The sequence below is a fragment of the Actinomadura nitritigenes genome, from assembly GCF_017573545.1.
Lineage (GTDB): Bacteria > Actinomycetota > Actinomycetes > Streptosporangiales > Streptosporangiaceae > Spirillospora > Spirillospora nitritigenes.
Genome location: NZ_JAGEOK010000020.1, coordinates 55,912 through 170,795, shown reverse-complemented (window position 1 = coordinate 170,795; position 114,884 = coordinate 55,912). Strand labels below are relative to the sequence as shown.

Below are 114,884 nucleotides of genomic sequence, written 5' to 3'. Positions count from 1 at the left end.
CGCCGAGGCCCGTGGTGACCGCCATTCCCAACGTGGGCCCGGCGGCGCGGCCCGGACCCGGCCCGTCCCCCCGCGGCCGGGCGTGCGGCTCAGTGGGCGAGGCGCAGGCCTCCGGGCGCGGTGGCGACGTGCGTCAGGTCCGGGACGATCGCGTGCGCCCGGGTCAGCTCGGCCCGGTCGTGGCTGGTGCCCACGGCGAGGACGGTCGCGCCCGCGGCGCGGCCCGCGGCGATGCCGGCCGGGGCGTCCTCGACGACCACGCAGGCCGCCGGGTCGACGCCGAGGCGGTCGGCCGCCAGCAGGTAGCCGGACGGGTCGGGCTTGCCGCGCGCGACGTCCTCGGCGGTGATGACCACGGGCGGCAGCGGGACGCCGGCGACCCCGGTCCGGACGCGGAGCTGCTCCTTGTCCATGGACGTCACCATCGCCCACGGCATGCCGCTCATCGCGGTCAGCAGGGCCAGGGCGCCGGGCAGCGCGGTGATCCCGCCGGTGCGCTCGGCCTCCAGCGCGTCCAGGCGCGCGGTGGCCGCGGCGACCCGGTCGGCGGGCAGGAAGTCGGCGACGCGGTCGCTCGTGCGGCGGCCGTGCGCGCCCGACAGGAAGTCCCCGGCGTCAAGCCCGTACTCCGCCGCCCAGACGCGGGCGGCGGCCTCGACCAGCGGGGTCGAGTCGACGAGCGTGCCGTCCACGTCGAACAGGACGGCGGTACAGGGCAGTGTCACCATGCCGTCACCGAACCCTCACCACGCGGCGGCCGCGGTCGCCTTCTCCGCCTGCGCCTTCAGCCTCCGGACGGCCTCGGACGGGTCGTCGGCGCCGTAGACGGCGCTGCCCGCGACGAAGACGTCCGCGCCGGCCTCCGCGCAGCGCTCGATCGTCTCGGCGCTGACGCCGCCGTCCACCTGGACCCAGACCGGCAGGTCCCGGCCCTTGATCATGTCGCGGGCGCGGCGGACCTTCGGCAGCACGACGTCCAGGAACCTCTGGCCGCCGAAGCCGGGTTCGACGGTCATCAGCAAGAGCATGTCGATCTCGCCGAGGAGGTCCTCGAAGCCCTCGACCGGCGTGGCGGGATTCACACCGAGCCCGGCGCGCGCGCCGGCGGCGCGGATGGCGCGCAGCGTCCGGATCGGCGCCTTGGCGGCTTCGGCGTGGATCGTGACGGAGCCCGCCCCGGCCTCGGCGTACTGCGGCGCCCACCGGTCCGGGTCCTCGATCATCAGGTGGCAGTCGAGGGGCAGCGCGCTGTGCTTGAGCAGCGCCTCGACGACCGGGAGGCCCAGGGTGAGGTTGGGCACGAAGTGGTTGTCCATGACGTCGACGTGCACCCAGTCGGCGGTGCCGGAGATGAGCGCGACGTCCTCGGCCAGGCGGGCGAAGTCCGCGGAGAGGATGCTCGGTGCGATCTGTGGTGCCATGATGCCCCGAGTCTATTGGGCCGGTTCGTCCGGCCCATCACCCGGCCGGGTGAGCGCGGGGGTGGCCCGGCGCGCCAGGCCGAGCCGGACGAACGCCTCCGGCGCGCCCGCCGTCGCCCACAGGGCGAGCAGCGCCTGGACGGCGAACGCCCCGGCCGCGTGGGGCCACGGGAGCAGGTCGAGCAGGGAGACCGCGCCCGCGCCCGCGGCACCGACGGGCAGGCGCGCGAGGCGGCGCGGGAGGGGGCCGCCCGCGTCGAACCAGCCGCGCGCGGCGGCGATCGACATCCCCGCGAGGATCCCGAACAGGCCGCCGGAGGCGGCGGCCGCCTCGTTCACGGTGAGGGGACGGGTGTGCCCGCCGGCCGCGACGATGGCCCTCGCCCAGGCGGCGGGCCAGTGCCAGCCGTGCAGGGAGCGGACGGCGAGCCACGCCCCGCCCAGGAACGCCAGCGCGATCACCAGCGCCATCGCCGCCTGCAGGAGCAGCGGGCGCCCGCTCCACCACGGGACGACCCGCGGTTCGAGCCACAGCCCGAGGACCAGAACGCCCAGGCCGATCCCCCATCCGGCGAGGACCTGGCCCGGCGAGTGCACGCCCAGGTAGACCCGCGACACCCCGATCAGCGCGATGAGGGCGACCGCCGCCGCCCACACGCCGGCGCGGCGCGTCCGGGACGCGAGGAAGCCCCAGGTCACGACCGCGTTCTGGGCATGTCCCGACGGCATGCCGAACGAGGCGAGCGGCTGCCGGCCGTCGATGGACGGGTCCGTCCAGAACGGGCGCGGGGCGTGCCACACCAGCTTCAGGACGGTGTTGAGCGTCGACCCGAACGACAGCAGGACGATCGCGCGCGCGGCGAGCCGCGGGTGCACGCACCAGTAGAGGACCACCAGCGCCGGGATGTAGAACCCGGCGCTGCCGAGGTACGTCATCGCGAGCATGAAGCCGGTGAGCACCGGCGGATCAGTCCCCGCGGCGCAGGAGGGCGAGGAACATGGCGTCGGTGCCGTGCCGGTGCGGCCAGAACTGCGCGTACGGGCCGTCGCCCGCGCCGGTGAGGCCGGCCGCGACCGAGGCGAGGACGGCGGGCGCGTCGAGCCGTTCGACGTCGTCGCGGCCGCGGAGCACGTCGTCCACCACCACCCGCGTCTCGGCGAGGTGCGGCGAGCAGGTGACGTAGGCGACGACGCCGCCGGGGCGGACCGACTCCAGCGCGGTCGCCAGCAGCCGGCGCTGCAGCGGCCCGAGTTCGGCGACCGACTCGGGGCCGCGGCGCCAGCGGGCCTCGGGGCGGCGCCGCAGCGCGCCCAGGCCGGTGCAGGGCGCGTCCACCATGACGCGGTCGAACGCGCCGGGGCGCCACGCCGGGGCGGTGCCGTCCGCCGCGACGACGCCCGTCCGGTCGTCGACCGCGCGCCTGACGAGGCCCGCGCGGTGCGGCTGGACGTCGGCGGCGAGGAGGCGCGCGCCGCGCCCGGCGGCCACGGCCGACAGCAGGCCCGCCTTGCCGCCGGGGCCGGCGCAGACGTCCGCCCAGCGGGCGTCCGGGCCGTCCAGCGGCGCCGCCGCGAGCGCGAGCGCGACCATCTGGCTCGCCTCGTCCTGGACGGCGGCGCGCCCCTCCCGGACGGCGTCGATGTGCGCCGGGTCGCCCTCCGCCAGCACGGCCGCGTACGGCGAGTACAGGGCCGGCGCGGCGCCCGCGTCGTAGAGCTCCTGCGCGGTCGCGCGGCCGGGACGGGCGACCAGCGTCACCCGGGGGCGCGCGTTGTCGGCCTCCAGCAGGGCGCCGATCTCGTCGCGGTCCGGGCCGAGCGCGTCGCGCAGCGCCGACACGATCCACTTCGGGTGGCTGTGCGCGACCGACAGCCGGGTGGTGGCGTCGGCGTCGGCGGGCGCGACGATCGCGAGCCAGGCGTCCAGGTCGCGGGAGGCGACCTTGCGGAGCACCGCGTTCGCGAACTTGGCCTGGCCGGGGCCCGACACCGACCGCGCCAGCTCCACCGCCGTCCCGACCGCGGCGTGCGGCGGGATGCGGGTGGCGAGGATCTGGTGGGCGCCGAGGCGCAGCACGTCCAGCAGCGGCGCGTCGATGCGGCGCAGCTCGCGGTCGCTGCACAGGGCGAGGACCGCGTCGTAGGTGCCGCGGCCGCGCAGCGTGCCGTAGGTCAGCTCGGTGGCGAGGGCGGCGTCGCGGCCGGTGATGCCGCGGTCGCGCAGGCGGGTGGGCAGCAGCAGGTTGGCGTACGCGTCGCGGGTCTCGACGGCGCGGATCACGTCGAACGCGGTGCGCCGGACGAGGTCCTGCGGGCGGCCCGTCCGGCGGGGGCCGCCGGGCCTGCGGTTGCGGTCGGGGCGGCCGCGGCCGCCACGGGTCTGCGGCATCAGTGCAACGCGTCCTTGTCGGTGAGGTCGACGCCGCGGATCCAGTCGGCGGCCGCCATGCGGCGCTTGCCCTGCGGCTGGACGTCGCCGAGCGCGACGGGGTGCGTGGCCGTGCCGACCAGCACCTCCTTCTTCCCGGCGCGCAGCTCGCCCGGCGCCAGCCCCTCCGCGTCCGGGGCGGGACGCACGGGGCCGAGCTTGAGGCGGGCGTCGCGGAACGTCGTCCACGCGCCCGGCGCGGGCGTGCAGGCGCGGACCAGGCGGTCGATGTGCAGCGCGGGCGTCCGCCAGTCGACGCGGCCGTCCTCGGGGGTCAGCTTGGCCGCGTGCGACACGCCCTCGGTGGGCTGGGGGCGCGGCTCGAGGACGCCGGCCTCGATGCCGTTCATCGTGTCGAGCAGCAGGCCGGCGCCCGCGACGGCGAGCCGTCCGAGCAGGTCGCCCGTGGTGTCGGTGGGGCGGATGGGCTCGGTGAGCACCCCGTAGACGGGGCCGGTGTCGAGGCCCTCCTCGATCTGGAACGTGGCCGCGCCGGTCACGTCGTCGCCGTGCAGGATCGCCCGCTGGACGGGCGCCGCGCCGCGCCACGCCGGCAGCAGCGAGAAGTGCAGGTTCACCCAGCCGTGCCGGGGGATGTCCAGCGCCTCGCGCGGGAGCAGCGCCCCGTAGGCGACGACCGGGCAGCAGTCGGGCGCGATCGCGCGAAGCCGGTCGAGGAACTCCGGGTCGCGGGCCTTGGCGGGCTTGAGCACCTCGACGCCCGCCTCGGCGGCGCGGACCGCGACCGGGCTCGCATCCAGGTGCCGGCCGCGCCCGGACCGGGCGTCCGGGCGGGTCACCACCGCGGCCACCTCGTGGTCGGACGCGAGCAGCGCGTCCAGCGCCGGGACGGAGGTCTCGGGGGTTCCCGCGAAGACGAGGCGCACTCTAGATCGCCTTCCCGAGGGTGCGGTGCGGCGACTCCTTCACGACGGGCGCCGGGTCGCCGAACCACTCGGCCTCCCGGATCGCCTTCATCGCGGCCTTGCGCTGCTCGGGGTCCATCCGGTCGATGAAGATGATCCCGTCCAGGTGGTCGGTCTCGTGCTGGACGCAGCGGGCGAGCAGGTGCGTGCCCTCCAGCGTGATCGGCTCCCCGTGCATGTTGAAGCCCTTCGCCACGACGCCGACCGAGCGGGGCGTCGGGAACGCCAGGCCGGGCAGCGACAGGCAGCCCTCGTCGTCGGTCTCCTGCTCGTCCGACAGGTCGAGCGTCGGGTTCACCACGTGCCCGAGCCGGTCGTCGACGTAGTAGGTGAACACCCGCAGGCCCACGCCGAGCTGCGGCGCCGCCAGGCCCGCCCCGGGAGCGTCGATCATCGTGTCGGTGAGGTCCTTGACGAGCTGGCGCAGCTCCTTGTCGAAGTCCTTCACCGGCTCCGCGGGCGTGCGCAGCACAGGGTCGCCGAAGAGGCGGATGGGCTTGACGGCCAACGAGGACTCCGTTCCTGCGGGTGGGGCGCCGCGCGCCCGCTCGTGGGGGCGCGCCGGGCGGGACCGTGGGTGTCGCGGCCTCCAGTCTACGGAGGGATCACGCGGACCTCACACGCCGCCGCTCCCGGCGGTCCGCGCCGAGCGGGCCTTGTAGGCGGCGGTGCGGGCCGCCTTGGCGGTCGCCTTGTCGGGATGGTGGTCGCCGAGCGCCTCCAGGACGTCCGCGACGCCCGGGTGGTCGGTGCGCCACAGCTCGTCCACCATCTCCCGCATCTCCGCCCCGGGCGGCGCGTCGACCAGCGCGGCCGCGACGGCCTCCTCCGGTTCGGCTGTCTCCAGCATCCCGGCGACGGTGTCGACGAACACCCACAGGTACTCGGTGCGGGACAGCTCACGGCCGGCCGGGTCGCCCGCCGCGTTCAGCCAGAGCGCCGCGTAGGGCGACACGAGCGGGTGCTCCTGCGCGGCCCGCACCACCGGCGCGGCCTCCGGCCCGACGCGGTGCAGGACGGCGGCGGCGAGGTTGCGGGCGCCCGGCCCGCCGCCGCGCATGACGTCCAGCAGGTCGGCGGCGGCGTCCTTGACGTCGTGGGAGGCGAGCCACCCGTCGATCTCCTCGTCGGCGGTCTCGGGCCGGTGCCAGGCGAGCCCGGCGACCAGCTCGGCGGCCGGCGCGCCGGCCAGCTCCCCGACGACCGGCGCGGTGAACCCGTCCGACAGCAGCAGCTCCCGCACGCCCCACACGCCGAGCGGGGTGAGCGCGCGGCCCCCGTCGCCGGCGGGCTCGACGACGCCCCAGCGGGCCAGGTCGTCCAGTTCGAGGGTGAGCGCGTCGCGCACCGCCGTCGCCAGCGACCGCTCGTCGGAGATCTCGTAGGCCTCGGCGACGTGGCCGAGCAGCGCGTCGGCCAGCTCGCCGGGGGTGGCGGGCTCCTCCTGCTCGTACAGGTGGATCAGCACGCCGGTCAGCTCGTTCTGGACCAGCTCGATCGCGTCGAGGCCGTCGGACGGGTCGTGCTCGGGGACGGCGACGGAGTCCAGCAGCCGCAGCCAGAGGCGCAGCACGCGCTCGTCGTCGTCGGAGCCGAGGTCGTGCAGCGCCGGGCCCGCCGCGGCCTTGCCGCCCTCCGCGCGGATCACCCCGGCCTCGGTCGCGGCCCACCAGAGCCGGTCGAGCTCCGGCAGGTCGGTCTGGTCGCCGACCTCGACATCGGGGAGGCGGCGCGGCGTGGCGAGGCCGAGCGCGGCGACCGCGGCCTCGGCGTCCGCCGCGGTCAGCTCGTCCAGCTCGGTCAGCGCCCGCTCGCCCGTCCACTCGGCCAGCGCGCGGATCTCGGCGGTCAGCCCGGAGCGGCGCGCCGCGTCCGCCAGGTCCGCCACGGGGGCCAGCCGGACCGGCGGCACGACGAGGTCCTCGGTGCGGCGCAGGTACTCCTCGGCGCGGGAGTAGCGCTCCTCGTCGGGCAGCGCCTCGAACTCCCGCATCCACTCCTCGACGGCGGGCTGGTCGTCGAGGGAGATCCCGTCGGCCTCCATCAGGCCGGCGACGACCTCCGCGGCGACCTGCCGCTCGGCGCTGTCGGTCGCGGCGACCACCTCGGTGAACTCGGGGGCGAGCCGCTCGATCTCGGCGGCCAGCTCCGCCGCGCGCTCGGCGGTCACGGCCCCGGTGTCGCCGAGGAACGCCGCGATGGCGCGCAGCGTGTCCAGCACGGACGGCACCTCGTCGGCGCCCGCGACCACCGTGTCCGGGAACACCTCCAGCAGCAGCCCGCGGAGCGCGGCGGGAGTGAGGGCGTCCGGGCCCTCCAGCCCCATCTCGCGCCCGGCGAGGTCGAGCAGCAGGTGAGCGCCCTGCCCGTCGATCTTCTCGCCGCGTTCGTCCGCCCAGCGCCGCAGGTCGCCCGCGGTCGTCTCCACCCAGTTCTCGGCCACCCGAGAACCCTATTGGCCCGCGCCTCCCGCGGGGGCCAACTCCGGGCACAGCCGCGCCGCGCCGCCGCAATCCGCGCCCTCCGGAAGGGACGCCCCCGCCGGGCTCGCCGGGATCAGATGAGTTCGAGGGGGTCGATCTGGACACGGACGGTCTCGGTCGCCTTGCGCGCGCTTCGGACGCCTTGGGCCTCTTTGAGAGCGCGCGCGAGCGCGGGCACCGCCGCGCGCGGCACCCGGACGAGGGCGCGCTCCTTCTCCGGCCCCTCCGCGCCCGGCTGCCGCGGGACGGGGACCGGCCCGAGCACCTCCGCCCCGTCCGGCAGCCGCGCGTCCGCCAGCAGCTCCCGGATCGCGGCCGGGGTCGCGGTCAGCGACGCCATCCGCGCCGCCGGCGGGAACCCGGCCTCCCGGCGCTCGGCCAGCTCCCGCTCGGCGTAGGTGACCGGATCCCACCGGACGAGCGCCTGGACCGCCGGCAGCGCGCCCTCGGCCGCCACCACCACCGGCCCCTCCGGCCGGACGAGCGCCGCCGCGTTCATCCACCGCCGCAGCGTCTCCTCCCCCGCCCGCAGATCGGGCCGCCCCAGCAGCACCCAGCCGTCCAGCAGCAGCCCGGCCGCGTAGCCACCGTCGGCGGGGGGCTCCGCGCCCGGCGTCGACACCACCAGCGCCCGCTCCGGGCCGACCCGCTCCAGGATCGCCTCCCGCCCGGACGTCCGCACCGGCACGCCGGGGAACGCCCGGCCCAGCTCCTCGGCCGTGCGCTTCGCGCCCACGACGATCGCCCGCACCTGGAAGAAGCCGCATTCCGGGCAGTGCCAGTCGCCCGCGATCCGGCCGCACCAGCGGCAGTAGGGAGCCGCGTGCGACGACGGCAGCGCCAACGGCCCCTGGCAGGCGACGCAGTGCGCGGGGGTGCGGCACCGCCCGCACGCGATGCCCGGCACGTATCCCCGCCTGGGGACCTGCACGAGCACCGGCCCGTCCTCGAGCGCACGCCGCGCCGCCTCGAACGCCAGATTCGGGAGCCGCGCCGTGCGCGCCGCCGCGTCCCGGGCGAGCTGCGCGTCCTCCCCCACGTACCGGACGCGCGGCATCGCGCGCCGCACCCGCGCCCGGTCGGCCGCCAAGGCGTGCGCCCATCCCGTCTCGACCAGCACGGTCGCGTCCGTGGTCCGGGTGAACCCGCCGATCAGCGCGCCCGCCTTCGCCCGGTGCGCGCGCAGCGCCAGCACCTCGCGCGGATGCGGATACGGGGCGTGCGGCTCGGCGTGCACGTCGTCCCCGTCGTCCCACAGCACGGCGAGGCCCAGATCGGCGACCGGCGCGAACATCGCCGCCCGCGTGCCGACCACCGCCCGCGCCTTCCCCCGCAGCACCGCCAGCCACCGCCGGTACCGCTCGGCCGGGCCCAGCTCCGCCGTCAGCGCGACATGCCGCCCCTCCCCGAGCTCCGCGGCCAGCGCCGCGTCGACCCGGGCGACGTCACGGCCGTCCGCCACGACGACGAGGGCCCCGCGCCCGGCGCGCAGCGTCACCGCCGCGGCCCGCGCGATGGCCGCCGCCCACTCCGGCCCCGGCAGCGCCGTCCACACCGCCCGCGGCGCCCTGCCCTCCGCCAGCGCGGTCAGGAACGACGCGCCCGCCGGATATTCGAGCCAGGGGTTCCCGCCCTCGTCCGGCTCGGCCGCCGGCTCCTCCCCGGCGGCGTCCTTGACGGCCTCGGCCTCCACGCGGGCGTGCCGGGGCGGGACGGCGAGCCTGAGCACGTCCGCGAACGTCCCGGCGTAGCGGTCGGCGACCTCCCGCGCGAGCGAGGCGATCTCCGGGGTGAGGACGGGTTCCGGGGACGTCACGCGCTCCAGGTACAGGAGCTTCCCGTCATGGCCGCTCTCCTCGACCCGCTCCAGCAGGAACCCGTCGACGAGCTGCCCCGCGAACCGCACCCTCACCCGGCACCCCGGCACGGCCTTCGCGTCGAGCTCCACCGGGACCAGATAGTCGAACGGGCGGTCCAGATGCGGGAGGGACATGTCGACGGCGACACGCGCGACGGGCCGCTCCTCCGCCGGGCGCCGCGCCCCCTTCTTCGGGGCCTTCCCGCCGCCCGCGCCCGCGGCCGCCTTCCCCTGCCGCGCCTTGGCGGCGGGCACCCTGGGCACGTCGTCCAGACCCGGGATCAGGTCCGCCCCACCTCCGTCCTCGGTCACGCCCCCGTCCTACCAGATCAGCCCGACGCTCAGCGGCGCGCGCTAAGGTGTGGTCCGTTTGAACGGGGCGCGCATCAGGCCGATCCGCGAACAAGCGGGGTCGCCCGACGCCCTCACCCGCCGTCCGACGAGCACGTGCAGGCGATGTGACCACAGCGCATTCTCCAGAGCTGACCGACGCCCGGAACCGGGCCGGGGCATCGGCCCGCCCGGGCCGCCCCGGCGCGTCCTGGTGGAAGCGGTGGACCGACCCCCGCAACCCCGTCGTGGCCGCCGCAGCCGCCGCGGCCGTCATGCACCTGGTCTGGGCCCTGTACCTGGCGACCGAGGGCGGCGACCTCGCCGCCCAGGCCGCCTGGACCGACTTCGCCTGGAAGCACCCCACCGCCGCCTACAGCTTCGCCTGGTACGGCGGCATGCACCCCGCCTCCTACAGCCTCCTGTCCCCGTACCTGATGGCGCTGTTCGGCATCCGGACCGTCGCCGTGGTCGCCGGCACCGTCTCGGCGGGGCTCACCGCGCACCTCCTCAGGCGGTTCAAGGCGCCCATGGCCCTGCCCGCCGCGCTGTGGGCCGCGTTCGCGCTGTCGTGCAACACCGCCTCCGGCCGCGTGACGTTCGGCCTCGGCCTCATGTTCGCGCTGATGGCGGTGCTCGTCGCGTTCACCCCGCGCGGCACGCCCGCGCTCCGCTTCGCCGGGATGGTCGGCCTCGGCCTGCTCGCCACGGCGTCCAGCCCCGTCGCGGGCCTGTTCCTGCTCGTCCTCGCCGCCGCGCTCTTCCTCACCGGACGGCGCCGCGCCGGCGTCTCCGTCGCGATCGGAATGCCCGTCGTGGTCGGGACGACGAGCCTGCTGTTCCCCTTCAACGGCGTCCAGCCGATCGACTTCACCGCGATCGTGCTGTGGGCGATCATCAGCGTCATCGCGATCCTGTTCTTCGCCCCGCCGAGCTGGCGGTTCGTCCGCGTCGGCGCCGGCGTCTACCTGCTGGGTATCCTGCTCACCTGGGCGATCCCCTCCCCCGTCGGGAGCAACGTCGAGCGCCTCTCGCTCGTCTTCGGCGCCATGTTCTGCCTGTCCGCCGTCGCGCGCGCGCACGGCCGCGTCCGCATCGCCGTGCTGTCGCTGGCGTTCATCGTCACCGGCTCCTGGCAGGTCGTGAAGCCCATCGAGGACCTCGTCCACACCACCCCCGCCGCGTCCGCCGCCTCGAACGCCCAGGGGCTCGTCGACGAACTCCACGCCCTCGGCGCCCAGCGGACCCGCATCGAGGTCGTCCCCCTCCGCTCCCACTGGGAGGCCGCCGGCCTCAGCCGCCACTTCGTCCTCGCGCGCGGCTGGAACCGCCAGGTCGACGCCGAACGCCACGAGCTCTTCTACAAGGAGGGCGCCCTCACCGCCGCCAGCTACCACGAGTGGCTGGGGAAGTGGGCCGTCCAGTACGTCGTGCTCCCCGAGCAGGAGGCCGACTGGTCCGGCAAGGCCGAGGCCGCGCTCGTCAAGGCCGGCCAGCCGTACCTCGCGGAGGTCTGGCACGACGAGCACTGGCGCCTCTACCGCGTCGCCTACCCCACGCCGCTCGTCGACCCGCCCGCGACCGTCCAGACCCTCGACTCCGGCGAGCTGACCGTGGAGATGCCGTCGGCCGGCTCCGTCCTGGTCCGCGTCTCCTGGTCCCCCTGGCTCAGCGTCACCGGCGACGCCTGCCTCGCCCGCGCCGGCGACTTCGTCCGGATGAACGCCAAGGGCCCCGGCCACTACACCCTCGCCGCCCACTACGGCCTCCACCGCGGCAACCACTGTGTTGGTTGAATTCCAGCCCAGGAGCCTCGCCTAGCGGCTCGGCCCCTGACTGGCCTTCGGCGAGCGCGACCTCGCTTCGCGAGCTTCCCGGTGGGGCTCGCCTCCGGCTTCGCCCCACCGGTCAGATAACGCGCTCGCGCGACGGCTGAGGCGGTCGGACGGTTTCCCGGCCCGCTCGCTGATGAGTGTGCGGGCGTCCGCTATGGGCGGCCTCGTGCTCGCGCGGCGCGAGACGGGCTTCAACGGTCTTGTAGCCGCTCCTCGGTGCGCACGGGTGTGGGGCGGCTCTGAGAGGGGCCAGATGGCCCTCAGACGTGCGGAAGGGCCCTGGAGGTGCTCCAGGGCCCTTCCGATCGTCAGGGACGGCTACGGCGCGTTCAGAGGCCGGCGGCGGAGGCCAGGTCCTTGGCGCGGTCCGTGGACTCCCAGGAGAAGTCCGGCTCCTCGCGGCCGAAGTGGCCGTACGCGGCGGTCTGCGAGTAGATCGGGCGGAGCAGGTCGAGGTCGCGGACGATCGCGGCGGGACGCAGGTCGAAGACGTCGGCGACGGCCTTCTCGATCTTCTCCGGGGCGACCTTCTCGGTGCCGAACGTCTCGACGAACACGCCGACCGGGTGCGCCTTGCCGATCGCGTAGGCGACCTGGACCTCGGCGCGGTCGGCGAGCTGCGCGGCGACGATGTTCTTGGCGACCCAGCGCATCGCGTACGCGGCGGACCGGTCGACCTTGGACGGGTCCTTGCCGGAGAACGCGCCGCCGCCGTGCCGGGCCATGCCGCCGTAGGTGTCCACGATGATCTTGCGGCCGGTGAGGCCGGCGTCGCCCATCGGGCCGCCGATCTCGAAGCGGCCGGTCGGGTTGACCAGCAGCCGGTAGCCGTCGGTGTCGAGGTCGAACTGGGCGAGCACCGGGTCGACGACGTGCTCCTTGACGTCCGGGGCGAGCAGCTCCTTCAGGTCGATGTCGGGAGCGTGCTGGCTGGACACCACGACGGTGTCGAGGCGGACGCCGCGGTCGCCGTCGTACTCGATGGTGACCTGGGTCTTGCCGTCCGGGCGCAGGTAGGGGACGGTGCCCTCCTTGCGGACGGCGGACAGCCGCTGCGCGAGCCGGTGCGCCAGCGTGATCGGCAGCGGCATCAGCTCGGGGGTCTCGCTGGTGGCGTAGCCGAACATCAGGCCCTGGTCGCCGGCGCCCTGCCGGTCCAGGTCGTCGACGCCCTCGCCCTCGCGGGTCTCGTAGGCGTCGTCGACGCCCTGCGCGATGTCGGGCGACTGCGCGCCGATGGACACCGACACGCCGCAGGAGTGGCCGTCGAAGCCCTTCTTGGACGAGTCGTAGCCGATCTCGAGGATCTTCTCCCGGATGACGCCGGGGATGTCCACATAGGTCTCGGTGGTGACCTCACCGGCCACATGCACCTGACCGGTCGTGATCATCGTCTCGACCGCGACGCGGCTCTTCGGGTCGTCCTTGAGCATCGAGTCGAGGATCGCGTCGCTGATCTGGTCCGCGATCTTGTCCGGGTGTCCTTCGGTGACGGACTCGGAGGTGAACAGGCGGCGAGACACGTACGTGAACTCCTTGCAGCGGCTGCTGACTGGCGTCGCAGGGCGGATATGTCATCGAGTTCGGCGGGGACCTCCCCGCACGGGCGTTCAAGGGTGGTAAGCCCGCAGTCTAGCGGGATCGGCTCCGGACGCCGGTATGGCGTTGGTCGCGGTCGGGCAGCCTCCGGTCAATCCGCGGGCAGAGGGTCGAGGCGCGCGGCGACCAGGTCCCAGACGACGTCGGCCAGGGCCTCCTTCGCGCCGCGCTCGACCTCGGTGCTCGACCCGTCGGCGCCGAGGATCACCGCGGCGTTGTCGGGGCGGCCGAAGGTGAGGTCCGCCCCCACCTGGTTGACGACCAGCAGGTCGCTGCGCTTGCGGGCGAGCTTGGCGCGGCCGTTGGCGAGCACGTCGTCGGTCTCGGCGGCGAAGCCCACGATCACCTGCCCGGCCCGGCGGCGCTCGCCGAGCTCGGCCAGGATGTCGGGGTTCTTGGCGAGCCGGATCGGCTCCGGTTCGCCGCCCTCGGTCTTCTTGATCTTCGAGTCGCGGTAGTCGACCGGGCGGAAGTCGGCGACGGCGGCGGCCATCACCACCGCGTCGGCGTCGCCGGCGGCCTCCAGCACGGCCTTGCGCATGTCCTCCGCGGACCCCGCCGGCACGACGCGAGCGCCGGCCGGGTCGGGCAGCGCCACGTTGGCCGCGACGAGCGTGACCCGCGCGCCGCGGGCCACGGCCGTGCGGGCCAGCGCGTACCCCTGCAGGCCGGACGAGCGGTTGCCGAGGAACCGGACGGGGTCGAGGGGCTCGCGGGTGCCGCCGGCGGACACCACGACGTGCCGTCCGGCGAGGTCGTGCCCCGCGCTCCCGCGGGCGAGGACGCGCCGGGCGACCTCGAACAGCTCGGCGGGGTCGGGCAGCCGGCCGGGGCCGGTGTCCTTGCCGGTCAGCCGGCCGGACGCGGGCTCCACCACGATCGCGCCGCGCTCGCGGAGCGTCGCGACGTTCGCCCGGGTCGCCGGGTGCTCCCACATCTCGGTGTGCATCGCGGGCGCGAACACCACCGGGCAGCGGGCGGTGAGGAGGGTGTTGGTGAGCAGGTCGTCGGCCAGGCCGTGCGCGGCCCGGGCGAGCAGGTCGGCGGTGGCGGGGGCGACGAACACGAGGTCGGCGCCCTGCCCGAGGCGGACGTGCGGGACCTGCGCGACCCCGTCCCACACCGCGGTGGAGACGGGGTTGCCGGACAGCGCCGCCCAGGTCGGCTCGCCGACGAAGCGCAGCGCGTCCTCGGTCGGGACGACGGTGACGTCGTGGCCCGACTCGGTGAGCCGCCGCAGCAGCTCGCACACCTTGTACGCGGCGATCCCGGCGCTCACACCGAGGACGACGCGCGGCTTACGGGAGGTCATGCGGACACTGTCCCATCAGGCCCGGGGGCCGGCCGCACCCGGGGTCGCCGCCTGGACGGCGCTCCGGGGCATCGCCGAGGTCGCCTGCCGGCAGGCCGGCGCGGCGGGCCGCCTCACCCGGACCGGGGCGCTCAGCCCTCGATCGGCTCGGCGTTGAGGAGGCCCTCGCGCGTCTCGCGGAGCGCGATCGACAGGGGCTTCTCCTGCACCTGGGTCTCGACGAGCGGGCCGACGTACTCCAGCAGGCCCTCGCCGAGCTGGGCGTAGTAGGCGTTGATCTGCCGGGCGCGCTTGGCCGCGATGCTCACGAGGCCGTACTTGGTCTCGACGACCTCGAGGAGCTCGTCGATCGACGGGTTGGTGATGCCTTCGCTGCTGGCTGCCACTCCGTGGCCTTCCACTAGTGATTCACTGCGGTGTCGGCCCGCCGGTCACGGCGGTGGCCGACACTAACGACCAGCCATCAAGGTTAGCAGCTCGCCGCACACGTCCTGGACGGACGTGTTCACCAGGGTGACGTCGAACTCCTTCTCGGCGGCGAGCTCGACGCGGGCCGCGTCCAGCCGGCGCTCGATCACCTCGGGCGGCTCGGTGCCGCGGCCGGTGAGGCGGCGGACCAGCTCGTCCCAGCTGGGCGGTGCGAGGAAGACCAGCCGCGCGCCGGGCATCGTCTCGCGGACCTGCCGGGCGCCCTGAAGGTCGATCTCCAGGAGGACGGGCTCGCCGCGGGCGAGGCGCTCCTCCACGGGCCGGCGCGGGGTGCCGTAGCGGTTGCCCGCGAACTCGGCCCACTCGAGCAGCTCCCCTTCGGCGACGAGCCGGTCGAAACCGGCGTCGTCGACGAAGAAGTACTGCACACCGTGGGTCTCACCCGGGCGGGGGGCCCGGGTGGTCACCGAGACCGACAGCCACACCCGGGGGTGTGAGCGCCGGATCTCGGCGACGACCGTGCTCTTGCCGACGCCCGACGGCCCGGACAGGACCGTCAGGCGGGACACGAGCGGGCCATGCGGTTGTTCGGAGCCCTCCGGCGCAGTGATGGGTGCGCCGGAGCCGGGCGAGATGGTGCCGGAGCCGGGGAGCCCGGACCCGGCCGCGGCGGCCTCGCCGCCGCGCCCGCCCGAGAGTCGCGCGTCAGCGGTTCGCACTTCCGCCGAACTCACGCTCCAGGGAGGCGCGCTGGTTGGCGCCGAGGCCCCGCACGCGGCGGGACTCGGCGATGCCCAGGCGCTCCATGATCTGCTTCGCACGGACCTTGCCCACACCGGGCAGCGATTCCAGGAGGGCCGACACCTTCATCTTCCCGATGACGTCGTCGGACTGACCCTCCTTGAGAACCTCGGCCAGCGAGGTCCCCCCGTGCTTGAGCTTGTTCTTAACCTCGGCCCGCTCCTTGCGAGCCTTGGCAGCCTTCTCCAGGGCTGCGGCGCGCTGTTCGGGGGTTAGGGGCGGAAGAGCCACGCCGGGTCACCTCAGGTTTCCACTCGACGGAGTCGGACGGGTTGGGAAACTAGCGAGTTCACGCCCCATAAGGCAACGTGAAGTGCCGTTTAGCCCGCCACAAAATCACGAAAATCACTCCCTGGAGTGTCCTGAATACAGAGTGTACTCGACTTGGACCCTCCGGAGGCGCATCCCCTTGCCTTGCTGGGACTTTCGCATGATCGTGAAAATCCGCCCATTCTGCCCCGATTTACGGCACTCGGCACCGCACCGGCGCGGCGGTCCGCTCCTTCCGGGGGCCTCCGCACCATGATCCCGCCACCCTCCGCCGGCCGGGATCCGGCCCCCGGCGAGGGCCCCGTGTGAAGTCCCCCACAACCCGTCCCGACCGAGTGACGCTCGTCACGCCGGGCCGTTCCGCACGTCGCGGGCGCACCGCAACTGCCATCCTCGACAGCACACCCGCCAAGATCGTTCAGCAGACCGGAGCCGCCTCCGCCCGCACCCCCCGCTCCCCTCCCGCGCACGCCCGCCTCCCCGGTGCGCCCGGACGCCCGTCCGGGCCCCGCGGGCGTTCCCGGACCGCGAATCGGTCGAACCGACTTCGCCGTCCGCCGTATCGCTTTGCGGATCCCCCGGGCCGGCATTCGCAGGCGAAGTAAAACGACAATGCGCGCTCCCGTACGCCCAAGAACACGGCGCTAAATCCGCCCCCAAAACCAAATCCATCCCCCGCGCCCCAATGCCGCCGCGCCCACTCCGCGCACGCATCCGGACCCGGCCGAGCACCACCACGGACGGCCGGGCCCCGACCGCCAAGACGCGAAACCCGGCTGAGCCCCGCGGAGACGTGGAACCCGGCCGAGCACCGCCACGGAAGGCCAGACCTCGGCCGCCGCCACGGGCAGGCACGCGGAGCGAGTGCAGCGAGCGCAGCGGGCATGCCCGCCGGTTGAGGGGTTGTTTCGCGCGGAGCTCTAGCGGAGCGCGAAACAACCCCTCAACCGTGACGGGGGGTTCCGGGGGGTCGCTCCCCCGGGAATCTGCGCAGCGCCGCGGCCATGGCCGCGGCGGCGGCGCCGGGGTCGGGGGCGGCGGTGATGGGGCGGCCGACGACGAGGAGGTCGGCGCCGGCGGCGAGCGCGGCCTCGGGGGTGGCGACGCGGGCCTGGTCCTGGGTGTCGGCGCCGGCGGGGCGGACGCCGGGGGTGATGAGGGTGATGTCGGGGCCGACCTCGGCGCGGACGGCGGCGGCCTCCTGCGGGGAGCAGACGAGGGCCTGGGCGCCGGCGCCGACGGCGAGGGCGGCGAGGCGGCGGACGGCGTCGGGGGCGGGCCCCTCGATCCCGACGGCGCGCAGGTCGGCCTCGTCCAGGGAGGTCAGCACGGTCACCGCGGCGATCTTGGTGGCGGGGGCGGCCTCGACCGCCTCGCGGATCATGGCGGGACCGCCGGCGGCGTGCACGGTGAGGTAGGACGGCTTGAGCCGGGCGACGGCGCGGGCGGCGCCGCGCACGGTGGCGGGGATGTCGTGCAGCTTGAGGTCCAGGAAGACCTGGACGCGGCTGGCGCCGCGGACGCTGGCGACGACGTCCGGGCCGTACCGCAGGTACAGCTCGAGGCCCACCTTGACGGTGGAGACGTGCGGGGTGACCAGGGTGGCCCAGCGCGCGGCCGTGTCCAGGTCGGGCGCGTCCAGCGCGACGGCGATGGGGGCTGCGGTCACAGCTTCTCCTTCTCGGGCTCTTGGGGCCGCACCTGGGGCGGTACGTAGCCGGCGGGCTTGTGGGCGAGCCCGACGGCGTCGGCCAGGCGCCCGATGCGGCGGGCGGCGAGGGCCTCGTCCAGCTCGCGCAGGACGCGGGGGCCGGCCGCGGGGTCGTGGAACAGGGCGGTGCCGACGGCGACGGCGGACGCGCCGGCCAGGATGAACTCGAGCGCGTCGAGGCCGGTCGCGATGCCGCCGACGCCGATGATCGGCGTGCTGGGCAGCGCGGCGTGCACCTGGTAGACGCAGCGGACGGCGACGGGCCGGATCGCCGGCCCGGACAGGCCGCCGGACACGCCGGTGAGGGCGGGCCGGAGGGTGTGCGGGTCGATCGCCATGCCGTCCATGGTGTTGATCAGGGTGAGGCCGTCGGCGCCGGCGTCGACGCAGGCGAGCGCGATCCCGACGATGTCGGTGACGTCCGGGGCGAGCTTGGCGAAGACGGGGGTGCCGGGCCGGGCGCCGGCGCGGACGGCGCGGAGCACGGACGCGGCGGCGGACGGGTGCCAGCCGAACATGCGGCCGCGGTCCTCGACGTTGGGGCAGGCGACGTTGACCTCGATGGCGGCGACGCCGGGGACGTGGCGGAGCCGGCGGGCTAGGTCGCCGAACTCCTCGGCGCTGTTGCCGGCGATGGACACGATGGTGCGGACGTCCTGCTCGATCAGCCAGGGAAGGTCGCGTTCCAGGAACGTCTCGATGCCGGGCCCGGGCAGGCCCATGGCGGTGAGGAGCCCGCTGGGCGTCTCGGTCACGCGCGGAGTGGGGCGTCCCGCGCGCGCTTGGGGCATCACCGAGGTGGTGACGAAGGCGCCGAGGCGGGTGAGGTCGAAGAACTGGGCGAGCTCGCGCCCGGTGCCGCCGCATCCGGAGGCCGTCAGGACGGGGTTCGGGAGCTCCAGGGCGCCGAGGGCGGTCCTCATCCGGCCGCTCGCGCGGTCGCTCACTTGGAGCCTCCTTCCGTGACGCTGAGGACGCGCGGGGCGCCGAGCGCGTCGAACGGGATGGTGCCGAGGTCGCCCCAGCGGACGCGGTCGCCGCGCAGGACGGGCCCGTCGGCGCAGGCGCGGACCATGCGGGTGACGCCGTCCTCGCCGTGGACGGGCAGCATGCAGGTCATGCAGACGCCGATGCCGCAGGCGCCGGTGCGCTGGAGGAACTCCTCGACCGACACCTGGGAGGGCAGCCCGAACTCGCCGGCGATCTGGGTGACGGAGCGCAGCAGCCCCGTCGGCCCGCACGCGTAGACGACGTCGGCGCCGGTCTCCTGGACGACGCGGGGCAGGACGTCCCGCATCGTGCCCTTCTCGCCGAGCGAGCCGTCCTCGGTGACGACGGTGGCGGAGTCGCCGATGCGCTGCGCCATCCGGGACCCGAACACCTGCCGGGCGGTCGGGCCGGCGAGCACGAAGTGGACCTGGCAGCCGCGGCGCAGCAGCGTGTCGGCGAGCGCGAACACCGAGGCGCCGCCGGGGCCGCCGGCGGCCAGCAGGCAGCTGACGGGGTCGCGGGGCAGCCGGAACGGGCGGCCGAGGGGGCCGAGCAGGTCGAGCTGGTCGCGGGAGCGGCGGCCGGCGAGCCAGCCGGTGCCGGGCTCGGTGTCGGCGAACACGACCTCGACGGTGCCGCCGTAGTCGGACTGGACCTGGTGGACGCCGAAGCAGCGGCGGACCAGCCGGGCGGTGTGCTCGCCGCCGACGGCGACGGCCACGAACTGGCCGGGCCGGAACCGCTCGGCGATGGCGGGCGCCACCAGCGTCATCGCGTGGTAGTCCTGCACCTGGCGGACCGTGAGGACCGTCGCCGACGTCTGCACCGGCGTGTCGGACACCCGTCTCCCTCTCCTCGTCGCGTTCGCCGCGCGGGCGGGGCGTCGGCCCCGCCCGCGCGGCGGCTGTCACCCGGGCGCCACCGTGCCGTCACCCGCGGGAGTGACCGCGCCGGTGCGCCCGTGGGCGCCGCTGAGCCGCTCGGCGTGCTCCTGGAGGGAGCGGACGCCGACCTGGCCGCCCGCGACGGCCTCGATGCCCTGGACGGCGGCGGCGAGCCCCTGGACGGTCGTCACGCACGGTACGCCCCGCAGCACGGCCGCGGTGCGGATCTCGTACCCGTCGAGCCGCGGCCCCGACTGGCCGGGGCTTCCGAAGGGAGTATTGACGATGAGGTCGACCTCGCCGTCCAGGACGCGCCGCACGATGGTGGGCTCGCCGGCCGGGCCCGGGCCTTCGCTGTGCTTGCGCACGATCTTGGCACGCACGCCGTTGCGGCGCAGGACCTCCGCGGTCCCTTCCGTGGCAAGAATCTCAAAGCCCAGGTCAGCGAGCCGCTTGACCGGGAAGATCATGTGCCGCTTGTCCCGGTTGGCGACCGACACGAACGCGCGGCCCTTGGTGGGCAGCGAGCCGTAGGCGGCCTGCTGCGACTTGGCGAACGCGGTGCCGAACACCTCGTCGATGCCCATGACCTCGCCGGTGGAGCGCATCTCGGGGCCGAGGATGGTGTCGACGCCCTGCCCGCGCTCGTTGCGGAACCGGTCGAAGGGCAGCACGGCCTCCTTCACCGCGATCGGCGCGTCCAGCGGCAGGGAACCGCCGTCGCCGGACTCCGGCAGCAGCCCCTCGGCGCGCAGCTCGGCGATCGTGGCGCCCATCATGACGCGGGCGGCGGCCTTGGCGAGCTGCACCGCGGTCGCCTTGGACACGAACGGGACGGTCCGGGACGCGCGCGGGTTGGCCTCCAGGACGTACAGGACGCCCGCCGCCAGCGCGTACTGGACGTTCATCAGCCCGCGCACCCCGACGCCCTTGGCGAGCGCCTCGGTGGACTCGCGGATGCGGCGGACGTCGTCGTGGCCGAGGGTGATGGGCGGCAGCGCGCACGCCGAGTCGCCGGAGTGGATGCCGGCCTCCTCGATGTGCTCCATGACGCCGCCGAGGTACAGCTCCTCGCCGTCGTAGAGGGCGTCGACGTCGATCTCGATGGCCTCGTCCAGGAACCGGTCGACGAGCACGGGGTGCTCCGGGCTGGCCTCGGTGGCCCGCGCCATGTACGACTCCAGCGTGGTGTCGTCGTACACGATCTCCATGCCGCGCCCGCCGAGCACGTAGGAGGGGCGGACGAGCACGGGGTAGCCGATCTCGTCGGCGATCTCGCGGGCCTCCTCGTAGGAGCCGGCGGTGCCGTGCTTGGGCGCGAGCAGCCCGGCCCGGTGCAGGACGCGGCCGAACGCGCCGCGCTCCTCGGCGAGGTGGATGCTCTCGGGGGACGTCCCGACGATCGGCACGCCGGCGTCCTTCAGCTTCTGCGCCAGGCCGAGCGGGGTCTGCCCGCCGAGCTGGACGATGACGCCCGCGACCTCGCCGGACTGCTGCTCGGCGTACACCACCTCCAGGACGTCCTCCAGGGTGAGCGGCTCGAAGTAGAGCCGGTCGGAGGTGTCGTAGTCGGTGGAGACCGTCTCGGGGTTGCAGTTGACCATCACGGTCTCGTAGCCGGCCTCGGCCAGCGCGAACGAGGCGTGGACGCACGAGTAGTCGAACTCGACGCCCTGCCCGATCCGGTTGGGGCCGCTGCCGAGGATGATCACCTTGGGCTTCTCGCCCGGCGGGACCTCGGTCTCCTCGTCGTAGGCGGAGTACAGGTACGGGGTCTGCGCGGCGAACTCGGCGGCGCAGGTGTCGACCGTCAGGTAGACGGGGCGGACGCCGAGCGCGTGCCGCAGCTCCCGGACGACCTCCTCCGACAGGCCCCGCAGCTCGCCGATCTGCGCGTCGGAGAACCCGTGCCGCTTGGCGCGCAGGAGCTTGTCCTTGGTGAGCGCGTCGTCGGCGGTGCGGATCTCCTCGGCGATCTCGTTGATCGCGGCGATCTGGTCGAGGAACCAGGGGTCGATCCCGGTCGCCTCGTAGACCTCCTGGACGCTCGCCCCGGCCCACAGCGCCCGCTGGACATCGCGGAGGCGCCCGTCGTGCGGCCGCCGCGCCGACTCCAGCAGCGCGGCGTCGTCGGCGGCGCCGGCCCAGCTGAACGACGAGCCCTTGCGCTCCAGGGACCGCAGCGCCTTCTGCAGCGCCTCGGTGAAGCAGCGGCCGATCGCCATGGCCTCGCCGACCGACTTCATGTGGGTGGTGAGGGTCGGGTCGGCGCCGGGGAACTTCTCGAACGCGAACCGCGGCACCTTCACCACGACGTAGTCGAGGGTCGGCTCGAACGACGCGGGCGTCTCGCGGGTGATGTCGTTGGGGATCTCGTCGAGGGTGTAGCCGATGGCCAGCTTCGCGGCGATCTTGGCGATCGGGAAGCCGGTGGCCTTGGACGCCAGTGCGGACGACCGCGACACCCGCGGGTTCATCTCGATGACGATCATCCGGCCGGTGCCGGGGTGCACGGCGAACTGGATGTTGCAGCCGCCGGTGTCGACGCCGACCTCGCGGATCACCGCGATCGCGACGTCGCGCATGTTCTGGTACTCGCGGTCGGTCAGCGTCATGGCGGGCGCGACGGTGATCGAGTCGCCGGTGTGCACGCCCATCGGGTCGAGGTTCTCGATGGAGCAGACGATGACCACGTTGTCGGCGCGGTCCCGCATGACCTCCAGCTCGTACTCCTTCCAGCCGAGGATCGACTCCTCCAGGAGCACCTCGCTGGTCGGGGACGCGTCGAGGCCGGCGCCGGCGATGCGGCGCAGCTCGTCCTCGTCGTGGGCGAAGCCGGAGCCGCGGCCGCCCATGGTGAACGACGGCCGGACGACGAGCGGGTAGCCGAGCTCGCCGGCCGCCGCGATGATCTCGTCCATGGTGTGGCAGATGACCGACCGGGCGGACTCGGCGTTCAGGCCCTGCTCGCGCGCGACCTTGGCGACGATCTCCTTGAACTTCTCCCGGTTCTCGCCCGCCTGGATGGCGTCGACGTCGGCGCCGATCAGCTCGACCCCGTACCCGGCGAGGACGCCGCTCTCGTAGAGCGCGATGGCGGTGTTGAGGGCCGTCTGCCCGCCCAGGGTGGGCAGCAGCGCGTCCGGCCGCTCCTTGGCGATGATCTTCTCGACGACCTCGGGGGTGATCGGCTCGACGTAGGTGGCGTCGGCGAACTCCGGGTCGGTCATGATCGTGGCGGGGTTGCTGTTGACCAGCGTCACCCGCAGGCCCTCGGCCTTCAGCACCCGGCACGCCTGGGTGCCGGAGTAGTCGAACTCGCACGCCTGGCCGATGACGATCGGCCCCGAGCCGATGACCAGGACGGACTTCAGGTCTTCGCGGCGCGGCATTACTTCGACGCCTCCATCAGGTCGCAGAAACGGTCGAAGAGCCCGGACGCGTCGTGCGGGCCCGCCGCGGCCTCCGGGTGGTATTGGACGGAGAACGCGGGGCGGTCCAGCAGCCGCAGCCCCTCGACGCAGCCGTCGTTGAGGTTCACGTGGCTGACCTCGGCGCGCCCGTAGGGGGTGTCGAACGGGCCGTCGGTGGGCGCGTCCACGGCGAACCCGTGGTTGTGCGCCGACACGTCGACCTTCCCGGTCGTCCGGTCCTGGACGGGCTGGTTGATGCCCCGGTGCCCGAACCGCAGCTTGTAGGTGCCGAGGCCGAGCGCGCGGCCGAAGATCTGGTTGCCGAAGCAGATGCCGAAGAACGGCTTGCCCGCGTCCAGGACGCCGCGCAGCGCGTCGACGGCGTAGCCGGCGGCGGCGGGGTCGCCGGGGCCGTTGGAGAAGAACACCCCGTCGGGGTTCAGCGCGAGGATGTCCTCGGCGGTGCTGGCCGCGGGCAGCACGTGCACCTCGCAGCCCCGCTCGGACATCCGGTAGGGGGTCATCGCCTTGATGCCGAGGTCGACGGCGGCGACGGTGAAACGCTTCTCGCCTTGCGCCGCGACGACGTAGGGCTCGGCGGCCGAAACGTCCCGCGCAAGGTCGGCGCCCTCCATCGACGGGCTCGTCCGGACGCGCTCCAGCAGCGCGTCCTCGCCGGGGGCGAGGGCGTCCGGGCCGCTGAAGACGCCGGCGCGCATCGCGCCCCGGTCGCGCAGGTGCCGCGTCAGCGCGCGGGTGCCGGGGATCGCGATGCCCACGATCCCCTGCTCGCGCAGCAGCGACCCGAGCGAGCCGGTCGCGCGCCAGTTGGACGCCACGCGCGCGGGCTCGCGCACCACGTACCCGGCGACCTGGATCCGCGCCGACTCCGGGTCCTCGGCGTTGACGCCGGTGTTGCCGATGTGGGGGGACGTCATCGCGACGATCTGGCGGGCGTAGGAGGGGTCGGTGAGCGTCTCCTGGTAGCCGGTCATGCCGGTGTTGAAGACCATCTCGCCGAAGGTCTCGCCCGTGGCGCCGTAGGCGGTCCCGCGGAAGACCCTGCCGTCTTCCAGAACGAGCAGTGCAGGGGTCACTGAAGCTTCCCTTCCAGGACGGTCGGCTCGCCGCGCAGGAACGTCGCGACGACCCGGCCGGGCAGTTCCAGCCCCGCGAACGGGGTGTTGCGGCTCTTGGAGGTCATCGCCGACGGGTCGACGGCGCGGCGCGGCGACGGGTCGTACAGCGTGATGTTGGCGGGCGACCCCGCCTCCAGCGGACGGCCCTGTCCGGACAGGCGGCCGATCTTCGCGGGACGGTACGACATCCGGTCGGCGACCCCGGCCCAGTCCAGCAGGCCGGTCTCGACCATCGCCTCCTGGACGACCGGCAGCGCCGTCTCCAGCCCGATCATGCCCATCGCGGCGACCGCCCACTCGGTCTCCTTGGCCTCGACCGGGTGGGGGGCGTGGTCGGTGGCGACGCAGTCGATGGTGCCGTCGGCGAGCGCGTGCCGCAGCGCGGTGACGTCGTCGGCGGTGCGCAGCGGCGGGTTGACCTTGAAGATCGGGTCGTAGGTGCCGGCCTTGGCGTCGTTCAGCAGCAGGTGGTGCGGCGTGACCTCGGCGGTCACCGGGCAGCCCTTGCTCTTCGCCCACCGGATGATCTCCACCGAGCCGGCGGTGGAGACGTGGCAGACGTGCAGCCGCGACCCGACGTGCTGGGCGAGCAGCACGTCCCGGGCGATGATCGCCTCCTCGGCGACGGCGGGCCAGCCGCGCAGCCCGAGCGCCGCCGACATCTCGCCCTCGTTCATCTGCGCGCCCTCGGTGAGCCGGGGCTCCTGGGCGTGCTGGGCGACGACGCCGTCGAACGCCTTCACGTACTCCAGCGCGCGCCGCATGATCACCGCGTCGGACACGCAGTGCCCGTCGTCGGAGAACACCCGGACCCGCGCGGCGGAGTCGGCCATCGCGCCGAGCTCGGCGAGCTTCTCGCCGGCGATCCCGCGCGTCACCGCCCCGACGGGCTGGACGTCGCAGTACCCGGCCTCGCGGCCGAGCCGCCACACCTGCTCGACGACGCCGGCGGTGTCGGCGACCGGGTCGGTGTTGGCCATCGCGTGGACGGCCGTGTAGCCGCCCATCGCCGCCGCCTTCGTGCCGGACTCGACGGTCTCGGCGTCCTCGCGGCCGGGCTCGCGCAGGTGGGTGTGCAGGTCGACCAGGCCGGGCAGCGCGACGAGGCCCGCCGCGTCGACGACCTGCGCGCCGGACCCGTCCAGGCCGGTCCCGACCTCGGCGATGACGCCGTCGCGGACCAGGACGTCGGCCGGCTCGCCGCCGAGGACGCGGGCGCCCTTGATGATGTACGTGCTCACTGGGAGACCTCCTGGCCGATGGCGGGCTCGGAGCCTCCGAGCAGCAGGTACAGCACCGCCATGCGGGCGCTGACGCCGTTGGCGACCTGCTCGACGATCGTGGAACGGACGGAGTCGGCGACCTCCGCGGCGATCTCGACGCCGCGGTTCATCGGGCCGGGGTGCATGACGATGGCGTGGTCGGGCAGCGCCGCCATGCGCTCGGCGTCGAGGCCGTAGCGGCGGCTGTACTCGCGCACCGTCGGGAAGTAGGCGGCGTTCATCCGCTCCTGCTGGACGCGCAGCATCATGATGACGTCGCTCTTGGGGAGCACGCCGTCCAGGTCGTAGGAGACCGAGCACGGCCAGGTGTCGATCGCGACCGGGAGCAGCGTCGGCGGCGCGACGACGGTGACGTCGGCGCCGAGGGTGTTCAGCAGCAGCACGTTGGATCGTGCCACCCGGCTGTGCAGGACGTCGCCGACGATGGTGACGCGGCGGCCCTCCAGCTCGCCGAGCCGCTTGCGCATCGTGAACGCGTCCAGCAGCGCCTGCGTCGGGTGCTCGTGGGTGCCGTCGCCGGCGTTGACGACGCTGCCCTGCACCCATCCCGCGAGCCGGTGCGGGGCGCCCGAGGCGCTGTGCCGGATGACGACGCCGTCGGCGCCCATCGCCTCCAGGGTGAGCGCGGTGTCCTTCAGGCTCTCGCCCTTGGACACGCTGGACCCCTTCGCGGAGAAGTTGATCACGTCGGCCGACAGCCGCTTGGCGGCCGCCTCGAACGAGATCCGGGTGCGGGTGGAGTCCTCGAAGAACAGGTTGACGACCGTCCGGCCGCGCAGCGTCGGCAGCTTCTTGACGGCGCGGCTCGCGATCTGGGCCAGTTCCTCGGCCGTGTCCAGCACCAGCAGCGCGTCGTCGCGGGTGAGGTCGGCCGCCGAGATCAGATGGCGTTTCACTTGGCTCCCTCCGCGGGGACGGGCGCCCCTGCCGCGGGGCCGAGCAGGACGGCGTCGCGGCCGTCGTTCTCGGCCAGCAGCACCCGGACGTTCTCGCGCATCGAGGTGGGCAGGTTCTTGCCCACGTAGTCGGCGCGGATGGGCAGTTCCCGGTGCCCGCGGTCCACCAGGACGGCGAGCTGGACGGCGCGCGGCCGCCCGAGGTCGTTGAGCGCGTCGAGCGCGGCGCGGACCGTCCGGCCGGAGAACAGCACGTCGTCGACCAGCACGACGACGCGGTCGTCGATCCCGTCGGACGGCAGCTCGGTGCGGCCGAGCGCGCGGGCGGGACGCATGCGCAGGTCGTCGCGGTACATGGTGACGTCGAGGGACCCCCACGGCACCGGCCGGCCCTCGACGTCGTGCAGCAGGCCGGCGAGCCGCTCGGCGAGCGTCACGCCGCGCGTCTGGATGCCGAGGAGCAGGACGTCGTGCCCGCCCTTGGTGCGTTCGAGGATCTCGTGCGCGATCCGGGTCAGCGCCCGTCTGATGTCGGGACCCTCCAGAACGGCCTTGGGCCGGGGGTCCGTGTCCGGGCGCGCCCCCGCAGGCCGTTCCGGCCTGGAGGCAGCATTCACCACCGAAACCTCCTTTCCCGCCTCACGGGACGGGTCTTAAAGGACGTCTTGTCCCCGACACGGTAGCAGCCGGGCGCGGCTGCTCCGCACCCGGCCCTTCCGCGTCTTGCCTGGTGAGAGGGGTCACACTCGGCCCGTTTCGGAGGCCGTCCGGCGGCCCGCCGCAACCCCGCGCCCCCTTGCCCGCCAGGGGTTGCGGGGATCCGGACGGCCCGGATCGAGACCTGCGGATTCGACCGCTTTTTTCCAATCAGCTTGACCTAGGGCCCTCACCGTTTTACCGTCACTGTCCGTAACCATCCCTGGGGACAGGGTCTTGGGCCCCAATGGCTCCGGGAATCTGTCTCCCCCCGGCGTCCGCCGGGGTCCAACCGACGACGAAAGTGAGCCTGGGGGCCGCAAATGCCGTCTGAATACGCAAAGGCTCTCGGCGCGCGCCTGCGCGCCATCCGCACCCAGCAGGGGCTGTCGCTGCACGGTGTGGAGGAGAAGTCCCGCGGCCGCTGGAAGGCCGTCGTCGTGGGTTCGTACGAGCGGGGCGACCGCGCCGTCACCGTTCAGAAGCTGGCCGAGCTCGCCGATTTCTACGGCGTGCCGGTCTCCGAGTTGCTGCCCGGCGGAGCCGCGCCGAGCCCGCTCGGGCCCACGCCCAAGCTCGTCATCGACCTTGAGCGGCTGCAGCAGCTTCCGAAGGACAAGGCCGGTCCTCTCGCCCGTTACGCCGCGACGATCCAGAGCCAGCGGGGCGACTACAACGGAAAGGTCCTGTCCATCCGCCAGGAAGACCTGCGCTCCCTGGCGGTCATCTATGACAAGTCCCCGACCGAGCTGACCGAGGAGCTCATCACCTGGGGCGTGCTCGACCCGGAGGCGCGCCGCGCCGTCGAGTCGTTCTGATCCCGGCCGGCCGCCGGGACCGCGGGGGTCCGTCCCCCCTCGGGAAGTACTGATCGACCGCACCGCCGAGACGGGACCCGGCACCGCCGGGTCCCGTTCCGTTTCGTCCGCGCGCCCGGCCGGGCGGCGGGAACTCGACGGCGATTCCGCCCGGATTCCTCTGCGGGCGGGAAATCCTCCGGGAAAAGCGCGGAGGTCTCTTCCGCACGCGCCGGTTCCCCGGGGCTCGCGAGCCGCATCCATCACTCTGCGTCCATGCCGCCGCATCACGACACGGGAGCGGTCCGGCATTCCTTTCCGGGGGACGTGACCCCGCCGCGCGAGCGGCGCCCGCGGCGCGGGACGAGCAGGGCGAGCGGGAGCACGGCGACCATGACGGCGGCGCTGACCGCGAACCCCGCCGAGAAGCCGCGCTCGCCGGGCAGGCCCGCCACGATCACGGCGCTGACCTGCGTGCCGAGGGACGCGCCGACGGTGCGGATGAGGGTGTTGATGCCGGTGGCGACGCCCGTCTCCCCCGCCGGGACCGCCGCGACGACGAGGTTCGCGACGGCGGCGTAGGCGAACCCGAGGCCGATGCCGCGGCCGAGCCCGCCGACGTAGAGCTGCCACATCGCCGCGTGCTGGACCACCACGAAGGCGTAGCCGGCGGCGGTCAGCACCGCCCCGCCGAGCAGGACCAGGCGGGACCCGATCCGGCGGTCGAGGAGCCCGGCGGTCATCCCCGCCGCCGTCATCCCGATGCTGGCCGGCAGCTGCAGGAGGGCCGCCTGCGTGGCCGTCCCGCCGAAGCCGTACCCGGTGCTCGCGGGCAGCTGGACGAGCAGCGGGAACAGCAGCCCGCCCGCCATCAGCGCGTACCCCGACAGCAGGGACGCGGCGTTGGCCGTCCAGACCCCGCGGACCCGCATCAGCCGCAGGTCGACCAGGGGCTCGGCGACGCGGGTCTCGACCCGCAGCCACGCCGCCGCCAGCAGCGCGGCGAGGCCGAGCAGGCCGAGGACGCCCGGAGACGTCCAGCCCCAGTCCATCCCCTCGGTGAGCGCGGTCAGCGCCGCGACGAGCCAGCCGGCGAACAGCGCGGCGCCCCACCAGTCGACGCCGGCGGCCTCCCGGGGCTCGGATGCTGGAACGATCCACCAGGCGAGCAGGACGCCCGGCACGAGCCCGGCCACCGGCACCCACAGCAGCCAGCGCCAGCCCAGCAGGTCGATGATCGGGCCCGCCAGGCACCACGACACCGCGCCGCCGAGGCCCAGCATGGACGACATCAGGCCGACCGCCGACGCCGTCCGGGCGGGCGGGAAGACGTCCCGGATGATCGTGTAGGCGAGCGGGAACACGCCGCCGCCGATCCCGCTCAGCATCCGGCCGAGCAGCATCAGCGGCAGCGACCCCGCCGCCGCCGCGACGACCATGCCGACGGTGGCGATCACCAGCACCGCGAGCAGCACGCGGCGCGGCCCGTACAGGTCGCCGAGCCGGCCGACCACGGGCGTCGCCACGGCCGCCGACAGCGTCATCGACGTGAGCGCCCAGGCGGCGCCGGCCGCCGTGGTGTGCAGGCCCTGCTGGATCAGCGCGAGCGCCGGCGTCACGACCGCCATCGACAGCGAGTACGCCATCACGCCGAGGAACGCCAGCAGCGGCACCAGCCCTCGTCCGCCCCGCGCCGTCACGATGCCCTCCCTTACTTCGCCGCCCTAACGATCGCACAACCACCCGAAAGGGCCGCAAAGCAGGTCATCCTCGCGTCAGCGCGGTGGGCGGGGCTCGCCGGCGACGCCGCGGGCGCGCAGGTCCTCCACCTCGTCGGCGGGGACGCCCAGGACGTCGCGGAGGATCTCGCCGGTGTGCCGCCCCAGCTCCGGGGCGGGCGCCGGGACGGGGACGCCGTCGCCCAGCCGCAGCGGGGACGCGGGGGCGAGGTGGCGGCCGATGCCCGGCTGGTCGATCTCGCCCATGATCGGCTCGTCGTGCAGGCCGGCGGCGACCTCCGCGAAGTCGCGGTACCGGGAGCGCAGCACGGAGGCGCCCTTCAGGCCGTCCTCGACCTCGGCGCAGGTCCGGGACGCGAACCACGGCGCGAGGACGCCGCCGAGCGCGTCCCGGTAGGTGTAGCGGTCGCCCGCGGTGCGGAAGTCGGCGCCGAGCGCGCGTTCCAGCGCCTCCGCGACCTCGGTGAGGCCGGTGGCGGCGACCAGGTCGCGCCAGTGGCGGGCGGTGAGGACGGCGACCATGACGCGCCCGTCGGCGGTGGCGAAGTCGCGGCCGAAGTCGCCGAACAGGTGGTTGCCGAGCCGCGGCCGGACCTGCCCGAGCTGCGCCTCGGCGAGCATGCCGAGGTTGCCGGCGGTGGCGAGGGCGACGTCGGACAGGGCGACCCGCAGCCGCGTCCCCTCGCCGGTGCGCAGCCGGTGGCGCTCGGCGGCCAGCAGCCCGACCGCGAGGTACAGCCCGCACGCGACGTCCCAGGCGGGCAGCACGTGGTTGGACGGCTCGGCGCTCGCGGACGGCCCGGTGAGCGACGGGAGGCCGACCGCGGCGTTCACCGTGTAGTCCACGGCGTTGCCGCCGTCGCGCGTCCCGAGGAGCTGGACGTGGATCAGGTCGGGACGCGCCTCGCGCAGCGCCTCGTAGGTGAGGCCGTCGCGGGGCGGCGCGTTCGTCAGCACCACGCCGGCGCGGGCGGCCAGCCGCGCGACGAGGGCGCGCCCTTCGGCCGACCGCAGGTCCGCGGTCAGCGACCGCTTGCCCTTGTTGAGGCCGGCCCAGTACAGGCTGCGGCCGGACGGGGCGAGCGGCCACCGGTCGATGTCGGGGCCGCCGCCGATCTGGTCGACCCGGATCACGTCGGCGCCGAGCTGGGCGAGGGTCATCCCGCCGAGCGGCGAGGCGACGAAGCTGGACAGCTCGACCACCCGCAGCCCCGCGAGCGGCGGCGTCACGTCACTCTGCATTCTATAGAGTATGCATGAGGGCCCTCCGGCATCCGCCGGCCCGCCGGCCCGCCGGCGGTATGCTCGGCCCGTTCCGGACACGCGGCGAGCGGGGGTGCGCAGGTCATGTCCGCCGGCCCGGCACCGGCCGCGGGACGCCTCCCCGCGATGCGCGGCAGGCACCAGCTCAGCGAGATGGTCGCCGCGCACGTCCGCGAGGCCATCATGATCGGCGCCCTGCGCGCGCCCGGCTACCTCCGCACCGAGCACCTCGCCGCCGAGCTCGGCATCAGCGCGACCCCGGTGCGGGAGGCGCTGATGATCCTGCACAGCGAGGGCGCGGTCCGCTGGGAGCCGCGCCGCGGCTTCCGCGTGCTGCCGCTCACCGAGCGGGACGTCGACGACCTGTTCGAGGTGCAGGCTCACATCGCCGGCGAGCTGGCCGCCCGCGCCGCCACCGCGCTGGAGAGCGCCGGGATCGAGCGGCTCGAGCAGGTCCAGGCCCGGCTGGAGGCCGCCGCCCGCGACCGGGACGCCGACCTCGTCGACCGCCTCAACCACGAGATCCACCGGACGATCAACCGGTCCTCCGGCTCGTCGCGGCTGACGACGCTGCTGGCGCTGACCGTGCACTACGTCCCGCTGGGCTTCTTCGGGCGGATCGAGGGCTGGGCGGAGGCGTCCGCGCACGACCACTCCGCCGTCTTCGCCGCCCTGCGCGCCCGCGACGCGGAGGCCGCCCGCACCGCGATGGCCGGGCACATCCGCCACATCGGCCGCCTGCTGGTCGACCATCTCCGCGCCGAGGGCGTCCTGGCGGACGCGCCCTGAGACGGGACCGCGCCGGTGCCGGTCGGCTCGGGGGGATTGCGACCGGCACCGGCGCGGCCGGCTGGGAAGTGTCCTCGGTTGTTCCGGCGGCCTCAGCCGCTCCCCCGGCCACGCGACGACCCGGGCCGTCGCGATCGCGAGCGAAGCCGGATTCGAGCCTGCGAGAATCCGATCGCGCAGCGAGCCCCCAGGGCGAGCCGGAGCGATGCAGCGATCGCACGCAGGGCCCGCCGAAGGAAGGCCGTCTAACGGCCTGACGCCAAGGGCACTGCAATCAATAGAGCGTGGGCTGACTGGTGATGCCAAGGGTGTCCTCGACGAGGGTGACGAAGACCTCGGCGTCGTGGAGGAGCTCCTCGGCCTCGCGCGGGGTGACGGCGCGCGGGAGCCCGGCCTCGGCGGCGGCGCGCTTGTCGGCGCCGGCGGCGAAGAACGCGGCCCACTCGCGCAGCGCGGGCTCGGCCTCGGGCAGCAGCACCCAGACGCTGCGCGGGCGCCCGCGGCGGTGGGTCTCCAGGGGCTCCTTGGACGCCAGCACCGCGGCGGCCGCGCGCAGCGCGGCGAGGTGGGCGCAGACGTAGCGGACGGCGGGCGAGGTGGCCTCGGCCGCCTCGGCGAGGCCCATGCGGGCGGCGTGCAGCTGGCCGACCGCCGTGTGCGCCGGACGCGGCGCGGGCAGCGCGCGGTGGCGCGGGCCCGGCGCGGCCTGGGCGGCGGAGTGGACTCCGTGCGAGGTCATCGTTGCGGACATGACTGCCTCCTTCCGGGGCTCGGGCCGGCCGGGCGGAGAGCTTCCCCTCACTCCGCCCGGCCGTCCGTCCCGCCGGCCACGACTGCGCCGGTCGGGGACGTCGCCCTGGTACGGGCCGCGAGTCCCGCACCACATCGAACATAAGTTCGACGCACTCACAGTAAAGCGCCCGGTCGCCGATTCGTCAACGTGTTCGAACAGGTGTCGCTTTCCGCAGGCCGGAGGCGTCCGAGGGGGCGTCCGCGCAGGCGTTCGCGCAGGCGAACGGGGGGCCGGACGACCCGGGGCACCGTAGGGTGCTGGCATGCATCCGAATGTCGAACGGGTCGCCGCGGCGCTGCGCGGGCACGGCGCCGCCGCAGAGATCGTCGAGCTGCCGGCCTCGGCCCGCACCGCGCAGGCGGCCGCGGACCAGCTCGGCTGCGAGGTCGGCGCGATCGCCAACAGCCTGGTGTTCGACGCCGACGGGGCGCCGCTGCTGGTGATGACGAGCGGCGCGCACCGCGTGGACACCGGCAAGGTCGCGCTGCTGGTGGGCGCGGAGAAGGTGCGGCGGGCGACGCCCGAGTTCGTCCGGGAGGCGACCGGGCAGCCGATCGGCGGCGTCGCGCCGGTCGGGCACCCGGCCCCGATCCGCACGCTCGTGGACGTGTGGCTGGACAAGTACGACGAGGTGTGGGCGGCGGGCGGGCATCCGCACACGGTCTTCCCGACCTCCTACGAGGAACTGCTGAGGATCACCGGGGGCGACCCGGCCGAGGTGGGTTGAGAGGCTGACCATGGAGATCTGGCACAACCCGCGCTGCTCGAAGAGCCGTGCCGCCAAGGCCGCGCTGGACGAGGCGGGCGTGGAGTACACCGAGCGGCGCTACCTGGACGAGCCGCCGACGGCCGGCGAGCTGGACGCGGTGCTGAAGCGCATCGGCGCGGAGCCGTGGGACGTGGCGCGCCTCGGCGAGCCCGTCGCCAAGGAGCTGGGGCTGAAGGACCTCGAGCACGACCGCGCCCGGTGGATCGAGATCATGGTGGCGAACCCGGTCCTGATCCAGCGGCCGATCGTCCTGGCCGGCGAGGAGGCCGTGGTGGCGCGCGACCCCGACTCGGTCAAGAAGGCCCTCGACAGCCGCTGATGCGGGTGTGATTCTGGGGGTCGGAACGCTGCGGCGTTCCACGCCGACGATGAGTGACGTCCGGGAGGGGCGATGACGGCGCAGATGCGCACCGGCCCGGCCGCGCGCGACCCGGACTTCCGGGGCATCGACCCGCCCGCGCTCGACCAGGTGATCCGGCAGCTGCGGGACGCGCAGGCCGCGATCTCGGGCTGGCTGAACGCGCACCGCCCGCCGGCCGGGGTCTCGCAGGCCGGGTACCGGCAGGCCGACCAGGTGGCGCACTGGGTCTCCGGCCAGCTCGGGATGCTGACGCGGCGGTACAACTTCGCGGTCACCCACCCCGACCCTGGCGGCGGGGTCGACGCCCCGCCCGCGCCGCGGCCGGCGCCGGCGCCGAAGCGGACCGGCGGGTCCCCGGGCGGGGCTCCCCGTCCGGTGCGCGCGCCGGGCCGGACCGCGCCCGTGCACAAGGTCTCCCCGACGCCGCGTGGCGCCGGGGACCTCGGCGGGTACCCGGACCGTCCGGCGGCGCAGAAGGCGGCCAGGGCGGACGCGCTGGCCGTCATCGCCGCCGTCCAGGGCGGGAAGGCCGTCCCGGACCCGGTGTGGAAGCGGCTGACGGGCGACGCCGGAGACCCCGACTACACCGAGGCGCTGTACGCGCGGCTCGGCCCGGCGGGCGCGGCGCACCTGGTCGAGGCGGCGCACGGAGACGCGGCGCGGCTGAAGGCCGTCCGGGAGTCGCTCGGCACCTCCAGCCACCATCTGACGATGGACGTGAAGTGGCTGCGCGCGTTCCTGGCGGAGGCCGACCGCGCCGGGGCGCGGCCGGCGGCGGTGCGGGTCGTCACCGAGGCGAACATGAGCGCCAGGACCCGCGAGGCCCTGGTCAGGCTGCATCTGGACGCCCGGACGCACGCCGAGGGCACCCGGTCCGGCGGGCAGGGCACGCCGACCGGCGCACCGTCCGCGCAGAACGCACCGCCCCCGCAGAACGCCTCGCCCCAGAACGGCGCGGCGCCGCACCCGAAGAGCACACCGAGCAACGTCGCCTGATGTGAGGTCGCCATGGCCGCTCCACCGCCTCCAGGGAGCCTGCCTCCGCCGTACACCGCCGCGGCGGCCGCCGAGCTGTCGCCGACGGAGCAGCCGAACCCCGAGTACGAGCGGCTGTACCACGCGTACGCCGACGCCTACGGCAGCATCGACCAGGTCCGGCGGGCCCTGGACGCGCCGGTGCGGACGCTCGGCTCGACCGACGCGTGGCTGGGTCCGGAGGCGCGCCAGTGGGGCGGGCGGCTCGATTCGCAGCGCGGGACGCTGCAGAAGGCGGCCGACCGGATCCTCTGGGACATCTACGACCGTCTGTCGTCCACGCAGCGGACCACCCCGCGGGTCTAGTCTCTGTCGGGTGAGGGACCCGAAGCTGCGCGAGATCGACCAACGCGCCTTCCTGCGCCGGCTCAACCCGATGCTCGAGGTGTACAGGGCCGCGATGGAGCCGCCGGACGAGCAGCTGCCGGGCCGGCACACGATCATGGAGCGGCACGCGGCCTACCCGTCGTTCCGCGCGTTCGTCGCGGAGCGGCGCGGCGCCCTGCCCGGCCTGCCGGGCCCGGTCCACGGGTTCGCGTACGGGTTCCGCGGGACGCGCGGGCAGTGGTGGCACGACGTGGTGTACCAGGCGCTCATCGACCTCGGCGGCGAGGCGCACGCCGCGACGTGGATGGACGACTCGTTCGAGGTGGCGGAGCTGCACGTGCACCCGCAGGCGCAGGGCAGGGGCCTCGGCCGCGCCCTGCTGACCGCGCTGTGCGAGGGCCGCCCGGAGCGGACGGTCGTGCTGTCGACGCTGGACAGGCGGCCCGAGACCCCGGCCCGGCACCTGTACCGCTCGGTCGGCATGGTGGACCTGCTGACCGACTTCGAGTTCCCCGGCGGCGGCCCCCGCTACGCGGTCATGGGCGGGACGCTGCCCTTGGCGCCGTACCCGCCGGACTCCAGCAGCCCGTAGACCTCGCGCGTCGCGGTCGACTGGTTGAAGGTGATGAAGTGGATGCCGGGCGCGCCCTGGTCGAGCAGCTCGCGGCAGAGCTCGGCGGCGTGCTCGATGCCGAGCCGCCGCACCGCGTCGGGGTCGTCGGCGACGGCGTCGAAGCGGGCCCGGACCTCGGGCGGGAACGGCGCGCCGGACAGCTGCTCGGACCGCTCGATGGTGCTGTACTTGGTGACCGGCATGATGCCGGGGATGATCGGCGTCGCGCAGGAGGCGGCGGCGACGCGGTCGCGCAGCCGCAGGTAGTCGTCGGCGCGGAAGAACATCTGGGTGATGGCGTAGTCGGCGCCGGCGCGGCATTTCTCGACGAAGTAGCGGGTGTCGCTCTCGATGTCGGGCGAGCGCGGGTGCTTGTACGGGAACGCGGCGACGCCGACGCTGAAGTCGCCGTAGGAGCGGATCATGCGGACGAGCTCGGCGGCGTACTCGACGCCCTCGGGGTGCTTGACCCAGTCCCCCATCGGGTCGCCGGGCGGGTCGCCCCGCAGTGCGAGCACGTTGCGGACGCCGGCGGCGGCGAACCGGCCGATGAGGTTGCGCAGCTCGGCCTGGGAGTGGTTCACCGCGGTGAAGTGCGCGACCGGGGTGAGGGTGGTGTCGGTGGCGATGCGCTCGACGATGTCGACGGTCGTGTCGCGGGTGCCGCCGCCCGCCCCGTAGGTGACCGACACGAACGTCGGGTGGAGGGGCTCCAGCTCGCGGATCGTACGCCACAGGTTCCGGGCGCCCTTGTCGGTCTTGGGCGGGAAGAACTCGAAGGAGAAGGACCGCTCGCCCGAGGCCAGCAGCTCGCGGACGGTCGGGGGCCGGTCGGGACGTACGGGTCGCATCCCCCAAGCCTACAGTGGGGCCCGGCGCGGGCCCCGGCCCGTGCGGGCCCGAGACCGCGCTCCGCGCCCGCGTCCGTTACGCGTGATCCTGCACACGTCCATACCAGCGTAATGCCTCCATTTCCTAGGATGTACTGACACATCGCTCACTGGTCGGCCGGTTGATTCCGTCCGGCTGGATACGATCACGGGCATGCCAAGCCTGCCCGCGGGAGGACGACCCATCGCATCCCCCGGCTCGCTCCACTCGTCCTGGAGCCGCGTCCGCAAGGAGGTCGACGAGGCGCTGCTGGCCTTCGTCGACCGCCAGCGCCCCGGCCTGCTCGCCATCAGCGACGACCTCGTGCCGCTGATGGCGGCGCTGGACGCGCTGCTGGCGGGCGGCAAGCGGCTGCGCCCGGCGTTCTGCTACTGGGGCTGGCGCGCGGCCGGCGGCGGCGTCGACGACCCCGCCATCGTGCGCGCGGCGGCGTCCCTGGAGCTGCTCCAGGCGAGCGCGCTGATCCACGACGACGTGATGGACTCCAGCGACACCCGGCGCGGGCAGCCGTCGGTGCACCGCAGGTTCGAGGCGCTGCACCGCGCGCAGGGCTGGCCGGGCGCCGCCGAGCCGTTCGGCGCCGGCACCGCGATCCTGCTCGGCGACCTGTGCCTGGCCTGGTCGAGCGAGATGTTCGAGACGTGCGGGCTGGACGAGGAGCCGCGCGCCCGCGGCCGGGCCGTCTACGACCTGATGCGCACCGAGGTCATGTGCGGCCAGTACCTCGACATGCTCGAGGGCACCCGCGGCGGGGCGACGGCGGAGACGGCGCTGCGGGTGGTGGAGTTCAAGAGCGCCAAGTACACGATCGAGCGGCCGCTGCACCTCGGCGCCGCGCTGGCCGGCGCGGACCCGCGGGTGACCGCCGCGCTCACCGGCTACGGCCTGCCGCTCGGCATCGCCTTCCAGCTGCGCGACGACGTGCTCGGCGTGTTCGGCGACCCGGCCGAGACCGGCAAGCCCGCGGGCGACGACCTGCGCGAGGGCAAGCGGACGGTGCTGGTCGCGCTCACGCTGGAACGCGCCACCCCGGCGCAGGCGGCGGCGCTGGAGCGCCGGCTCGGCGATCCGGGGCTGGACCGTCCCGGCGTGGACGAGGCGCGCACGATCATCGAGGAGACCGGCGGCCTCGCGGCCTGCGAGGCGATGATCGACGGCTACCTGGACGAGGTGGGCCGGGCGCTGGCCGGCGCGCCGATCGCCGAGGAGGCGCGCGGGGCGCTCGCCGATCTCGCCATCGCCGCCACCGCGCGCCGCACGTGATCCGAATGCAACGAATTGGCAAAGTGAGGCTGGTGGGGTAGCACCGTCCCACCATTTGGTGGCAGAAATGTCGCCATGTGCGCAGACATCCCCGGGAACCGCGCGCCGCGCGTCGCCCCGCTCCCCGAGGCGGAGTGGGACGACACGCTGCGAGCCGCGACCGCGTCGATCGGCCCGCTGAACGTCCTCACCACGCTCGGCCGCCACCCGGCGCTGTTCCGCAGCTGGATCGGGCTCGGCACGGCCCTGCTGATGAAGGGCCTGCTCGGCGACCGCGACCGGGAGCTGGCCATCATGCGGACGGCGCACCTGCGGGACTGCGCCTACGAGTGGGGGCACCACCGCCGGCTCGCCCTCGCCGCGGGCCTCACCGAGGCCGAGGTCGCGGCGCTGCGGCTGCCGCTCGACGACCACGGCTGGTCCGACGGCGACCTGATGGTGCTGACGGCGGCGGACGAGCTGAACGAGCGCAGCACCCTCACCGACGCGACGTGGACGGCGCTGTCGACCCGGTTCGGGGAGCGGGAGCTGATCGAGCTGGTGATGCTGATCGGGCACTACCACATGGTCGCCTTCGCCCTGAACGCGCTGCGGGTCCAGGACGAGGAGGGGCACTGATGCGGCGCGCGTTAGGACGGACGGGGCGGTGGACGCCTGCCGCGGGGGCGCTGGCGTCCGTGCTCGCCCTCGCGGCCCCGCTGTCCGCGGCCGTCCCGGCGCAGGCCGCACGGGCCGCAGGGCCCGCACAGGCGGCGCAGAGCCGGTGCGGGGACCCGGCCCAGCGGCCCTGGTGCGACACCGCCCTCGGCCCGGACAGGCGGACCGCGCTGCTCATGGCGAAGATGACCGACGACGAGAAGATCGCGATGCTCGCGTCGGACGACCCGCTCGGCGGCCCCCTCGGCGGGTTCATCGACACCGCGCACGCCGACACCAACAGCGGCGTCCCGCGCCTCGGCGTCCCGCCCCTCTACATGGCCGACGGCCCGGCGGGCGTCCGGCAGGGCAAGGCGACCCGGCTGCCCGCGCCGATCGCGCTGGCCGCCGGGTTCGACCCGGCGGCGGCGCGGCTGTACGGCGGGACGGTCGGGTGGGAGGCCCGGCACCGCGGCAACGACCTGATCTTCGGGCCGACCGTGGACGTGCTGCGCGCGCCGCGCAACGGCCGCTCGTTCGAGGGCTTCGGCGAGGACCCCTACCTGTCGTCCGGGCTCGGGGCCGCGTGGATCCGCGGCGCGCAGGCGCAGGGCGTGATGGCGTCGGTCAAGCACATGGCCGTCTACACCCAGGAGACCGACCGGCTGTCGCTGGACATGAAGGTCGATCCGAGGACGCTGCGGGAGATCTACCTGCCGCCGTTCGAGGCGGCGGTGAAGCAGGGCGGCGCGGCGACCGTCATGTGCGGCTTCGGGAAGCTGAACGGCCGCTGGGCCTGCCAGGACGACGGCGCCCTCAACCGGATCCTGCGGGCGGAGTGGGGCTTCAAGGGGTTCGTGCCGTCCGACCACACCGCCGCGCAGGACACCGCGGGCGCCGCCAACGGCGGCCTCGACATGGAGCTGCCGCTCGGCATGAAGTACAACGCGTTCCTGCTCAAGGCGGCGGTCGCGCAGAAGAAGGTCACGCGGGCGACGATCGACGGGCACGTCCGCAACGTGCTGCGGACGATGTTCGCGTTCGGGGTCTTCGACCGGCAGGCGTACCCGAACGACCTCGCAGCGATCGACCGGACGGCGAGCGAGACCGCCGCGCGGAGCATCGCGGAGGGCGGCATCACGCTGCTGCGCAACGCGGGCGGGATCCTGCCGCTGAAGTCGCCGTCCTCGATCGCGCTGATCGGGCGGGCCGCGCGGCAGAGCCAGAGCGGGACCGGGTCGGCGAACGTCGTGCCGTTCACGTCCGTCGGCGCGCAGGACGGCATCGCCCGGCGCGCCGGCTCCGGCACGAAGATCAGCTACAACGACGGCGACGACGCGGGCGCCGCCGCCGACGCCGCCCGCAAGGCCGACGTCGCGATCGTGTTCGCGACCGACAGCGAGGGCGAGTTCTTCGACCGCTCCTGCCTGACGCTCCAGTGCGGCGAACCGCTGCGCGGCGACCAGGACGCGCTGATCGGTGCCGTCGCCAGGGCCAACCCCAACACGATCGTCGTCCTGGAGACCGGCGGCCCCGTCCTCACCCCCTGGCGCAACCAGGTGAAGGGCATCATCGAGGCCTGGTACCCGGGCCAGGAGGGCGGGAACGCGCTGGCCCGCGTCCTGTACGGCGACGTGGACCCGGGCGGGCGGCTGCCCGTCACCTTCCCCGCAGCCGAGGGCGACGCGCCCCTCGCCGGGAACCCGTCGCAGTTCCCCGGCGTGAACAGGACCGTCGCGTTCACCGAGGGCGTCATGGTCGGCTACCGGCACTACGACGCCAAGGGCCTCACGCCGGCGTTCCCGTTCGGGCACGGCCTGTCGTACACGACGTTCCGCTACAGCGGGCTGACCGCGTCGTCCACGTCGGTGCAGGTCACGGTGACCAACACCGGCACCCGCGCGGGGACCGCCGTCCCGCAGCTGTACCTCGGGCTGCCCTCCGCCGGCGTGGACGTCCCGCAGCCGCCCAGGCAGCTCAAGGGCTACGCCAAGGTCGCCCTGGCCCCGGGCCAGAGCAGGCGCGTCACGTTCCCGCTGACCTCGCGGTCCCTGGCGTACTGGAACCAGGGCGCGCAGGCGTGGAAGGTGGCGGCCGGCTGCTACAAGGCGATGGTCGGCGGCTCCGAGCGCGATATCGAGCAGACCGGGAGCTTCGGGACGTGCCCCGAAAAGTAAAGATCGGGGTTCCGCTGCCCCGGTCCGGGGTGACACGGTACAAATGAGGAAATCTTCGTCCGTCCCCGCCGAGTCGGAGTCCCCCCTTGCCGCACGACACCTCCCGCGGGAGGACGAACCCCCACACCGGGCGCCCCGCCCAGTCCCGCAACGGCCAGCAGGCCCGTTCCGGGCAGGGACGCGCGGGCCAGCCCCACGGCCGCCCGGCCAAGCCGCGACCCGGCCAGGCCGGTCCCGCGGCGGGACCGGCCGGCAAGCGCCCGGCCTCGCGCCAGGGCCGGGGGCGCCGGCACGAGCGGCCGCTGCGCCCCGGCGACCCCCGCAGCATCGACGGCTACCGGCTGCTCGGGCGGCTCGGCGAGGGCGGCCAGGGCGTGGTCTACCTGGGTCGCGACGGTGACGACCGGCTGGTCACGGTCAAGGTGCTGCGCGGCGGCCTGGACGCCGGGCAGCGGGCGCGCAGCCGGTTCGTCAAGGAGGCGGAGGCCGCGCGGAAGGTCGCCGGGCGGCACACCGCGCGGGTGCTGGACGCCGACGTCACCGGCGACCGCCCCTACATCGTCAGCGAGTTCGTCGAGGGGCCGCCGCTGCAGCGGGTCGTCGACGAGGACGGGCCGCTGCCGGCCCCGCAGCTGCGCAAGGTGGCGCTGCGCACCGCCGGCGCGCTCGCCGCGATCCACCGCGCGGGGATCGTGCACCGCGACTTCAAGCCCGCCAACGTGGTGCTGGGCCCGGACGGCGCCAAGGTGATCGACTTCGGCATCGCGCGCGCCGCCGACGCGCTGGCCCGCACCGAGCCGCTCACCACGAGCCCGGTCGGCACGCCCGGCTACATGGCGCCCGAGCAGATCGAGGACGAGCCGGTCGGGCCGCCCGCCGACGTGTTCGCCTGGGGCGCCGCGATGGTGTTCGCCGCAACGGGCCAGCCGCCGTTCGGCAGCGGGCCGAGCGCCGCGGTGATGCGGCGGGTGACGTCCCGGCCGCCCGACCTCGGCGACATGGAGGGGCCGCTGCGCGAGCTGGCCGCCCGCTGCCTCGACAAGAACCCGGCGGCCCGGCCTACCGCGCCGCAGCTCGTCCGCGCGCTGCGCGAGGGGCAGGGGCCCGCGCCGAAGCCGCGCCCCACCCGCATCCCGCGCTACCGGTGGCGGATGATGCTGGCGCTCGCCGCGGTGATCATCGCCGGGTTCGTGCTCGGCGTGCTGTTCTAGCGGCGTGCTGTTCCAGCGGCGTCCTGTTCCAGCGGTGGGCCGTCCCGGTGGCGGGCCCTGCGGCGCTCACCGGCACCGGTGGTCACCAGTGCGGGGGGCGCTCCTCGATCAGCCGCGCGTCGTCATCGCCGCCGGTGCGCCACTCGCCCCAGCCGGTGTCGGTGTCGTCGGCGGTCTGGTCCGGCAGGATCTCCAGGTCGTCGCCCAGGTCGACCGGCCGGTCGTCGTCGGGTCCCACGCTCATGATCCCCATTGTCGGTCATCGGCGGGACCGCCCGCACCGTGATCCCCGTCGCCCGCCTCAGGCGGCGGGGGCGGGGAGGCGGCGGGCGAACTCGGCGGCCGCGGCGCCCGGGTCGTCGGCCTCGGTGATCGCCCGGACCACCACGACGCGCTCGGCCCCCGCGTCCAGCACCTCGCCGAGGTTGCCGAGGTCGACGCCGCCGATCGCGAACCACGGGCGGGGCTGGCGCTGCGCCGCCACGTACTCCAGCAGCTTCGGGCCGGGCGCGGGACGTCCCGGCTTGGTCGGCGTGGGCCACACCGGGCCCGCGCAGAAGTAGTCCACGCCCGGCTCGGCGGACGCCGCGGACGCCTGCTCGTCGGAGTGCGTGGACCGGCCGATCAGCACGTCCCCGCCGACGATCTCGCGGGCGGCCGGCACCGGCAGGTCGTCCTGCCCGAGGTGCAGCACGTCGGCGCCGACCGCGCGGGCGACGTCGGCGCGGTCGTTGACCGCCAGCAGCGCCCCGTGCCGCTCGCACGCCGCCCGGAACACCTCCAGGTAGGCCATCTCCTGCCGGGCCTCCAGGCCCTTCTGGCGCAGCTGGACGATGTCGACGCCGTTGCCGAGCGCCGCGTCCAGGAAGGCGGGCAGGTCCCCCTGGCGCTCCCTCGCGTCCGTGCAGAGGTAGAGGCGGGCGCGGCTGAGCCGGGCGCGCAGCGCCACGGCCCGTTCGGTCGGGATGTGCCTGGACACGGTGGGGGCGGTTTCCTTTCGGTGGGCATGCGGCGCGGGGCCACGCACGGCGGCGTGGCCCCGCGGCCGGTCGCTCGGTCGGTTCGGGTCAGAATGCCAGGGCCTGGGCGCGTCGCCGCACCTCGGTCCCCCGGTTCTCGCTGAGCGCCTGGACGGGCGTGCCGGGAAGCGTGTCGTCGGCGGTGAACAGCCAGCGGAGGGTCTCGACCTCGTCGAAGCCGGCGTCCGACAGCAGCGTCAGCGTGCCGGACAGGCCCTTGATGACCTGGCCGTCCTTGATGAACGCCGCCGGCACCATCGGCTCGCCGTCGCGGCGGACCGACAGCAGCTTGCGCTCGCTGATGAGCTGCTTGATCCGGCTGGTCTTGATGCCGAGCCGCTCCGCCGTCTCGCGGAGCGAGAGCCAGTCGCCGGCGAGGGCGTCGGTGCGGGGGTCCAGTGCGCTGTCAACGGTTGCGTGCGTCTGGGTCACGCCCCCTTGCTACCACGCCTTCGGAAGCCTCAAACCCGTCCGGCCGCCGTTACCGGCGGTCCGGTTCCGCTACCCGCGAACGGCCTGGCGGACGGGGACGCCCGGGTCCGCGATCGCCTCCGGATCCACCGGCGTCCCGGCCGCGATCACCCGCCTGGCCTGCACCAGGTCGCGCGGGCTGTCCACGGTCAGGATCGCGTCGAGCCGGTCGCCGGTCAGCCACGCCACCGCCCACTTGCGGCCGGACGGGTCGCCGCGGTGGACGAGCCGCTCGGACCGCGCGTGGTGCCCGGCGTACTGCACCATCCGGCCGAACTGCTCGGACCAGAAGTAGGGGGCGGCGTCGTAGACCGCCTCCTGGCCGAGCAGGGCCGCCGCGGCGACGTCGGGGGCGTTGAGGGCGGTGTCCCAATGCTCGACGAGGAGCCGCCGCCCGTACCGCTCCGACCACCAGGCGGCGCAGTCGCCGACCGCCACGACGTCGGTGCGGACGGCGCCGGCCTCGTCGTCCGTCACGGCCCGGAACGAGCCGTCGGTGACGACGCCGCGCTCCAGCAGCAGGCCGGAGCCGTCCAGCCAGCCGAGCGCGGGCCGGACGCCGATCCCGACGACGACCTCGTCGGCGTCGATCCGCTCGCCGCCGCCGGGGCCGGCGAGGGCGAGGCCGCCGTGCTCGACCGCGGCGACCTTGACGCCGGTGCGCAGTTCGACGCCCGCCTCGGCGTACCAGGGGATGGTGAGCGCGCCGATCTCCTGGCCGAGCGCGACCGCGAGCGGGGTGTCGGCGGCCTCGACGACGGTGACGGCGCAGCCCTTCTTCGCGGCGGTGGTGGCGACCTCGGCGCCGATCCAGCCCGCGCCGACGATCACGATCCGGGCGCCCTCGGTGAGGCGTCCGCGCAGGTCGCGGGAGTCGTCGATGGTGCGCAGGACGTGCTGGCGGCCGTCGCCCGGCAGCGTGACGGGCTCGGCGCCGGTGGCGATGACCAGGCCGTCGAAGGGCAGGTCCCCGGCGGTGGTCGCGACGGTGCCGCCGCCCCGGCCGTCGCGGCCCGGCGCGTCGAGGCGCAGGCCGGTGGCGCGCTCGCCGAGCAGCACCTCGCAGCGGAGCGCGTCCCAGTCGGCGTCCACGGTGGTGTCGTCGGAGTCGCCCGCCAGCACCGCCTTCGACAGCGGCGGCCGGTCGTACGGCATGTGCCGCTCCGCCGAGACGAGGGTCAGCGCGCCCTCGTACCCCTTGCCCCTCAGTGCCTCGGCGGCCCGCACGCCCGCCAGCCCGCCGCCCACGACGATGACCCTGTCCATGGGCGCCCACCCTAACCGGGCCCGCCGGAGCGGTTTTGGACGGGTGTCCAGACAGGTGCATTCCGCCTGTTGGTCGTATGGTGGGGGCAAAGCGCACGTGCACAACACAACAGGGCGCGGGAGTCCGGTGCGACCGGGCTGAGAGGGCGGCTGACCGGGCCGCCGACCGCCACGACCTGATCCGGATCATGCCGGCGAAGGGAGCGCGCATTGCAGATCGCGATCATCGGGGCCGGGGTCATCGGCCTGGCCACCGCCTGGCGGGCCGCGCAGGGCGGCGCCGCCGTCACCCTCGTCGACCCGGCGCCCGCGAGCGGCGCCTCGTCGGTCGCCGCGGGCATGCTGACCCCCGTCAGCGAGCTGAGCTACGGCGAGGAGCCGCTGCTGCGGCTCGGCCTCGCCTCCCGCGACCGCTACGGCGCGTTCGCCGCCGAGCTGGCCGAGGCCACCGGCCTCGACACCGGCTACCGCGACGACGGGACGCTCCAGGTCGCGTTCGACGCCGACGACCTGAAGGTCCTGGAGGACCTGCGCGCCTTCCAGGAGAGCCTCGGCATCCCCGTCGAGGCCCTCACCGGCCGCGAGTGCCGCAGGGCCGAGCCGATGCTCGCGCCCGGCGTGCGCGGCGGCCTGCTCGCCCCCGAGGACGGCTCGGTCGACCCGCGCAGGCTCGCCCCCGCGCTGCTGGCGGCCGGCGAGCGGCTGGGCGTCCGGCTGGTGCGGCGGCGCGCGAAGGGCCTGCTGGTCGAGCGCGACGCGGCCGCCGGGGTCCTGCTGGACGACGGCACCGAGGTCCGCGCGGACCGGGTGCTGCTGGCCGCCGGGCCCTGGTCGGGCGACCTGGAGGGCCTGCCCGCCGGGACCGTTCCACCCGTCCGCCCCGTCAAGGGCCAGGTGATCAGGCTCCGCACGCCGGTGCCGTTCCTGCGGCGCACCACCCGCGGCCTGGTGAAGGGCTCGTCGGTCTACCTGGTGCCGCGCGCGGACGGCGAGATCGTCATCGGCGCCACGCAGGAGGAGCTGGGCTTCGACACGCGGGTCACCGCGGGCGGCCTGTGGGAGCTGCTGCGGGACGCCCGCGAGCTGCTGCCCGGCCTCACCGAGCTGGAGTTCGCCGAGGTCACCGCGGGCCTGCGGCCCGGCTCCCCGGACAACGCCCCGCTGATGGGCCCCACCGGGCTGCCCGGCCTCTACCTCGGCACGGGCCACTTCCGCAACGGCATCCTGCTGGCGCCGGTCAGCGCCGACGCCCTCGCGGCGATGCTCCTGGACGGCCCCGTGCCCGAGGTGGCCGCCCCGTTCTCCCCCGCCCGCTTCGCCCCCGGACCGCAGTGATGAGGACGCAGTGATCAAGGCCGCAGTGATGAAGGTCGTGCAGTGATGAGGATCATCGTGAACGGAGAGCCGCGCGAGCTGCCGGACGGCGCGTCCGTGGCGCAGGCGGTCGCGGCCGTCACCACCGCCGCGTCCGGCGTGGCGGCGGCGCTGAACGACGAGGTCGTCCGGCGCTCGGCGTGGGAGGCGACGACGCTGCGCGAGGCGGACCGCCTCGAGGTGCTGACCGCGGTGCAGGGAGGCTGACCGGTGACACGGGACACGACGAACGACGCCGCCGCCGACGCCCTGGTGATCGCCGGCGAGGAGATCGGCTCCCGGCTGATCATGGGCACCGGCGGGGCGCCCAGCATGCACGTGCTGCGCGAGGCGCTGACCGCGTCGGGGACGGCGCTCACCACGGTCGCGATGCGGCGGGTCGACCCGTCGGCGCGCGGCTCCGTGCTCGACGTCCTCGGCGAGTGCGGCATCCGGGTGCTGCCGAACACCGCGGGCTGCTTCACCGCGGGCGAGGCCGTGCTGACCGCGAAGATGGCGCGCGAGGCGCTCGGCACGAACTGGGTCAAGCTGGAGGTGATCGCGGACGAGCGGACGCTCCTGCCGGACCCGATCGAGCTGGTGGAGGCCGCCGAGCAGCTCGTCGACGACGGCTTCGTCGTCCTGCCCTACACCAACGACGACCCGGTGCTCGCGCACCGGCTGGAGCAGCTCGGCTGCGCGGCGGTCATGCCGCTGGGCTCGCCGATCGGGTCGGGGCTCGGCATCCGCAACCCGCACAACATCGAGCTGATCGTCGAGCGGGCGGAGGTCCCGGTGATCCTGGACGCGGGGCTCGGCACCGCGTCCGACGCCGCGCTGGCGATGGAGCTCGGCTGCGACGCGGTGCTGCTGGCGACCGCCGTCACCCGCGCGCAGTCGCCCGCCCGGATGGCCGCGGCGATGCGGCACGCCGTCGAGGCCGGGCGGCTCGCCCGGCTGGCCGGACGGATCCCGAAGCGCCGCTACGCCCAGGCGTCCTCGCCGTTCGAGGGCCTCGCGTCGTCCTGAGCGGTCATTGAAGCCGAGCTAAAGCTTCGGCTGAAGAAATATTCGCTGGACCTGAACGGTGGACGTCCCCAGACTGGGGGCGTCCACCGGACGGGCCGCCCGCGACCGCGCCGCACCCTTCGGTGTTCATGGAAACGTCCCGAACCTAAGGTGCGTCACATGCAACAGGGCAGTACTCCGCGTCCGGGCGTCGACCGGCTCGCCGTCGCGGCGGCGGCCGTCACGGTCGTGCTGTGGGCCTCGGCGTTCGTCGCCATCCGCAGCGCCGGCGAGGACTACGGCCCCGGGGCCCTCGCCCTCGGCCGGCTGCTCGCCGGCACCGTCGCGCTCGCCGCGATCTGCCTCGTCCGGCGCGAGGGCCTGCCGCCGAAGGGCGCCTGGCCCGGCATCGTCGCCGCGGGCGTGCTGTGGTTCGGCGCCTACATGGTCGCGCTCAACTGGGGCGAGCGGCTCGTGGACGCCGGCACCGCGGCGCTCGTGGTCAACATCGGCCCGATCCTCATCGCGCTGCTGGGCGGCTGGCTGCTGAAGGAGGGGTTCGCGCCCCGGCTGCTGGCCGGGATGGCGGTGTCGTTCGCGGGCGCCGCCGTGGTGGGCCTGTCGATGTCCGGGAAGGGCGACGCCTCGGTCGGCGGCGTGCTCCTGTGCCTCTTCGCCGCCGTGACCTACGCGTTCGGCGTCGTCAGCCAGAAGCCCGCGCTCCGGCACGCCTCGCCGCTGCAGTTCACCACGTGGGCCTGCGCCATCGGCGCCGCCACCTGCCTGCCGTTCGCGCCGCAACTGGTCTCCCAGGCCGCGCACGCCCCGGCCGGCGCGACCCTGAACATGGTCTACCTCGGCGTCTTCCCCACCGCGATCGCCTTCACCACCTGGGGCTACGCGCTGGCCCGCACGTCCGCCGGGAAGATGGGCGCCACCACCTACGCGGCTCCCGCGCTCGTGGTGGTGATGTCGTGGCTGTTCCTCGGCGAGGTGCCGGGCCTGGTCACGCTCGGCGGCGGCGTCCTGTGCCTCGCCGGCGTCGCCGTGTCCCGCAGCACCCGCGGCCTGCGCCGCGCCCGCCCCGCCGCCCCCGCGGGCACCGCCGGAGACGCCACGGAGGGCGCCGCGGGCGCCGCCGCCGCGGCCGCCACCGCGCCGGTGTCCGACCCGCGGCTCATCGATGCTCATACTCACGACTGATGAGAACATCCGTCATTCGCCCGTAAACTCGCCTCGATGGACACGTCGGTTGCAGATCCACTCGTCGGACAGGTGCTCGACGGGCGCTACCGCATTGAGTCCCGGATCGCGCGCGGCGGCATGGCCACCGTGTACGTGGCCCGCGACCTCCGGCTGGACCGCACGATCGCGATCAAGGTCATGCACACCGCGCTGGCCTCCGACGAGGACTTCGTCGCCCGCTTCATCGGCGAGGCCAAGGCCGCGGCGGCGCTCTCGCACCCCAACGTCGTGGCCGTGTACGACCAGCGCTCCGACGGCGAGCACGTCTTCCTGGTGATGGAGTACGTCCCGGGCCGGACGCTGCGCGACGCGCTCACCGAGGTCGGCCGGCTCGGCCCGCGCGCCGCCCTGGAGATCATGCAGCCCGTCCTCGCGGCGCTCGGCGCCGCGCACCGGGCCGGCCTCGTGCACCGCGACGTCAAGCCGGAGAACGTGCTGATCTGCGAGGACGGCACCATCAAGGTCGCCGACTTCGGGCTGGCCCGCGCGGAGAGCGCGAGCAAGATGACCAAGACCGGCATGATCATCGGCACGGTCGGCTACCTCGCGCCCGAGCAGGTGCTGCAGGGCACCGCCGACGTCCGCTCCGACGTCTACGCCGCCGGGATCATGCTGTTCGAGCTGCTCACCGGCCGGCTCCCGCACCAGGCCGACACGCCCCTCGCCGTCGCCTACAAGCACGTCAACGAGGTCGTCCCGCCGCCGTCCGGCATCGTGCCCGGCATCCCGCAGCGGGTGGACGAGCTGGTCACCGACGCCACCAGCCACGACCCGGTGCGCCGCCCCAAGGACGCCAACCAGTACCTGGCGGAGGTCGCCGAGGTCTTCGGCGGCCTGCCGCGCGACTTCGACCGCCGCGTGGAGGAGGCGTCCCGCAACCCCACCAGCGTGCTGGAGACGCCGCCCGCCGGGCCGCCCCAGGGGCACACCGCCGTCCTCGACCCGCGGAGCGCGCCGGCCGAGACGCTCCCGTCCGGGTACGCGCCGCGGTCCCGCGCCGACCGGGCGCTCGGCGCGCTCACCGGCAAGTACGTGCTCATCGCGATCGGCGCCATCGCCGCCGTGGTCCTCGGCTGGGCCGTCTGGTACCAGACGTCCGGCCAGTACGACCACATCCCGTCCCAGATCATCGGGATGAAGGTCGCGGACGCCCAGCGCGAGCTCGACCACGCCGGGCTGGACGTCCGGGTCGCCACCGCCGTGTACGACGACCACGTCCACAAGGGCAAGGTCGCCAAGAGCGACCCGCCCGCCGGCGCCCGCATCGCCAAGGGCCAGACCGTCACGCTCACCCCCTCGAAGGGCATCACCCCCCGCGAGGTCCCGGACGTGTCCGGCAAGTCCCTCGACGACGCGAAGCGGACCCTGCAGAGCAAGGGCTTCACCGTCGGCAGGACCAGCACGACCCCGTCGCAGAGGGTCGACAAGGACAAGGTCGTCGGCACCGACCCCGACGCGGGCGAGAAGCAGTCCCCCGACAAGCCCGTCGACATCATCGTCAGCAGCGGCATGTCCATGCCGAACGTCGTCGGCACCGACGGCGACGCCGCCGCCAACCAGCTCCGCTCGATGGGCCTGAACGTCACCGTGGAGAAGAAGAAGGTCGACGGCAAGCCCGCGAACACCGTGATCAGCCAGGACCCGGAAGAGGGCACCGGCGTGTCCGGCGGCGACGACGTCACCATCGTCGTCAACAAGCGCGACTGCATCGTGGACGCGGGCCCGTTCCACATCGGCTGCAACGACGGGGACCCCCAGCAGAACATCCCCGTCCCGAACGTGACGGGCCGCAGCGTCAGCGACGCCAGGAAGGCCCTCGAGGACTCCGGCTTCAACGTCAACGTCACCGGCTTCGGCGGCAACACCGTCCGGTTCCAGAGCCCGAACAGCGGCGAGGCCCCGCGCGGCTCCACCGTCACCCTGGTCAAGGGCCCCTGAGCGGGTCCGGACGGTCGGATCCGGCGGCTAGGCTGAACGGCCTATGACCGCACCGCAGAGCCCCGTCGGGGCGCACGTTCCCGTGGCCGGCGGGCTCGCCACCGGCGGCCTGAAGTACGCCGCCGAGATCGGCGCCGAGGCGATCCAGGTCTTCGTCGCCAACCCGCGCGGGTGGGCGCTGCCCGAGGGCAGGCCCGCCGAGGACGCCGAGCTCCTGGCGCGCACCGACGTCGCCGTCTACGTGCACGCCCCGTACCTGGTCAACTTCGGCTCGCCCAGCGAGGAGACCCTCGCCAAGTCGATCGCGACCGTCCGGCACTCCCTCGTCCGCGGCCGCGCGATCGGCGCCCGCGGCGTGGTCGTCCACACCGGCTCCGCCGTCAGCCAGAGCTACGACGCGGCCATGGCCCAGGTCCGCGAGCACGTGCTGCCGCTGCTGGAGGAGATCCCCGAGGACGGCCCCGACCTCCTCCTGGAGCCGATGGCGGGCCAGGGCAAGATGCTGTGCGCCAAGGTCCAGGACCTCGGCCCGTTCTTCGACCGCCTCGACCACCATCCGAGGCTCGGCGTCTGCTTCGACACCTGCCACGCGTTCGCCGCGGGCCACGACCTCGCCGCGCCAGGCGGCGTCAAGGACACCATGGACGCCCTGGTCGCCACCGTCGGCGAGGGCCGCCTCAAGCTCGTCCACGCCAACGACTCCAAGGACGCCTGCGGCTCCGCCAAGGACCGCCACGAGAACATCGGCGCCGGGCAGATCGGCGAGCAGCCCTTCGCCGAACTCTTCCGGCACCCCGCCGTGGCCGGCGTCCCCTTCATCATCGAGACCCCCGGCCGCGCCCCCGAACCCCACGCCAAGGACATCGCGACCCTCAAGCGCCTGAGGGGCGACTAGCGCGCCGCGAGACCTCAGCCGGGATCAGCCGCAACGAACCGTCAGATGATCGTCCGTAACCGCGCCCGGCGACGACCCGCGCGTTGCGATCGCGTGCGAAGCCGGATTCGAGCGGAGCGAGAATCCGATCGCGCAGCGAGCCCCCAGGGCGAGTCGGAGCGATGCTGCGATCGCCGCTTCGCCCGCCGGAGGAAGGCGCTCCAGCGCCTGACGCCAAGGGCGAAGCAAATAAAAAGGACCCGGGCGTCGCCGAACAACCCCCCGACTGTTCGACGACGCCCGAGCCACAGGCCGTCGGGTCCCACCCCCCCGGTACGGGACCCGGCGACTCACGATCCGGCGTTCGACTGGCGCCCGCCGGATCTCCGGGTTTGCTGTTGTGGGAGGTTTCGCGGCGGTGGACGGGGGTGCCGTCCGGTCCGTCCGCCCGCTCCTCCGAAGCGGTGTGGCGTGTGGTGCCACTGAGAACACTAGAGGTCCGATGCCTCCGATCGGCACCCCGAAAACACAAGGCTCGGTAAACGGTTAGTAGTCGGAGTTATGCGGAGGGTAGCCGTCCGGCGAGCGGTCGGTTCCGCGGGACGAGCGGGCGGGCCGACATATAGGAACGGTCCACACGGCGGTGAGCGGTCAGGTGGGAAATTCACGGCCCGGGGCGGCGTCCGGTTCCGCGGGCGCTCAGCGGGCGGCGGCGGGCCCGGGAAGGTGCATCCGGGCCATGACGCCGTCGGTGCGGCGCGGCACGCGGCGGCGGGTGAGCAGCGACACCGTGATCATGACGGCGAACGCGGCGGGGGCGACGGCCAGGGAGGGCTGGGCGAGCAGCGCCGCGGTCCAGCCGGCGCGGGGGCCGCAGGAGAGCCGGGCGACGCCCGCGGCGACGGTGAGCCCGCCGCCGGTGACGACGCCGGCGAGGGCGCCGGCGGCGGTCAGCCCCCGCCACCAGATCCCGAGGACGAGCAGCGGGCACAGCGAGCACGCCGACACGCACAGCGCCATGACGACGAGTTCGGCGGCCTCGCGGGGGCCGATGGCGGGGAGCACGGCGAGCGGGGCGGCCAGCGCCAGGACCACGCCGATGCGGAACGCGGTGACACCGTCGCGGTGCCGCATGCGCTGGGTGACGGTCCCGGCGATGGCGACGACGAGGCCGCAGGAGGTGGCGATGAACGCGGCGAACGCGCCGGCGGCGACGACCCCGGCCAGCAGCGCGCCGGGCAGGCCGGGGGCGGCCCTGAGCGGCAGCACCAGCATGGCGGCGTCGATGTCGCCGGTCATCAGCAGTTCGGGGGTGTAGATGCGGCCGAGCGTGCCGTAGAGGGCCGGGAAGACGTAGAAGAGGGCGAGCAGGCCGGGGACGAGCGCGGCGGTGCGGCGGGCGGCCCGCCCGGAGGTGCTGGTGTAGAAGCGCATCAGGATGTGGGGCAGGCCCATCGTCCCGAGGAGGACGCCGAGCAGCGTCGAGTAGGTGGTGTAGAGGCCGCGCCAGGTGGGGCGGCCGGACGGGACGGCCCACATCCCGTCGGCGGGGGCGGTGAGGCGTTCGGCGCGCGGGACGGCGGCTCCTCGCGGGAACACGAGTTCGGTGCCGCCCCCGGCGGTGTGCGGCCCCGGGGGCAGGGACACGGCGGCGCGGTCGCGGCGGACGCCGTCGAGCCGTCCCGTGGCGGTGACGGTCACGGCCTGGCGGACGATCACGGTGGCGCCCGTGTGCACGTGGACGCGGGTCGTGCGCTCGAAGCGCACCGGCCGGTCCTCGGCGGGGGCCTCGCCGCCGCCGGCGTGCCAGATCGCGAGCAGCGCGACGGCGGGGAGGGCGACGGCGACCAGCTTGATCCAGAACTGCGCGGCCTGGACGGCGGTGATGCCGCGCATGCCGCCGGACGCGACGAGGCCGACCGCCATGACCACGATCACGGCCCAGCCCGTCCAGACGGGGGCGCCGGTCAGCACCCGCAGGGTCACGCCGGCGCCCTGGAACTGGGGCAGCAGGTAGAACCAGCCGACGCAGCAGACGCAGCAGGTGACGGCGCGGCGGACGGCGTCGGACCCGAGCCGCCACTCGGCGAAGTCGGAGACCGTGTAGGCGCCGGAGCGGCGCAGCGGGGCGGTGACGAAGGCCAGCAGCAGGACGTGTCCGGCGGTGGCGCCGACCGGCAGCCACAGCGTGCCGGTGCCGTGGGCGAGGACGAGCCCGGCGGTGCCGAGGTAGGCCGCGGCGGAGATGTACTCGCCGCCGATCGCGGTGGCGTTCCGGAGGGGGGTGACGCCCTGGGAGGCGACGAGGAAGTCGGAGGCGGTGCGGGCGGAGCGGCGGCCGTGCGCGCCGAGGGCCGCGGTCAGCGCCAGGACCACGGCCAGGGAGGTGAGCGCGGCCGGCGCCGCCGGGGCTGTCACGCCCGGCCCGCCGGCCTCGTATGGTCGTGTTCGGCGCGTTCGGCGCGGTGCAGGTGCACGAGGGCGGCGATCACCCACAGCGGCTGGACGCCGAGGACCGGCAGCAGCCACGACGGCGGGAGGCCGAGGGGCCGGGTCCCGTCGAGGTCCCGGGCGAGGGCGAGGAGGGCGGGGATCGCCGCGGTCACCGTCAGGACGATCGCGGCGGTCTGCAGGGCGATCCGTAACTGGACGCGGACGAGCTCGCGCACGTCGGGCCGTCCGGGCGCGCCCCGGACCCGGGCGGTGGCGGTCCCGGACGGCCCGGTGCCGGACGGGTCCGTGCCGGACGGGTCCGTGTCGTACGGGTCTGAGTCGGGCGGGTCTGAGTCGGGCGGGTCTGTGTCGGGCGGGTCCTCGCCGGCGGGCTCGGGGGCCGCCGCCGGCGCGCCGCCCTCCGGCGGTGCCGGGTCCGGTGCCGGGCGCGGGTCAGCCATGGCCGCCGCCGTCGGCCCCGCCGCCCGCGCCGCCCGGCGCGTGGTGGAACCGGCGCACCAGCAGGTCGCGGACCTCGCGGGTGTGCCGGCGGCTCACCGGCAGCAGCGCGTCGCCGATCTGCACCGCGGCGCGGCCGCCGTCGAAGCGCAGCTCGGTGATGTGCGCGGACGCGACGAGCGTGCTGCGGTGGATCCGGATGAACCCGGCGCCCTCCCACCGCTTCGTCAGCGCCGTCAGCGGCATCCGCACCAGGTAGCCGCCGTCGGCGGTGTGCAGCCGGACGTAGTCGCCCTGCGCCTCCACGTGGGTGACGGTCCGCCGCGACACCAGCCGGGTCCGGCCGCCCAGCTCCACCGGGATCATCTCGTCGTCGGCGCCCGCGCCGGGGGCGTCCTCGCCCTGCGGCCCGGTCCGCGACACGGCCCGCGCGACCCGCCGGACCGCCTCGGCGAGCCGCTCCGGCCGGACCGGCTTGAGCAGGTAGTCGAGCGCGCCGAGCTCGTAGGCGGTGACGGCGCAGTCGTCGTGCGCGGTGACGAACACGACGTGCGGGGGCGCGGCGAAGCCGGTCAGCAGCCGGGTGAAGTCCAGGCCGTCGAGCCCGGGCATCCGGATGTCCAGGAACACCGCGTCCAGGCGCTCGCCCTCGACGAGCATCCGGCTCAGGTCGCGCAGCGCGGACGAGGCGTCCTCCGCGCCGGTGACCCTCCCGATCCTCGGGTCCTCGCGGAGCAGGTGGACCAGTTCCTCCAGGGCGGGGCGCTCATCGTCGACGGCAAGGACGTGCAGCATGATGGCGACTTTGCCGTGATTACCGTCTGTCCGCAATCGGTTCCGAAAAGTGAGTACCGCACCGGCGTGCGGACGCTCAGTCCGGAAAGATGCCCGGACGGTACTTCGGAACGCGCAATCTGACCTTCGTTCCCGCTCCGAGCGCTGTCTCGACGGTCAGGCCGTACTCCTCTCCATAGACCTGGCGCATCCGCTCGTCGACGTTGGCGAGCCCGATGCCGCCGCCGCGCCGGTCCGGGGTGGCGACGCTCCCCCACCCGGTCGGGCCCGGGCGGCCGATCGGGGCGGCGAGGATCTCCTGGAGCCGTTCGGGGTCCATGCCGACCCCGTCGTCCTCGATGCTGATCGCCGCCTCGGCTCCGGAGTCGCGCGCCACGATCGAGATGTGCAGGGGGCCGCGGGTGCCCTTCATGCCGTGCCGGATCGCGTTCTCCACCAGCGGCTGCAGGGCGAGGAACGGGACGGCGACCGGCAGTACCTCGGGTGCCACCTGGACGTCGAACCGCAGCCGCTCCCCGAACCTGGCGCGCTCCAGCAGCAGGTACCGGTCGATGGAGCGCAGCTCGTCGGCGAGGGTGGTGAAGTCGCGCGGGTCGCGGAAGGAGTAGCGGGCGAAGTCGGCGAAGTCCAGCAGCAGGCCGCGGGCCCGCTCGGGGTCGGTGCGGACGAACGAGGCGATCGTGGTCAGCGAGTTGTAGACGAAGTGGGGGGAGATCTGCGCGCGCAACGCCCGCATCTCGGCCTCGGCGAGCCGGATCCGGGCGGTGTCGAGCCGGGCCAGCTCGAGCTGGCCGGTGACCAGCCGGGCCGCCTCGCCGACGGCGCGGACGCGCGCGGCGGACGGACCGGTCCAGTACGCGGCGAGGGTCGCCTCGACGCGCCCTTCGATCGTGAGCGGGGCGACCATGGCGACCCGGACGCGGCACAGCGGGTCGCGGCAGCCGAGCAGCTCCGGGGCGATCACGCGGGGGCGGCCGGAGGCGAGCACGGGCAGCGCGTGGGCGACGGCGTCGCCGGCGTGCTCGTCGCGTCCGGCGCCGTCCCAGGCCAGCAGCCGGGGGGCGGGGTCGTCGTCCGGCCGCGGGTCTCCGGCGCCCTCGCCCCGGCCTGGACGCGGGCCGGCAGCGCGGTCTCCGCCGGCGTACGCGTCCTCGGCGTACGGTTCGCCGGCGTACCCATCGTCGTGGAGGTCGTCGTCGTGGAGGTCGTCGCCATGGGGATCGTCGGCGTACGGGTCGTCGTCGCCGGTCGCGACGCCCACGACCGCGACGGCCTCGGCGCCGAGCAGGGTCCGCAGGTGCCGGGCCGCCTTGCCGGCCGACCCGGGGGTCAGCCCCCCGCGCAGCGGCGGCGCCACGCGGGCGAGTGCGTGCAGTGTCGCGAACGCCGCCTGCTCCGCCGGGACGCCGGGGGCGCGGCGCGGGGGCCGCAGCCGCCCGCGCAGTGCGACGGCGCCCGCGGCGGCGCCCGCGGCCAGGGCGCCCGCGAGGATGTCCACGACGGACGGTAGGACCATGACAACGTACGGTAACGGTTTTCTTCCGCCCAGGTCGGTGTGTCGCCGATTTACGACGGTGTCCGACCGGTCACGGCTCAGAGGGGCGGGGCCTCGCCCTCGTCCTCCTGGTAGGAGTACCGCTGCTCGGACCAGGGGTCGGCGACGTTGTGGTAGCCGCGCTCCTCCCAGAACCCGCGGCGGTCCTTCACCAGGTACTCCACGCCCCGGACCCACTTCACGCTCTTCCACGCGTACAGGTGCGGGACGACGATCCGGATCGGGAAGCCGTGGTCGGCGGTCAGCCGCTCGCCGTCGTGGTGGGTGGCGAACATCGTCCCGTCGGTGAGGAAGTCGCTCATCCGGATGTTGGCGCTGTAGCCGTACTCCGCCCACACCATCACGTGCGTCACGTCCGGTGCGGGCGGCGCCAGTTCGACGATCGCCGTGCCGGGGACGCCCTCCCACTCGTTGCCGGGGATCGTGAACTTGGTGACGCAGTGGAAGTCGGAGACCGCGCGCACCCGGGGCAGCGCGTCGAACTCCTCCCAGCTCCACCGGTGCTGCTCCCCCGACGCGGTCGCGCCGAAGACCCGGAAGTCCCAGTCCTTGGGACGGAACTTGGGGACCGGGCCGTAGTGGAGGACCGGCCAGCCCCGGGGGACGTACTGGCCTGGCGGCAGGTCCCGCGGCTGCGGCGCGGACGGTTCGGGGTGGGACATGACGCCGCCATCCTGCCATCAGGCGTGAGCTGAGCCATATTCGGGGGCCTTGCGGGATTCGGCGGCGCGCATCGGCTACGCTGAGCCCGTGCGCAACATCGTGTATTTCTTCTGGTTCGACCAGCCCGGGCGGCTGGTCTGCCAGACGTTGCGCTGACAGACCACAAGGCGAGAGCCCCGGGCCCCATCGGCCCGGGGCTCTCGTCGTTTCCAGGGGGTCGTCCGCGGGATCCGGCCGGATCCGCGCGCGGTCCGCGTGATGAGGAGAGGCAGCACACCCATGGTCGTCGTCATGGCCCCGGAGGCCACCGAAGCCGATATCAACGCCGTCGTCTCACTGGTCGAGACGGCGGGAGGCGACGCGTTCGTCAGCCGCGGCGTGGAACGCACCATCGTCGGGCTCGTCGGCGACGTCCAGCAGTTCGGGTCGCTGAACCTGCGCGGGATGCGCGGGGTGACCGACGTGGTGCGCATCTCCGTCCCCTACAAGCTGGTGAGCCGCGAGCACCACGCCGAGCGCACGGTGGTGCGGGTCGGCGGCGTGCCGATCGGCCCGGGCACGGTGACGCTGATCGCCGGCCCGTGCGCGGTGGAGACCCCGGAGCAGACGCTCGGCGCGGCGCAGATGGCGCAGGCGGCGGGCGCGACCCTGCTGCGCGGCGGCGCGTTCAAGCCCCGCACGTCGCCGTACGCCTTCCAGGGCCTCGGCGAGGCCGGCCTGCGCATCCTCGCGGACGTGCGGGAGGAGACGGGCATGCCGATCGTCACCGAGGTGGTGGACGCCGGGGACGTCGAGCTCGTCGCGTCCTACGCCGACATGCTGCAGATCGGCACCCGCAACGCGCAGAACTTCGCGCTGCTGCAGGCCGCGGGCGAGTCCGGCAAGCCGGTGATGCTCAAGCGCGGCATGAACGGCACGATCGAGGAGTGGCTGATGGCCGCCGAGTACGTCGCGCAGCGCGGCAACCTCGACATCGTGCTGTGCGAGCGCGGCATCCGCACGTTCGAGAAGGCCACCCGCAACACCCTCGACATCTCCGCGGTCCCGGTGGCGCAGCGCCTCTCCCACCTGCCGGTGATCGTGGACCCGTCGCACTCGGGCGGCAGCCGCGACCTGGTGCTCCCGCTGACCCGCGCGGCCGTCGCGGTCGGCGCCGACGGCGTGATCATCGACGTGCACCCGCACCCGGAGACCGCGCTGTGCGACGGCCCGCAGGCCCTGGTGGACGGCGACCTGCGCGAGCTGGCCAAGCTCATGCGCGACCTGCCGCCCATCGTCGGCCGCACGCTGACCGCGGCCCCCGGCCCCGTCCCCGCCTGACCCCGCGCGACCCGGTTGACTCGCGGCGTGTCCCCCATGAGGCGCCGATGAGGGCGACACGCCGCAAGTCAACGCGGATGCGGGCAGCTGGTAGCGTCGCGGGCATGGCGTACTGGACCTCGAACCTCGGCCCGCCCCGCTCCTGACGGGGCGCGGCGACGGCACCACCCTGCGAGTCCTGACGGACCCGGCGCGACCGCGCCCGGTCCGCGTTCTCCTGCGCCCCGAATCCGGATCCCTCTTCCGATTCGAGTCCAGGAGCTCCTCCCGTGTCTCTGCGCACGTCCAGAATGTTCGGAACGTCCCAACGGGCCTCCGCGCCCGCGGCCCCGGCCTCCCAACGGGCCTCCGCGCCCGCTTCCCGGCGCGCCCGCGGAGGCGGCGCCGACGTCCTCCTCGCCGCGTCCCTCTGGGGCACGACGGGGACGGCACGCACCTTCGCGCCCGGCGCGTCCAGCGTGTCCGTCGCCGCCGCCCGGATCGTCATCGGCGGGCTGCTGCTGCTCGCCTTCGCCGCCGCCACCCGCCGCGACGGCCTGCGCCGCCTCCTGCGCGGCCGGTCCCGCCTGGGGCCGCTCGCGCTCGGCGCCGCGGCGATCGCGGTGTACCAGGTCGCGTTCTTCGTCGCCGTCGCCCGGACCGGCGTCGCCGTCGGCACCGTCGTCACGATCGGCAGCGCGCCCGCGTTCACCGGGCTGATCGGCCTGGCGACGCGGCGGGCCGTCCTCACCGGCCGGTGGACGCTCGCGACCGCGGGCGCCGTCGGCGGCTGCGCCCTGCTGGTCGGCACCGGGCACGGCTCCGGCGCCGACCCCGCCGGCATCGCGCTCGCGCTGCTGTCCGGGCTGGCCTACGCGGTGTACGCGACCACCGCGTCCGCCCTGATCACCTCCGGCGAGGACGACCGGGCGACCGCCGGGGCGCTGTTCGGCGCCGCCGCGGTGCTGCTCCTCCCGGTCCTGGCGGCCGGGTCCACCGGGTGGCTGCTCACCGGCTCCGGCGCGGCGACCGCCCTCTACCTCGGCGCGGTCACCACCGGCCTCGGCTACGTGCTGTTCGCGCGCGGCCTGCGCGGCACCCCCGCGGCGACGGCGACGACGCTGACCCTCGCCGAACCCGCCGTCGCCGCGGTCCTCGGCACGGCCGTGCTCGGCGAGCACCTCGGCGGGACCGGCTACGCCGGCCTCGCGCTGCTCGCCTCCGGCCTCCTCGTGCTCGTCGCGCCCGCCCGGCGTCCGCGAAAGCACGGGGAACGCGGGCCGCGCGGTAACGAATTGGTCTGAACCACTCGCCAGATCGGGGGGCGGCGAGGATGATGTCCGGCATGACGATGGGCGATGGCGACGCCGGGGGACGACTGTTCCCGGAGGACCTGGACGGCGTCGACCCGGTCGCCGCCGTGATGCTCGCGGACGCCTGCCGCTCCCTCGCCGCCTACCCCGATCTGGTGGCGGTCGGCCCGCTGTTCACCGCGGCCGAGCGGGTCTCCGGCGGCTGGCAGGTCGTCTGCCCGCCGGACCCGCTGCCGCAGGGCGCCCGCGAGCTGCTCGCCGACCACCTCGACGACCGCGCCGCCCGCCTCGACGAGGGGGCCGCGGGAGAGTTCCGGCGGGCCGCGGCGGCGCTGCGGAGCGGGCCGTCCGACACGGTGGCGGCGGCCGGCCGCCGGTTCGCGATCGTGCGGGTCGAGCAGCTGGTGCGGACCGGCCCGGACGGCCCCGAACCGCCCCGGCCGAGCGACCCCGACCCGCGTCCGGCGTCCGTCCCGGCCTCCTACCGCCGCCCCTACGACCTGCTGTCGGGCGAGGGCACCGGATCCGACCTCGCCACCGCGGAGCTGCTGTGCCAGGTGCTGGACGCGGCGGCGCTCAGCGGGAGCGAGCCGTCCGGCGCGTTCCTCACCCCGGTCGCGCTGGCGCCCGCGTTCACGGTCGCCGAGCGCGGCCCCGGCGTCCCGGGCGGGCCGTCCCGCGAGCGCCGCTGGCGCCCGGTCGGCCGCCTGCACGCCACCCCGCAGCGGGCCCGCGACTCGCTGGCCGGCTACCTGCGCGACGTGGCGCCCGCCGTCGAGGCCCTCGGCGAGAGCGACGCCGCCGCCTACGCGGAGGCCGCCGAGCTGCTCGCGGAGGAGCCCCGGCGCAACGGCATCGCGGTCGCGGGACGCCGCTTCCGGATCGTCCGCATCGAGCGCATCACCCTCCTCGGCCCCGACGGCCCCGAACCCCCGCGTCCGACGGACTTCGACCAGTACTGATCGCCGCGGCCCCGCGTCCTCGGGCTCGGAAACGCCCCGAGGACGCGGGGCCGCGGCGGTCGGTGCCTCTACGGCGAGAGGGGTCAGGACGCGGCCGCGTCGCCGTAGACGGGGCGGTGCTCCTGGACGGACTCGGCGAGCTGGTCGGCGAGCTCGCCGACGTCGAGGCGCTTCTCGATCTGCCGGAGGTCGTCGATCTTGGCGCGGGTCTCGGCGCGGCGCGGCGCGAGCATCGTGCAGCAGTCCTCGTCGGGCAGCTCGGAGATGGACAGCGTGCGGATGCGGCGCGCCTGGTCCATGATCTCGACCTTGTCCATACCGACGAGCGGGCGCAGGATGGGCAGCTCGACGGCGTCGTCCAGCGCGGTGATGTTGGCGAGGGTCTGGCTGGACACCTGGCCGAGCGCGTCGCCGGTGATCAGCGCGGAGCCGCGGAGGCGGCGGGCGAGGACCTCGCCGGTGCGCAGCATGAGGCGGCGCTGCGCGATCACCGCGAGCCGGTCGGCGCCGGACGACTTGATCTGCTGCTGCGCCTTGCCGAACGGCACGACGAACAGCCGGGACCCGCCCTGGAACTTGTCCAGCTCGCGGACCAGCGCGTACGCCTTGTAGATCGACTCGGGGCCGGTGAACGGCATGCCGGAGAAGTGCAGGTAGTCGACGCGCAGGCCGCGGCGCATCATCCGGTACGCGGCGACGGGCGAGTCGATGCCGCCGGACATCAGCACGAGGGCGCGGCCGCTCATCCCGACGGGCAGGCCGCCCTGGCCGCGCAGGCCGCCGGAGTAGACGAACACCTCGTCCCGGTCGACCTCGATCGACAGGGTGTGCGCCGGGTCCTTGAGCCTGACGGGCTGGCCGTAGCGGTGGGCGACGAGCGTGCCGATGTGCCGGTCCAGCTCGGTGGAGGTCATCGGGAACCGCTTGTCGCGGCGCCGGGACCGGACGGCGAACGTGCCGGTGCGGCCGTCCATCAGCTCCAGGGCGGCGCGCTCGACGCTGGCGAGGTCCTTGCCGACCCGCCAGGCGCGGTGCGCCCACACGATGCCCATGACGTCGGTGATCCGCTGCGCGACCCGCTCCATGGTGGCCAGGTCGGCGTCGTGCTTGCGGACGATGAAGACGCCGTGCCGGCGGACGACGTCGACGCGGGCGATGGGCCGGACGGCCTGCCGGACGTTGTCGGCCAGGCGGCGCTCGAACAGCTCGCGGTTCTTGCCCTTGAGGACGACCTCGCCGAGCTTGAGCAGCACGCACGGCTCCCCGTCGACCGGGGACTGCTCCCGGACGTCCGCGGGCGCGGTCTCGAGCGTGGTCATGCGTAATCCTCCCGGCGGGAACAGGTCAAGGGGCGGCCTCCAGTGTGGCCCACTCACCCCAACATCGCGACCCGGAAAAGGTGTTCCCGCCGGGAGGGACAGGTTCTGCCGGGCGGTCCCGCCCGGACGGGTTCAGCCGAAGAAGACCTCGGCCTCGGCGTAGCGCTCCAGCGGAACGGTCTTCAGCTCCTTGGTCGCCTCGTCGAGGCCGACGCGGACGATCTCGGTGCCCTGGAGCGCGACCATCTTGCCGTAGTCGCCGTCGCGGACGGCGTCGATGGCCTGGAGGCCGAAGCGGGTGGCGAGGACGCGGTCGAACGCGGTGGGGGTGCCGCCGCGCTGGATGTGCCCGAGCACGGTGGCGCGGGCCTCCTTGCCGGTGCGCTTCTCGATCTCGTCGGCGAGGGCCTGGCCGATGCCGCCGAGCCGGACGTGCCCGAACGCGTCGCGGTCGCCGGTCTGCAGCTGCATCTGCCCGTCGATCGGGTGGGCGCCCTCCGACACGACGATGATCGGCGCGTAGCGGGTCTTGAACCGGCTCTCGACGTACTCGACGACCTTGTCGATGTCGAACGGCCGCTCGGGGATCAGGATGACGTTGGCGCCGGCGGCCATGCCGACGTGCAGCGCGATCCACCCCGCGTGGCGGCCCATGACCTCGCAGATCAGCGCGCGGTGGTGGCTCTCGGCGGTGGTGTGCAGCCGGTCGACGGCCTCCATGCCGATGTTCACCGCGGTGTCGAACCCGAAGGTGTAGTCGGTGGCGTTGAGGTCGTTGTCGATCGTCTTGGGGACACCGACGACGTTGACGCCGCTGGCGTACAGCTCGCGGGCGACGCCGAGGGTGTCCTCGCCGCCGATGGCGATCAGGGCGTCGACGCCGAGCCCGGCGAGGTTGTCCTTGATCCGCTCGACGCCCCCCTCGACCTTGACCGGGTTGGTCCGGGACGAGCCGAGGATCGTGCCGCCGCGCGGCAGGATCCCGCGGACGGCCTGGACGTCGAGGGCGACGGTGTCGCCCTCCAGGGGGCCGCGCCAGCCGGCCCGGAAGCCCACGAACTCGTAGCCGAAGACCTGCACGCCCTTGCGGACGACCGCGCGGATGACCGCGTTCAGGCCGGGGCAGTCCCCACCGCCGGTGAGCACTCCGACTCGCATGCCGTCTCCTTCTCCCGCCACCGGGCTCCTCCCTCGGTTCACATGGCCAGCCTAGTAGTCATGGCATGGCTACGCAGGGCATTCGCCGGCCGTCCCGGCGTGCCGCCAATGGTCTAGACCATAGTCGCCGGAGGCGCGCCGTCACAGGCGGATCACGACTCCTCGTCCAAGCCCTTCTCGATGGCGTAGCGGACGAGCTCGACGCGGTTGTGCAGCTGGAGCTTGCCGAGGGTGTTCTGCACGTGGTTCTGCACCGTGCGGTGCGACAGGACGAGCCGCTGCGCGATCTGCTTGTACGTCAGGCCCTTGGCGACGAGCCGCAGCACCTCGGTCTCGCGGTCGGTGAGCCGGGGCGCGTCGTCGTCCTCGCGGGCGGGCGCGGCGGCGAGCCTGCGGTACTCGCCGAGGACGAGGCCGGCGAGGCCGGGGGTGAACACGGCGTCGCCGTCGGCGGTGCGGCGGACCGCGTCCAGGAACTCCTCGCGCCCGGCGGACTTGAGCAGGTAGCCGGTGGCGCCCGCCTTCACCGCCTCCAGGACGTCCTGCTGCTCCCCGCTGGCCGACAGCACCAGCACCCGCACGGGCGGGTCGGCGGCGGCGAGGTGCCGGGTGACCTCGACGCCGCTGATGTCGGGCAGCTGCAGGTCGACCACGGCGACGCGGGGGCGCGCGGCGGCGGCGATGCGGACGGCGGTGCGGCCCTCCCCGGCGGTGGCGACGACCTCGTGCCCCGCCTCGGCGAGGTCGCGGGCGACGGCGTCGCGCCACATCGGATGGTCGTCGACGACCATGACCCTCAACGGAACCTCGCTCACGATCACACCCTAGACGCCACGGACCGGCGCGGAACGGTCATCTCGATCTCGGTGCCCTCGCCGGGCGCCGAGACGATCGACACCGTGCCGCCGAGGTCGCGGACGCGGCCCCGGATGGACTGGGCGACGCCGAGCCGGCCGGACGCCGCCGCGTCGTCGAGGCGGCCGGGCGGCATGCCGGGGCCGTCGTCGCGGACGCTGACGGTGACCTCGCCGGGGCCGTCCTCCAGCAGGACCCACGCGCGGGCGCCGTCGCCGCAGTGCCGCCGGACGTTGTCCAGCGCCGCGGCGACCGCCGCGGCGACCTCGCGGGCGGCGTGCTCGGGCAGCGGCACGGGCGTCGCGGGGGTCGACACGGTCACCGACGCGGACGCCTGGCCGGTCAGCAGCGGGGCCAGGTCGGTCTCGCGTTCCCCGCCGTCGCCCGGACGCGGCGCGGCGGCGGCCGGGGCCGGGCCGGTCCCGGGGCCGGCGCCGATCAACGCGCGCAGCGCCGCCTCCTGCTCCCCCGCCAGCCGGCCCAGCTCAGCCGCCTCGCCGCCGGCCTCGCCGCCGCGCCGCTGCACCATCGCCAGCACCTGCAGGACCGAGTCGTGGATGCGGCGCGCCAGCCGCTCCCGCTCCCGGGTCGCCGCCTCCAGCTCGACGGCCCGGGCCAGCCGCGCCTCCGCCTCGCGCGCCAGCCGCACCACCTGCCCGACGACCAGTCCCGCGAGGAACAGCAGCACGATGCCGTTGAGGGTGGTGTTGCCCATCCCCCCGGCCGTCCCGGCGACGGCGTGCACCAGCAGGTTCGCGGCGCCGAGCACGAGCGCGGCGGTGACGCCGAGCCGCCGGCCGCCCGCGACGGCCCAGGCGAGCACGGAGGCGGCGACCCACGACACCGGCAGCGTCGGGCGGCCCGCCGCGATGTGGCCGGCCGTCTCCACCCAGGCGGTCGCGAGGATGCAGCCGAACGCGACGGCGAGGTCGGCGGCCAGCAGCGGCCACCCGCGCCGGGACGGGTCGCGGTACGCCAGCGTCGCGACGCCCGTCCAGACGGTCAGGACCCCGAGGACGGCCCAGCCGCCCAGCGGGTGCGCGTAGCCGCCGGAGTTCTTGCCGATCACGACGGCGGCGTAGACCAGCGCCAGCGCCCGGTACACCGCCACGGACCGCCACAGCGCCGCGTCCAGGCCGGCCATGCCCCCGGGGGTGTCGTCGCGCACGGTTCAGTCCTCGGTGATGCCCTCGTCGCCGCCGTCGCCCTCGTCGCAGTCGTCGCCGTCCTCGACGCGGCGGACGGCCTTGCCGGCCATCTCGGCCTTGACCTCGGCCGCGTACCGGTCGACGTACTCCTGCCCCGACAGCTTCCGGATCGCCTCCATGATCTCGTCGGTGACCTCGCGCAGCACCTCGCGGTCGTCCTCGCGGCCGAAGTACCGGGAGAAGTCCATCGGCTCGCCGAACCGCACGCCGGGGCGGACGCCGAGCCGCGGGTACGGCTGCCCGGGCGGCATCAGCTTGAAGGTGTTGATCATCGCCATCGGGATGACCGGGACGCGGGACTTCAGCGCCAGCCGCGCCACCCCGGTCTTGCCGCGGTACAGCCTCTCGTCCGGCGCCCGGGTGCCCTCGGGGTAGATGCCGAGCAGCTTGCCCTCGCCGAGGATCCGCAGGCCCGTCTGCAGCGCCGCGTCCGCCTCGGGGCCGCCGGTGCGGTCGACGGGGACGACCCCCACCCCGGTGAAGAACCCCTTGCTGATCAGGCCCTTGATCCCCTTGCCGGTGAAGTACTCGCCCTTGCCGATGAAGAAGATCGGCCGCATCAGCGGCAGCGGGCCGAAGAAGTGGTCGGCGAACGACTGGTGGTTGCACGCCAGCAGCGCGGGGCCGCGCTTGGGGACGTTCTTCATGCCCCGGTTCCGCGGCCACCATGCGCCGTACATGATGGGTGAGAGAACGATCCTCAGCAGGATCCAGAACCAGAGCATGCCGACACCTTCCTCCGAACCGCGTGCGCACGCGGCGCGCAAGACCGAGTCCCCGTCCGAGGGGGGTAATGATGGGACATCTTCGCATCCCGGCGGTTCCTCGCCCACACCACTGTCCCGGTGCCCGGGGCCGGTCCGGCACACCCCGCGCCCAGATGAACGTAGGCTCTGAACGGAAATCACAATCGGGTGCGCCCGGGGGCTTGTCCCGAGCGGCGCAGCGAATACCGTGGGACACACGTTTCGGGTCGTCCGGGAGTGCCGCCGCGCACCGCGGCGGGCGGCCGGGCGCACACCTCAATGGGGGAGCGGAGGCCGTCATGCCGGTGCTGTCGGTCACGCCGGAGTCGTCGAAGGAGCCGGCCCCGTGAATCGCCGTGGCAATGGACTGTCCGCCGACACCTACGCTCCGCTGGTCGACCTCGCCCCGCACCTGGCCGACGCGATGCTGGCGGCGCTCGGCGAGGCGGGCGTGGCGGCCTACGCGGCGTCGCCGGACGGCCTGCCCGAGATCGCCGGGACGGCCGGCGACCCCGTCGGCGACGTCCTCGACCGGCTGTACGTGGACGTGGACATGAAGCCGGCCGCCGAGGGGATTCTGCGCGCCCACTTGGCGCGGCTGCGGGACGCCGGCGTGCGCGGCGAGGGCGACGGCCGCCCCGAGCCGGACCTGGCCGACTCCGCGGCGGACGCGCCGTCCGGCCGCGACGGGGTGCACGACGGCCCGCGCGACGGCGGCCTCGACGGGGGGCTCGACGGCTCCTTCGACGAGGCCTTCGACGGCGTGTTCGACGCGCCGGGGCGCCGCGGCGACGGCGAGGCCGGCGGCGGGTCCGGAGCGTCCGGCGCGGGCGACGGCAGGGGCCGCGACCTCGACGAGGACGCCATCTGGGCGGAGATCGTCGCGGGGTTCGACACGGCGCCGGAGGGCGACGAGATCCCCTGGCCCGACCAGGAGAACATCGACGAGCGGCCGGCGCCGCCGCGCGAGGGCGACGACCGGTCCGGCCGGCTGCCGCGGGCCCGGGTGATCCGGCCCGCCGACGAGCCCCCGGAGTTCCCGCCCGACGCCGATGACGAGGGCCACTACATCCCGCCGCCGCCCCCGCCGCTGCCGAGCGCGGACCCGCTCACCAAGGGCGCGTGGATCGCGCTGATCGGCGGCCCGGTCTACCTCCTCGTCACGGTGATCCTCGACTGGGAGGTGCCCGGCTGGGCCGCGTTCCTCGCCGTGGCCGCGTTCATCGGCGGGTTCGTGACGCTGGTGCTGCGGATGGGCGACGAGCCCCGCGACCCCGACGACGGCGCCGTCGTCTGACCGGCACCGCCCGACCCGGCACTGGCCGACCTGCGGCTCTCCGACCTGCACCGCCTGACCGGGCCGTCTAGCCGGGCCCGGCGGGCAGGCGGAGGTCGGCGCGCAGCGGGCGGTGGTCGGTGGCGCGGACGTGGTCCCCGGCCTCGTCCGGCGGCACCCCGCATCCGGCCACCTCGACGCCGGGGTCGGCGAACACCCCGTCGATGCGGCGGCGCGGGTCGCGCGCGGAGAAGGTGAGTCCCTCCCCCGCCGGGGCGGTCGCGTGGCCGTCCTGGAAGTGCTCGGTGAGCAGCGTCCACGACGGGCCGCCGGGCTCCTCGTTGACGTCGCCCGCGAGCACCACCGGCGCGCCGTACCGGGCGCGGGCCCGGTCGAGGAGCGCCAGCACCTCGCGGACGTGCCGCAGCCGCGGCCCGTCCGCGAGGTCGAGGTGGGTGCTCGCCGCGATCAGCCGGGCCGGCCCGATCTCCAGCACCGCGACCGCGAGCGCCCGGCGGTGCAGGCCCTCGTCGGGCGTCAGCAGGTGGAACTCGCGGTGGACGCGGCGGACGCGCGGCGCCGCGAGGACGGCGAGGCCGCACGCCCGGCGGCCCGCCGCCACGTCCATCCCGCACGCCCGCGCCAGCCGGCGCCGCTGCGCCCGCCAGCCCCAGAACCGCGGCACCTCCTGCAGGCACAGCACGTCAGGGCCGTTCGCGCGCACGACGCGCGCCACGGCCTCCGGGTCGTCGCGCAGCGACCGGATGTTGTAGCTCAGCACCCGGACCGGCGTCGCCACGGCGGGGCCCCTAGACCGCCGCGTCCTGGAGGGGGCGGACGCGGGCGAGGTCGGCGGCGCCGACGATGCCGGCGGCCGAGCCGAGCTCGGCGATCCGGATGTCGGGCAGCGGGCGGTGGCCGCGCCCCGTCAGCGCCTCCTCGAACGCGACGCGGATCGGGTCGAGCAGCAGGTCGCCCGCGTCGGACAGGCCGCCGCCGATGATGAACGCCCCCGGGTCGAGGATCGCGCTGAGGTCGGCGAGGCCCTGGCCGGCCCAGTGCGCGATCGTCCGGAAGCACTCCAGCGCGGCCTTGTCGCCCTCGCGGGCCGCCTGGGACACCTCGGGGCCGCTGATGCCCTCCGGGCGGCCGCCGCCGAGCTCCAGCAGCCGGCCCGCCATCGCCGGCGCGACCCGCGCCAGGTCGCGGGCCTCGTGCACGAGCGCGTTGCCGCTGGCGTACTGCTCCCAGCAGCCGCGGTTGCCGCAGCCGCAGCGGCGCCCGTCGGGGACGACCCGGAAGTGCCCCATCTCGGCGCCGATCCCGAACCGGCCGCGGTACAGCTCGCCGTTGATGATGATGCCGCCGCCGATGCCGGTGCCGAGCGCCACCAGCACCAGGAAGTTCTCGCCGCGGCCCGCGCCGAACTTCGCCTCGCCCCAGGCGGTGGCGTTGCCGTCGTTCTCGACGACGACCGGCAGCCCGACGAGGTGCTCGACCTTCTCCCTGATCGGCTCCTCGCGCCAGGCGAGGTTCGGCGCGAACAGCACCGTGGAGCGGGTCTCGTCGACGAACCCGGCGGCGCCGAGGCCGACCGCCGACACCTCCGCGTACTTGCCCTTGAGCAGCTCGACGACCTCGGCGATGGTCTCGGCGGTCTCCTTGGGGTTGGTCGAGGGAGTCGGCCGCCGGACCTTCTCCAGGATCGTTCCCCGGTCGTCGACGACGCCGGCGGCGACCTTCGTGCCGCCCACGTCCACGCCGATGGTCAGGGCCATGTACGCTTCCTCCTCCTCGCGCGCCCCTGGCTGGAGCCCGTCCGCACCACTAGCCGATGTCGATGGAGTCGCCGCCGGTGGCGGCCGCCCACGGGTCGCCCGGCTCCTCGCGGGGCCTCTCCCCGCGCGGCGTCCCTCCGGACGGGGCCTCGTCGCGGGGCGACCGTCCCGACCGATCGGACCTACCCGCCCCGGGGCCCGCCGACGCGTCCCGGGGCCGCGGAGGCCGGTTCCGGTTCGCGTCGGGGCGGGTGCGGTCGAAGCCCTGCACCACGTCCAGCGCGGCGGCCAGCAGCGACTGCCCGGCCTCCCGGACGTGCCGGCCCACCTCGTGCCCGGACTCGCGGGACGCCGCGATGGTCCGGCAGACCGGGCAGTGGCAGCACTCGGGGGCGCCGGTGGCGTAGCGCGGCGGCTCGGCGGTCGCGCTCGCCCACGCGTCGTCCGCGCCGTCGCGGGGACGGGCGCCGCGGTCGCGGTGCTCCTCGCGGTCGCGGCCGTTCTCGTCGTCGCGGGAGCCGCCGCCGACCACGCGCCTGAGCACCGCGTCGAAGAGCTTGCCCGCCTCGTTGATCAGGTCACCCGGCTGGTCGGTCATGACTCCATCATCCATCCGTCATCGGCGTGAAACGGTACCGCCTTCCGGGCGTGCTCAGCGCTCGACGCGGCGCTTGAGGCCCTTGAGGGCGGAGTCGATGATCCGCTTCTCCCCCTTGCGCTTCACCATGCCGATCATCGGGACGCGGACGTCCACCGCCAGCTCGTAGGTGACCTCGGTGGCGCCGCCCGCCTCGGCGAGCGCGTAGGTGCCGTGCAGGCCGGTGACGACCGCGCCCTTCTCGACCAGCTCCCAGCTCACCCGGTCGTCGCCGTCCCAGGTGTAGGCGAGGCCGACGGTGTCGCTGAACGGGCCGCCGTCGAAGGTCAGCCGGCCGCGCAGCGCCCGGCCGTCCGGACCGGTCTCCTGGACGGTGAACTCGCGGATCCCGCTCGCCCAGTCCGGATACGCCTCCAGATCGGCGATCACCGCCATGATGTCGGCCTTCGCGGCCTTGATGGTGATGGAAGAACTCGTGCGGTCCGCCATCTGCGTTCCCTCCGGTTCGCCGTGGACCCGCGCCCGTGAACCCGTCGCCCGGGCCGCTGTCTACAGCACGGTATCCGTCACACCGTCAGGACGTACGGGACCCCGCGCGCGCGGAAGTGGCCCACGTTCACGCATTCGGTGCGGCCGATGCGCGTGCGGGCGGCGAGCGGCTGATGGACGTGCCCGAACAGCACGTATCTCGGCTGCGTGCGGTGGATCGCGTCGAGGATCGCCTCGCTGCCCCGCTCGAACCTGCGGGCGACGGTGTCGTAGAGCAGTTCGGGGACGGCGGGCGGGATGTGGCAGCAGAGCACGTCCACCTCCCCCACCGCCTCGACCTTCGCCGCGTACGCGTCGTCGTCCAGCTCGTAGGGGGTGCGGTACTCGGTGCGGAGCCCGCCGCCGACGAACCCGAACCGCAGCCCGCCGATCTCGGTGGTCTCGCCGTCCAGGACGCGGTGCCCCTCGCGCAGGTGCGGCGCCCACATGCGCGGGACGTCGACGTTGCCGTACGTGAGGTAGGCGGGGGCCGGCATCGCCGCGAACAGCTCGGCGTACTGCCGGTCGACGGCGCGCTCGATGTGCGGCCACGCCTCCCCCTCGAGGGACGCCCAGAGGCCGCGGGAGAACGCGCGGGCCTCGTCGAAGCGCTTCTCGAGGCGCAGCGCGATGAAGCGGTCGGCGTTCTCCTGCCCGAACAGGTCCGCGAAGATACCCTGCCCGTGGTCGGAGTAGTCGACGAACAGGATCAGGTCGCCGAGGCAGATGAGCGCGTCCGCGCCGTCGCCCGCGCTCTTCAGCGCGTCCGCGCGGCCATGGACGTCGCTCACCACGTGGATCCTCATGAACCGACTCTAATAGGGGACCTCTCCCCCGAAAACGGGCAACCCCTCCGGGCGTCAGCCGGCCGCGGCCGACACCAGCGAGCGCCACTCCCCCACGAGCGCGGGGTCGACGGGGACGTCCCAGGAGCCGTCCGGGCGGACGGCGGTGCCGACGTGGAACGCGGTGACGCCCGCCGCGGCGAGCACCGCGACGTGCTTGCGGCGCAGCCCGCCGCCCGCCATGATCATCGCGGCGGAGCGGGGGTCCTCGGCGGCGCGCCGGACCAGCACCTCGACGCCGGCGTCGACGCCGCGCGGCGAGCCCGCCGTGAGCACGGCGTCCAGGCCGCCGTCGAGCGCCCGGACCGCCTCCCACGCCTGGGCGGGGTCGGCGGCGTGGTCGACCGCGCGGTGGAACGTCCACGGAAGCGGCGCGCAGCCGGACGCGAGCTTGCCGGTCGCGCCGGCGTCGACATGGCCGGAGGAGTCGAGGAAGCCGAGCACGAAACCGTCGGCTCCGGCGGCGGCGAGGTCGTCGGCGGCCCGGACGAGCCGGTCCAGCTCGGCGCCGGTGGTGCGGAACCCGGCGTTGGCCCGCAGCATCACCCGCAGCGGCAGCGTCGTGGCGGCGCGCACGGCCGCCACCATGTCCGGGTCCGGGGTGAGCCCGTCGGCCCCCATGTCGGCCACGACCTCGATCCGGTCGGCGCCGCCGTCCTGCGCGGCGCGCGCGTCCGCGGCCGTGAGCGCGATCACTTCGAGCAGGGCCATGGCTCTCCCCCGACCACTTCCGTATACGACCAGGTCAAGGGTAGGGGACGGACCGGCGGCCGCCCGGCCGCGCCGAGCGGTCTTTGCCGTGCCGTTAACCGCCGGTCCGGAGGCCGCTCCGGGGCGGGACGCTCACTTTCGGGCGGTTTTCCTACTCGTGGGTATCATTCACCTGCGGAGGGACCGGCAGGTTCCCCCGCCGTCCCCGAAGATCGATCACAGGAGTGGGCCGTGCGCGAGTTCAGCGTCCCCGCGATGGCGGAGGTCCCCGACTCCGCCAATCTGACCGACGCGCCCTTCACCCGGGCCGCCGAGGAACCCGGCGCCATCGTGCTGCGCCGCCGCGGCGGCACCGCCTGGAGCGCCGTCACCGCGGCGGAGTTCGCGGCCGAGGTCGCGGCGGTCGCCAAGGGCCTCGTGGCCGCGGGCGTCGAACCGGGCGACCGGGTCGCGCTGCTGTCGCGCACCCGCTACGAGTGGACGCTGCTGGACTACGCGATCTGGACGGCCGGCGCGGTCGCCGTCCCGATCTACGAGACCTCCTCCGCCGAGCAGGTCGAGTGGATCACCGGCGACTCCGGCGCCAAGGCGCTGTTCGCCGAGACCGACGCGCACCTGGCGCTGGTCGCCGAGGTCCGGGACCGGCTCCCGGGCCTCGCGCACGTCTGGGGCATCGACGCGGGCGCCGTCGCCGAGGTCACCGAGCTCGGCAAGGACGTCCCCGACGCGACGATCACCGAGCGCCGCCGCTCCCGCACCGCCGCCGACCTGGCGACCCTCGTCTACACCTCCGGCACCACCGGCCGCCCCAAGGGCTGTGAGATCACCCACGGGAACCTCGTCCGGACCGCCCGCAACGCCGTGCAGGGCGCGATCTCCGAGATCGCCGTGGAGGGCAGCTCCACCCTGCTGTTCCTGCCGCTGGCGCACGTGTTCGCCCGGCTGATCGAGGTCGCCACCATCGAGGGCGGCATCGTCCTCGGCCACAGCGACATCCCCAGCCTGCTGCCCGACCTCGCCTCGTTCCGGCCGACGTTCCTGCTCGCCGTCCCGCGGGTGTTCGAGAAGGTCTACAACGGCGCCGAGCAGAAGGCGGAGGCCGACGGCAAGGGCAAGATCTTCAAGGCGGCCGCGGACACCGCGATCGCCTACAGCCGCGCGCTGGAGGCCGGCGGCCCCGGCCTCGGCCTCAGGGCCAAGCACAAGGTCTTCGACGTGCTGGTCTACGGGAAGCTGCGCGCGGCCGTCGGCGGGCGGGTGCAGTACGCGGTGTCCGGCGGCGCCGCGCTCGGCGAGCGCCTCGGCCACTTCTTCCGCGGCGTCGGCATCACGATCCTGGAGGGCTACGGCCTCACCGAGACCACCGCGCCGGCGACCGTGAACCGCCCCACCGCCATCAGGATCGGAACCGTCGGCAAGCCCATCCCGGGCGTGGACGTCCGCATCGCCGAGGACGGCGAGGTCCTGGTCCGCGGCATCAACGTCCTGCAGGGCTACTGGAACAACGAGGCCGCCACCAAGGAGGCGATCGAGGACGGCTGGTTCCACACCGGCGACCTCGGCGCCCTCGACGCCGACGGCTTCCTGAAGATCACCGGCCGGAAGAAGGAGATCCTCGTCACCGCGGCCGGCAAGAACGTCGCGCCCGCCCCGCTCGAGGACCGGCTGCGCGCCCACCCGCTGATCAGCCAGTGCCTGGTGGTCGGCGACGGGCGCAAGTTCATCAGCGCCCTGATCACGCTGGACGAGGAGGCCCTCGGCCCCTGGAAGGAGCGGCACGGCAAGCCCGCCGCGATGTCCGTGGACGAGCTGCGCCGCGACCCCGACATCATCGCCGAGATCGAGGGCGCCGTCGCCGACGCCAACAAGTCGGTCAGCCACGCCGAGGCGATCAAGAAGTACGTCATCCTCGGCGTCGACTTCACCGAGGAGGCCGGGCACATGACCCCGAGCCTCAAGGTCAAGCGCAACGTCGTCATGAAGGACTTCGCCGACGAGATCGAGTCCCTCTACACCACCTGACCGCGCCGGGTCAGCGCAGGGCGGCGACGGCGTCGGCGATCGGCACGTCGCCGTTGAGCAGGTCGAGGGTGCGGTGCCGGGCGTCCGGGAGGGCGTCCAGCAGCGCGACGATCACCGCGGCGACGTCGTCGCGGGTCACCGCGCCCTGCCCGGCCGGCGGCTCGGCGAGCGTCACGAGCCCGGTGCCCGGGTCGTCGGTGAGGCGGCCCGGCCGCAGGATCAGCCAGTCCAGGCCGCCGCGCGCCCTCAGGTCGTCCTCGGCCTCGCCCTTGGCGCGGACGTAGGCGGCCCAGACCTCGTCGCGGCCCGGCGCGGGCGGGTCGCCCGCGCCCATCGCGGACACCTGCACGAAGCCCCGCACCCCGGCGCGCTCCGCCGCGTCCGCCAGCAGCACCGACGCGGCCCGGTCGACGGTGTCCTTGCGGGCCGCGCCGCTGCCCGGCCCCGCCCCGGCGGCGAACACGACCGCGTCCGCGCCGGCCAGGTCGCCCGCGACCTGGCCGGCGGACGCCGCCTCCAGGTCCCGGACGACCGGCGTCGCGCCCGTCGCCCGCACGTCCGCCGCATGGTCGGGGTTGCGGATGAGGCTCACCACGGCGTCCCCGCGCCCTGCCAGCAGCCCGGACAGCCGCAGCGCGATCTGCCCGTGCCCGCCCGCGATCACGATCTCCATGACGCGATCCTACGCGCGGGCGCGCACGGGCCCCGGGACCGGGGATCAGCGGCGGCGCCCGTTGATGGCGGCGACGGCCTTCCGCATGAGCTGGTCGTTCATCACGTTGATGAAGTCGCCGTGGTCGGTCACCGGGTCGTGGCCCTCCTCCGGGAAGGTGTCCAGCGCGAACGCCAGCGCCTTGGCGGGCAGGTTGTAGGCCAGCGTCATCCGCAGCTGCGGGACGGCCTTGCGGCCCTGCGGGCACTGCCCGGTCCGCGGGTCCGGGAAGACCATGTGGTCGCGGTGGTTCGCGCTGTCGGTGTTCTGCCCGTCCCAGCAGCTCGGGAAGTTCAGCACGCGCTCCACCATGCTGCCCTTCGGGCACAGCGGGTACTTGTCGGCGAACGCCCGGTTCTCGAACCCGCTGCACGTCCACTGGGCGTGCGCGTTGGCCGGGCCCTTCGACGACGCCTTGGCGTCACCGGTGACGATCCGGGTGAACCGCGGGATCGCCGTCACCTTGCTGCGCGGGTTGCCGAGGAACTGGAGGCGCACCTTCGCCGGGGTGACGACGCTGCCGGTGTTGCCGTCCGCCTGGCTCTGCGCCGCGCGGTCGGAGCCGTCCTGGCCGGCGCGCAGCCGGACGACCGGCCAGTAGTAGGTCGACTGGTCGCCGTTGGTGCAGGTCGTCCCGGCGGCGGCGAGCGTCTGGTCGGTCGAGAACGCGCTGGTGTCGAGGTTGCCGACGTAGTCGTGGATGTGGTGCGCGCCGTTCTGGACGCCGGGGGCCACGATCACGTTGTCGGGGTTGCTGTGCTTCTGCCCCGCGTTCGTGCCGCAGCTGGACGTGAACACGCCGGTGGAGGCGGCGCGCGTGCGCCGCGGCTGCGGGACGGGCCGCGCCTGCCGGATGTCGACGAACTGGTCGGCGCGCGGGCCCGGCTTCACCTGGCTCTGGCCGCCCTGCCCGCCGCCGTTCTGGTTCTGGCCGCCGCCGTTCTGGCCGCCCCCGTTCTGGCCGCCGTTCTGGCCGTCCCCGTTCTGGCCGTCGCCGTTCTGCTGGTTCGGGTCGGTCTGGCCGGGATCCGGCGATCCGGAGTCCGCCGGGGTGGGGACGGCCGTCTGGGAGGGGTCCCCCATCCCCGGCATCTGGCCGTCGCCCATGCCGGGCATCTGACCGCCGTCCTGGCCGCCGCCCGTCTGGGTGCCGCCGTTCTGCTGGCCGCCGCCGTCGGCGGGCGGGCTGGTCCGGACGCCGTGCCCGCTCCGGTACTTCTGGACGTGCCCGGCCGGATCGGCGGTGACGGTCGCGCCGCCGGGCAGCGCCGCGGCGCCGCCCGGGACGTCGTTGCACGCCGACGCGGCGAGCAGGACCGCCGGGACGATCACGGCGAGGGCCTTTCTTCTTCTTCCCATTGAGTACTCCCTTTGAGCGGGGGGTGGGATACCCGTCAGTGCAGCGCGGACTTGGTGACCAGGCCGGTGCTCTCCAGCAGCTGGATATGGTGCAGGACGAATTTCATCCCGCGTTCCGCGTAGGCCCGGATGATCGTGTTCTGGCTCTGCACGCGAGCCTTGGCGGCGAACGGCAGGACCTGCCCGTGCGCGGCGCGGAGCCGGAACACGTAGTCGGTGTCGAACGCCTTTCCGTCGAGCCCGGAAAGCTCCCGGAGATAGCTCCGCTGCGTGCCGTTCGGAATGGCCGGCAGGGACACGCCGAGCTGCTGGGCCGTGGCCCGGGTGTCGGCGTCCAGCTGCATGTGCTCCTGGTTGATGATCTTGCCGATCTCGCGCACCCGGGGGCTCGCGCCGCGCTGCACGGCCATCTGGCTGGCCGGCATCTCCCAGAGCCCGGCCTGGCGGACCTTGACCAGCAGGAGCCGGTCCTGGGCGCTCAGCGGGCCCCATTTCGACGGGACGGTGGCACCCTTGTCCACGCCGTTCGCCGGGGCGACCCGCGGGTTGAGGAGGACCGCGAGGGCGGCCGCGACGACGGCCGCGGCGGCCATGAGCAGCAGGCCCCGACCCCGGCCGAGCCCGAACCGCGGGAGCCGGCGCAGTTCCGCGGCACCGTACGAATTCCTCACCGAAATTCCTTCCTCCTTCCGGAGCGCACCGAAGAACGGACCCGGCGCGGTTTCGCCGAGGAATACGCACCGCGCCGGGCCCGGGGTTCACCGACGTTCGCACTTTTCTTTTCTCCGGCCCGTCCGTAATGGCGGACGGGCCGCCGTCAGGAACGCCGCGCGGGACCGCCGGGAACTCCCCCGACGACCCGCAGCGCCAATGCGGGGCACATCGCGACCGCTTTCTGCACGTCCCGCTCCATCCAGGACGGGATGTCGCTTCCGAGCACCACGGGAAAGCCGTACCGGTCGAGCTGGATCAGTTCCGGGACGAGGTAGGCGCACAGCCCGTGGCCGTCGCAGCGGCTCCAGTCGATCGCCACCCGCTCCTCCCGCCCGGTCGGGACGGGCAGGGGCAGCACCCCGAACGTCGGCAGCCCGCAGGTGCCGCCGTACCGGTGCGCGTCGATGTCGGCCGCGAACGCCTCGACCGCCGACAGCACGAACCGCGCGGTCCCGTCGGGATGGGTGCAGGCGCCGCGGCCGCGCCCGATCGCCGCGGCGCGGCGCACGTCCTCGACCGTCCCGCCGCCCTCGCTCAGCGCGTTGAGCGCGCGGACGACGTCGGGCAGCCCCAGCCGGCACGGGCCGCACTGCCCGGCCGACTGCGCGGCCAGGTAGGACGCGATCCGGGTGACCTCGCCGAGCGGGCAGGTGCCCTGCGCGAGCGGCAGGATGATGCCGGCGCCGACCGTCCCGCCGACGGCGCGCATCCCGGCCCGCGACAGCACCGCGCGCGACGCCCCGGCCGGGTCGAGCCACGTCCCGTGGTAGCCGCCGACCAGCACGCCGGGGCCCGGCGGCACGTCGCAGTGCTTCAGGACGTCCCGCAGCGGCGTCCCGTACGGCGCCTCGACGACCGCGGTGCCGCCGACGGTGAGCAGCGTGGTGCCCGGCTCGTCGTCGGTCCCGGCGGAGGCGTACAGGTCGGGGCCGAGCGAGACCAGCACCGCGAGCTGCGCGAACGTCTCGGTGTTGGACAGCAGCGTCGGGTACCCGTCCACCCCGGACTCGGCGGCGCGGACCTTCACGCCCGGCGGGATCGGCGTCTCGCCGTTGATGGCGCGGATCACCGCGCCGCTCTCCCCGGAGATGAACCGCTCGGTCAGCCGGACGACGCGGGCGGGCATCCGCCGCTCGCCGATCGCGGCGCGCACCGACCGGGCCGCCTCGTCGCTCTCGACGGCGAGGACGATCCGCTGGGTGCCGAGCGCGGTCGCGACGATCTGCGCGCCGTCCAGCACCAGGTGCGGGGCGCGGCCGAGCAGGACCTTGTCCTTGGCGCTGCCCGGCTCGCCCTCGGCCCCGTTGACGACCACGACGACGTCCTCGCTGGAGCCGCGGTCGCCTCCCTTCTCGCCCGGCAGCAGCAGCGTCTGGTCGGCGGTCGGGTGCTTCACCCGGGACGCGACGGCGGCCAGCTTGCGGGCGAACGGGAACCCGGCGCCGCCGCGTCCCCGCATGTCGACCTGCTCGGCCATCCTGACCAGGTCGTCCAGCGACGGGACGCGCAGCCGGCCGTGCACCGCGAGGTGCCGGTCGAGGTCGAGCCGGTCGAAGCGGTCGAAGCCGAGCGTCAGCCGGGGGCCGCCGATGTTGGACACCGTGTGGACGGCGCTCATCGGATGACCTCGGTGTCCCAGCCGCCGCCCTCGCCCGGCAGGGGCACGCCGCGCGGGTCGGTCACGGTGGCGCGGGAGTCGCGCCCGCCGAGCGGCCCGGTCACCCGCGGGTCGTCCATGCGGCGCGGGTCGTCCGCGCCGCGCAGGTCGTCCACACCGCGCAGGTCGTCCACACCGCGCGGATCGTCGTACCCGCGCGGGTCGTCGCCATATCCAGGGCGGTCGTCGTAACCGAGCCGGTCGTCGTAACCGAGCCGGTCGTCGTAGCCGCGCGGGACGGCGGCGCGCGGGTCGCGTTCGGGGAAGCGGCCGCGCGCGCGGCGGGCCGCGGCGGCGGCCGCCGCGCGCTCGCCGGCGCCGAACCCGTCGCCCGCCCGCCCGACCTCGCGCGGCCTGATCACCACGATCAGCCGGGTGGCGAGCGCGATGACGACGCCGACGATGCTCATCACGTAGCTGAGCACCACCCAGTTCGCCGCGACCCGTCCGGCGGTCAGGCCGTGCAGGATCCCGATCGGCCACGAGATGTACGCGACGGCGTGCATCGACCGCCACACCCACGGGCGGGCGCGGGCCACGAACCTGGTCCGCAGGACGCCGGTGATCACGATCAGCACCATCAGCTCGAACGCGACGGTGCCGAGGCCGACCGCGTCCGGGGTCGGCACCACGATCTGCGCGGGCGTCGCGAGCCCGCCCAGCAGCTTGACCGCGATGTGCGCGATGACCATCACCGACGCGACGACCGCGCACGCCCGGTGCGCGCCCTGCGCCAGCACCCGGTGCCGGATCTTCAGGATCAGCCGCTCGGTGGCCAGCAGCCCGGTCATCACCGCGCCGGTCAGCGCGAGCAGCGTGAAGACGCCCGCGTAGAAGGAGAGGAAGTACTGCGCCTGCGCCGCGGCGACGGCGCCCGGCGGGGTCGCGGCGCCGGCGAGCACCAGCACCGCGCCGACGAGCACGGTTCGCAGCACCCACGCGGGCACCGCGGGATCGTCACTGTTGCGTGTTCGCACCGCTCGGACTCCTGTTCTGGGTAGCGGACGGCGACGGGGCGCCGGCCGATCCTGCGCCACCGCCAGGCTCGTCGCCGGGCGCCGGCGACGACGGCGGGGCATCCGCCGCGGGGACCGCGCCGAGGTTGGCGATGAGGCCCCCGGGAAGCACCTGGAGCAGGCCGCGCTCGGCGAATCCGAGCAGCGGTTTCGCGCGTTCGGTGAACGTCCAGCCGCCGATGACGGCGCCGTCCAGCGGGACGGGCGCGGCGCCGCGGCGCAGGTCGAAGCGGACCTCGGCGCGGGCGGCCGGGGCGCCGCCGCAGGCGCCGGCGGTGCCGGTGCGGCCGAGCGGGTCGCCGCGCCCGACGACGCTGCCGTCGCGCAGCTGCGCCGCCGACCGGACCCGGTCGTAGACGGTGGCGACGCCGCTGGCGTGGACGACCATGAGCAGCGCGGGCCCGGAGCCGTCGCCGCAGAACCGGTAGAGCCGGCCCGCGCCGGCCGCCAGGACGCGCCCGTCGCCGCCCGCGAACGCCAGCGCGGACAGCGGGCGCTGCGCGGAGGCGGGGTCCGCGGTCAGCATCGTCCAGGACGTGCCGCTCTTCCACGGCAGCATCAGCCCGTCGCCCGCGCCCGTGCCGTTGACCGCGGCGGCGGCCTGCTCGGCGGACAGCGCGCCGTAGCGGCGCAGCGCGCGGGACTCCGCCGCCGACATGACGGTGGCGGGCATCGCGCCGAGCAGGGTGCCGAACGCGGTGGCGCCGGACAGGCCGATCCGCCAGTCCCGGCCCGTCCAGCGGGCCGCGAAGAACGCGATCTCGGGGTCGGCGTCGCTGCCCGCCGGGACGGGGATGGCGGTGGTGCCGAACACCCATGTCCCGTCGGCGCTGGTCCGGGTGGCCGCGACGATCGGCGCCCGCGTCGGCGCGGCGCCATACGCCTGCTTGGCCGCGGCGCCCCGCTGGGCGAGGGTCAGCTTGCGCACCTGCGCCGTCAGCGCCTGCGTGTCCGGACGCGGCGGGGCGGCGGGGGCGCCCGACGCGGACGGCGCCTGCCGGTGCGGCTGCTGCGCGCCGGACGGGGCGGTGGCGTGCCCCTTCGGGTGCCGCGCCCCCTTGCCGGCGGCGACCGACTCGGTCGTGCCGATCGGGCGGCCGTCCAGCAGCGTGCGCTCGGCTATGCCCAGCAGGGAGAGGCCGACGACGGCCGACAGGATGAGCGCCCCCGCGCCGATCCGGTCGCCGGGCATGCGCGGCCCGCGCGGCCTCGCCTTCGGCCCGGGACGGGGCCGGGTGGGCGGGCGCCGCCCGGAGCCGCGGGCGGGCTCGCGGCGCCGGGCCGCGGCGGGCGGCTCGGACCGGTACTCGATCCGCTGATCGGACCGGTGATCGGTCCGGTACGCCGGCCGGCGCTCCGGCTGCCGCCGCCTCCGGCCCTTCTCGCGCCGCCGGACGTCACGGCGCGTCGGTTCGCGCCTGCGCCGCCGGCCCCGCTCGTCCCATCCCGGCTGCTCCGACCACCACGACCCCTCGGGCCACTGCGGCTCGTCCGGCCGGCGGCCGGGTGGCCGGGCCCCCGGTGAGGGACGCTCGGGTGCCCGCGCCCACGGTGAAGCATGCGTGTTGATCCGGGACGCATGCCCGTCGTCACGTCGCGCCATGCCCTCTCCTGTGGAGGAGGCGGAGCGCAGGCGAACGCCGGATCGGCTCGGTGCCGTCCGGGCGCGCGGCCCGGCGGCGGTCCTGCTGAGACGTCGGGAGCGCGGTGTGCGGAGCCCGCTCGCTCCCGCCGCGTTCCCGTGCGGGATTCGCAATGGATCCCGCCGATCACCACCGGAGCATACGCCCCATTGGCCCCTCGGTTGAGGGTTGGTGACAAAAAACGGTTCAAGCCGTCTTCGCGGCCGTTCCGCTCATCGTGGGAGTACGCGCGCGGAACGGCGGGGGTTCAGCCGTTCCGCGCCATTTCCCGGCGAGGTCAGCGCAGGAACGCCGCGGCGAGCGGCGCGGCCGTCCTCGGCCCCGACCCGCCGTCCTGGACGAACACCGAGAACGCCAGGTCGCCGCGGTATCCGATGAACCAGGCGTGCGACGAGCCGTCGTCGGCGTACTCGGCGGTCCCCGTCTTGCCCGCCGTGCCGTCCGGCAGGCCGGCGCCCGCGGCGGTGCCGCCGGTGACCACCGCCCGCATCATCGACCGCAGCGCGGCGGCGCCGGGGATCGGGTGCGGGCCCGGCGTGTCGCCGCCGCCCTCGCGGACCAGCTTCGCCGACACGAGCCGCGGCGGCCGCCACGTCCCGTCCCCGACGGCCGCCGCGACGCTCGCCATCAGCAGCGGGCTCGCCTGGACGCGGCCCTGCCCGATCGCCGCCTCCGCCAGTTCCGCGCCGCTCCGCGGGGCGGGGAAGCCGCCCTCCAGCATGCGCACCCCGGGCGAGAACCTCGTCTCGAACCCGAACCTGCGGGCGCTCGCGGCGAGCTTGCCCGCGCCCAGGCTCTCGACGCCGAGGCGCGCGAACGTGGTGTTGCAGGACGCGGCGAACGCGCCGCTCAGGGTCGTGCGCCCCAGCTCGTGCCCCTCGTCGTTGCGGATCGTCCGCTGGGCGGTGACGACGGACGCCGGGCAGTCGGCGGGCGTACCGGGCCCGGCCCCGTCCGCGACCAGCGCGCCCGCCGTGACGACCTTGAACGTCGAGCCCGGCGGGTAGAGGCCGGCGAACGCGCCGAGCCCGCCGAGGGCGTCCGCCACGGCCAGCACCTCGCCGGTGGACGGCCGCAGCGCGACGATCGCCGCGGCCCGGGGCACGGAGCGGACGGCCTTCTCGGCGGCCGCCTGCAGCCGCCGGTCCAGGGTCGTGCGGATCTTCCTGCCCGGCTCGCCGCCGAGCACCTTCACGCGCTGCGGCGGGCCGTCGCCGTCGCGCATCTCGATGACCCACCTGGCCTCGTCGTAGCCCTCCGGCGTCAGGTCGTCGACGAGTTCGGCCAGGTAGGGCGCGAGGAGCCCGGTGTCGGGCAGCGCCTTGCCGTCGCGGGCGACGAGCGTGACGGCGGGCAGCCGTACCTGGGCGAGCGACCACGTCCCCCTGCCCTTCAGGCCCGGGTAGAGGGTCGCGGGCGTCCACAGCACCCGCCACCGGCCGTCCACGCGGCCGAGGCGCAGCACCGCCGCGAACGACCACTCGCCGTGCCCGGCGAGCGTGCGGGTGACGGTGAAGTCGGCGTGCGCCGCGCCGGGACCGGTCCGCACCACCGGGCGCGGTTCGACCATGATCGAGGAGACCGTGAGGCCGCGCGACAGCGCCCGGTACTGCCGGACGAAGTCGCCGGGCGGGTCGGCGACGAGGTCGCGCATGTCGTCCAGCGCCCCGCGCCGCCAGGCGGCGAAGTAGTCCGCGGCGACCTTCTCCGGCGTCCCGGCGCCGCGCCCGCCGCGCAGCCGCCAGGCCGCGACGAGCCCGCCGGCGAGGACCACCGCCACCAGCGCCGCGAGCACGCCGACGCTCCGCGATCGCATCCGCGCTCCCCTCCCCCAGCCCCCGAATGGAGATCATCTCAACGGCGGCCGCGAATGGATATGGGAATGAACGACCGTTGTGAGGCCGGACCTGGCCGATGAATTAGCCATGAGTAATCCGCCCCTTAAGTCCGATTTAACGGCGGTGCCGGCGGGCGCACCGCGGCCTAGCGTCGGGGACGTCGATGACCGTGCACGCACAGCGGCGGGAGGGCCCCGATGACGCAGCGCTTCACCGGGACCGCTCCCGCCCGCAGCCGGAAGGCCCACCTCTCCCGGGCGGCCGGTCACCGAACCGGGGCCGTGCCCCCGGGACCCGTCCACGCGGCACCGATCCGGCCCCGCAGGCCGGCCCTTCGCGGCGCGCCCGTCTCCAGGTTCTCCCCCACCGGGCGCGGGGCCGGCCGGCGCAGGATCGCACCCACCTCGGCAGGGGCGTGCGCGTGGAACCGGTCTCCGGAACCCGGGCACGGCCCCCCTCGACCCGCCGGTCCCGGGACGGCCCCGCCTACGGCGCGGGGGCGGGGCCCCGTCCCGGGGCCGTGCGCGGCTAGCGGGTCCAGGGAAGGCGGACGGCCTCCAGATCGGGGTCGTCCAGCAGCGCCTGGACGAGCGAGGTCGGACCGACGACCTTCGTGCCCCACAGGTCCCAGTCGCAGTACACGACCCAGGAGCGGTCCTCCGCCCACAGGTCGGACGGGCAGCTCGTCATCGCCGGGTGGTCGTACAGCCGGGCCGCGTCGCCCAGCCGGCCCGCGAGGACCGTCTCGTCGTCCCAGTCCGCGGTGACGAGCGGGCAGTAGTAGGCCAGGCAGCGGGTGGCGGCGCCGCCCGGGCTGTGCCGCAGCAGCACCCCGACCAGCCGGTGCCAGCTCTCCCGGTCCAGGCAGCCCTCCGCGGGCGGCCGGATGGCCGCCGACCAGCTCCCCGCCGGATGCCCCTGCCGCAGGCACCGGTTGCCGGGCAGCTCCCCCTCCGGGACCACGGGCTCGCCGAACCCGCGCGCCAGCTCCCGCCAGCGCAGCCGCCGCCAGCCCGCGCCGGGGTCGCCGCTGCGGCCGAGCTCGGTACCGGTGACGATCGCGCCCTCCAGCAGGTCTCCCACGTCGCCCGGCGCCTCCCCGGCCGGGTCGGGCGGCTCCACCAGCCCCGCCCCCAGCACCGACTGGTGGACGTCGTCGTGCGTCGTGGTGACCAGGCCCTCCTCCCACGCGTACATCGCGTGCAGGAGCCAGGCGGAGTCGGGATTGCGGGGCGGCTCGAACCCCGAGTAGCAGTGGTCGGGATCCAGGTCGTGCAGCCACCGCGCGGTCTCGCCGGGAACCCGTGCCCACGCATCCTCGATGTCCGCGTTCTCCATACGGGCATCCTGTCACCCGGCACGGGGCGCGCGATACGCGGCGGTCGTCTGCTTGTGGCCGCTCACCCGGTCAAGGGCCGTGACCGCGGGGCCACATCCGCCGGATCAGCCGTGCAGCAGGGCGTCCAGCCGGGCCGCCTGCACCTCCCAGCGCCACTCCCGCTCCACCCACGCGCGGCCCGCGCGGCCCATCGCCCCCGCCCGCTCCGGGTCGGCGAGCAGGCCCGCGACCGCCTCCGCGACCCGCGGCACCGACCGGCCGGGCACCACCACGCCCGTCTCGCCGTCGAGGACGGCGTCGGGCGCGCCGCCGGAGTCGCCCGCCACGACCGGCAGGCCCGTCGCCGACGCCTCCAGGTAGACGATCCCGAGCCCCTCGACGTCCAGGCCCCGGCGGCGCGTCCGGCAGGGCATCGCGAAGACGTCCCCGGCGTCGTAGTGGGCGGGCAGCTCCTCCCACGGCACGCTGCCGGTGAGCACGACCGACCCGGCCACGCCCTCGGACGCCGCCAGCCGCTCCAGCTCCGCGCGGTACGGGCCGCCTCCCACGAGCAGGAGTGCCGCGTCCGGAACCCTCGCCAGCACCCGCGGCCAGGCGCGGATCAGCGTGTCCTGCCCCTTGCGCGGCACCAGCCGGGACACGCACACCGCGACGGGACGGTCCGCCAGGCCGTGCCGCGCCCTGATCTCCGCGCCGCCGGCTCCGGCGCGGAAGAGCGTCTCGTCCACGCCCGGCGCGAGCCGCGCCATCCGCGCGGCACCGGCCGGGGACAGCGCGCGCGCCATCCGCGACCGGGTGTACTCGCCCAGGTAGGTGAGGGCGTCGACGTCGTCACCGATGCGGCGCAGCAGCGACCGTGCGACCGGCAGGGCCGCCCAGCCCGCCTCATGCCCGTGCGTGATCGCGACGATCCGCCCGGCCCCGCGCCGCCGCAGCGCCGGCGCGAGCAGTCCCAGCGGCGCCGCGGCGCCGAACAGCACCGAGTCGCAGCGCTCCGCGCGCAGCAGCGCGGACGCGCGGCGCAGCACGCCCGGCTCCGGCAGCATCAGCGACCCGGGATGCCGGACGACGTCGAACGGCTGCACCGCGTCGAACGCCGCCGACCCCTTCCACGCCGGCGCGTACACCACCACCGAGCCGGGCGGGCGCCGGACGGCGAGGCCGTGCACGAACGCCTGGATCCCGCCGGGACGGGGCGGGAAGTCGTTGGTCACCACCAGGGTCTTGGTCATCGTCGGCCAGGATACGGACCCCGCACCGGCCCCGAGCAGCCGGAACGCCGCCCGGCGCGGACTCCGGCGAGCATCGGGCGGGCACCGGACGGCCAGGAGCGGGCACACCACCGGCGGGGGCCGGCACCGGACGGGCGGGGGCGGGCAGAGCGAAGGGCCCGGCACCGTCGTCCGGTGCCGGGCCCCTCGATCGGGCTCGCGATCAGTGGCTGATCTCGTGCGACTGCTTGCCGCCCTCGATCTCCGCGTGCTCGCCGTGCTCGTGCTCCTCGACGGGGATGTCGTCGAAGGTCCAGGCCCGGTTCAGCCGCGACCGCAGGTGCCCGAGCGGGCCCTTCGCGGCCGGGATGCCGTTGGCGTCGCGCTGCGGCGCCTCAGGACGGGTGTTCTCCTTCGACAGCAGGACCGCCCGCTCCTCGTCGCGCGCCGGCTCGTGCCGCTCGGAGAACTTGCCCTCCGGCGACATGAGGATCACGCCGGACTCGACGCCGTGCCCGACGACGTCGGCGTCCTTGCGCTGCAGCCCCAGGCAGATCCGCTTGGTGATGATGAACGCCAGGAACGGCCCGACGAAGAACGTGACCCGGAAGAACCAGGTCGTGGCGTACAGGGAGAGGTCGAACTTGTCGGCCAGGACGTCGTTCGCGCCGGCCAGCCACAGCAGCCCGTAGAAGGTGACCGCCGCGACGCCGGTGGCGGTGCGGATCGGGGCGTTGCGCGGCCGGGTGTTGACGTGGTGGTGGCGCTTGTCCCCGGTCACCCACTGCTCGACGAACGGCCAGGCCATCGCGCCGCCGAAGACGATGCCGAGCGGGACCGTCGCCGGTATCAGCACGTTGAAGCTGACCGTGTGGCCCCAGGCGCTGACCTCCCAGTTCGGCATGATCCGCAGCGCGCCCTCCAGGACGCCCATGTACCAGTCCGGCTGGGAGCCCGCGGAGATGGCGCCCGGATCGTACGGGCCGAACAGCCAGATCGGGTTGATCTGCGCGAACGCGCCGAGCAGCGCGATGACGCCGAAGGTGAACAGGAAGTAGGCGCCCGTCTTGGCCATGAAGACCGGGTAGAACGGGTAGCCGTACACCTGCTGCTCGGTCTGGTTCTTCACCGGCATCGCGGTGTGCTTCTGCACCCACATGATCATCATGTGCGCGGTCACCAGGCCCAGGATCAGGCCGGGGATCAGCAGGATGTGCAGCATGTACAGCCGCGGCACGATGTCCTGGCCGGGGAACTCCCCGCCGAACAGGAACATGTAGCCGTACGTGCCGACCAGCGGGATCGCCTCGAGCACGCCCTGGGTGATGCGCAGGCCCGTGCCGGACAGCAGGTCGTCCGGCAGCGAGTACCCGAACAGGCCCTCGAGCATGCCCAGGATGAACATGGTGATGCCGATGAGGTAGTTCAGCTCGCGCGGCTTGCGGTAGGCGCCGGTGAAGAACACCCGCAGCATGTGCGCCAGGATCGACGCCATGAACAGGATCGCCGCCCAGTGGTGGATCTGCCGCATGAGCAGGCCACCGCGCACGTCGAAGCTGATGTGCAGCGTGGAGGCGTACGCCTCCGACATCTGCACGCCCTTCAGGTGCGTGTACGAGCCGTTGTAGATGACCTCGTTCATGCTCGGCTTGAACCAGAGCGTCAGGAACGTCCCGGTCAGCAGCAGGATGATGAACGAGTACAGGGCGATCTCGCCCAGCATGAACGACCAGTGGTCCGGAAAGACCTTCTTCATGTTCCGCTTGAAGAAGGTGGTGGAACCGAGCCGGTCGTCGATGAAGTTGAGCGGCCCCTCGACCGCCTTCGGAGCCGTGGCCCCGGCTGTCGCCTCGCTCATCCGCGCTCCCAGAAGCTCGGGCCGATCGGCTCGTGGTAGTCGCTCGTGGCGACGATGTAGCCGTCCTCGACCGCCAGCGGAAGCTGCGGCAGCGGACGGGCCGCCGGGCCGAACACGACCTTGGCCGCGTCGGTCGCGTCGAACGTCGACTGGTGGCACGGGCACAGGATGTGGTGCGTGGTCTGCTCGTAGAGCGCGGCCGGGCAGCCGACGTGCGTGCAGACCTTCGAGTACGCCACGATCCCGTTGATGTGCCAGTTCTCGCGTCCCTTGGCGGGCTTGAACTCGTTCTCGGGCACGTTGATCAGGATGGTGACGGCCTTCGCGTTCTGCGTCAGCACCTGGTCCTCGGGCACGCCCTCCTCGATGCCCTCGGGCAGGACGGTGATCATCCCGCCGGGCGAGGAGAAGTCGCTGACCCGCAGCGGCTTGTTGGTGCCGTCCACCACGAGGCGGACGCCCTTCTTGCCCTGCGCCTGCGCCTTCTTCACGGCGTCGCCCCAGTAGGTGGAGCGCAGCCGCTTCTCCGGCAGCGGGCCGAGGTCGCGCAGCAGCACCAGCGGCGCCAGGCCGAGCGGCGCCGCCGCCAGCAGCAGCGTGCGGCGCAGCAGCGGGCGCTTGGTCAGGCCGCTGTCGGACGCCCCCTCCAGGAAGTCCTGGGTGAAGGCCGCGCGGGTCTCCTCGTCGGCCTGCAGGTTGTGCCGCTCCTGGACGATCGGCTTGCTGGTCATGAGCCGGCGCACCCAGATGGTGACGCCGGCGGCCAGCGCGAGGAACGACAGCGCCATCAGGCCGCCGAGCCAGTAGTTGGACTCGCGCGTCCGGGTCACGCCGTGCATGCCGCCGTTGCGGCCGCTCCAGCCGATGTAGTACGCGATGAACGCCACGCTGGCGGCGAACGCCAGCAGGAAGAACGTCGCGACGACGCGCTCGGCGCGCTTGGCCGACGCCTCGTCCAGCTCCTCCCCGACGCCCGCGGGCGCGGAGATGTCGTCCTGCGCGAGCAGGGTCCTGTCCCTCGCCGGGGACGGCGTGCCGATCACGCGCCCGTGCGGGCGGCCGCCCTCGCCGGGCTCGATCGAGCCGGCGGTGTCCTTGTTCTCGTCGCTCATGACTTCTTCAGCTTCTTCGGCTTCTTGGCGGTGATCCACATCGCCGCCATCACCAGCAGGCCGAGCCCGACCAGCCAGCCGACCAGGCCCTCCGACACCGGGCCGATGCGGCCGAGGCCGTTACCGCCGGGGTTCGGCTGCTCGCGGGTCTGCACCAGGTAGGAGATGATCGCCTGCTTGTCCTGCGGGGTGAGCGTGGTGTCGTTGAACACCGGCATCGCCTGCGGGCCGGTCAGCATGGCCTCGTACATCTGCGTGGGCGTGACGTCGCTCTTGGACAGCGGCGGGGCGTACTTGCCGCCGGTCAGCGCGCCGCCCTGCCCGGTGAAGTTGTGGCACTGGGCGCAGTTCGTGCGGAACAGCTTGCCGCCGAGCGCCACGTCGCCCTTGGTCGGGTCGGTCGCCGACGCCGGCGGGACCTCCGGGCCGCCGCCGAGCGAGGAGATGTAGGCCCGCAGGTCGGCGAGGTTCTTCTCGGCCTGCGCCTTCTGCTGCTCGGCCGCCTTGCGCTTGGCCTCGTCCTCGTAGTCGGTCTTGATCTGGGTGTTGAAGGCGGGGATCGGCGTCTTGCGCGGGAACTGCGCACCAGGGCTCATCGCGGGCATGCGGCCCGTGCTGACCTGGAAGTCGACGCTGGCCGCCCCAACCCCGAGCAGGCTCGGTGCGATCGGCTTGCCCTTGGCGTCCTTGGTGCCCTCGGCGTTCAGGCCGTGGCAGCTGGCGCAGTTCTTGTCGAACAGCTGCTGGCCGTTCTTCAGGTCCTGCGCCGCCTGGGCCGTGCTCTCCGCCTCGGCGCGTCCAGTCTGCGGCGAGAAACCGGCGTAGATGACGCCGATCGCCGCCAGGGCCGCCAGCACGACGGCGTAGCCCGCCCAGGGGCGCCGTCGCCATGCGGTGATCCTTCTCACGGAAATCCCCGTTCGGGTCATGTCTGCTGGGTGGTCAGCGGGTCAGTGGTCGAGGAGGTAGACGACCGAGAACAGGCCGATCCACACCACGTCGACGAAGTGCCAGTAATAGGACACGACGATCGCGCTCGTCGCCTGCTCGTGCGTCCATCGCTTCGCGGCGAACGTCCGGCCGAGGACGAACAGGAACGCGACCAGGCCGCCGATGACGTGCAGACCGTGGAACCCGGTGGCCAGGTAGAAGACCGAGCCGTAGGCCGACGAGGAGAACGTGAGGCCGTCCTTGGTGACCAGGCTGTAGTACTCGAAGGCCTGTCCCGCCACGAAGTAGAGGCCCATCAGGAAGGACAGGACGTACCACTCGCGCAGGCCCCACCGGGCGACGTTCAGCAGGCCGCCGTCGCGGCCGACCTTGCCGGCCTCGGCCTTGAACACGCCCCACTGGCAGGTCACCGACGACAGCACCAGCACGGTCGTGTTGGCCGTCGACAGCGGCAGGTTCAGCGGTGCGCCCGGCCAGGCGTCGTGCCCGGACTGGCCGATCGTCACAGAGCGGATCGTGAAGAACATCGCGAACAGCGCCGCGAAGAACATCAGCTCGGACGACAGCCAAACGATCGTCCCCACGCTGACCAGATTGGGACGGTTCGCCCGTGCGTGAGGTGTTGTCTCTATCGCGGATGCTGTCACGGGCAGCATTATTGCGCCCCTATCCCGTGAGTGACGCATGACCCCCCTCCTAGAGTTCCCGGACGTGTCCTCCGGACTCCGGCACGGTGCCGCGGGGCCCCGGCGATCTTTGCCCGCACCAGGACTTCCGGTGGCCGGCGCGGCGGGGAAACATGACCTGGATCTCGTGCGCGCGGGGGCGAACGGGTAGCCTTCCGTGTCATGAGCACCACCGCCCCGGAGAGCCCGATGAAGGTTCTCGTCTACAGCGACGACGCGAACACCCGTGCACAGATCCGGATGGCGATCGGGCGACGCCCCGCCGCCGACCTCCCGCAGGTGGAGTTCATCGAGCGCGCGACCCAGCCCGCCGTGGTGGCGCGGCTCGACGAGGGCGGCGTCGACGTCCTGATCGTGGACGGCGAGGCTCAGCCCGCGGGCGGTCTCGGCGTCTGCCGGCAGGCCAAGGACGAGGTGTACGACTGCCCGCCGGTGCTGGCGATCATCGGCCGGCGCGACGACGGCTGGCTGGCGACCTGGTCGCGCGCCGACGCCGTGGTGAGCCTGCCGCTGGACCCGATGGCGCTGGCGAAGGAGCTCGCCGGCCTCATGCGCTGGCGTCTCGAGAACCGCCTTCCGGCCCTGTAAAGACCGTTTCGCCGGGGAGGCTCTGGGCGCCGCCCCGGTCCGCACCCCGGCCGGGTCGGGACGAGCCCGGCGCGCTCCCTCCGGACCCACCGCACCTGGGGGATAGATGGACGCCCGCACGACCTGGCCCGCACTGCTCAACGCCCTGCTCGACGGCGAATCGCTGACCAGCGAGGAGACCGCCTGGGCGATGAACACGATCATGGCCGGGGAGGCCACCGACGCGCAGATCGCGGGGTTCGCGGTCGCGATGCGCGCCAAGGGCGAGACCGTCGCCGAGGTGTCCGGCCTCGCCGACGGCATGATGGACAACGCCACGCCGGTGGTCGTGCCGGGCCGCATCGCGGACCTGGTCGGCACCGGCGGCGACCGCGCCCACACGGTGAACATCTCCACGATGGCGGCGGTGGTGGCGGCGGCGTCCGGTGTCCGGGTCGTCAAGCACGGCAACCGGGCCGCGTCGTCGTCCTGCGGCGCCGCGGACCTGCTGGAGCACCTCGGCGTCGCGATCGACCTGTCCCCGGAGGCGACGGCGGCGGTCGTCGCGGAGACCGGCATCACCTTCTGCTTCGCGCCGCGCTTCCACCCGGCGCTGCGGTACGCCTCGCGCACCCGCAGCGAGCTGGGCACGCCGACGGTGTTCAACTTCCTCGGCCCGTTGACCAACCCGGCGCGGCCGGGGGCGCAGGCGGTCGGGGTGTTCCATCCGCGGATGGCGGGCGTGATCGCGGGCGTGTTCGCCGCGCGGGGCTGCTCGTCGCTGGTGTTCCGCGGCGACGACGGCCTGGACGAGCTGACCACCACGGGCACCTCGACGGTGTGGGTGGTGCGCGACGGGACGGCGACGCAGACGACCTTCGACCCGTCCGCGCTCGGCATCCCCCCGGCGCGCCCGGAGGACCTGCGCGGCGCCGACGCGTCCTTCAACGCCCGGGTGGCGCGGGAGACGTTCGCCGGCCGGCAGGGGCCCGTCCGCGACATGGTCCTGCTGAACGCCGCCGCGCTCATCACCGCCTACGAGGGCGCCCCGTCCGCCGACGAGCTCACCCCGACGCTGGCCGCCGCCCGCGACCGCGCCGCCGAGGCCGTCGACTCCGGCGCCGCCGCCACCCTCCTCGACCGCTGGATCGAAGTCTCCCAAGCCCACCGTTGACCCCAGGGGGACGGCCCAAGCCCCGGCAGGTGGAACCTCAACCCCGGCAGGTGGAACCTCAGCCACCTTACGGGCGGGCACGCGGAGCGAGCGCCAGCGAGCGCAGCGGGCCTGCCCGACGACCGACAGGCTGTTTCCCGCGGAGCGCTAGCGGAGCGGGAAACAGCCTGTCGGTCGTGACGGGGGTTCCAGGGGGTCGCCCCCTGGAAGATCACGCCACGCCGCGGGCGCCGCTGGAGAGGCGCTGGGCCAGGTAGATCGGGATGATCGACAGGACGATCAGGGCCGCGGCGAGGACGTTGACGACCGGGGCCTGGTTGGGCCGGAACAGGTTGTCGAAGATCCAGATGGGCAGGGTCTGGGAGCCGGGGCCCGCGGTGAACGTGGTCACGATGATCTCGTCGAAGGACAGCGCGAAGGACAGCAGCCCGCCGGCGAGCAGCGCCGAGCGCAGGTTCGGCAGCGTCACGTACCGGAACGTCTGGAAGGTGTCGGCGCCGAGGTCGGCTGACGCCTCCTCCAGGCTGGTGCCGGTGCGGCGCAGCCGGGCCAGCACGTTGTTGTAGATGGTGACGACGCAGAACGTGGCGTGCCCGACGATCACGGTGAACAGGCCGAGGCCGATGCCGAGCGGCTCCAGGACGACCTGGAAGGCGTTGCTGAGGGCGATGCCGGTGACGATGCCGGGCAGCGCGATCGGCAGCACCACGACCAGCGAGACGGCCTCGCGGCCGAAGAAGCGGTACCGGGCGACGGCGAACGCGGCCATGGTGCCGAGGACCATGGCGGCGGCGGTGGCGCCGACGCCGGCCTTCACGCTCGTCCAGACGGCCTGGCGGGCGCCCGGGTTGTCGAGGGCGTGCGCCCACCAGCGTCCCGTGAGGTCCGTCGGCGGCCAGCCGAACGTCCTGTCGGCGTTGACGGAGTTGATCAGCACGACGAGCAGCGGCACGTAGACGACCGCGAGCCCGAGGATCATCACGAGGCGCAGGACCGTCCGCGCGGCGGGCGAGAGGGTCATCACAGCTCCCTGAGGGCGCCGGTGCGGCGGGCCGCGGCGAGGTAGACCAGCATGACCACGACGGGGATCGTGGCGACGGCCGCGGCGAACGGCAGGTTGTTGGCGGCGCCGATGTTGTCGTAGACGACGTTGCCGAGCAGCTGGCTCCGGCCGCCGACGATCTTGACGGTGATGTAGTCGCCGAGCGACAGCGAGAAGGTGAAGATCGACCCGGCGACCAGGGACGGGAACACCATCGGCAGCATGACCGAGCGGAAGGTGCGCCACGGGCGGGCGCCGAGGTCGCCGGAGGCGTCCAGCAGCGAGTCCGGCAGCCGCTCCAGGCCGGTGTAGACGGGCAGGATCATGTAGGGCAGCCACAGGTAGGCCAGCACGATGATCGTGGCGGTGAGGCCGTACCCGGGCCCGGAGAGCCCGAACGGCTTGAGCACCTCGTCGATCAGGCCGCCCTGCGACAGCATCACCCGCCACGCGTACGCCTTGACGAGGTAGGCCGCCCACAGCGGCGCCAGGATCGCGATGACGAGGTACGGCCGGTACCGGGCCTTGGCCACCTTCGCCATGTACAGCGCCATGGGGAACCCGATCGCGGTGTCGATGGCGGTGACGGCCGCCGCGACGCCGAGGCTGCGCAGCGCGATCGTCCGGTAGACGGGCTCGTTCCACAGGTCCTGGAAGTTGGTCAGGGTGAACTGCCGGACGACCGCGCCCGTGAAGGTGTCGGTCGACCAGAACGCGGTGACGAAGATCGCGGCGAGCGCGCCGAGGTAGGCGACCACCAGCCAGGCCAGCGGCGCCGACAGCAGCAGCGACAGCCGCAGCGCCGGCCGGCGGTGCAGCAGCGCCGCCGCCCGGCGCCGGGGACCCGGCGCCGGGCGGGCGGACGCCTCGCCGGCGGTGGACGCCGCCGGGGACGCGGTCATCCCTTGATCGCCGTCCATGCCTGCGTCCACTTGGAGTAGTCGACGCACTTGACGTCCTTGCGGCCGTCCAGGCACTGGGCGATCGGCGTCGTCCAGAAGTGCACCTTGGAGAAGTAGGTCTCGTCGGTGGCGTGGAAGGTGTCGCAGAACGTCTTGTCCGAGGTCTCCCGGCAGGCCTTGGCGTTCGCCGGGGCCTCACCGAACCACTCGGCGACCTGCGCGTTCGCCTTCGGGGACACGATGTAGTTCATCCACTGGTAGGCGCAGTTCGGGTGCTTGGCCTTCGCCGCGACCATCCAGGTGTCCGACCAGCCGGTCGAGCCCTCCTTCGGCACGATCGCCTTCACCGGCGCCTTCGCCGCCTCCACGTAGTTCGTGATGACCTGCCAGGTCGTGCCGAGCACGGTGTCGCCGCTCTTGAACGACTGGACCGCCTTGGTGTAGTCGGACCAGTACTCGCCGATGACGCCCCGCTGCTGCTTCAGCAGCGCGACGGACGCGTCGAACTGCTTCTGGTCGAGCGCGTACGGGTCCTTGATGCCGAGCTCCGGACGGGTCGACATCAGGTAGAGCGCCGCGTCCGCGATGTAGATCGGCGAGTCGTAGGCGGTGACCTTGCCCTTGTACGGGGAGTCGGCGTCGAACACCGCACCCCACGAATCGGGCGCCTGCTTCACCTTGTCGGTGCGCCACATCAGCAGGTTGGCGCCGCGGCCGTGCGGGATGCCGTAGGGCACGCCGTTCACCGAGTTCCACGGCTTGTTCTTCAGCCCGGCGAAGATGTCGGCGTAGTTCGGCACGAGCGCCGTGTTGACCGGCGCGACGCTTCCGGACGCGATGAGCCGCAGCGACGCGTCGCCGGACGCCGAGACCGTGTCGTACTGGCCGGTCTTCATCAGCGCGACCATCTCGTCCGACGTGCCGGCGATCTTGGTGTTGACCTTGCAGCCGGTCTGCTTCTCGAACGGGTGGACCCAGTCGACCGTCTTCTCGTTGGAGCCGTCCTCGGCGTACCCGGCCCAGGCGACCAGGTTGACCTGGCCCTCGCCCTGGCCGAGCGACTTCTGCATCGGGACCTTCGGCACCGTGAAGCCGCCCTGCCCGGCCCCGGACGCCTTGTCTCCCGAGTCGCCGCCGCACCCGGCGGCGGCCAGTCCGATCGCCAGCGCCGCCGCGGCGGCGAGCGCCATGCGCGTGGACCACATGAGGAACTCCTCTTTAGTTGGGGGTTTTCGCGGGGGTTTCAGTGCTCGGTGCGGCGCCGGCGACCCGGAACTCGTGCGCCGCGTGCCAGCCGACCCGGACGCGGGCGCCGCGATGGCGGGTGGCCTCCGCCGGGGACGCCGCGAGGTTCTGCCGGAGCGCGACGACCCGGTCGCCGGACTCCAGGTCCACCACGAACCTCGTGACGGCGCCCGCGTAGACGACCTCGGCGATCGTGCCCTCGGCGTGCCGGTCCCCCGCCGGCCCGCCCGTCCCGCCGTCCGGCGCCGCGGCCTCGCCGTCACCGGGGGCGTCGCCGCCGTCCAGGACGCGCACGCGCAGCTTCTCCGGCCGCACGCAGACGTCCCCGATCCGGTTGGTCGTGCCGACGAAGCCGGCGACGAACTCGGTCGCCGGGTGCTCGTACACCTCGGCGGGCGTGCCGACCTGCTGGACGCGGCCGCCGTCGAGGACCGCGATGCGGTCGCTGAGGGTCAGCGCCTCCTCCTGGTCGTGCGTGACGAACACGAACGTGATGCCGGCGCGGCGCTGGATCGTCTTCAGCTCGACCTGCATCTCCTCGCGCAGCTTCAGGTCGAGGGCGCCGAGCGGCTCGTCCAGCAGCAGGACCTTCGGCTCGTTGACCAGCGCGCGCGCCAGCGCGACCCGCTGGCGCTGCCCGCCCGACAGCTCACCGGGCCGGCGCGCCTCGAACCCGTCGAGCCGGACGCTGCGCAGCGCCTCCAGCGCCCGCTCGCGGCGCTCGGCCTTCGGCACCCGCCGCACCTTCAGCCCGTACTCGACGTTGCGGAGCACGTCCAGGTGCGGGAACAGCGCGTAGTCCTGGAAGACGGTGTTGACGTCGCGGTCGAACGGGGCGAGGCCGGTGACGTCGCGGCCGGCCAGCTCGACGGTCCCGGACGTCGGGCGCTCGAAGCCCGCGATGAGCCGCAGCACGGTGGTCTTGCCGGATCCGGACGGACCGAGCATCGAGAAGAACTCGCCGTCCCCGATGTCGAGGTCGACGCCCGCCACCGCCTCGACGGCACCGAAGGTCTTGCGCAGATCGCGGATCCTCACCGCTGTAGCCGGCATGAACGAAAACATATGGAGTCATAAGTTTTAGTTCAAGTGACGATCCGGTATCACTGAGTCAACGGGGAGAGGGGGCCCATGGACGGTGCGGAGGGCGCACGCCTCGTCGTGTTCGCCCCGGTCGACAACACCGCCCGGGTCGACGCCGTGGTGCGGCGGATCGGCGACGCCATCGCGCTCGGCCTCCTCGACGACGGGGAGCAGCTGCCCAGCGAGACCGAACTCGCCGGACATCTCGGGATATCGACGGTAACTCTACGCGAAGCACTGATGGCCTTGCGTCAGCAGGGGCTCATCGAGACCCGGCGCGGCCGCGGCGGCGGCAGCTTCGTGCGCGCCCCCGCCCGGCCCTTCGACCTCGACGAGCGGCTCCGCCCGCTGTCCGCCGAGGAGCTGCGCGACCTCGGCGACCACTACGCCGCCATCGCCGGCGCCGCCGCCCGGCTGGCCGCCCGCCGCTCCCTGCCCGGCGACGTCGACCGGCTGCGCCGCTCCCTCGCCGAGATGACCCGCCCGGACGCCGCGCCCCGGATGTGCCGGCTGGACGGCCGGCTGCACCTGGAGATCGCCGCCGCGTCCCAGTCCGTCCGGCTCACCCGCGAGGAGATCCGGCTGCAGGCCGACATCGGGCCCCTCATCTGGGCCGTCCACGACGAGCCGGGCGCCCGCCGCGCCGTCCGCGCGCAGCACGCCCGGATCGTCGACGCCGTCGAGCGCGGCGACGAGGACCGGGCCCGCGATGTCGCTGAAAGTCACGTCGCGAATGCGATAGAACGTCTGATTGACCGACGGCTCACCCTCTGACCCGAGGTGGACCCCCATGCCCCCCGAGCCACCGTCCGCCGGTGCGGCGGCGGACCGCGTGCACGCGACCCTCGACGCCGTCTTCGGCACGGTCGCCGAGATCCGCGACGCCTCGGCGCGGCTGCTGCGGGAGGTGCGCGACGCCGGCCGCGTCCCGGCCCGCGCCGACCTCGCCGCCCTGCGCCCCCTGCTGCTCCCCCGGCTCGGCCCCCTGGTGTGCGGCCTCGGCTTCATCGCCGCGCCCCGGCTGCTCGCCGACGCCGCCTGGTACCTGGAGTGGTGGCAGGCCGGCCCCACCGGCCCGTCCCAGCTGCTGCGCGACCTGAACCCCGAGAGCAGCGCCCTGTACGACTACACCGCCTGGGACTGGTTCACCGGACCGGAGGGCGGCGCCGAGAAGACCGTCTGCGGCCCCTACGTCGACTACCTGTGCAGCGACGAGTACGTCCTCACGCTGTCGGCTCCGGTCCGCGTGGACGGGGAGTTCGCCGGCGTCGCCGCGGCGGACGTGTTCGCCCGCACGTTCGAGCACGAGGTCGTCCCGGTGCTGCGCGAGATCCCCGCGCCCGCCTTCGTGGTCAACGCCCCGGGCCGCGTGATGGCGTCCAACACCGCCACGTGGCCTCCCGGCGCCGTCTACCGCGGCCGCCCCGGCCACACCGCCCACCCCTGCGGCGACCTCTCCCTGAGCCTGATCACCGCCGCGTAGGCCGCCCGGGCGCCCGGTTAGTCGGCGTCGGGCAGGCCCAGGGCGAAGGCGGCGTCGAGGTCGTGCTTGGAATAGGTGCGGAACGCGATGTGGGTCTCGGTTCCGAGGACGCCGGGGACCTTGTTGACCCGGCCGGGGATCACGTCGTTGAGCTCGTCGTGGCGGCGGACGCGGACCATCGCCATCAGATCGTGCTCGCCGGTGACCGAGTAGACCTCGCTGACCCCGTCCAGCGCGGCGATCGTCTCGGCCACCTCGTGGATGCGCGCGACGTCGGCCTTGACGAACACGATCGCTGTGACCACTGGGCCCCTCCCCTGGGTTCGGACGCCCCCGGAGTCTACCTTCGATCTTGCCCAGGATCCCGATCGGACCAGCGGTGATGCCAGTGACAGCCGCCCCGCAGGTAGCAGTGCACATGTGACTGGGCGCACGCGAGCATCCTCGCCGTAGCGCTTCGGTTCGGCCTCGAAGTCCGCGCAAGCCCCCCGCACGATCTCTTCGCAGCGCGCCTGCATGGCCTCGGACAGCGAGTCCTGCCGATACGTCGCAACGAAACGGAAATGGACTTAAAGAAAGTAGGCGACATAGCAACCAATACGTGTGCCGGGATTCGAATTCACGTGTGGCGCGTGACCAAATCTGTACAATGGTCACCGTGCAGCTCAGGTATAGGTTCCGCCTGTACCCGAGCGGGCCTCAGCGCGCTGCCCTGGCCCGCGCGTTCGGGTGTGCGCGAGTGGTCTTCAACGACGCCCTACGTGCCCGTGAGGCCGCCCGCGCGGCCGGGCTGCCGTTCATCACCTCGGGCGAACTGTCCAGGCAGCTCACCACGGCCAAGAAGACGCCAGAGCGAGCATGGCTCACCGAAGTCTCCTCCGTAATCTTGCAGCAGTCCCTATGGGATCTGGATGCCGCATACCGGAACTTCTTCGATGGCCTGAAGGGCAAGCACTCGAAGACCGGGCCGCCTCGCTTCAAGTCCAAGCGGGACACCCGGCAGGCGATCCGATTCACCGCGAACGCTGGATGGAGAATCACCTCATGTGAAAAACTCCGACTTCCCAAGGTCGGCGACATTCCCGTGAAGTGGTCGCGCAGGTTGCCGTCCCCGCCCTCCACGGTGACGATCATCAAGGACTCAGCCAACAGGTACTTCGCATCCTTCGTCGTGGAGACCGGCCCCGAGGAGACGCTGCCCGCCAGCACGTCCGAGATCGGCGTTGACCTCGGCCTAGGCCATTTCGCCGTCCTCTCCGACGGGACCAAGATCGACAACCCGCGCTTCCTTCGCCGGGCCGAGAAGCGGCTCAAGAAGGACCAGCGCTCCCTGTCCCGCAAGTCCAGAGGCAGCAAGAACAGAGACAAGGCCAGGCGTCGCGTCGCCCGGGCACATGCCCGCGTGGCGGACGCAAGGCGTGAGTTTCACCACCAGCTCTCCACCAAGCTGATCCGCGAGAACCAAGCCATCGCGGTGGAAGACCTGGCGGTCAAGGGGCTTGCTCGCACAAGCCTGGGCAAGTCGGTTCACGATGCGGGATGGTCGGCATTCGTGGGCATGCTGGAATACAAGGCCGCCCGATACGGCAGGACGTTCCACCGGATCGACCGGTTCGAGCCCACCAGCCAGATGTGCGCTGTGTGCGGCGTCAAGGACGGCCCCAAGCCCCTGCATATCCGCGCATGGACGTGTGGGATGTGCGGCTCCGTCCTCGACAGAGACGGCAACGCGGCGGTCAACATCGCGAAGGCGGCCGGACTGGCCGTGACAGCCTGTGGAGCGCAGGTAAGACCGGGCCCCCCGGCGCAGCGCGGCGAAGCAGGAACCCATCCGAAGCCGTGCCACGGCAGGCGGGAATCGCCCTCTGAGGGCGAGGATGTCAATCAGGTCCGGCTGAGGGCCGCGATGCGGCGGGTGCGGCCCGCGCGGCGGGCCAGCAGCGCGAACAGCACGCCGGCGGAGAAGCCGTAGATGTGCGCCGTGTACGCGACGCTGCTCTCCTTGTCGCCCAGCGACAGCCACTGCAGGATGAACCAGTACCCGAGCAGCACCCAGACGGGCAGCCGCAGGACGATGATCGGCGGCACGTAGCTGACGACCCGGCCGCGCGGGTTGAGGATCACGTAGGCGCCCATCACCCCGGCGATCGCGCCGGACGCGCCGATGAGCGGGACCGTGGAGTCGGGCGAGGTCCAGGCGAAGCCGTAGACGGCGACGAGCCCGAACGCGAGGTAGCTGAGCAGGAAGCGCCATCGTCCGAGGCGGTCCTCGACGCCCATGCCGACGACGAACAGGAAGACCAGGTTGCCGAGCAGGTGCATCGCGCCGGAGTGCAGGAACATCGAGGTGAACGCCGACGTCCACGGGGCCTTGTGGTAGTCGGCGGGCCCGCACTGGCCGGTGACGTCGGCCGGCAGCGGCTGCTGGTCGCCGGTGGTCAACTCCTTGGGCACGGCGCCGTACTCGTAGGTGAACTCGGCGGCCTTGCACTCGCGGACGGCGCCCTTGCCGTACCAGGTGGCGAAGTTGGACATCGGGGTCATGAGGAACACCACGACGTTCACCGCGATCAGCAGGTACGTCACCCACGGGACGCGCCGGGCGGGCTGGCTGTCGTAGAGAGGCAGGGCCATGCGGGGTCGTCCTCTCCGGGCGCGGGGTGTCCACCGTCACCTTAGTGGGCGGCCCGGCCCGTCAGCGCCTTCCCTGGCGGGCTTCGGGGTCGTGGCTCGCGTAGGCGTTGTCGATCCACGTCCGCAGGCCCTCGGCGCCGTGCGCCGGGCACGTCCAGGCGCCGTCCAGCTCGACGAGCCGGACGCCCGGCAGGTCGAGCCAGCGCAGCACGCACTCCATCTCCTCGGCGGTGGCGCCGGACGACGGCGGCGCGCCGAGCGCCACGCCGCCGGGGGCGCCGCCGGCGGGCGGGAAGACGGTCTCGGCGGTGGCGATGAGGGCGTCGACGTAGGGGCGGGGGTGGGCGCGGGGCGGGACGGTCCCCGCCGCGGCGAGCCGCCCGTACCGGACGACGGACAGCTCCCAGCCGCCGTCGAAGCCCGGCCGGGCGGCGACCAGTTCGGGGAGCCGGGCGAGCGCGGTGAGCCGCTGGCCGCGGGCGGCGGCGCGGACGAACGCGGCGAGCCGGTCGCGCTGCGCGCCGGCCTCCTCGTAGCGCAGCTCGGACGCGAGCCGGTCGATGCGGACCTGCGCGGCGGCCACGACGGGCCGCACGTCCCCCTCCATGATCGCGCGGGCGGTCTCGGCGTGCACGGCGTAGGCGTCGGGCGACTCGCGTCCGTCGCAGGGCGCGCCGCAGCGGCCGAGGTCGGCGAGCGCGCAGGTGCGGGCGCGGCCGCGCTCGATGAGCCGGACGGTGAGCCGCTGGGTGCACTGGCGCAGCGGGACGGCCTCGTGCAGCGCGGCGCGGGCCTCCTCGGCCTGCCGCCGGGACGAGATGGGGCCGAGGTAGCGGGCGCCGTCGTCGCGGCACTCCCGGACGATCGACAGCCGCGGGAACGGCTCGGCGGTCAGCTTCAGCCAGATGGCGCGCTCGGGGAACTTGGAGCGCCGGTTGTAGCGGGGCTTGTGCTCGGCGATGAGCCGCAGCTCGCGGACCTCGGCCTCCAGGCCGGTGGCGCAGACGATGGTGCGGACGCGCTCGGCGAGGCCGACCATCTCGCGGACGCGCCAGCGGGTCTCCGAGCCGGTGAAGTAGCTGCGCACGCGGGACCGCAGGTCGCCGCTCTTGCCGACGTAGAGGATCTCTCCGGCGGCGTCCTCGAACAGGTAGACGCCGGGCGTGCTCGGCACGTCGTCGGCGAGGTGGCGCTTGCGGCGCTGCTCGGGGGTGGGCGCCTTGGCGAAGCCGCGCAGTTCCTCCAGGGAGGTGACGCCGAAGGAGCCGAGCCGCTCGATGAGGCCGTGCAGGACCTCGACGGTGGCGCGGGCGTCGGCGAGGGCGCGGTGCGTCGGCTCGGTGCGGGTGCGGAAGAACCGGGCGAGGGTGCCGAGCTTGCAGTTGGGCACCTCGTCCTTGCCGAGGACGCGGCGCGCGAGGTCGACGGTGTCGACGACGGGGAAGGCGGGCCAGGCGTACCCCTGGGCGGCGCAGGCGGCCTTGAGGAAGCCGATGTCGAACGGGGCGTTGTGCGCGACGAGCACGCAGCCGCGGGCGAACTCCAGGAACGCGGGGAGCACCGCGTCCATCCGGGGGGCGGCGGTGACCATCGCCGTGGTGATACCGGTCAGCGCGGTGATGAACGGCGGGATCGGGCCGCCGGGGTCGACGAGCGTGCCGAGCTCGCCGAGCTCCACGCCGCCACGCACCTTGACCGCGCCGATCTCGGTGATGGCCGAGTCGGCCGCCGAGCCGCCCGTGGTCTCCAGGTCGACCACGACGAAGGTGACCTCCGCCAGGGGGGTGCCGAGGTCGTCCAGGGTGCCTTGGACAGCCCGGAACTGCCCCCGGACCTCGTGCGCAGCCGTCATGCCCGCGACCGTAGAGGACGCCACCGACAGAAGGCCGGGCCGCTAGGGTTGGGGGCGCGCCGGCACGTCCCGCCGGGCGGGGGCCGCGAGGGACGACCAGGGGGAGCCCGGCGCGTTCCGTCCGATGCCACGTTCGTGCTGGTTAGGGTGCGTGGTGCTCGGGAAGAGACAGCCCACCGGCGGCGCAGCCCGGAAGGAGCGGGATCATCGACAGCGGCCCCGAAGCGAGCCCCGGCGGCCCGGAGCCCGGACGGCGACTGGCAGGGCCGCTGCCGGAGGCCGTCCGGCTGAGCGTGGTGGAGGCCGCCGCGGAGCTGATCGGCGCGCTGCCGGCCGACGAGGTGCCGGTGCCGCTGCGCCGGTTCGCGCGGTTCGAGCGGCGCAAGCGGGCCAAGCTGGCCGGGCAGCACATCGCCGCGGTGCTGGAGAAGGATCCGGACTTCCGGGGCCGGGTGGCGGAGCCGCTGCGAGAGGCGCAGCCGGAGCTGGTCGAGGCGGTCGAGGGCGGCCGCGTGCCGCCGGCGGCGGACCCGGTGCGGGTCGCGGTGGTGGCCTACCTGCTGCGCCCGGACGGCTGGACGGAGCTGGTCGAGGCGGCGCGCGCGGAGCTGGAGCGGTCGGCGACGGCGTCGGAGGAGGAGGCCGCCGAGCGGCGCGTCGCGGCGCTGAAGGAGGAGCTGGCCTCGGCCCGGGCGGCGCGCGCGTCCGAGGTCGACAAGCTGCGCGCGGAGCTGCGCGACACCAAGGCGGAGGTCTCCGAGCTGCGCCGCAAGCTGCACGACGCGCGGACGCGGTACCGGGCGGCGCAGGAGCGGGCCGAGACGCTCGCGGCGGAGACGGACCGGGAGATGGCGGCGGCGCGGGAGATGTCCGCGGCGGCCGACAAGGAGCTGCGCCGGCTGCGGTCGCGGGCGGCTCAGGCGGAGGCCGCGGCGGAGGCGGCCAAGCGGGCGGCCCGGGAGGGCCGCAACATCGACGACATGCGGCTGCGGTTGCTGCTGGACGCGCTGGTGGACGCGGCGCAGGGGGTGCGGCGGGAGCTGGCCCTGCCGTCGACGATCGCGCGGCCGGCGGACGCGGTGGGCGCGCTGGAGCCGGACCGGCTGGCGCACCGGGCGCTGCCGGGGCGCGCGCTGTCGGACAGCGACCCCCAGCTGCTGGACCGGCTGCTGACGCTGCCGCAGGTGCATCTGGTGGTGGACGGCTACAACGTGACGAAGACGGGCTACGGGGAGCTGCCTCTGTCGGACCAGCGGACCCGGCTGCTGTCGGGGCTCGGCGGGCTCGCGGCGCAGACGCGCGCCGAGGTGACGTGCGTGTTCGACGGCGCGGAGCTGGACGCGCCGGTGGCGATCTCCGCGCCGCGCGGGGTGCGGGTGCTGTTCAGCCGGCCGGGGCAGACGGCCGACGAGCTGATCGGCGAGCTGGTGCGGGCGGAGCCGGACGGCCGGGCGGTGGTGGTGGTCTCCTCCGACCGGGAGGTGGCGGACGCGGCGCGGCGCGCGAACGCGCGGCCCTGCCCGTCCACCCTGCTGCTGCGGAGGCTGGGCCGGTCGTGAGCCCAGCAGGATACCGACATTTAGTGAGATTCTCCCCAATTTGCCGCCTTGATCGTGCGCTCTGTGATCTTGCCGACACGGAATGTGCGCAAATAGGGTTGAAGTCAATCAGATAGTGACGAATTAGTTGTGACGGTTGTGGCCCCTCGCTAATGTCGTCCGCTGACGTAGTGGACGAGAGGGGCGAATCGGACCGTGACCAACGATCTCATCGGGGAACCAGCGCGCTCGCGCAACCGGAGAGCCGGCTCGACGGGGATAGGGGTCACCCGCCGCCTGGCGGTCACCGCGTGCTTGGCGGCGACCGCGTCTTTCGCGTTCCCGACCGTGGTGGCGCACGCCAAGCCGAAGCCCACGCACGCGCAGGCGCAGAAGAAGCTCGACCAGCTCAACGAGGAGATGGACAAGAAGGTCGAGCAGTACAACCAGAACACCGAGAAGCTGAAGATCGCCCAGAAGAAGCTGGCCGCCGCCAAGAAGGCGTCGGCGGAGGAGCAGGCCTCCTTCGACAAGCAGCGCTCGGCGATCGCCCAGATGGCCGCGGACGCCTACAAGAACGGCGACTCCACGGACGTCACCGGCTTCGTCGGCAGCGGCGACCCGCAGTCCGTCCTGGACCAGGCGGCGGTCTTCACCCAGCTTTCCGAGCAGCGCAGCTCCCAGCTCACCCAGTTCCTGGCGACGGCGCAGCGGCTGCGCCGCGAGCAGGCCCAGGCGCAGAGCGCCTACAACGACGTCAAGACCAAGCACGACGAGCTCGCCAAGGCCAAGAAGGACCTCGACAAGAAGGTCCGGGAGGCGAAGAAGCTGGTCCAGCAGACCGGCGGAAGCACCTCCGGCGGCGGTTCGGGCGGCGGCGTCGGCGGCACCTACAACGGCCCGGCCAGCGGGTCGGCGAAGAAGGCGCTCGACTTCGCCTACGCCCAGCTCGGCAAGCCGTACTCCTACGGCGCGACCGGTCCGGGCTCCTACGACTGCTCCGGGCTGACGATGCGGGCCTGGGAGGCCGCGGGCGTCAACATCACCCGGACCACCAACTCCCAGTGGGCGGCCGTCAAGCACGTCTCCCAGAGCGACCTGCAGCCCGGTGACCTGGTGTTCTTCAGCGGGCTCTCGCACGTCGGCATGTACGTCGGCGGCGGGAAGTTCATCCACGCCCCGCACACCGGCGACGTCGTGAAGATCAGCTCTCTGTCGGGCTACTACACGTCGAACTGGTACGGCGCGGGACGCCCCTGACGATCATGTGAAACGGGCCCCGCACGGGCCCGTTCACTCCCTCCAACGGCAACGGACCAGGGCTGACCTGGTCCGTTGTTGATTTTGGGGGGGTTTGCCTTCTGTTGGGGCTTTGGTACCTTGTCACCACCCAGGCGCCCTCCAGACGCACTGGTCACGCGGCGCCCTCCAGACGCCGCGGCCCCACGCGGCGCACCATCACGGTGGCCGCGGACCGGGCGGCGCGCCCCACGCGCCGTCCCCCAGGGCGGCACGATCCACGCGTCGCCCCGCGGCACCGGGAGAGCGTGCCGCACCGGTCTCCTCCGAGACCCGGCCGGCCCGGCCCACCGTGCGCACGCCGACAGCGTGCATGGCGCTGAGAGCGCGCCACGCTGGTCCACACAGGGCTCCGGCCCCGGGCGGTCCCCCGGACAAGGGGCCGCCGCCATCACAACATCAGCGCCGCTCTTTCGCACGCGGGACAAAGGGTCCCGCGCACGGGCCCCATGACGCCCACAGGATCGCAGCGGCAGCGCCGAATCCGCGCCGTGCGGCGCGGAACCGGGGACCCACCTTCGCCGGAGTCCGGAGCATTTCCGGACGGATATTCCGGTACCGGGGTGAATCGGTGAGCTTTTCCGGCATGACCGGCAAGAGTCGCCGTAGGGCCACTTCCACGCCCGAACCCGACAGCTAACCCGGTAGGCGTCTGGAAGAAGGAGTGAACACTGTCCACCTACCCTCAGCAGAACGCCCCGCCGCGGCCGGATGACGGGCCCGAACGGGCCTCCTAGCCGAACGGCACCAATCTCTCCGGGCGCGGTCGTCCGCCGAGCGCACGGCCGCGCCCGCCCCCTTTCTTTCCGCCTCTCCGCGGGCGCGACAAAAGCGCCCCCTCCCGAGAGGCCCCCCATACCGAACCGGCGTGCCCGCCCCCGGGCGCGCCACCGCCGAGTCCGTCCCGTGCCCGCGAGGCCGGTGACGGAGCCGGGGACCCACCCATGTCCCCTCGGGGTGAATCGGCCTGCCCGCAGGCCGTAGGGCGGCTTCCACGCCCGAACCCGTCAGCTAACCCGGTAGGCGGCCATGGAAGCCAAGGAGATCCCCCCGTGGCAGGCAAGCACCGCAAGGCAAGCCCCACCAGCGACACGACTCCCATCACCCCCGTCAGAAGGACCCCCGGGCACCACGCGGCCCGCGCGAGGAAGGCGGGCCCCGCGGCCAAGGCCGGCTTCGCGGCCGACACCGCCCCGCCGACCAGGGTCATCACCGCCCAGGTCCTGTCCGAGACACCCGCCCCCAAGGCGGCGCCGGGCGCCGGCGGCGAGACGGCCCCCGCGGCGTCCGCGGGCGGCCGGCACCGCAGGAGCGGGCGCACCGTCGCCTGGCGCACCACCGGCGGCGTGCTCATCGGCGCCGCCGTCCTCGGCACCGCCGTGGCCACCGCGCAGGCGTCGGTCCTGCCGTTCGGCGGGCCGGAGCCCGCCAAGCCGGCCGCCGCCGCAGACCTGGCCATCGCGCGCGCACCGCAGAAGCACGCGTCCCAGAGCCGGACGCCCCAGGCCCAGGCGCCCACCAAGGCGGCGCCCCGTCGCGGCACGGCGAGCGCACCGAAGGCCGCCGCCCCGAAGGAACGTTCCAAGAAGTCCCGTCCCACCGCCGAGGCCGCCATCGAGCTCGCCCGCTCCCAGGTCGGCACGACCCCCGACGACAGCGGCGACACCAAGTTCGGCGACTGGTACGAGGGCACCGAGCGCGCCCAGGAGACCGTCGCCCGCGACGGCGGGTCCGTGCAGGAGTACAGCGACGCCGAGTGGTGCGACATGTTCATCTCCTGGGTCGGCGACAAGCTCGGCTTCACCGACCAGATCGGCAGCGACGCCTGGACCGTCGCGCACGCCCAGTGGTTCCAGGACAACGGCCGCTGGGGCGACACGCCCAAGCCCGGCGCGATCGTCTTCTTCTCCTGGAGCGGCGGCAAGTCCGCCGACGACATCCAGCACGTGGGGATGGTCATCAAGGACGACGGCGACGGGACGATCCAGACCGTCGAGGGCAACACCGGGAACTCCGTCCAGGTCAAGGAGCGTTCGACCGACAGCGTGGTCGGCTACGGCTACCCCGACTACGCCTCGTGACGCAGGACGGCGACACGGCGCCGATGGCACGGCTTCCACGGAAGGCTCAATAGGATCGCGCGCATGGAGGACGGCCCACCGCAGGACGGCCCCGCCGAGGACGAGGGGCACGACGCCCCCGGATCCCGGCGGGGCGGTCCCGCCCTTCCGTGGGACGCGTGGGCGCGGTCCGCCACCGTCACGCGGCGCCGGGCGCTCGCGCTGGGCGCCGGCGGCGCCGCGCTGCTGGCCGCCGGCGGCGCCGGCGTCCTCGGCGCGCGGTCCGGCGGTTCGCGGGCCGCGGCCCGCACCGCCCGGCCCTCCGCGCCGTTCGATCCGGACACGGCGCGCGCCGTCCTGGCGAACCGGTCCCGCGCCGTCGCGGCCGGCGACCGGACCGCGTTCCTCGCCACGGTCTCCTCGGCGCCCGCCGCGTTCCAGGACGCCCAGGCCCGGCTCTACGACAACCTCCGCAAGCTGCCCCTGGACGGCTGGACGGAGCGGTTCGCGGGCACCGAGTCGGCGAACGCGGAGGGCGGCGCCGCCGTCGTCCGCGTGGAGACCCGGTACCGGCTGCGCGGCTTCGACCGCGGCGACGTCGCCCGCGCCCGCCACCTCACGTTCGCGCCCCGCTCCGGCGCCTGGACGGTCGTCGGCGACGGCTCGGCCCTCGGGTACCACGACGACGCCGAGATCTGGGACGCCGGGCCGCTGAACGTCGTCAGGGGCCGCGCCAGCCTCGTCGTCGGCGACGGCGGCGGGCTGGCGGGCATCGCCGAGCGCCTCGACGCGGCCGTCCCGGTCGTCACCGGCGTCGTCGGGAAGGGCTGGGCGCAGCGGGCCGTCGCGCTGGTCCCCGCCGACGAGCGGCTCGCCGCCTCCCTCGCCGGGCCGGACGAGAGCCTCGGCCAGATCGCCGCGCTCGCCACCGTGGCTCCGTCCGCCGGCGGCGGCCGCGGCGAGGACCGCGTCATCGTCTCCCCCGGCACGTTCGGCCGGCTCAACGAGCTCGGCCGCACCGTCGTGCTCACCCACGAGCTGACCCACGTCGCGACCGGCGGCGCCACCGACCGCACCACCCCGCTGTGGCTCATCGAGGGGTTCGCGGACTACGTCGGCTACAAGCACGCCAAGGTGAGCGTCCGGTCGGCCGCCAGCGAGCTGCGCCGCGAGCTGCGGTCGGGGCCCGCGCCGTCCGCGCTGCCCTCCGCCGCCGACTTCGCCGGCTCCTCCGACCACCTCTCCCAGGCCTACCAGGAGTCCTGGCTCGCCTGCCGGATGGTCGCCGACCGGTACGGTGAGGCGACGCTCGTCCGGCTGTACCGGGCCGCCGGGCGGGACTCCGAGGCCGCCGCGCTGCGCTCCGTGCTCGGCCTCGCCCGGGACCGCTTCGTCGCGCTGTGGCACGACTACCTGAAGAAGGAGCTCACATGAGCGAGGGAGACGGCGGCGAGCCGTCGGTCACCGAGCCGCCCGGACGCCCGGACGGCCCGGCTGGCCGCGCGGACGCCGCCGGGGCCGGCGGCGGGGCCCGCCGGACGCGGGGCCCGCGCCGCGCCGCCGCCGTCGCGGCCGTCCTGCTGTTCGCCGGCGTCGCCGCCGTCCTCGGCCTCACCACCCCGTGGAACCCGCTGCCCGGCCACGTCCCCGGCGGGCATGTGCGGGCCGACGCCTCCCTCGACTTCACCCCGCGCGAGATCGCCCGCGCGAAGGCGTTCGACGGCGCCATCAACCCGCCGGCCTACTCCGGGCTCCTCGTCGGCCTCGCCGTGGTCCTGGTCCTCGGCTTCACGCCCCTCGGCTCCCGGTTCATCGGCTGGACGACCGCGCGCGTCCGCCGCCGCCCCCTGCGCGTCGCCGCCGCGGCCGTCGCCCTCACCACGCTGCTGCGCGTCGCCGGCCTGCCGTTCGACGCCTGGGGCGAATCGGTCCTGCGCCGCTACGGGCTGTCCACCCAGAGCTGGCCCGCGTGGGCCGTCGACCAGCTCAAGTCCCTCGGCGTCACCTGGGTCATCTACACGATCGCGCTGCTCCTGCTGTACGCGGTCGTCCGCCGCTTCCCGCGCTACTGGTGGACGGGCGCCGCCGCGGGCGGGTTCGTGCTCGTCGTCGCGGTGTCGTTCATCTATCCCGTCGCGGTCGAGCCGGTCTTCAACAAGTTCCACTCGCTGCCCGCCGGGCGGCTGCGCACCGACCTGCTCGCCATGGCGAAGCGCGACGGGGTGCCGGTCAAGGACGTCCTCGTCGCCGACGCGTCCCGCCGGACGACCTCGCTGAACGCCTACGTGTCCGGGTTCGGCTCGACGCGCCGCATCGTCCTGTACGACACGCTGCTGAAGTCGCCGCGCCCGCAGATCGAGTCGATCGTCGGGCACGAGCTGGGCCACGCCAAGCGCGACGACGTGCTGTGGGGCACCCTCGTCGGCGCGCTCGGCGTCGCGGGCGCCCTGTGCCTGCTCTACCTGCTGACGACGTCGCCGCGGCTGCTGCGCCGCGCCGGCGTCGACCCGGACGTCCCCGCCGCCCGCGACGCCCGGAGCACCGGCCCCGCCGACCCCCGCTCCATCGCGCTGGTCCTCGCGCTGGTCGCCGCCGGGACGCAGGTCGCCGCCCCGGTGCAGAACCTCGTCAGCCGCCGCATCGAGGCCCGCGCCGACGCGCACGCCCTCGACCTCACCCGCGACCCGTCCACGTTCGTCGCGATGCAGCACGAGCTGTCCGTCCGCAACATCGACGACCCGGACCCGAACCGGGTCGAGTACCTGCTCTGGATGACCCACCCGTCCGGCCCCGACCGCATCGCCATGGCCCGCAACTGGTCCAAGATGCACCACGTTCCCGTTCCGCCACCCTCGGCGTCAGGCGCCAGGGCGCCTTCGTCCCACGGGTGACGCGGCGATCGCCGCATCGCTCCGACTCACCCTGGAGGCTCACGGAGCGAGCGCCAGCCCCCCGCACCGAACCCCAGCCACGGCGGTCTGAACCCCAGCCACCGCCACGGGCAGGCACGCGGAGCGAGTGCAGCGAGCGCAGCGGGCCTGCCCGACGACGGGCAAGGCGTTTCGCGCGGAGCCCTAGCGGAGCGCGAAACGCCTTGCCCGTCGTGACGGGGTTCCAGGGGGTCGCCCCCTGGGCTAACACCGTGACGGGGGTTCCAGGGGGTCGCCCCCCTGGGCAGACTCAGTTATGGCTGGCGCGGGGCTTTTGGGCGGCGCCCTGGCCGGACTGGGCGGAGAGGGTCGCGGCGTCCGCGTGCGGGGCCGTCGAGACCGACCGCTTGAGGGCGCTGCCCTTCACCCAGTCGCTCCAGCCCATCTGCCAGAAGCCCCAGCCGTTGTCCGGGGCCAGCGGGCGGCTGGTGCCGGTGACGGTGACGACGTCGCCGCGCTGGGCGAGGTTGTAGAACCACTTGGCGTCGGAGGGGCTGACGTTGATGCAGCCGTGGCTGACGTTGTCGTGGCCCTGGTCCCCGACCGACCACGGTGCGCTGTGCACGTACTCGCCGCTGTCGGAGATCTTCACCGCCTTGTACACGGTGAGGCTGTAGTAGCCGGCGCAGCCCTGGCCGCACCCCTCCCAGTCCGACGTCATCGTGACCGGGTCGTCCTTCTGCATCGTCAGGTGGACGCCGTTCGTGGTGGTGTACTTCTCCTCGCCGCCGCGTCCCATGCTGGTCGGGATCGTCCGGGCCTTCCTCCCGTTGATCTTCACGACCATCTTGTGGTTGTCCTCGCCGGCCGTCGAGACGTGGGAGTCGCCGACGGTGAAGTTCACGGCGTAGTCCTTGCCGCCGTACATGCCCTTGCCGTTGTTCACGCCGCTGAGGTGGGCGACGAACGACGCCTTGGTGTGCGCGGGCCAGTACTCCTTGGTCCGGAACACGACCTCCTGGTTCCCGAGCCAGTGCCAGGCGCCCTCGACGGGCTTGTCGGAGCGCACCTCCAGCGCCCGCTCGACCGCGGCCCTGTCCTTCACCGGGCTGTCGAAGCGCATGATGATCGGGATGCCGACGCCGACGGTCTCCTTGTCGAACGGCGCGTCGACGGTGACCCCGAACTTCTTCTGCACGGTCGCGACGGTGAAGCCGCTGCGGACCGTGCGCGTCCTGCCGTCCTTGCCGACGGCCGTGGCGTCCACCGTGTAGGACTGGCCCGGCGCGAGGGACCAGCGCGACCGCCACTGCGTCCGGTCGGCGTTCAGGTCGCCCTCGACGGGCGCGCCCTTCGCCGTCGTCACCGTGACGTTCGCGATCCTGCCGGTCTTCGCCCGCACGTCGATCGGGCTGTCGGGCGGCAGCGCCGCACCGCCGCCCGGCGACACGGCGAGCGAGACCGCGTCCCGTCCGGTCACCGCCTGCTGTCCGGAGCACGCCGCGACGCCCGCCACCATGCCCGCGCCCGCAAGGACGGCGGCGGCACGCCTTCCCCGGTACCTCGGTCCTGAGTCACCCACCCGCACGTGGACCCCCCGGTCGTTTCCCACCTGGACGAGCGATTCGCCTGGCCAGCCCTATTTGCTGGGACGACGTCCAGTATGTGAAAGGGGCGGTACCCGCGAAATTGCGGATACCGCCCCTCTTGGGGTTCTTTTACCGGTCAGTGGGCGAAATGACCCCGGTAGTACTCGAACACCAGTCCGATCGAGGTCAGGATCGCGGCGCACGCACCGAGGATCACCAGCCACCAGCCGAACACGACGCCGAGGGCGACGGCCGCGGCCGACAGGCCGAGGAACAGCGGCCACCAGCTGTGCGGGCTGAAGAAGCCCAGCTCGCCCGCCGCGTCGGCGATGTCGCCCTGCGGGTCGTCCTCGTAGAGCGGGCCCGCGTTCGCCCGCTCGAGGCGCCGGACGGTGAAGTGGATGTAGAACCCGATCAGCCCGGCGAGGCCGATCGCGAGCGCGAGCGCCGTGGTGCCGGTCCAGTCACCCGACCAGAGCCAGTACACGACGTCGGTGGCGAGGAAGAAGACCGCGCAACCGTAGAACATGAACGCCTGGACGCGCATCGGCTACTCCTTCGCCCCGGCGAGCTCGCCCTGCGCGCCCACGTGCGGGTGGTGCAGGTCGAACGCCGGCCGCTCGGAACGGATCTTCGGGATCGAGTTGAAGTTGTGCCGCGGCGGCGGGCACGAGGTGGCCCACTCCAGCGACGAGCCGTAGCCCCACGGGTCGTCCACCTCGACGCGCTTGCCCTTCTTCCACGTGATGTACACGTTGTAGAAGAACGGCAGCATCGACGCGCCCAGGATGAAGGCGAAGATCGACGACACCTGGTTCAGGCCCTCGAACTCCTTCGGGTAGTCGGCGTACCGGCGCGGCATGCCCTCGGCGCCCAGCCAGTGCTGGATGAGGAAGGTGCCGTGGAAGCCGATGAACAGCAGCCAGAAGTGCACCTTGCCGAGCCGGTCGTTCAGCATCTTGCCGGTCCACTTCGGCCACCAGAAGTAGAAGCCCGCGAACATCGCGAAGACCACGGTGCCGAACACGACGTAGTGGAAGTGCGCGACCACGAAGTAGGAGTCCGACAGCTGGAAGTCCATCGGCGGGGACGCGAGGATGACGCCGGTCAGGCCGCCGAACAGGAACGTCACCAGGAAGCCCAGCGACCACAGCATCGGCGACTCGAACGTCAACTGCCCTCGCCAGATCGTCCCGACCCAGTTGAAGAACTTCACCCCCGTGGGCACGGCGATGAGAAACGTCATGAAGGAGAAGAACGGCAGCAGCACCTGGCCGGTGACGAACATGTGGTGCGCCCACACGGTGACCGACAGGCCCGCGATGCTGATGGTCGCGAAGACCAGGCCGATGTAGCCGAAGACGGGCTTGCGGGAGAACACCGGCAGGATCTCCGTCACGATGCCGAAGAAGGGCAACGCGATGATGTAGACCTCCGGATGCCCGAAGAACCAGAACAGGTGCTGCCACAGCAGCGCACCGCCGTGCGAGGCGTCGAACACGTGCGCGCCGAGCTTGCGGTCGGCCTCCAGGGCCAGCAGCGCGGCGGCGAGGACCGGGAACGCCAGCAGGACCAGGATCGAGGTCAGCAGGACGTTCCAGGTGAAGATCGGCATCCGGAACATGGTCATGCCCGGCGCGCGCATGCACAGGATCGTCGTGATGAAGTTGACCGCGCCCATGATGGTGCCGAAGCCCGACATGGCCAGGCCCATCACCCACATGTCGCCGCCGACGCCCGGCGAGCGGACCGCGTCGGAGAGCGGGGCGTAGGCGAACCAGCCGAAGCTGGCCGCGCCGCCCGGGGTCAGGAAGCCCGCGATGACGATCAGGCTGCCGAACAGGAACAGCCAGTACGCCAGCATGTTCAACCGGGGGAACGCCACGTCCGGCGCGCCGATCTGCAGCGGCATGATCACGTTCGTGAAGCCCGCGAACAGCGGCGTCGCGAACATCAGCAGCATGATCGTGCCGTGCATGGTGAACATCTGGTTGTACTGCTCGTTGCTGACCACCTGCAGGCCCGGCTTGAACAGCTCGGCGCGGATGACCAGCGCCAGGATGCCGCCGAACAGGAACATCACGAAAGAGGTGATCAGGTAGAGGTAGCCGATCACCTTGTGGTCGGTGGACGACAGCCAGTTGGCGACGATGCGCCCCTTGCTCGTCCGCACCGTGGTGACCGGCGCGCTCGGTGCGTGACTGATCGTGGTCACTTGGCACCCCCCGCGGCCAGGGCGGCCTTCGAATCGGCGATGAACTTCTGGTACTGGGCCGGCGTGACCACCTTCAGCTGGAACAGCATCCGGCTGTGGTCGACGCCGCAGAGCTCGGCGCAGCGGCCCTCATAGGTGCCCAGCTTGGTCGCCTCGAACTCGAACTCGTTGTCGTAGCCGGGCATGACGTCCTTCTTGTAGAGGAGCGCCGGGACCCAGAACGAGTGGATGACGTCGTTGGAGTGCAGTCGCACCCGCACGTGCTCACCGGCCGGGATGATCATCACGGGCTTGGCACCGGAGGTGGAGTTCGGGTTGACCGGCTGGCCCACGACCGAGGCGACGGTCTGCTCCGTGCCGGCGTTGTCCTTCTGCTTGTAGTCGAACTGCCAGCTCCACTGGAACGCGGTGACGTCGACGACCACGGGAGGGTTCTTGGTGGTCTTCTCGACGTAGTTCTCGTCGCGTGCCGTGAAGTAGAACAGGACCGCGATGATGACGAACGGGACCGCCGTGTAGAGGATCTCGATCGGCATGTTGTAGCGGACCTGCGGAGGCAGGTCGTCGGAGCGCTTGCGGTGGAACAGCACCGCCCAGATGATCAGGCCCCAGACGACGGCCCCGACGGCGAACGCCGCGATCCAGGACCCCTGCCAGAGCTTCAGCATGCGCTCGGCCTGCGGGCCGATCGGCTCGGGCATGCCCAGACGGGATGCCTGGCCGCTGCACGCGGTTGCGGACAGCGCCAGCAGCCCTAGCGCGCCGGCGCTTTTCAATGCGCGGCGACTGCGCACAGGCGTACGCCGCTCCCCAGAGCGGGTCGGACTCACGGAATGCCTTCCCCACGGATGAAAGCCCGGTCGACCCGGGCGGTGAGATCAGTTGTTACACGTGTGGTGGACACACTAGCGCTAGGGTCGCGCGAACCCCCGATCGGGTGCCCGGTTAGTGTTCTGGCGTGGCTGACTCCAGTGCGCCGGACGGGTACTTCGACGCCGCCTCGACCGAGCCGCCGCATCCCGCGGCGCGAGCGGCGCTGCTGGAGGCGCTGGACGCGGGCTGGGCCGATCCCGCCAGGTTGTACGGGCGGGCCCGGGGCACCCGCATGCTGCTGGACCGGGCCCGCGCGCGCGTCGCGGGCGTCCTGGGCGCACGGCCGGACGAGGTGTCGTTCACGTCGTCGGGCACCCAGGCGGTGCACCTGGCGGTCCTCGGGGGGCTCCAGGCGCGCCGGCGGGCCGGGCGCCACCTGGTGGTGAGCGCGGTCGAGCACTCCAGCGTGCTGCACGCCGCCGAGCTGCACGAGGCGGACGGCGGCGAGGTCACGGTCGTCGGCGTCGACCGGTCCGGGCGCGTCGACCCGGCCGCGTTCGCCGCGGCGCTGCGCCCGGACACCGCGCTGGCGTGCCTGCAGTCGGCCAACCACGAGGTCGGGACGCTCCAGCCCGTCGCGGAGGCGGCCGAGGCGTGCCGCGCGGCGGGCGTGCCGCTGCTGGTGGACGCCGCGCAGTCGCTCGGCCGGGTGGACGTGCCCGGCGGCTGGTCGCTCCTGGCCGGCAGCGCCCACAAGTGGGGCGGGCCCGCGGGTGTCGGGGTCCTCGCGATCCGCAAGGGCACCCGGTGGCGCTCCCCGCTGCCCGCCGACGAGCGCGGGGCGCGCCGCGTCCCGGGGTTCGAGAACGTCCCGGCCGCCGTGGCGGCCGCCGCCGCGCTGGAGGCGTTCCGCGCGGAGGCGGAGGAGGAGGGCCCGCGGCTCGCCGCGCTCGTGGACCGGATCCGCACGGAGGTCCCGGCGGCCGTGCCGGACGTCGAGGTCGTCGGCGACCCGGTCCGCCGGCTGCCGCACATCGTCACGTTCTCCTGCCTGTACGTGGAGGGCGAGGCGCTGCTGACCGAACTCGACCGCGCGGGTTTCGCCGTTTCGTCCGGTAGCTCGTGCACGGCGGATACGCTGCGTCCGAGTCATGTGCTCGAGGCGATGGGAGTGATTACCCATGGGAACGTGCGGGTATCGCTGCCGCGTGGCGTGGCTTCCGCCGACGTCGACCGGTTCCTCACCGTCCTCCCCGGCACCGTGGCCCGGCTGCGCCGGACGGCGCTGAACGCGCTGGACCCGTGACCGGCACCGGCGGCAGAACACCACATCGAGCCCGAAGCATCAGGAAAGGGA

The 114,884-nt window shown here is 74.0% G+C and carries 103 protein-coding genes and 3 riboswitches; of the genes, 34 read left to right on the top strand and 69 right to left on the bottom strand.

The genetic code is table 11. The annotated features are described in order from the left end of the window. Positions 1-89: 89 nt before the first annotated feature. The 8 genes from J4557_RS29490 to J4557_RS29455 all read right to left on the bottom strand — a co-directional run bounded on the left by J4557_RS29490 (position 90) and on the right by J4557_RS29455 (position 9,428). Positions 90-728, bottom strand: coding sequence for an HAD-IA family hydrolase (locus J4557_RS29490; RefSeq protein ID WP_208270001.1), 639 nt, complete (start codon positions 726-728; stop codon positions 90-92). Positions 729-743: 15 nt separating this feature from the next. Further along, positions 744-1,421 carry a ribulose-phosphate 3-epimerase gene (gene rpe, locus J4557_RS29485; RefSeq protein ID WP_208270000.1) on the bottom strand — a complete coding sequence of 226 codons (678 nt, stop codon included), beginning with the start codon at positions 1,419-1,421 and terminating at the stop codon, positions 744-746. Between the two features lie 12 nt (positions 1,422-1,433). After that, positions 1,434-2,381, bottom strand: coding sequence for a phosphatase PAP2 family protein (locus J4557_RS29480; protein ID WP_208269999.1), 948 nt, complete (start codon positions 2,379-2,381; stop codon positions 1,434-1,436). Between the two features lie 7 nt (positions 2,382-2,388). Then, on the bottom strand, positions 2,389-3,810 hold the full coding sequence (locus J4557_RS29475) for an RsmB/NOP family class I SAM-dependent RNA methyltransferase (RefSeq protein ID WP_208269998.1): 1,422 nt from the start codon (positions 3,808-3,810) through the stop codon (positions 2,389-2,391). Beyond that, the gene (fmt, locus tag J4557_RS29470) at positions 3,810-4,736 is read right to left on the bottom strand and encodes a methionyl-tRNA formyltransferase (protein ID WP_208269997.1); all 927 of its coding nucleotides are present in this window, start codon (positions 4,734-4,736) and stop codon (positions 3,810-3,812) included. Before fmt ends, J4557_RS29475 begins: the two co-directional genes overlap by 1 nt. Before the next feature lies 1 nt (position 4,737). Further along, positions 4,738-5,283: a peptide deformylase gene (gene def / locus J4557_RS29465; RefSeq protein WP_208269996.1), complete on the bottom strand. Its 546-nt coding sequence runs from the start codon at positions 5,281-5,283 to the stop codon at positions 4,738-4,740. Between the two features lie 108 nt (positions 5,284-5,391). Then, positions 5,392-7,218, bottom strand: coding sequence for a hypothetical protein (locus J4557_RS29460; protein WP_208269995.1), 1,827 nt, complete (start codon positions 7,216-7,218; stop codon positions 5,392-5,394). Between the two features lie 113 nt (positions 7,219-7,331). Beyond that, positions 7,332-9,428 carry a primosomal protein N' gene (locus tag J4557_RS29455; RefSeq protein WP_208269994.1) on the bottom strand — a complete coding sequence of 699 codons (2,097 nt, stop codon included), beginning with the start codon at positions 9,426-9,428 and terminating at the stop codon, positions 7,332-7,334. Between the two features lie 146 nt (positions 9,429-9,574). Here J4557_RS29455 and J4557_RS29450 point away from each other — a divergent pair, with 146 nt between their 5' ends. After that, the gene (locus J4557_RS29450; RefSeq protein ID WP_307800276.1) at positions 9,575-11,242 is read left to right on the top strand and encodes a DUF8823 domain-containing protein; all 1,668 of its coding nucleotides are present in this window, start codon (positions 9,575-9,577) and stop codon (positions 11,240-11,242) included. A gap of 368 nt (positions 11,243-11,610) precedes the next feature. Here J4557_RS29450 and metK read toward each other — a convergent pair whose 3' ends face one another. The 13 genes from metK to pyrR all read right to left on the bottom strand — a co-directional run bounded on the left by metK (position 11,611) and on the right by pyrR (position 26,625). Beyond that, positions 11,611-12,804, bottom strand: a complete 1,194-nt coding sequence (metK, locus tag J4557_RS29445; RefSeq protein WP_208269993.1) for a methionine adenosyltransferase — start codon at positions 12,802-12,804, stop codon at positions 11,611-11,613. A gap of 167 nt (positions 12,805-12,971) precedes the next feature. After that, positions 12,972-14,192, bottom strand: coding sequence for a bifunctional phosphopantothenoylcysteine decarboxylase/phosphopantothenate--cysteine ligase CoaBC (gene coaBC, locus J4557_RS29440; RefSeq protein ID WP_208269992.1), 1,221 nt, complete (start codon positions 14,190-14,192; stop codon positions 12,972-12,974). A gap of 131 nt (positions 14,193-14,323) precedes the next feature. After that, positions 14,324-14,578 carry a DNA-directed RNA polymerase subunit omega gene (gene rpoZ, locus J4557_RS29435; RefSeq protein ID WP_151542026.1) on the bottom strand — a complete coding sequence of 85 codons (255 nt, stop codon included), beginning with the start codon at positions 14,576-14,578 and terminating at the stop codon, positions 14,324-14,326. 63 nt (positions 14,579-14,641) lie between these two features. Then, positions 14,642-15,190 (bottom strand): guanylate kinase, encoded by a 549-nt coding sequence (gene gmk, locus J4557_RS29430; protein WP_208269991.1) that lies wholly within the window; start codon positions 15,188-15,190, stop codon positions 14,642-14,644. A gap of 136 nt (positions 15,191-15,326) precedes the next feature. Beyond that, on the bottom strand, positions 15,327-15,653 hold the full coding sequence (gene mihF, locus J4557_RS29425; RefSeq protein WP_021597647.1) for an integration host factor, actinobacterial type: 327 nt from the start codon (positions 15,651-15,653) through the stop codon (positions 15,327-15,329). Between the two features lie 982 nt (positions 15,654-16,635). Next, entirely contained in the window at positions 16,636-17,361 is a 726-nt protein-coding gene (gene pyrF / locus J4557_RS29420) for an orotidine-5'-phosphate decarboxylase (protein WP_208269990.1), read from the bottom strand. Next, positions 17,358-18,326, bottom strand: a complete 969-nt coding sequence (locus J4557_RS29415) for a dihydroorotate dehydrogenase (protein ID WP_208270026.1) — start codon at positions 18,324-18,326, stop codon at positions 17,358-17,360. Before J4557_RS29415 ends, pyrF begins: the two co-directional genes overlap by 4 nt. Positions 18,327-18,346: 20 nt before the next feature. After that, a complete protein-coding gene (locus tag J4557_RS29410; protein ID WP_208269989.1) occupies positions 18,347-19,234 on the bottom strand; it encodes an iron-sulfur cluster-binding protein in 888 nt (295 codons plus the stop codon). A gap of 66 nt (positions 19,235-19,300) precedes the next feature. Beyond that, entirely contained in the window at positions 19,301-22,669 is a 3,369-nt protein-coding gene (gene carB / locus J4557_RS29405) for a carbamoyl-phosphate synthase large subunit (protein ID WP_208269988.1), read from the bottom strand. Further along, a complete protein-coding gene (gene carA / locus J4557_RS29400) occupies positions 22,669-23,787 on the bottom strand; it encodes a glutamine-hydrolyzing carbamoyl-phosphate synthase small subunit (RefSeq protein ID WP_208269987.1) in 1,119 nt (372 codons plus the stop codon). The genes carB and carA overlap by 1 nt, the downstream gene beginning before the upstream one ends. Next, positions 23,784-25,070, bottom strand: coding sequence for a dihydroorotase (locus tag J4557_RS29395; RefSeq protein ID WP_208269986.1), 1,287 nt, complete (start codon positions 25,068-25,070; stop codon positions 23,784-23,786). Before J4557_RS29395 ends, carA begins: the two co-directional genes overlap by 4 nt. Next, on the bottom strand, positions 25,067-26,008 hold the full coding sequence (locus J4557_RS29390; protein ID WP_208269985.1) for an aspartate carbamoyltransferase catalytic subunit: 942 nt from the start codon (positions 26,006-26,008) through the stop codon (positions 25,067-25,069). The genes J4557_RS29395 and J4557_RS29390 overlap by 4 nt, the downstream gene beginning before the upstream one ends. Beyond that, positions 26,005-26,625: a bifunctional pyr operon transcriptional regulator/uracil phosphoribosyltransferase PyrR gene (pyrR, locus tag J4557_RS29385; protein ID WP_208270025.1), complete on the bottom strand. Its 621-nt coding sequence runs from the start codon at positions 26,623-26,625 to the stop codon at positions 26,005-26,007. The genes J4557_RS29390 and pyrR overlap by 4 nt, the downstream gene beginning before the upstream one ends. A 402-nt stretch (positions 26,626-27,027) precedes the next feature. Between pyrR and bldD the strand changes: the two genes are divergently transcribed. Further along, positions 27,028-27,522 (top strand): transcriptional regulator BldD, encoded by a 495-nt coding sequence (bldD, locus tag J4557_RS29380; RefSeq protein ID WP_030145002.1) that lies wholly within the window; start codon positions 27,028-27,030, stop codon positions 27,520-27,522. 266 nt (positions 27,523-27,788) lie between these two features. Here the strand turns inward: bldD and J4557_RS29375 are convergent, their stop codons facing one another. Together J4557_RS29375 and J4557_RS29370 are read right to left on the bottom strand one after the other, a co-directional pair. Continuing rightward, positions 27,789-29,201, bottom strand: a complete 1,413-nt coding sequence (locus tag J4557_RS29375; RefSeq protein ID WP_307800275.1) for an MFS transporter — start codon at positions 29,199-29,201, stop codon at positions 27,789-27,791. Between the two features lie 75 nt (positions 29,202-29,276). After that, positions 29,277-30,482 (bottom strand): CoA transferase, encoded by a 1,206-nt coding sequence (locus J4557_RS29370; RefSeq protein ID WP_243776514.1) that lies wholly within the window; start codon positions 30,480-30,482, stop codon positions 29,277-29,279. A 105-nt stretch (positions 30,483-30,587) separates the two neighbouring features. Between J4557_RS29370 and J4557_RS29365 the strand changes: the two genes are divergently transcribed. Further along, complete coding sequence (locus tag J4557_RS29365; RefSeq protein WP_208269984.1) at positions 30,588-31,292, top strand: GntR family transcriptional regulator; 705 nt, start codon at positions 30,588-30,590, stop codon at positions 31,290-31,292. 274 nt (positions 31,293-31,566) lie between these two features. Here the strand turns inward: J4557_RS29365 and J4557_RS29360 are convergent, their stop codons facing one another. Continuing rightward, positions 31,567-32,043, bottom strand: coding sequence for an SAV_6107 family HEPN domain-containing protein (locus J4557_RS29360; RefSeq protein ID WP_208269983.1), 477 nt, complete (start codon positions 32,041-32,043; stop codon positions 31,567-31,569). A gap of 304 nt (positions 32,044-32,347) precedes the next feature. Between J4557_RS29360 and J4557_RS29355 the strand changes: the two genes are divergently transcribed. From J4557_RS29355 to J4557_RS29335, 5 genes are all read left to right on the top strand, one after another. Next, complete coding sequence (locus tag J4557_RS29355) at positions 32,348-32,812, top strand: YbaK/EbsC family protein (RefSeq protein WP_208269982.1); 465 nt, start codon at positions 32,348-32,350, stop codon at positions 32,810-32,812. Positions 32,813-32,822: 10 nt separating this feature from the next. Then, entirely contained in the window at positions 32,823-33,173 is a 351-nt protein-coding gene (locus J4557_RS29350) for an arsenate reductase family protein (protein WP_208269981.1), read from the top strand. Between the two features lie 72 nt (positions 33,174-33,245). Then, the gene (locus J4557_RS29345) at positions 33,246-34,211 is read left to right on the top strand and encodes a hypothetical protein (protein WP_208269980.1); all 966 of its coding nucleotides are present in this window, start codon (positions 33,246-33,248) and stop codon (positions 34,209-34,211) included. A gap of 12 nt (positions 34,212-34,223) precedes the next feature. After that, a complete protein-coding gene (locus tag J4557_RS29340; protein ID WP_208269979.1) occupies positions 34,224-34,556 on the top strand; it encodes a hypothetical protein in 333 nt (110 codons plus the stop codon). Between the two features lie 10 nt (positions 34,557-34,566). Beyond that, positions 34,567-35,169: a GNAT family N-acetyltransferase gene (locus J4557_RS29335; protein ID WP_208269978.1), complete on the top strand. Its 603-nt coding sequence runs from the start codon at positions 34,567-34,569 to the stop codon at positions 35,167-35,169. Here J4557_RS29335 and metF read toward each other — a convergent pair. Beyond that, positions 35,106-36,041, bottom strand: coding sequence for a methylenetetrahydrofolate reductase [NAD(P)H] (gene metF, locus J4557_RS29330; protein WP_208269977.1), 936 nt, complete (start codon positions 36,039-36,041; stop codon positions 35,106-35,108). The two genes, J4557_RS29335 and metF, sit on opposite strands and share 64 nt — an antisense overlap. Before the next feature lie 193 nt (positions 36,042-36,234). Here metF and J4557_RS29325 point away from each other — a divergent pair, with 193 nt between their 5' ends. The 4 genes from J4557_RS29325 to J4557_RS29310 all read left to right on the top strand — a co-directional run bounded on the left by J4557_RS29325 (position 36,235) and on the right by J4557_RS29310 (position 41,368). Next, positions 36,235-37,344 (top strand): polyprenyl synthetase family protein, encoded by a 1,110-nt coding sequence (locus J4557_RS29325; protein WP_208269976.1) that lies wholly within the window; start codon positions 36,235-36,237, stop codon positions 37,342-37,344. Positions 37,345-37,419: 75 nt separating this feature from the next. Then, positions 37,420-37,962, top strand: a complete 543-nt coding sequence (locus J4557_RS29320; protein ID WP_208269975.1) for a carboxymuconolactone decarboxylase family protein — start codon at positions 37,420-37,422, stop codon at positions 37,960-37,962. Beyond that, complete coding sequence (locus tag J4557_RS29315) at positions 37,962-40,157, top strand: beta-glucosidase (protein WP_208269974.1); 2,196 nt, start codon at positions 37,962-37,964, stop codon at positions 40,155-40,157. The genes J4557_RS29320 and J4557_RS29315 overlap by 1 nt, the downstream gene beginning before the upstream one ends. An 86-nt stretch (positions 40,158-40,243) precedes the next feature. Continuing rightward, positions 40,244-41,368: a serine/threonine-protein kinase gene (locus tag J4557_RS29310; RefSeq protein ID WP_243776513.1), complete on the top strand. Its 1,125-nt coding sequence runs from the start codon at positions 40,244-40,246 to the stop codon at positions 41,366-41,368. A gap of 82 nt (positions 41,369-41,450) precedes the next feature. On the opposite strand, the gene J4557_RS29305 is transcribed toward J4557_RS29310, so the two are convergent. From J4557_RS29305 to J4557_RS29290, 4 genes are all read right to left on the bottom strand, one after another. After that, a complete protein-coding gene (locus J4557_RS29305) occupies positions 41,451-41,612 on the bottom strand; it encodes a hypothetical protein (RefSeq protein WP_208269973.1) in 162 nt (53 codons plus the stop codon). Between the two features lie 57 nt (positions 41,613-41,669). Continuing rightward, entirely contained in the window at positions 41,670-42,347 is a 678-nt protein-coding gene (gene thiE, locus J4557_RS29300; RefSeq protein WP_208269972.1) for a thiamine phosphate synthase, read from the bottom strand. 88 nt (positions 42,348-42,435) lie between these two features. Beyond that, positions 42,436-42,819 carry an Rv2175c family DNA-binding protein gene (locus J4557_RS29295; RefSeq protein WP_208269971.1) on the bottom strand — a complete coding sequence of 128 codons (384 nt, stop codon included), beginning with the start codon at positions 42,817-42,819 and terminating at the stop codon, positions 42,436-42,438. 69 nt (positions 42,820-42,888) lie between these two features. Further along, positions 42,889-44,124: an NAD(P)/FAD-dependent oxidoreductase gene (locus tag J4557_RS29290; RefSeq protein WP_208269970.1), complete on the bottom strand. Its 1,236-nt coding sequence runs from the start codon at positions 44,122-44,124 to the stop codon at positions 42,889-42,891. A 106-nt stretch (positions 44,125-44,230) separates the two neighbouring features. Further along, positions 44,231-44,344: riboswitch (TPP riboswitch) on the top strand. Here J4557_RS29290 and thiO point away from each other — a divergent pair. The 6 genes from thiO (at position 44,335) to J4557_RS29260 (ending at position 50,563) form a co-directional block, all read left to right on the top strand. After that, on the top strand, positions 44,335-45,459 hold the full coding sequence (gene thiO, locus J4557_RS29285; RefSeq protein WP_208269969.1) for a glycine oxidase ThiO: 1,125 nt from the start codon (positions 44,335-44,337) through the stop codon (positions 45,457-45,459). It overlaps the preceding riboswitch by 10 nt. Positions 45,460-45,504: 45 nt before the next feature. Continuing rightward, the gene (thiS, locus tag J4557_RS29280; protein WP_190861863.1) at positions 45,505-45,705 is read left to right on the top strand and encodes a sulfur carrier protein ThiS; all 201 of its coding nucleotides are present in this window, start codon (positions 45,505-45,507) and stop codon (positions 45,703-45,705) included. A 3-nt stretch (positions 45,706-45,708) separates the two neighbouring features. After that, positions 45,709-46,506 carry a thiazole synthase gene (locus J4557_RS29275; protein WP_190861866.1) on the top strand — a complete coding sequence of 266 codons (798 nt, stop codon included), beginning with the start codon at positions 45,709-45,711 and terminating at the stop codon, positions 46,504-46,506. A gap of 159 nt (positions 46,507-46,665) precedes the next feature. Then, on the top strand, positions 46,666-47,688 hold the full coding sequence (locus J4557_RS29270) for a DMT family transporter (RefSeq protein ID WP_208269968.1): 1,023 nt from the start codon (positions 46,666-46,668) through the stop codon (positions 47,686-47,688). 36 nt (positions 47,689-47,724) lie between these two features. Further along, positions 47,725-49,668, top strand: a complete 1,944-nt coding sequence (gene pknB / locus J4557_RS29265; protein ID WP_208269967.1) for a Stk1 family PASTA domain-containing Ser/Thr kinase — start codon at positions 47,725-47,727, stop codon at positions 49,666-49,668. 43 nt (positions 49,669-49,711) lie between these two features. Next, entirely contained in the window at positions 49,712-50,563 is an 852-nt protein-coding gene (locus J4557_RS29260; protein WP_208269966.1) for a deoxyribonuclease IV, read from the top strand. Between the two features lie 678 nt (positions 50,564-51,241). Here the strand turns inward: J4557_RS29260 and J4557_RS29255 are convergent. The 5 genes from J4557_RS29255 to J4557_RS29235 all read right to left on the bottom strand — a co-directional run bounded on the left by J4557_RS29255 (position 51,242) and on the right by J4557_RS29235 (position 56,446). Continuing rightward, a complete protein-coding gene (locus J4557_RS29255) occupies positions 51,242-52,960 on the bottom strand; it encodes a sodium/solute symporter (RefSeq protein ID WP_208269965.1) in 1,719 nt (572 codons plus the stop codon). After that, on the bottom strand, positions 52,957-53,436 hold the full coding sequence (locus tag J4557_RS29250; protein ID WP_208269964.1) for a hypothetical protein: 480 nt from the start codon (positions 53,434-53,436) through the stop codon (positions 52,957-52,959). Before J4557_RS29250 ends, J4557_RS29255 begins: the two co-directional genes overlap by 4 nt. Continuing rightward, positions 53,429-54,229: a LytR/AlgR family response regulator transcription factor gene (locus tag J4557_RS29245; RefSeq protein ID WP_208269963.1), complete on the bottom strand. Its 801-nt coding sequence runs from the start codon at positions 54,227-54,229 to the stop codon at positions 53,429-53,431. Before J4557_RS29245 ends, J4557_RS29250 begins: the two co-directional genes overlap by 8 nt. 76 nt (positions 54,230-54,305) lie before the next feature. Further along, the gene (locus tag J4557_RS29240) at positions 54,306-55,745 is read right to left on the bottom strand and encodes a histidine kinase (RefSeq protein WP_208269962.1); all 1,440 of its coding nucleotides are present in this window, start codon (positions 55,743-55,745) and stop codon (positions 54,306-54,308) included. A 77-nt stretch (positions 55,746-55,822) separates the two neighbouring features. Continuing rightward, positions 55,823-56,446 (bottom strand): sulfite oxidase-like oxidoreductase, encoded by a 624-nt coding sequence (locus J4557_RS29235; protein ID WP_208269961.1) that lies wholly within the window; start codon positions 56,444-56,446, stop codon positions 55,823-55,825. A 280-nt stretch (positions 56,447-56,726) separates the two neighbouring features. Between J4557_RS29235 and aroF the strand changes: the two genes are divergently transcribed. The 3 genes from aroF to J4557_RS29220 all read left to right on the top strand — a co-directional run bounded on the left by aroF (position 56,727) and on the right by J4557_RS29220 (position 60,021). Continuing rightward, positions 56,727-57,767 (top strand): 3-deoxy-7-phosphoheptulonate synthase, encoded by a 1,041-nt coding sequence (gene aroF, locus J4557_RS29230; RefSeq protein WP_208269960.1) that lies wholly within the window; start codon positions 56,727-56,729, stop codon positions 57,765-57,767. 269 nt (positions 57,768-58,036) lie between these two features. After that, positions 58,037-59,050, top strand: a complete 1,014-nt coding sequence (locus J4557_RS29225; protein ID WP_307800274.1) for an EamA family transporter — start codon at positions 58,037-58,039, stop codon at positions 59,048-59,050. 41 nt (positions 59,051-59,091) lie between these two features. Continuing rightward, positions 59,092-60,021, top strand: coding sequence for a DUF5954 family protein (locus tag J4557_RS29220; protein WP_208269959.1), 930 nt, complete (start codon positions 59,092-59,094; stop codon positions 60,019-60,021). 83 nt (positions 60,022-60,104) lie between these two features. Here J4557_RS29220 and thiI read toward each other — a convergent pair whose 3' ends face one another. From thiI to J4557_RS29195, 5 genes are all read right to left on the bottom strand, one after another. Then, positions 60,105-61,340, bottom strand: a complete 1,236-nt coding sequence (gene thiI, locus J4557_RS29215; RefSeq protein WP_208269958.1) for a tRNA uracil 4-sulfurtransferase ThiI — start codon at positions 61,338-61,340, stop codon at positions 60,105-60,107. Between the two features lie 132 nt (positions 61,341-61,472). Then, positions 61,473-62,498: a 6-phosphofructokinase gene (locus tag J4557_RS29210; RefSeq protein ID WP_208269957.1), complete on the bottom strand. Its 1,026-nt coding sequence runs from the start codon at positions 62,496-62,498 to the stop codon at positions 61,473-61,475. 152 nt (positions 62,499-62,650) lie between these two features. Next, a complete protein-coding gene (locus tag J4557_RS29205) occupies positions 62,651-63,289 on the bottom strand; it encodes a response regulator (protein WP_190861926.1) in 639 nt (212 codons plus the stop codon). 26 nt (positions 63,290-63,315) lie between these two features. After that, positions 63,316-64,521, bottom strand: coding sequence for a MacS family sensor histidine kinase (gene macS / locus J4557_RS29200; RefSeq protein WP_307800273.1), 1,206 nt, complete (start codon positions 64,519-64,521; stop codon positions 63,316-63,318). A 3-nt stretch (positions 64,522-64,524) separates the two neighbouring features. Continuing rightward, on the bottom strand, positions 64,525-65,286 hold the full coding sequence (locus J4557_RS29195; protein ID WP_208269956.1) for a lysophospholipid acyltransferase family protein: 762 nt from the start codon (positions 65,284-65,286) through the stop codon (positions 64,525-64,527). Between the two features lie 367 nt (positions 65,287-65,653). Between J4557_RS29195 and J4557_RS29190 the strand changes: the two genes are divergently transcribed. After that, the gene (locus tag J4557_RS29190) at positions 65,654-66,604 is read left to right on the top strand and encodes a hypothetical protein (protein WP_208269955.1); all 951 of its coding nucleotides are present in this window, start codon (positions 65,654-65,656) and stop codon (positions 66,602-66,604) included. Between the two features lie 67 nt (positions 66,605-66,671). Here the strand turns inward: J4557_RS29190 and J4557_RS29185 are convergent, their stop codons facing one another. From J4557_RS29185 to J4557_RS29160, 6 genes are all read right to left on the bottom strand, one after another. After that, positions 66,672-67,382 carry an endonuclease/exonuclease/phosphatase family protein gene (locus tag J4557_RS29185; protein ID WP_208269954.1) on the bottom strand — a complete coding sequence of 237 codons (711 nt, stop codon included), beginning with the start codon at positions 67,380-67,382 and terminating at the stop codon, positions 66,672-66,674. Positions 67,383-67,392: 10 nt separating this feature from the next. Then, positions 67,393-68,361, bottom strand: coding sequence for an ROK family glucokinase (locus J4557_RS29180; protein WP_208269953.1), 969 nt, complete (start codon positions 68,359-68,361; stop codon positions 67,393-67,395). 49 nt (positions 68,362-68,410) lie between these two features. Then, complete coding sequence (locus tag J4557_RS29175) at positions 68,411-68,959, bottom strand: hypothetical protein (RefSeq protein WP_208269952.1); 549 nt, start codon at positions 68,957-68,959, stop codon at positions 68,411-68,413. A gap of 54 nt (positions 68,960-69,013) precedes the next feature. Next, positions 69,014-69,448, bottom strand: coding sequence for an SRPBCC family protein (locus tag J4557_RS29170; RefSeq protein WP_208269951.1), 435 nt, complete (start codon positions 69,446-69,448; stop codon positions 69,014-69,016). A gap of 77 nt (positions 69,449-69,525) precedes the next feature. Further along, entirely contained in the window at positions 69,526-70,293 is a 768-nt protein-coding gene (locus tag J4557_RS29165) for a metallophosphoesterase family protein (protein WP_208269950.1), read from the bottom strand. Between the two features lie 54 nt (positions 70,294-70,347). Continuing rightward, positions 70,348-71,043, bottom strand: coding sequence for a copper homeostasis protein CutC (locus J4557_RS29160; RefSeq protein ID WP_208269949.1), 696 nt, complete (start codon positions 71,041-71,043; stop codon positions 70,348-70,350). 231 nt (positions 71,044-71,274) lie between these two features. Here J4557_RS29160 and J4557_RS29155 point away from each other — a divergent pair, with 231 nt between their 5' ends. Next, entirely contained in the window at positions 71,275-73,065 is a 1,791-nt protein-coding gene (locus J4557_RS29155) for an AMP-dependent synthetase/ligase (protein ID WP_208269948.1), read from the top strand. 10 nt (positions 73,066-73,075) lie between these two features. Here J4557_RS29155 and J4557_RS29150 read toward each other — a convergent pair whose 3' ends face one another. The 13 genes from J4557_RS29150 to ctaE form a co-directional block, all read right to left on the bottom strand. Then, positions 73,076-73,738, bottom strand: coding sequence for an NAD(P)H-binding protein (locus tag J4557_RS29150; RefSeq protein ID WP_208269947.1), 663 nt, complete (start codon positions 73,736-73,738; stop codon positions 73,076-73,078). Between the two features lie 45 nt (positions 73,739-73,783). After that, positions 73,784-75,136: a DUF1996 domain-containing protein gene (locus J4557_RS29145; protein WP_208269946.1), complete on the bottom strand. Its 1,353-nt coding sequence runs from the start codon at positions 75,134-75,136 to the stop codon at positions 73,784-73,786. A gap of 35 nt (positions 75,137-75,171) precedes the next feature. Then, the gene (locus J4557_RS29140; RefSeq protein ID WP_307800272.1) at positions 75,172-75,807 is read right to left on the bottom strand and encodes a DUF4142 domain-containing protein; all 636 of its coding nucleotides are present in this window, start codon (positions 75,805-75,807) and stop codon (positions 75,172-75,174) included. A gap of 146 nt (positions 75,808-75,953) precedes the next feature. Beyond that, positions 75,954-77,468 (bottom strand): NADH-quinone oxidoreductase subunit NuoF family protein, encoded by a 1,515-nt coding sequence (locus J4557_RS29135; RefSeq protein WP_208269945.1) that lies wholly within the window; start codon positions 77,466-77,468, stop codon positions 75,954-75,956. Continuing rightward, entirely contained in the window at positions 77,465-78,484 is a 1,020-nt protein-coding gene (locus tag J4557_RS29130; RefSeq protein WP_208269944.1) for a hypothetical protein, read from the bottom strand. Before J4557_RS29130 ends, J4557_RS29135 begins: the two co-directional genes overlap by 4 nt. After that, entirely contained in the window at positions 78,465-80,126 is a 1,662-nt protein-coding gene (locus J4557_RS29125; RefSeq protein ID WP_208269943.1) for a hypothetical protein, read from the bottom strand. The genes J4557_RS29130 and J4557_RS29125 overlap by 20 nt, the downstream gene beginning before the upstream one ends. Before the next feature lie 317 nt (positions 80,127-80,443). Further along, a complete protein-coding gene (locus tag J4557_RS29120; RefSeq protein WP_208269942.1) occupies positions 80,444-81,982 on the bottom strand; it encodes a penicillin-binding transpeptidase domain-containing protein in 1,539 nt (512 codons plus the stop codon). A gap of 550 nt (positions 81,983-82,532) precedes the next feature. Beyond that, on the bottom strand, positions 82,533-83,342 hold the full coding sequence (locus J4557_RS29115; RefSeq protein WP_208269941.1) for a hypothetical protein: 810 nt from the start codon (positions 83,340-83,342) through the stop codon (positions 82,533-82,535). Positions 83,343-83,447: 105 nt separating this feature from the next. Next, complete coding sequence (locus J4557_RS29110; RefSeq protein WP_208269940.1) at positions 83,448-84,575, bottom strand: glycosyltransferase family 4 protein; 1,128 nt, start codon at positions 84,573-84,575, stop codon at positions 83,448-83,450. 202 nt (positions 84,576-84,777) lie between these two features. Next, complete coding sequence (gene qcrB / locus J4557_RS29105; RefSeq protein ID WP_208269939.1) at positions 84,778-86,412, bottom strand: cytochrome bc1 complex cytochrome b subunit; 1,635 nt, start codon at positions 86,410-86,412, stop codon at positions 84,778-84,780. Then, a complete protein-coding gene (gene qcrA, locus J4557_RS29100; protein ID WP_208269938.1) occupies positions 86,409-87,524 on the bottom strand; it encodes a cytochrome bc1 complex Rieske iron-sulfur subunit in 1,116 nt (371 codons plus the stop codon). Before qcrA ends, qcrB begins: the two co-directional genes overlap by 4 nt. Then, complete coding sequence (gene qcrC / locus J4557_RS29095) at positions 87,521-88,432, bottom strand: cytochrome bc1 complex diheme cytochrome c subunit (RefSeq protein ID WP_208269937.1); 912 nt, start codon at positions 88,430-88,432, stop codon at positions 87,521-87,523. The genes qcrA and qcrC overlap by 4 nt, the downstream gene beginning before the upstream one ends. Positions 88,433-88,474: 42 nt before the next feature. Continuing rightward, a complete protein-coding gene (gene ctaE, locus J4557_RS29090) occupies positions 88,475-89,131 on the bottom strand; it encodes an aa3-type cytochrome oxidase subunit III (RefSeq protein WP_194737671.1) in 657 nt (218 codons plus the stop codon). A 192-nt stretch (positions 89,132-89,323) separates the two neighbouring features. On the opposite strand from ctaE, the gene J4557_RS29085 reads away from it, so the two are divergent. Next, on the top strand, positions 89,324-89,749 hold the full coding sequence (locus J4557_RS29085; protein ID WP_208269936.1) for a hypothetical protein: 426 nt from the start codon (positions 89,324-89,326) through the stop codon (positions 89,747-89,749). 106 nt (positions 89,750-89,855) lie between these two features. Then, positions 89,856-90,902, top strand: coding sequence for an anthranilate phosphoribosyltransferase (gene trpD, locus J4557_RS29080; protein ID WP_208269935.1), 1,047 nt, complete (start codon positions 89,856-89,858; stop codon positions 90,900-90,902). A gap of 211 nt (positions 90,903-91,113) precedes the next feature. Here the strand turns inward: trpD and J4557_RS29075 are convergent, their stop codons facing one another. Genes J4557_RS29075 through J4557_RS29060 form a run of 4 tightly spaced genes read right to left on the bottom strand, consistent with a single transcriptional unit; the run spans position 91,114 to position 95,144 of the window. Continuing rightward, positions 91,114-91,923 (bottom strand): ABC transporter permease, encoded by an 810-nt coding sequence (locus tag J4557_RS29075; RefSeq protein WP_208269934.1) that lies wholly within the window; start codon positions 91,921-91,923, stop codon positions 91,114-91,116. Continuing rightward, positions 91,923-92,864 carry an ABC transporter permease gene (locus tag J4557_RS29070; RefSeq protein WP_243776511.1) on the bottom strand — a complete coding sequence of 314 codons (942 nt, stop codon included), beginning with the start codon at positions 92,862-92,864 and terminating at the stop codon, positions 91,923-91,925. The genes J4557_RS29075 and J4557_RS29070 overlap by 1 nt, the downstream gene beginning before the upstream one ends. After that, complete coding sequence (locus J4557_RS29065; RefSeq protein WP_208269933.1) at positions 92,843-94,051, bottom strand: ABC transporter substrate-binding protein; 1,209 nt, start codon at positions 94,049-94,051, stop codon at positions 92,843-92,845. Before J4557_RS29065 ends, J4557_RS29070 begins: the two co-directional genes overlap by 22 nt. Positions 94,052-94,064: 13 nt before the next feature. Then, a complete protein-coding gene (locus J4557_RS29060; RefSeq protein ID WP_243776510.1) occupies positions 94,065-95,144 on the bottom strand; it encodes an ABC transporter ATP-binding protein in 1,080 nt (359 codons plus the stop codon). Between the two features lie 78 nt (positions 95,145-95,222). Between J4557_RS29060 and J4557_RS29055 the strand changes: the two genes are divergently transcribed. Then, complete coding sequence (locus J4557_RS29055) at positions 95,223-95,948, top strand: FadR/GntR family transcriptional regulator (protein WP_208269931.1); 726 nt, start codon at positions 95,223-95,225, stop codon at positions 95,946-95,948. A 16-nt stretch (positions 95,949-95,964) separates the two neighbouring features. Continuing rightward, positions 95,965-96,657: a cache domain-containing protein gene (locus tag J4557_RS29050; RefSeq protein ID WP_208269930.1), complete on the top strand. Its 693-nt coding sequence runs from the start codon at positions 95,965-95,967 to the stop codon at positions 96,655-96,657. Between the two features lie 17 nt (positions 96,658-96,674). On the opposite strand, the gene J4557_RS29045 is transcribed toward J4557_RS29050, so the two are convergent. Next, a complete protein-coding gene (locus J4557_RS29045; RefSeq protein ID WP_151593712.1) occupies positions 96,675-96,962 on the bottom strand; it encodes an Lrp/AsnC family transcriptional regulator in 288 nt (95 codons plus the stop codon). Positions 96,963-97,306: 344 nt separating this feature from the next. On the opposite strand from J4557_RS29045, the gene J4557_RS29040 reads away from it, so the two are divergent. Continuing rightward, positions 97,307-98,629 carry an RNA-guided endonuclease InsQ/TnpB family protein gene (locus J4557_RS29040; protein ID WP_307800271.1) on the top strand — a complete coding sequence of 441 codons (1,323 nt, stop codon included), beginning with the start codon at positions 97,307-97,309 and terminating at the stop codon, positions 98,627-98,629. On the opposite strand, the gene J4557_RS29035 is transcribed toward J4557_RS29040, so the two are convergent. After that, the gene (locus J4557_RS29035; protein ID WP_208269929.1) at positions 98,542-99,291 is read right to left on the bottom strand and encodes a rhomboid family intramembrane serine protease; all 750 of its coding nucleotides are present in this window, start codon (positions 99,289-99,291) and stop codon (positions 98,542-98,544) included. The genes J4557_RS29040 and J4557_RS29035 overlap by 88 nt on opposite strands. Positions 99,292-99,352: 61 nt before the next feature. Continuing rightward, entirely contained in the window at positions 99,353-101,143 is a 1,791-nt protein-coding gene (locus tag J4557_RS29030; protein WP_208269928.1) for a DEDD exonuclease domain-containing protein, read from the bottom strand. A 296-nt stretch (positions 101,144-101,439) separates the two neighbouring features. On the opposite strand from J4557_RS29030, the gene J4557_RS29025 reads away from it, so the two are divergent. From J4557_RS29025 to J4557_RS29005, 5 genes are all read left to right on the top strand, one after another. Beyond that, the gene (locus tag J4557_RS29025) at positions 101,440-102,702 is read left to right on the top strand and encodes an NYN domain-containing protein (protein ID WP_307800270.1); all 1,263 of its coding nucleotides are present in this window, start codon (positions 101,440-101,442) and stop codon (positions 102,700-102,702) included. A 195-nt stretch (positions 102,703-102,897) separates the two neighbouring features. Beyond that, entirely contained in the window at positions 102,898-103,941 is a 1,044-nt protein-coding gene (locus J4557_RS29020) for a C40 family peptidase (protein ID WP_307800269.1), read from the top strand. Positions 103,942-104,446: 505 nt separating this feature from the next. Next, positions 104,447-104,646, top strand: a riboswitch (cyclic di-AMP (ydaO/yuaA leader). 247 nt (positions 104,647-104,893) lie between these two features. Then, positions 104,894-105,003, top strand: a riboswitch (cyclic di-AMP (ydaO/yuaA leader). Between the two features lie 29 nt (positions 105,004-105,032). Beyond that, a complete protein-coding gene (locus J4557_RS51755; protein WP_307800268.1) occupies positions 105,033-106,061 on the top strand; it encodes a CHAP domain-containing protein in 1,029 nt (342 codons plus the stop codon). A gap of 63 nt (positions 106,062-106,124) precedes the next feature. After that, on the top strand, positions 106,125-107,474 hold the full coding sequence (locus J4557_RS29010) for a hypothetical protein (protein ID WP_208269926.1): 1,350 nt from the start codon (positions 106,125-106,127) through the stop codon (positions 107,472-107,474). Then, a complete protein-coding gene (locus tag J4557_RS29005) occupies positions 107,471-108,931 on the top strand; it encodes a M48 family metallopeptidase (protein ID WP_208269925.1) in 1,461 nt (486 codons plus the stop codon). Before J4557_RS29010 ends, J4557_RS29005 begins: the two co-directional genes overlap by 4 nt. A gap of 289 nt (positions 108,932-109,220) precedes the next feature. On the opposite strand, the gene J4557_RS29000 is transcribed toward J4557_RS29005, so the two are convergent. The 4 genes from J4557_RS29000 to ctaC all read right to left on the bottom strand — a co-directional run bounded on the left by J4557_RS29000 (position 109,221) and on the right by ctaC (position 113,508). After that, a complete protein-coding gene (locus J4557_RS29000) occupies positions 109,221-110,429 on the bottom strand; it encodes a L,D-transpeptidase (protein WP_208269924.1) in 1,209 nt (402 codons plus the stop codon). Between the two features lie 206 nt (positions 110,430-110,635). Then, the gene (locus tag J4557_RS28995) at positions 110,636-111,046 is read right to left on the bottom strand and encodes a cytochrome c oxidase subunit 4 (RefSeq protein ID WP_208269923.1); all 411 of its coding nucleotides are present in this window, start codon (positions 111,044-111,046) and stop codon (positions 110,636-110,638) included. Positions 111,047-111,049: 3 nt separating this feature from the next. Then, positions 111,050-112,714, bottom strand: a complete 1,665-nt coding sequence (gene ctaD, locus J4557_RS28990) for an aa3-type cytochrome oxidase subunit I (RefSeq protein WP_208269922.1) — start codon at positions 112,712-112,714, stop codon at positions 111,050-111,052. Continuing rightward, positions 112,711-113,508 carry an aa3-type cytochrome oxidase subunit II gene (ctaC, locus tag J4557_RS28985; protein ID WP_208269921.1) on the bottom strand — a complete coding sequence of 266 codons (798 nt, stop codon included), beginning with the start codon at positions 113,506-113,508 and terminating at the stop codon, positions 112,711-112,713. Before ctaC ends, ctaD begins: the two co-directional genes overlap by 4 nt. A gap of 164 nt (positions 113,509-113,672) precedes the next feature. Here ctaC and J4557_RS28980 point away from each other — a divergent pair, with 164 nt between their 5' ends. After that, positions 113,673-114,833: a cysteine desulfurase family protein gene (locus J4557_RS28980; RefSeq protein ID WP_208269920.1), complete on the top strand. Its 1,161-nt coding sequence runs from the start codon at positions 113,673-113,675 to the stop codon at positions 114,831-114,833. Positions 114,834-114,884 lie beyond the last annotated feature (51 nt).

Excerpts from the sequence above, each read along its gene's own strand:
- J4557_RS29490 (WP_208270001.1), bottom strand. The coding sequence starts at position 728 with ATGGTGACACTGCCCTGTACCGCCGTCCTGTTCGACGTGGACGGCACG.
- rpe (WP_208270000.1), bottom strand. The coding sequence starts at position 1,421 with ATGGCACCACAGATCGCACCGAGCATCCTCTCCGCGGACTTCGCCCGC.
- J4557_RS29475 (WP_208269998.1), bottom strand. The coding sequence starts at position 3,810 with ATGCCGCAGACCCGTGGCGGCCGCGGCCGCCCCGACCGCAACCGCAGG.
- coaBC (WP_208269992.1), bottom strand. The coding sequence starts at position 14,192 with ATGACCTCCCGTAAGCCGCGCGTCGTCCTCGGTGTGAGCGCCGGGATC.
- J4557_RS29415 (WP_208270026.1), bottom strand. The coding sequence starts at position 18,326 with ATGAGGACCGCCCTCGGCGCCCTGGAGCTCCCGAACCCCGTCCTGACG.
- carB (WP_208269988.1), bottom strand. The coding sequence starts at position 22,669 with ATGCCGCGCCGCGAAGACCTGAAGTCCGTCCTGGTCATCGGCTCGGGG.
- bldD (WP_030145002.1), top strand. The coding sequence starts at position 27,028 with ATGCCGTCTGAATACGCAAAGGCTCTCGGCGCGCGCCTGCGCGCCATC.
- J4557_RS29370 (WP_243776514.1), bottom strand. The coding sequence starts at position 30,482 with ATGCAGAGTGACGTGACGCCGCCGCTCGCGGGGCTGCGGGTGGTCGAG.
- J4557_RS29365 (WP_208269984.1), top strand. The coding sequence starts at position 30,588 with ATGTCCGCCGGCCCGGCACCGGCCGCGGGACGCCTCCCCGCGATGCGC.
- J4557_RS29360 (WP_208269983.1), bottom strand. The coding sequence starts at position 32,043 with ATGTCCGCAACGATGACCTCGCACGGAGTCCACTCCGCCGCCCAGGCC.
- J4557_RS29355 (WP_208269982.1), top strand. The coding sequence starts at position 32,348 with ATGCATCCGAATGTCGAACGGGTCGCCGCGGCGCTGCGCGGGCACGGC.
- J4557_RS29350 (WP_208269981.1), top strand. The coding sequence starts at position 32,823 with ATGGAGATCTGGCACAACCCGCGCTGCTCGAAGAGCCGTGCCGCCAAG.
- J4557_RS29345 (WP_208269980.1), top strand. The coding sequence starts at position 33,246 with ATGACGGCGCAGATGCGCACCGGCCCGGCCGCGCGCGACCCGGACTTC.
- J4557_RS29340 (WP_208269979.1), top strand. The coding sequence starts at position 34,224 with ATGGCCGCTCCACCGCCTCCAGGGAGCCTGCCTCCGCCGTACACCGCC.
- metF (WP_208269977.1), bottom strand. The coding sequence starts at position 36,041 with ATGCGACCCGTACGTCCCGACCGGCCCCCGACCGTCCGCGAGCTGCTG.
- J4557_RS29325 (WP_208269976.1), top strand. The coding sequence starts at position 36,235 with ATGCCAAGCCTGCCCGCGGGAGGACGACCCATCGCATCCCCCGGCTCG.
- J4557_RS29320 (WP_208269975.1), top strand. The coding sequence starts at position 37,420 with ATGTGCGCAGACATCCCCGGGAACCGCGCGCCGCGCGTCGCCCCGCTC.
- J4557_RS29315 (WP_208269974.1), top strand. The coding sequence starts at position 37,962 with ATGCGGCGCGCGTTAGGACGGACGGGGCGGTGGACGCCTGCCGCGGGG.
- J4557_RS29305 (WP_208269973.1), bottom strand. The coding sequence starts at position 41,612 with ATGAGCGTGGGACCCGACGACGACCGGCCGGTCGACCTGGGCGACGAC.
- J4557_RS29290 (WP_208269970.1), bottom strand. The coding sequence starts at position 44,124 with ATGGACAGGGTCATCGTCGTGGGCGGCGGGCTGGCGGGCGTGCGGGCC.
- thiS (WP_190861863.1), top strand. The coding sequence starts at position 45,505 with ATGAGGATCATCGTGAACGGAGAGCCGCGCGAGCTGCCGGACGGCGCG.
- J4557_RS29270 (WP_208269968.1), top strand. The coding sequence starts at position 46,666 with ATGCAACAGGGCAGTACTCCGCGTCCGGGCGTCGACCGGCTCGCCGTC.
- pknB (WP_208269967.1), top strand. The coding sequence starts at position 47,725 with ATGGACACGTCGGTTGCAGATCCACTCGTCGGACAGGTGCTCGACGGG.
- J4557_RS29260 (WP_208269966.1), top strand. The coding sequence starts at position 49,712 with ATGACCGCACCGCAGAGCCCCGTCGGGGCGCACGTTCCCGTGGCCGGC.
- J4557_RS29250 (WP_208269964.1), bottom strand. The coding sequence starts at position 53,436 with ATGGCTGACCCGCGCCCGGCACCGGACCCGGCACCGCCGGAGGGCGGC.
- J4557_RS29245 (WP_208269963.1), bottom strand. The coding sequence starts at position 54,229 with ATGCTGCACGTCCTTGCCGTCGACGATGAGCGCCCCGCCCTGGAGGAA.
- J4557_RS29240 (WP_208269962.1), bottom strand. The coding sequence starts at position 55,745 with ATGGTCCTACCGTCCGTCGTGGACATCCTCGCGGGCGCCCTGGCCGCG.
- J4557_RS29235 (WP_208269961.1), bottom strand. The coding sequence starts at position 56,446 with ATGTCCCACCCCGAACCGTCCGCGCCGCAGCCGCGGGACCTGCCGCCA.
- aroF (WP_208269960.1), top strand. The coding sequence starts at position 56,727 with ATGGTCGTCGTCATGGCCCCGGAGGCCACCGAAGCCGATATCAACGCC.
- J4557_RS29220 (WP_208269959.1), top strand. The coding sequence starts at position 59,092 with ATGACGATGGGCGATGGCGACGCCGGGGGACGACTGTTCCCGGAGGAC.
- thiI (WP_208269958.1), bottom strand. The coding sequence starts at position 61,340 with ATGACCACGCTCGAGACCGCGCCCGCGGACGTCCGGGAGCAGTCCCCG.
- J4557_RS29210 (WP_208269957.1), bottom strand. The coding sequence starts at position 62,498 with ATGCGAGTCGGAGTGCTCACCGGCGGTGGGGACTGCCCCGGCCTGAAC.
- J4557_RS29205 (WP_190861926.1), bottom strand. The coding sequence starts at position 63,289 with ATGGTCGTCGACGACCATCCGATGTGGCGCGACGCCGTCGCCCGCGAC.
- J4557_RS29195 (WP_208269956.1), bottom strand. The coding sequence starts at position 65,286 with ATGCTCTGGTTCTGGATCCTGCTGAGGATCGTTCTCTCACCCATCATG.
- J4557_RS29180 (WP_208269953.1), bottom strand. The coding sequence starts at position 68,361 with ATGGCCCTGACCATCGGCGTGGACGTGGGCGGCACGAAGGTCGCCGCC.
- J4557_RS29175 (WP_208269952.1), bottom strand. The coding sequence starts at position 68,959 with ATGACCGACCAGCCGGGTGACCTGATCAACGAGGCGGGCAAGCTCTTC.
- J4557_RS29170 (WP_208269951.1), bottom strand. The coding sequence starts at position 69,448 with ATGGCGGACCGCACGAGTTCTTCCATCACCATCAAGGCCGCGAAGGCC.
- J4557_RS29165 (WP_208269950.1), bottom strand. The coding sequence starts at position 70,293 with ATGAGGATCCACGTGGTGAGCGACGTCCATGGCCGCGCGGACGCGCTG.
- J4557_RS29160 (WP_208269949.1), bottom strand. The coding sequence starts at position 71,043 with ATGGCCCTGCTCGAAGTGATCGCGCTCACGGCCGCGGACGCGCGCGCC.
- J4557_RS29150 (WP_208269947.1), bottom strand. The coding sequence starts at position 73,738 with ATGGAGATCGTGATCGCGGGCGGGCACGGGCAGATCGCGCTGCGGCTG.
- J4557_RS29145 (WP_208269946.1), bottom strand. The coding sequence starts at position 75,136 with ATGGGAAGAAGAAGAAAGGCCCTCGCCGTGATCGTCCCGGCGGTCCTG.
- J4557_RS29135 (WP_208269945.1), bottom strand. The coding sequence starts at position 77,468 with ATGAGCGCCGTCCACACGGTGTCCAACATCGGCGGCCCCCGGCTGACG.
- J4557_RS29125 (WP_208269943.1), bottom strand. The coding sequence starts at position 80,126 with ATGGCGCGACGTGACGACGGGCATGCGTCCCGGATCAACACGCATGCT.
- J4557_RS29120 (WP_208269942.1), bottom strand. The coding sequence starts at position 81,982 with ATGCGATCGCGGAGCGTCGGCGTGCTCGCGGCGCTGGTGGCGGTGGTC.
- J4557_RS29115 (WP_208269941.1), bottom strand. The coding sequence starts at position 83,342 with ATGGAGAACGCGGACATCGAGGATGCGTGGGCACGGGTTCCCGGCGAG.
- J4557_RS29110 (WP_208269940.1), bottom strand. The coding sequence starts at position 84,575 with ATGACCAAGACCCTGGTGGTGACCAACGACTTCCCGCCCCGTCCCGGC.
- qcrB (WP_208269939.1), bottom strand. The coding sequence starts at position 86,412 with ATGAGCGAGGCGACAGCCGGGGCCACGGCTCCGAAGGCGGTCGAGGGG.
- qcrA (WP_208269938.1), bottom strand. The coding sequence starts at position 87,524 with ATGAGCGACGAGAACAAGGACACCGCCGGCTCGATCGAGCCCGGCGAG.
- ctaE (WP_194737671.1), bottom strand. The coding sequence starts at position 89,131 with ATGCTGCCCGTGACAGCATCCGCGATAGAGACAACACCTCACGCACGG.
- J4557_RS29085 (WP_208269936.1), top strand. The coding sequence starts at position 89,324 with ATGAGCACCACCGCCCCGGAGAGCCCGATGAAGGTTCTCGTCTACAGC.
- trpD (WP_208269935.1), top strand. The coding sequence starts at position 89,856 with ATGGACGCCCGCACGACCTGGCCCGCACTGCTCAACGCCCTGCTCGAC.
- J4557_RS29075 (WP_208269934.1), bottom strand. The coding sequence starts at position 91,923 with ATGACCCTCTCGCCCGCCGCGCGGACGGTCCTGCGCCTCGTGATGATC.
- J4557_RS29070 (WP_243776511.1), bottom strand. The coding sequence starts at position 92,864 with ATGGACGGCGATCAAGGGATGACCGCGTCCCCGGCGGCGTCCACCGCC.
- J4557_RS29065 (WP_208269933.1), bottom strand. The coding sequence starts at position 94,051 with ATGTGGTCCACGCGCATGGCGCTCGCCGCCGCGGCGGCGCTGGCGATC.
- J4557_RS29060 (WP_243776510.1), bottom strand. The coding sequence starts at position 95,144 with ATGCCGGCTACAGCGGTGAGGATCCGCGATCTGCGCAAGACCTTCGGT.
- J4557_RS29055 (WP_208269931.1), top strand. The coding sequence starts at position 95,223 with ATGGACGGTGCGGAGGGCGCACGCCTCGTCGTGTTCGCCCCGGTCGAC.
- J4557_RS29050 (WP_208269930.1), top strand. The coding sequence starts at position 95,965 with ATGCCCCCCGAGCCACCGTCCGCCGGTGCGGCGGCGGACCGCGTGCAC.
- J4557_RS29040 (WP_307800271.1), top strand. The coding sequence starts at position 97,307 with ATGGTCACCGTGCAGCTCAGGTATAGGTTCCGCCTGTACCCGAGCGGG.
- J4557_RS29035 (WP_208269929.1), bottom strand. The coding sequence starts at position 99,291 with ATGGCCCTGCCTCTCTACGACAGCCAGCCCGCCCGGCGCGTCCCGTGG.
- J4557_RS29030 (WP_208269928.1), bottom strand. The coding sequence starts at position 101,143 with ATGACGGCTGCGCACGAGGTCCGGGGGCAGTTCCGGGCTGTCCAAGGC.
- J4557_RS29010 (WP_208269926.1), top strand. The coding sequence starts at position 106,125 with ATGGAGGACGGCCCACCGCAGGACGGCCCCGCCGAGGACGAGGGGCAC.
- J4557_RS29005 (WP_208269925.1), top strand. The coding sequence starts at position 107,471 with ATGAGCGAGGGAGACGGCGGCGAGCCGTCGGTCACCGAGCCGCCCGGA.
- J4557_RS29000 (WP_208269924.1), bottom strand. The coding sequence starts at position 110,429 with ATGGTGGCGGGCGTCGCGGCGTGCTCCGGACAGCAGGCGGTGACCGGA.
- J4557_RS28995 (WP_208269923.1), bottom strand. The coding sequence starts at position 111,046 with ATGCGCGTCCAGGCGTTCATGTTCTACGGTTGCGCGGTCTTCTTCCTC.